This is a genomic window from Streptomyces diastatochromogenes, assembly GCF_002242805.1.
In the GTDB taxonomy this organism is placed as follows: domain Bacteria; phylum Actinomycetota; class Actinomycetes; order Streptomycetales; family Streptomycetaceae; genus Streptomyces; species Streptomyces diastatochromogenes.
In genome coordinates, this window is record NZ_MCGQ01000022.1 from 1 (window position 1) to 111345 (window position 111345).

General features: G+C 71.7%; 107 protein-coding genes and 1 pseudogene (1 of these 108 only partly in view). 49 read left to right on the forward strand and 59 right to left on the reverse strand.

What is annotated here, in order from left to right:
- Both BEK98_RS25075 and BEK98_RS25080 read right to left on the reverse strand, forming a co-directional pair.
- Window positions 1–766, reverse strand: a 766-nt coding sequence (locus BEK98_RS25075) for an RNA polymerase sigma factor (RefSeq protein ID WP_483027328.1), incomplete at its 3' end; no start/stop codon positions are given.
- Between the two features lie 235 nt (window positions 767–1001).
- Window positions 1002–1892, reverse strand: a complete 891-nt coding sequence (locus tag BEK98_RS25080) for a helix-turn-helix domain-containing protein (RefSeq protein ID WP_094218922.1) — start codon at window positions 1890–1892, stop codon at window positions 1002–1004.
- Between the two features lie 70 nt (window positions 1893–1962).
- On the opposite strand from BEK98_RS25080, the gene BEK98_RS25085 reads away from it, so the two are divergent.
- Window positions 1963–2772, forward strand: coding sequence for a phytanoyl-CoA dioxygenase family protein (locus BEK98_RS25085; RefSeq protein WP_094218923.1), 810 nt, complete (start codon window positions 1963–1965; stop codon window positions 2770–2772).
- A gap of 3 nt (window positions 2773–2775) precedes the next feature.
- Here BEK98_RS25085 and BEK98_RS25090 read toward each other — a convergent pair whose 3' ends face one another.
- Window positions 2776–3744: an aldo/keto reductase gene (locus BEK98_RS25090; RefSeq protein ID WP_094218924.1), complete on the reverse strand. Its 969-nt coding sequence runs from the start codon at window positions 3742–3744 to the stop codon at window positions 2776–2778.
- Between the two features lie 121 nt (window positions 3745–3865).
- Here BEK98_RS25090 and BEK98_RS25095 point away from each other — a divergent pair, with 121 nt between their 5' ends.
- Entirely contained in the window at window positions 3866–4717 is an 852-nt protein-coding gene (locus BEK98_RS25095; RefSeq protein ID WP_094218925.1) for an endo alpha-1,4 polygalactosaminidase, read from the forward strand.
- Window positions 4718–4739: 22 nt separating this feature from the next.
- Here BEK98_RS25095 and BEK98_RS25100 read toward each other — a convergent pair whose 3' ends face one another.
- Both BEK98_RS25100 and BEK98_RS25105 read right to left on the reverse strand, forming a co-directional pair.
- Window positions 4740–5273 carry a flavoprotein gene (locus BEK98_RS25100; protein WP_094218926.1) on the reverse strand — a complete coding sequence of 178 codons (534 nt, stop codon included), beginning with the start codon at window positions 5271–5273 and terminating at the stop codon, window positions 4740–4742.
- Window positions 5274–5282: 9 nt separating this feature from the next.
- Complete coding sequence (locus BEK98_RS25105; RefSeq protein WP_094218927.1) at window positions 5283–5741, reverse strand: nuclear transport factor 2 family protein; 459 nt, start codon at window positions 5739–5741, stop codon at window positions 5283–5285.
- A gap of 102 nt (window positions 5742–5843) precedes the next feature.
- Between BEK98_RS25105 and BEK98_RS25110 the strand changes: the two genes are divergently transcribed.
- A complete protein-coding gene (locus tag BEK98_RS25110; protein ID WP_094218928.1) occupies window positions 5844–6407 on the forward strand; it encodes a TetR/AcrR family transcriptional regulator in 564 nt (187 codons plus the stop codon).
- A gap of 69 nt (window positions 6408–6476) precedes the next feature.
- On the opposite strand, the gene BEK98_RS25115 is transcribed toward BEK98_RS25110, so the two are convergent.
- Both BEK98_RS25115 and BEK98_RS25120 read right to left on the reverse strand, forming a co-directional pair.
- Window positions 6477–6677 carry a ferredoxin gene (locus tag BEK98_RS25115; protein WP_094218929.1) on the reverse strand — a complete coding sequence of 67 codons (201 nt, stop codon included), beginning with the start codon at window positions 6675–6677 and terminating at the stop codon, window positions 6477–6479.
- A gap of 12 nt (window positions 6678–6689) precedes the next feature.
- Window positions 6690–7922, reverse strand: a complete 1233-nt coding sequence (locus tag BEK98_RS25120) for a cytochrome P450 (RefSeq protein WP_094218930.1) — start codon at window positions 7920–7922, stop codon at window positions 6690–6692.
- Window positions 7923–8216: 294 nt separating this feature from the next.
- On the opposite strand from BEK98_RS25120, the gene BEK98_RS25125 reads away from it, so the two are divergent.
- Window positions 8217–8849 carry a LysE family transporter gene (locus BEK98_RS25125; RefSeq protein WP_094218931.1) on the forward strand — a complete coding sequence of 211 codons (633 nt, stop codon included), beginning with the start codon at window positions 8217–8219 and terminating at the stop codon, window positions 8847–8849.
- Window positions 8850–8860: 11 nt separating this feature from the next.
- Here the strand turns inward: BEK98_RS25125 and BEK98_RS25130 are convergent, their stop codons facing one another.
- Window positions 8861–9319, reverse strand: a complete 459-nt coding sequence (locus BEK98_RS25130) for a nuclear transport factor 2 family protein (RefSeq protein ID WP_094218932.1) — start codon at window positions 9317–9319, stop codon at window positions 8861–8863.
- Between the two features lie 229 nt (window positions 9320–9548).
- Here BEK98_RS25130 and BEK98_RS25135 point away from each other — a divergent pair, with 229 nt between their 5' ends.
- Window positions 9549–9998 (forward strand): nitroreductase family deazaflavin-dependent oxidoreductase, encoded by a 450-nt coding sequence (locus BEK98_RS25135; RefSeq protein ID WP_094218933.1) that lies wholly within the window; start codon window positions 9549–9551, stop codon window positions 9996–9998.
- 250 nt (window positions 9999–10248) lie between these two features.
- Here BEK98_RS25135 and BEK98_RS25140 read toward each other — a convergent pair whose 3' ends face one another.
- Together BEK98_RS25140 and BEK98_RS25145 are read right to left on the reverse strand one after the other, a co-directional pair.
- Entirely contained in the window at window positions 10249–10713 is a 465-nt protein-coding gene (locus BEK98_RS25140; RefSeq protein ID WP_094218934.1) for a pyridoxamine 5'-phosphate oxidase family protein, read from the reverse strand.
- A gap of 65 nt (window positions 10714–10778) precedes the next feature.
- Complete coding sequence (locus BEK98_RS25145; RefSeq protein ID WP_094218935.1) at window positions 10779–11498, reverse strand: TetR/AcrR family transcriptional regulator; 720 nt, start codon at window positions 11496–11498, stop codon at window positions 10779–10781.
- Between the two features lie 125 nt (window positions 11499–11623).
- On the opposite strand from BEK98_RS25145, the gene BEK98_RS25150 reads away from it, so the two are divergent.
- The 5 genes from BEK98_RS25150 (at window position 11624) to BEK98_RS25170 (ending at window position 17096) form a co-directional block, all read left to right on the forward strand.
- Window positions 11624–13126 carry an APC family permease gene (locus BEK98_RS25150; protein WP_094218936.1) on the forward strand — a complete coding sequence of 501 codons (1503 nt, stop codon included), beginning with the start codon at window positions 11624–11626 and terminating at the stop codon, window positions 13124–13126.
- A gap of 18 nt (window positions 13127–13144) precedes the next feature.
- Window positions 13145–14776, forward strand: a complete 1632-nt coding sequence (locus BEK98_RS25155) for an amidohydrolase (RefSeq protein WP_094218937.1) — start codon at window positions 13145–13147, stop codon at window positions 14774–14776.
- 94 nt (window positions 14777–14870) lie between these two features.
- Window positions 14871–16109, forward strand: coding sequence for a PucR-like N-terminal domain-containing protein (locus BEK98_RS25160; protein WP_244201970.1), 1239 nt, complete (start codon window positions 14871–14873; stop codon window positions 16107–16109).
- A 64-nt stretch (window positions 16110–16173) separates the two neighbouring features.
- Complete coding sequence (locus BEK98_RS25165) at window positions 16174–16536, forward strand: DUF1304 domain-containing protein (protein ID WP_094218939.1); 363 nt, start codon at window positions 16174–16176, stop codon at window positions 16534–16536.
- Window positions 16533–17096: a TetR/AcrR family transcriptional regulator gene (locus BEK98_RS25170; protein ID WP_094218940.1), complete on the forward strand. Its 564-nt coding sequence runs from the start codon at window positions 16533–16535 to the stop codon at window positions 17094–17096. Before BEK98_RS25165 ends, BEK98_RS25170 begins: the two co-directional genes overlap by 4 nt.
- Before the next feature lie 4 nt (window positions 17097–17100).
- On the opposite strand, the gene BEK98_RS25175 is transcribed toward BEK98_RS25170, so the two are convergent.
- On the reverse strand, window positions 17101–17946 hold the full coding sequence (locus tag BEK98_RS25175; RefSeq protein ID WP_094218941.1) for a hypothetical protein: 846 nt from the start codon (window positions 17944–17946) through the stop codon (window positions 17101–17103).
- Between the two features lie 68 nt (window positions 17947–18014).
- Window positions 18015–18971 (reverse strand): GlxA family transcriptional regulator, encoded by a 957-nt coding sequence (locus tag BEK98_RS25180; RefSeq protein WP_094218942.1) that lies wholly within the window; start codon window positions 18969–18971, stop codon window positions 18015–18017.
- Between the two features lie 71 nt (window positions 18972–19042).
- Here BEK98_RS25180 and BEK98_RS25185 point away from each other — a divergent pair, with 71 nt between their 5' ends.
- Window positions 19043–19993 (forward strand): NADP-dependent oxidoreductase, encoded by a 951-nt coding sequence (locus tag BEK98_RS25185; RefSeq protein WP_208643218.1) that lies wholly within the window; start codon window positions 19043–19045, stop codon window positions 19991–19993.
- Between the two features lie 10 nt (window positions 19994–20003).
- Here BEK98_RS25185 and BEK98_RS25190 read toward each other — a convergent pair whose 3' ends face one another.
- Entirely contained in the window at window positions 20004–21110 is a 1107-nt protein-coding gene (locus tag BEK98_RS25190) for an NAD(P)-dependent alcohol dehydrogenase (protein ID WP_094218944.1), read from the reverse strand.
- Between the two features lie 23 nt (window positions 21111–21133).
- The gene (locus BEK98_RS25195) at window positions 21134–22591 is read right to left on the reverse strand and encodes an aldehyde dehydrogenase family protein (RefSeq protein WP_094218945.1); all 1458 of its coding nucleotides are present in this window, start codon (window positions 22589–22591) and stop codon (window positions 21134–21136) included.
- A gap of 105 nt (window positions 22592–22696) precedes the next feature.
- Here BEK98_RS25195 and BEK98_RS25200 point away from each other — a divergent pair, with 105 nt between their 5' ends.
- Both BEK98_RS25200 and BEK98_RS25205 read left to right on the forward strand, forming a co-directional pair.
- Window positions 22697–23125, forward strand: coding sequence for a MarR family winged helix-turn-helix transcriptional regulator (locus BEK98_RS25200; RefSeq protein ID WP_094218946.1), 429 nt, complete (start codon window positions 22697–22699; stop codon window positions 23123–23125).
- A gap of 152 nt (window positions 23126–23277) precedes the next feature.
- On the forward strand, window positions 23278–23658 hold the full coding sequence (locus tag BEK98_RS25205) for an anti-sigma factor antagonist (RefSeq protein ID WP_094218947.1): 381 nt from the start codon (window positions 23278–23280) through the stop codon (window positions 23656–23658).
- 9 nt (window positions 23659–23667) lie between these two features.
- Here BEK98_RS25205 and BEK98_RS25210 read toward each other — a convergent pair whose 3' ends face one another.
- Complete coding sequence (locus BEK98_RS25210; RefSeq protein WP_094218948.1) at window positions 23668–24621, reverse strand: ribose-phosphate diphosphokinase; 954 nt, start codon at window positions 24619–24621, stop codon at window positions 23668–23670.
- Window positions 24622–24778: 157 nt separating this feature from the next.
- Between BEK98_RS25210 and BEK98_RS25215 the strand changes: the two genes are divergently transcribed.
- Window positions 24779–25441, forward strand: coding sequence for a DUF4230 domain-containing protein (locus BEK98_RS25215; RefSeq protein ID WP_094218949.1), 663 nt, complete (start codon window positions 24779–24781; stop codon window positions 25439–25441).
- A 14-nt stretch (window positions 25442–25455) separates the two neighbouring features.
- On the opposite strand, the gene BEK98_RS25220 is transcribed toward BEK98_RS25215, so the two are convergent.
- The 6 genes from BEK98_RS25220 to BEK98_RS25245 are packed head-to-tail and all read right to left on the reverse strand — an operon-like array spanning window position 25456 to window position 29253.
- Window positions 25456–27222 carry a complex I subunit 5 family protein gene (locus BEK98_RS25220; RefSeq protein ID WP_094218950.1) on the reverse strand — a complete coding sequence of 589 codons (1767 nt, stop codon included), beginning with the start codon at window positions 27220–27222 and terminating at the stop codon, window positions 25456–25458.
- Window positions 27222–27569 carry a sodium:proton antiporter gene (locus tag BEK98_RS25225; protein WP_094218951.1) on the reverse strand — a complete coding sequence of 116 codons (348 nt, stop codon included), beginning with the start codon at window positions 27567–27569 and terminating at the stop codon, window positions 27222–27224. Before BEK98_RS25225 ends, BEK98_RS25220 begins: the two co-directional genes overlap by 1 nt.
- A 10-nt stretch (window positions 27570–27579) precedes the next feature.
- The gene (locus BEK98_RS25230; protein WP_094218952.1) at window positions 27580–28320 is read right to left on the reverse strand and encodes an MnhB domain-containing protein; all 741 of its coding nucleotides are present in this window, start codon (window positions 28318–28320) and stop codon (window positions 27580–27582) included.
- Window positions 28317–28577 carry a Na(+)/H(+) antiporter subunit B gene (locus tag BEK98_RS25235; RefSeq protein WP_094218953.1) on the reverse strand — a complete coding sequence of 87 codons (261 nt, stop codon included), beginning with the start codon at window positions 28575–28577 and terminating at the stop codon, window positions 28317–28319. The genes BEK98_RS25230 and BEK98_RS25235 overlap by 4 nt, the downstream gene beginning before the upstream one ends.
- Window positions 28578–28621: 44 nt before the next feature.
- On the reverse strand, window positions 28622–29074 hold the full coding sequence (locus BEK98_RS25240) for an MrpF/PhaF family protein (RefSeq protein WP_094218954.1): 453 nt from the start codon (window positions 29072–29074) through the stop codon (window positions 28622–28624).
- On the reverse strand, window positions 29071–29253 hold the full coding sequence (locus BEK98_RS25245; protein ID WP_094218955.1) for a hypothetical protein: 183 nt from the start codon (window positions 29251–29253) through the stop codon (window positions 29071–29073). Before BEK98_RS25245 ends, BEK98_RS25240 begins: the two co-directional genes overlap by 4 nt.
- Window positions 29254–29495: 242 nt before the next feature.
- Here BEK98_RS25245 and BEK98_RS25250 point away from each other — a divergent pair, with 242 nt between their 5' ends.
- Together BEK98_RS25250 and BEK98_RS25255 are read left to right on the forward strand one after the other, a co-directional pair.
- Window positions 29496–30053 carry a VanZ family protein gene (locus BEK98_RS25250; RefSeq protein WP_094218956.1) on the forward strand — a complete coding sequence of 186 codons (558 nt, stop codon included), beginning with the start codon at window positions 29496–29498 and terminating at the stop codon, window positions 30051–30053.
- A gap of 116 nt (window positions 30054–30169) precedes the next feature.
- Window positions 30170–31402 carry a ricin-type beta-trefoil lectin domain protein gene (locus BEK98_RS25255; protein WP_094218957.1) on the forward strand — a complete coding sequence of 411 codons (1233 nt, stop codon included), beginning with the start codon at window positions 30170–30172 and terminating at the stop codon, window positions 31400–31402.
- A 12-nt stretch (window positions 31403–31414) separates the two neighbouring features.
- On the opposite strand, the gene BEK98_RS25260 is transcribed toward BEK98_RS25255, so the two are convergent.
- Window positions 31415–31660 carry a hypothetical protein gene (locus BEK98_RS25260; RefSeq protein WP_094218958.1) on the reverse strand — a complete coding sequence of 82 codons (246 nt, stop codon included), beginning with the start codon at window positions 31658–31660 and terminating at the stop codon, window positions 31415–31417.
- A gap of 144 nt (window positions 31661–31804) precedes the next feature.
- Between BEK98_RS25260 and BEK98_RS25265 the strand changes: the two genes are divergently transcribed.
- On the forward strand, window positions 31805–32839 hold the full coding sequence (locus BEK98_RS25265; RefSeq protein ID WP_094218959.1) for a PHP domain-containing protein: 1035 nt from the start codon (window positions 31805–31807) through the stop codon (window positions 32837–32839).
- Window positions 32840–33072: 233 nt separating this feature from the next.
- Here the strand turns inward: BEK98_RS25265 and BEK98_RS25270 are convergent, their stop codons facing one another.
- From BEK98_RS25270 to BEK98_RS25280, 3 genes are all read right to left on the reverse strand, one after another.
- Entirely contained in the window at window positions 33073–34362 is a 1290-nt protein-coding gene (locus BEK98_RS25270) for an ROK family transcriptional regulator (protein ID WP_094218960.1), read from the reverse strand.
- A gap of 92 nt (window positions 34363–34454) precedes the next feature.
- Complete coding sequence (locus tag BEK98_RS25275; protein WP_094218961.1) at window positions 34455–35426, reverse strand: phosphotransferase family protein; 972 nt, start codon at window positions 35424–35426, stop codon at window positions 34455–34457.
- A 23-nt stretch (window positions 35427–35449) separates the two neighbouring features.
- Window positions 35450–38629: a bifunctional cytochrome P450/NADPH--P450 reductase gene (locus tag BEK98_RS25280; protein ID WP_094218962.1), complete on the reverse strand. Its 3180-nt coding sequence runs from the start codon at window positions 38627–38629 to the stop codon at window positions 35450–35452.
- A gap of 189 nt (window positions 38630–38818) precedes the next feature.
- Between BEK98_RS25280 and BEK98_RS25285 the strand changes: the two genes are divergently transcribed.
- Together BEK98_RS25285 and BEK98_RS25290 are read left to right on the forward strand one after the other, a co-directional pair.
- The gene (locus BEK98_RS25285) at window positions 38819–39463 is read left to right on the forward strand and encodes a PAS domain-containing protein (protein ID WP_094218963.1); all 645 of its coding nucleotides are present in this window, start codon (window positions 38819–38821) and stop codon (window positions 39461–39463) included.
- Between the two features lie 112 nt (window positions 39464–39575).
- A complete protein-coding gene (locus BEK98_RS25290; protein ID WP_094218964.1) occupies window positions 39576–40070 on the forward strand; it encodes an FBP domain-containing protein in 495 nt (164 codons plus the stop codon).
- Between the two features lie 3 nt (window positions 40071–40073).
- Here the strand turns inward: BEK98_RS25290 and BEK98_RS25295 are convergent, their stop codons facing one another.
- Window positions 40074–41069 carry a quinone oxidoreductase family protein gene (locus BEK98_RS25295; RefSeq protein ID WP_094218965.1) on the reverse strand — a complete coding sequence of 332 codons (996 nt, stop codon included), beginning with the start codon at window positions 41067–41069 and terminating at the stop codon, window positions 40074–40076.
- Window positions 41070–41197: 128 nt separating this feature from the next.
- Here BEK98_RS25295 and BEK98_RS25300 point away from each other — a divergent pair, with 128 nt between their 5' ends.
- From BEK98_RS25300 to BEK98_RS25315, 4 genes are all read left to right on the forward strand, one after another.
- Window positions 41198–41776: a CGNR zinc finger domain-containing protein gene (locus BEK98_RS25300; RefSeq protein ID WP_094218966.1), complete on the forward strand. Its 579-nt coding sequence runs from the start codon at window positions 41198–41200 to the stop codon at window positions 41774–41776.
- A 195-nt stretch (window positions 41777–41971) separates the two neighbouring features.
- On the forward strand, window positions 41972–43225 hold the full coding sequence (locus BEK98_RS25305; protein ID WP_208643219.1) for an FUSC family protein: 1254 nt from the start codon (window positions 41972–41974) through the stop codon (window positions 43223–43225).
- Between the two features lie 46 nt (window positions 43226–43271).
- Window positions 43272–44342 (forward strand): hypothetical protein, encoded by a 1071-nt coding sequence (locus BEK98_RS25310; RefSeq protein WP_094218967.1) that lies wholly within the window; start codon window positions 43272–43274, stop codon window positions 44340–44342.
- 112 nt (window positions 44343–44454) lie between these two features.
- Entirely contained in the window at window positions 44455–45666 is a 1212-nt protein-coding gene (locus BEK98_RS25315) for a lactonase family protein (protein WP_208643220.1), read from the forward strand.
- A gap of 46 nt (window positions 45667–45712) precedes the next feature.
- On the opposite strand, the gene BEK98_RS25320 is transcribed toward BEK98_RS25315, so the two are convergent.
- Window positions 45713–46438: a DUF2470 domain-containing protein gene (locus BEK98_RS25320; RefSeq protein ID WP_094218968.1), complete on the reverse strand. Its 726-nt coding sequence runs from the start codon at window positions 46436–46438 to the stop codon at window positions 45713–45715.
- Between the two features lie 82 nt (window positions 46439–46520).
- Window positions 46521–47126, reverse strand: coding sequence for a TetR/AcrR family transcriptional regulator (locus BEK98_RS25325; RefSeq protein ID WP_094218969.1), 606 nt, complete (start codon window positions 47124–47126; stop codon window positions 46521–46523).
- A 120-nt stretch (window positions 47127–47246) separates the two neighbouring features.
- On the opposite strand from BEK98_RS25325, the gene BEK98_RS25330 reads away from it, so the two are divergent.
- Window positions 47247–48767: a cytochrome P450 gene (locus BEK98_RS25330; protein WP_094218970.1), complete on the forward strand. Its 1521-nt coding sequence runs from the start codon at window positions 47247–47249 to the stop codon at window positions 48765–48767.
- Here the strand turns inward: BEK98_RS25330 and BEK98_RS25335 are convergent.
- The 12 genes from BEK98_RS25335 to BEK98_RS25390 all read right to left on the reverse strand — a co-directional run bounded on the left by BEK98_RS25335 (window position 48729) and on the right by BEK98_RS25390 (window position 61500).
- On the reverse strand, window positions 48729–49604 hold the full coding sequence (locus BEK98_RS25335; RefSeq protein WP_094218971.1) for a pentapeptide repeat-containing protein: 876 nt from the start codon (window positions 49602–49604) through the stop codon (window positions 48729–48731). The two genes, BEK98_RS25330 and BEK98_RS25335, sit on opposite strands and share 39 nt — an antisense overlap.
- Window positions 49605–49643: 39 nt before the next feature.
- On the reverse strand, window positions 49644–50537 hold the full coding sequence (gene sigJ / locus BEK98_RS25340) for an RNA polymerase sigma factor SigJ (protein ID WP_094218972.1): 894 nt from the start codon (window positions 50535–50537) through the stop codon (window positions 49644–49646).
- A 55-nt stretch (window positions 50538–50592) separates the two neighbouring features.
- The gene (locus tag BEK98_RS25345) at window positions 50593–51336 is read right to left on the reverse strand and encodes a PIG-L deacetylase family protein (RefSeq protein WP_094218973.1); all 744 of its coding nucleotides are present in this window, start codon (window positions 51334–51336) and stop codon (window positions 50593–50595) included.
- A 42-nt stretch (window positions 51337–51378) separates the two neighbouring features.
- Window positions 51379–52515, reverse strand: a complete 1137-nt coding sequence (locus BEK98_RS25350; RefSeq protein ID WP_094218974.1) for a diaminopropionate ammonia-lyase — start codon at window positions 52513–52515, stop codon at window positions 51379–51381.
- Window positions 52516–52525: 10 nt separating this feature from the next.
- Window positions 52526–53827 (reverse strand): alpha/beta fold hydrolase, encoded by a 1302-nt coding sequence (locus tag BEK98_RS25355; protein WP_094218975.1) that lies wholly within the window; start codon window positions 53825–53827, stop codon window positions 52526–52528.
- A gap of 98 nt (window positions 53828–53925) precedes the next feature.
- Window positions 53926–54951, reverse strand: a complete 1026-nt coding sequence (locus BEK98_RS25360; RefSeq protein WP_094218976.1) for a LacI family DNA-binding transcriptional regulator — start codon at window positions 54949–54951, stop codon at window positions 53926–53928.
- Between the two features lie 78 nt (window positions 54952–55029).
- Complete coding sequence (locus BEK98_RS25365; protein ID WP_094218977.1) at window positions 55030–56442, reverse strand: BNR repeat-containing protein; 1413 nt, start codon at window positions 56440–56442, stop codon at window positions 55030–55032.
- A 21-nt stretch (window positions 56443–56463) separates the two neighbouring features.
- Window positions 56464–56784, reverse strand: coding sequence for an L-rhamnose mutarotase (locus tag BEK98_RS25370; protein ID WP_094218978.1), 321 nt, complete (start codon window positions 56782–56784; stop codon window positions 56464–56466).
- 17 nt (window positions 56785–56801) lie between these two features.
- Window positions 56802–57881 (reverse strand): rhamnose ABC transporter substrate-binding protein, encoded by a 1080-nt coding sequence (gene rhaS / locus BEK98_RS25375; RefSeq protein WP_094218979.1) that lies wholly within the window; start codon window positions 57879–57881, stop codon window positions 56802–56804.
- A 97-nt stretch (window positions 57882–57978) separates the two neighbouring features.
- On the reverse strand, window positions 57979–58953 hold the full coding sequence (locus tag BEK98_RS25380) for an ABC transporter permease (protein WP_094218980.1): 975 nt from the start codon (window positions 58951–58953) through the stop codon (window positions 57979–57981).
- Window positions 58946–59986, reverse strand: coding sequence for an ABC transporter permease (locus BEK98_RS25385; protein ID WP_094218981.1), 1041 nt, complete (start codon window positions 59984–59986; stop codon window positions 58946–58948). The genes BEK98_RS25380 and BEK98_RS25385 overlap by 8 nt, the downstream gene beginning before the upstream one ends.
- On the reverse strand, window positions 59983–61500 hold the full coding sequence (locus BEK98_RS25390) for a sugar ABC transporter ATP-binding protein (RefSeq protein WP_094218982.1): 1518 nt from the start codon (window positions 61498–61500) through the stop codon (window positions 59983–59985). The genes BEK98_RS25385 and BEK98_RS25390 overlap by 4 nt, the downstream gene beginning before the upstream one ends.
- Window positions 61501–61761: 261 nt before the next feature.
- Between BEK98_RS25390 and rhaI the strand changes: the two genes are divergently transcribed.
- The 7 genes from rhaI (at window position 61762) to BEK98_RS25425 (ending at window position 70670) form a co-directional block, all read left to right on the forward strand.
- Window positions 61762–62922, forward strand: coding sequence for an L-rhamnose isomerase (gene rhaI / locus BEK98_RS25395; RefSeq protein WP_094218983.1), 1161 nt, complete (start codon window positions 61762–61764; stop codon window positions 62920–62922).
- Window positions 62923–63037: 115 nt separating this feature from the next.
- Entirely contained in the window at window positions 63038–65077 is a 2040-nt protein-coding gene (locus BEK98_RS25400; RefSeq protein ID WP_094218984.1) for a bifunctional aldolase/short-chain dehydrogenase, read from the forward strand.
- A complete protein-coding gene (locus BEK98_RS25405) occupies window positions 65074–66522 on the forward strand; it encodes a rhamnulokinase (protein ID WP_208643221.1) in 1449 nt (482 codons plus the stop codon). The genes BEK98_RS25400 and BEK98_RS25405 overlap by 4 nt, the downstream gene beginning before the upstream one ends.
- Window positions 66523–66594: 72 nt before the next feature.
- Window positions 66595–67350 carry a (Fe-S)-binding protein gene (locus tag BEK98_RS25410; protein WP_094218986.1) on the forward strand — a complete coding sequence of 252 codons (756 nt, stop codon included), beginning with the start codon at window positions 66595–66597 and terminating at the stop codon, window positions 67348–67350.
- Entirely contained in the window at window positions 67347–68825 is a 1479-nt protein-coding gene (locus tag BEK98_RS25415; protein WP_094218987.1) for a LutB/LldF family L-lactate oxidation iron-sulfur protein, read from the forward strand. Before BEK98_RS25410 ends, BEK98_RS25415 begins: the two co-directional genes overlap by 4 nt.
- The gene (locus tag BEK98_RS25420; RefSeq protein ID WP_094218988.1) at window positions 68822–69451 is read left to right on the forward strand and encodes a LutC/YkgG family protein; all 630 of its coding nucleotides are present in this window, start codon (window positions 68822–68824) and stop codon (window positions 69449–69451) included. The genes BEK98_RS25415 and BEK98_RS25420 overlap by 4 nt, the downstream gene beginning before the upstream one ends.
- Before the next feature lie 64 nt (window positions 69452–69515).
- The gene (locus tag BEK98_RS25425) at window positions 69516–70670 is read left to right on the forward strand and encodes a betaine/proline/choline family ABC transporter ATP-binding protein (protein WP_094218989.1); all 1155 of its coding nucleotides are present in this window, start codon (window positions 69516–69518) and stop codon (window positions 70668–70670) included.
- A 9-nt stretch (window positions 70671–70679) separates the two neighbouring features.
- Here the strand turns inward: BEK98_RS25425 and BEK98_RS25430 are convergent, their stop codons facing one another.
- From BEK98_RS25430 to BEK98_RS25445, 4 genes are all read right to left on the reverse strand, one after another.
- Window positions 70680–71621 (reverse strand): ABC transporter substrate-binding protein, encoded by a 942-nt coding sequence (locus BEK98_RS25430; protein ID WP_094218990.1) that lies wholly within the window; start codon window positions 71619–71621, stop codon window positions 70680–70682.
- Window positions 71618–72289, reverse strand: coding sequence for an ABC transporter permease (locus tag BEK98_RS25435; RefSeq protein ID WP_094219138.1), 672 nt, complete (start codon window positions 72287–72289; stop codon window positions 71618–71620). The genes BEK98_RS25430 and BEK98_RS25435 overlap by 4 nt, the downstream gene beginning before the upstream one ends.
- Window positions 72286–72966 (reverse strand): ABC transporter permease, encoded by a 681-nt coding sequence (locus BEK98_RS25440; RefSeq protein ID WP_094218991.1) that lies wholly within the window; start codon window positions 72964–72966, stop codon window positions 72286–72288. Before BEK98_RS25440 ends, BEK98_RS25435 begins: the two co-directional genes overlap by 4 nt.
- 78 nt (window positions 72967–73044) lie before the next feature.
- Window positions 73045–73617: a TetR/AcrR family transcriptional regulator gene (locus BEK98_RS25445; protein WP_094218992.1), complete on the reverse strand. Its 573-nt coding sequence runs from the start codon at window positions 73615–73617 to the stop codon at window positions 73045–73047.
- A gap of 141 nt (window positions 73618–73758) precedes the next feature.
- Between BEK98_RS25445 and BEK98_RS25450 the strand changes: the two genes are divergently transcribed.
- The 4 genes from BEK98_RS25450 (at window position 73759) to BEK98_RS25465 (ending at window position 78149) form a co-directional block, all read left to right on the forward strand.
- Complete coding sequence (locus tag BEK98_RS25450; protein ID WP_094219139.1) at window positions 73759–74616, forward strand: AAA family ATPase; 858 nt, start codon at window positions 73759–73761, stop codon at window positions 74614–74616.
- Complete coding sequence (locus BEK98_RS25455) at window positions 74613–75962, forward strand: vWA domain-containing protein (protein ID WP_094218993.1); 1350 nt, start codon at window positions 74613–74615, stop codon at window positions 75960–75962. Before BEK98_RS25450 ends, BEK98_RS25455 begins: the two co-directional genes overlap by 4 nt.
- Window positions 75963–76086: 124 nt before the next feature.
- The gene (locus tag BEK98_RS25460; RefSeq protein WP_094218994.1) at window positions 76087–77061 is read left to right on the forward strand and encodes a pyridoxal-phosphate dependent enzyme; all 975 of its coding nucleotides are present in this window, start codon (window positions 76087–76089) and stop codon (window positions 77059–77061) included.
- 116 nt (window positions 77062–77177) lie between these two features.
- Window positions 77178–78149 (forward strand): NAD(P)-dependent alcohol dehydrogenase, encoded by a 972-nt coding sequence (locus BEK98_RS25465; RefSeq protein WP_094218995.1) that lies wholly within the window; start codon window positions 77178–77180, stop codon window positions 78147–78149.
- A gap of 67 nt (window positions 78150–78216) precedes the next feature.
- On the opposite strand, the gene BEK98_RS25470 is transcribed toward BEK98_RS25465, so the two are convergent.
- Together BEK98_RS25470 and BEK98_RS25475 are read right to left on the reverse strand one after the other, a co-directional pair.
- Entirely contained in the window at window positions 78217–78582 is a 366-nt protein-coding gene (locus BEK98_RS25470; RefSeq protein ID WP_067007868.1) for a cupin domain-containing protein, read from the reverse strand.
- Window positions 78583–78763: 181 nt separating this feature from the next.
- The gene (locus BEK98_RS25475; protein WP_244201971.1) at window positions 78764–79438 is read right to left on the reverse strand and encodes a transmembrane-type terpene cyclase; all 675 of its coding nucleotides are present in this window, start codon (window positions 79436–79438) and stop codon (window positions 78764–78766) included.
- A gap of 52 nt (window positions 79439–79490) precedes the next feature.
- Between BEK98_RS25475 and BEK98_RS25480 the strand changes: the two genes are divergently transcribed.
- Window positions 79491–80090 (forward strand): HD domain-containing protein, encoded by a 600-nt coding sequence (locus BEK98_RS25480; RefSeq protein ID WP_094218996.1) that lies wholly within the window; start codon window positions 79491–79493, stop codon window positions 80088–80090.
- A gap of 25 nt (window positions 80091–80115) precedes the next feature.
- Here the strand turns inward: BEK98_RS25480 and BEK98_RS25485 are convergent, their stop codons facing one another.
- Window positions 80116–81021, reverse strand: a complete 906-nt coding sequence (locus tag BEK98_RS25485; protein ID WP_244201972.1) for a LysR family transcriptional regulator — start codon at window positions 81019–81021, stop codon at window positions 80116–80118.
- 149 nt (window positions 81022–81170) lie between these two features.
- Here BEK98_RS25485 and BEK98_RS25490 point away from each other — a divergent pair, with 149 nt between their 5' ends.
- The 3 genes from BEK98_RS25490 (at window position 81171) to BEK98_RS25505 (ending at window position 83589) form a co-directional block, all read left to right on the forward strand.
- A complete protein-coding gene (locus BEK98_RS25490) occupies window positions 81171–81866 on the forward strand; it encodes a type 1 glutamine amidotransferase domain-containing protein (RefSeq protein ID WP_094218998.1) in 696 nt (231 codons plus the stop codon).
- A 698-nt stretch (window positions 81867–82564) separates the two neighbouring features.
- On the forward strand, window positions 82565–83257 hold the full coding sequence (locus BEK98_RS25500) for an RNA polymerase sigma factor (protein ID WP_094219000.1): 693 nt from the start codon (window positions 82565–82567) through the stop codon (window positions 83255–83257).
- Window positions 83254–83589 (forward strand): hypothetical protein, encoded by a 336-nt coding sequence (locus BEK98_RS25505; RefSeq protein WP_094219001.1) that lies wholly within the window; start codon window positions 83254–83256, stop codon window positions 83587–83589. Before BEK98_RS25500 ends, BEK98_RS25505 begins: the two co-directional genes overlap by 4 nt.
- Window positions 83590–83641: 52 nt before the next feature.
- On the opposite strand, the gene BEK98_RS25510 is transcribed toward BEK98_RS25505, so the two are convergent.
- Complete coding sequence (locus BEK98_RS25510; RefSeq protein WP_094219002.1) at window positions 83642–84664, reverse strand: LacI family DNA-binding transcriptional regulator; 1023 nt, start codon at window positions 84662–84664, stop codon at window positions 83642–83644.
- Between the two features lie 246 nt (window positions 84665–84910).
- On the opposite strand from BEK98_RS25510, the gene BEK98_RS25515 reads away from it, so the two are divergent.
- The 7 genes from BEK98_RS25515 to BEK98_RS25545 all read left to right on the forward strand — a co-directional run bounded on the left by BEK98_RS25515 (window position 84911) and on the right by BEK98_RS25545 (window position 93339).
- Complete coding sequence (locus BEK98_RS25515) at window positions 84911–86833, forward strand: glycoside hydrolase family 127 protein (RefSeq protein WP_094219003.1); 1923 nt, start codon at window positions 84911–84913, stop codon at window positions 86831–86833.
- Between the two features lie 62 nt (window positions 86834–86895).
- Complete coding sequence (locus tag BEK98_RS25520) at window positions 86896–88143, forward strand: sugar ABC transporter substrate-binding protein (protein ID WP_244201984.1); 1248 nt, start codon at window positions 86896–86898, stop codon at window positions 88141–88143.
- Window positions 88144–88150: 7 nt separating this feature from the next.
- Window positions 88151–89122: a carbohydrate ABC transporter permease gene (locus BEK98_RS25525; RefSeq protein ID WP_094219005.1), complete on the forward strand. Its 972-nt coding sequence runs from the start codon at window positions 88151–88153 to the stop codon at window positions 89120–89122.
- Between the two features lie 56 nt (window positions 89123–89178).
- A complete protein-coding gene (locus tag BEK98_RS25530; RefSeq protein ID WP_094219141.1) occupies window positions 89179–89940 on the forward strand; it encodes a carbohydrate ABC transporter permease in 762 nt (253 codons plus the stop codon).
- Between the two features lie 37 nt (window positions 89941–89977).
- Window positions 89978–91714 (forward strand): RICIN domain-containing protein, encoded by a 1737-nt coding sequence (locus tag BEK98_RS25535; protein ID WP_094219006.1) that lies wholly within the window; start codon window positions 89978–89980, stop codon window positions 91712–91714.
- A 296-nt stretch (window positions 91715–92010) separates the two neighbouring features.
- Window positions 92011–92310, forward strand: coding sequence for a hypothetical protein (locus tag BEK98_RS51305; RefSeq protein WP_425276625.1), 300 nt, complete (start codon window positions 92011–92013; stop codon window positions 92308–92310).
- Between the two features lie 63 nt (window positions 92311–92373).
- Window positions 92374–93339, forward strand: coding sequence for a pirin family protein (locus BEK98_RS25545; RefSeq protein WP_094219007.1), 966 nt, complete (start codon window positions 92374–92376; stop codon window positions 93337–93339).
- Between the two features lie 889 nt (window positions 93340–94228).
- Here BEK98_RS25545 and BEK98_RS25555 read toward each other — a convergent pair.
- Together BEK98_RS25555 and BEK98_RS25560 are read right to left on the reverse strand one after the other, a co-directional pair.
- The gene (locus tag BEK98_RS25555) at window positions 94229–95275 is read right to left on the reverse strand and encodes a zinc-binding dehydrogenase (RefSeq protein WP_094219008.1); all 1047 of its coding nucleotides are present in this window, start codon (window positions 95273–95275) and stop codon (window positions 94229–94231) included.
- 140 nt (window positions 95276–95415) lie between these two features.
- Window positions 95416–98637 carry a bifunctional cytochrome P450/NADPH--P450 reductase gene (locus BEK98_RS25560; protein ID WP_094219009.1) on the reverse strand — a complete coding sequence of 1074 codons (3222 nt, stop codon included), beginning with the start codon at window positions 98635–98637 and terminating at the stop codon, window positions 95416–95418.
- 751 nt (window positions 98638–99388) lie between these two features.
- On the opposite strand from BEK98_RS25560, the gene BEK98_RS25565 reads away from it, so the two are divergent.
- Window positions 99389–100045 (forward strand): TetR/AcrR family transcriptional regulator, encoded by a 657-nt coding sequence (locus BEK98_RS25565; protein WP_094219142.1) that lies wholly within the window; start codon window positions 99389–99391, stop codon window positions 100043–100045.
- A gap of 213 nt (window positions 100046–100258) precedes the next feature.
- On the opposite strand, the gene BEK98_RS25570 is transcribed toward BEK98_RS25565, so the two are convergent.
- Window positions 100259–101011 (reverse strand): TetR/AcrR family transcriptional regulator, encoded by a 753-nt coding sequence (locus BEK98_RS25570; protein ID WP_244201973.1) that lies wholly within the window; start codon window positions 101009–101011, stop codon window positions 100259–100261.
- 235 nt (window positions 101012–101246) lie between these two features.
- Between BEK98_RS25570 and BEK98_RS25575 the strand changes: the two genes are divergently transcribed.
- On the forward strand, window positions 101247–101963 hold the full coding sequence (locus BEK98_RS25575; RefSeq protein WP_244201974.1) for a Clp protease N-terminal domain-containing protein: 717 nt from the start codon (window positions 101247–101249) through the stop codon (window positions 101961–101963).
- 112 nt (window positions 101964–102075) lie between these two features.
- Here the strand turns inward: BEK98_RS25575 and BEK98_RS48630 are convergent, their stop codons facing one another.
- From BEK98_RS48630 to BEK98_RS25590, 3 genes and pseudogenes are all read right to left on the reverse strand, one after another.
- Window positions 102076–102771 (reverse strand): hypothetical protein, encoded by a 696-nt coding sequence (locus tag BEK98_RS48630; protein ID WP_143684157.1) that lies wholly within the window; start codon window positions 102769–102771, stop codon window positions 102076–102078.
- A gap of 110 nt (window positions 102772–102881) precedes the next feature.
- Window positions 102882–103304 carry an SsgA family sporulation/cell division regulator gene (locus BEK98_RS25585; protein WP_167444259.1) on the reverse strand — a complete coding sequence of 141 codons (423 nt, stop codon included), beginning with the start codon at window positions 103302–103304 and terminating at the stop codon, window positions 102882–102884.
- Between the two features lie 327 nt (window positions 103305–103631).
- Window positions 103632–103943, reverse strand: a pseudogene (locus tag BEK98_RS25590) (GTP cyclohydrolase II); the annotation flags it as partial.
- A gap of 540 nt (window positions 103944–104483) precedes the next feature.
- Between BEK98_RS25590 and BEK98_RS25595 the strand changes: the two are divergent.
- A complete protein-coding gene (locus BEK98_RS25595) occupies window positions 104484–105008 on the forward strand; it encodes a hypothetical protein (protein WP_094219012.1) in 525 nt (174 codons plus the stop codon).
- Window positions 105009–105366: 358 nt separating this feature from the next.
- Here the strand turns inward: BEK98_RS25595 and BEK98_RS25600 are convergent, their stop codons facing one another.
- From BEK98_RS25600 to BEK98_RS25620, 5 genes are all read right to left on the reverse strand, one after another.
- Window positions 105367–105984 carry a malonic semialdehyde reductase gene (locus BEK98_RS25600; RefSeq protein ID WP_094219013.1) on the reverse strand — a complete coding sequence of 206 codons (618 nt, stop codon included), beginning with the start codon at window positions 105982–105984 and terminating at the stop codon, window positions 105367–105369.
- Window positions 105985–106131: 147 nt separating this feature from the next.
- Entirely contained in the window at window positions 106132–108150 is a 2019-nt protein-coding gene (locus tag BEK98_RS25605) for an acetoacetate--CoA ligase (protein WP_094219014.1), read from the reverse strand.
- The gene (gene mhpA / locus BEK98_RS25610) at window positions 108147–109796 is read right to left on the reverse strand and encodes a bifunctional 3-(3-hydroxy-phenyl)propionate/3-hydroxycinnamic acid hydroxylase MhpA (protein ID WP_094219015.1); all 1650 of its coding nucleotides are present in this window, start codon (window positions 109794–109796) and stop codon (window positions 108147–108149) included. The genes BEK98_RS25605 and mhpA overlap by 4 nt, the downstream gene beginning before the upstream one ends.
- On the reverse strand, window positions 109793–110731 hold the full coding sequence (locus tag BEK98_RS25615; RefSeq protein WP_094219016.1) for a fumarylacetoacetate hydrolase family protein: 939 nt from the start codon (window positions 110729–110731) through the stop codon (window positions 109793–109795). Before BEK98_RS25615 ends, mhpA begins: the two co-directional genes overlap by 4 nt.
- Window positions 110728–111345, reverse strand: the 3' portion of a protein-coding gene (locus tag BEK98_RS25620) for a VOC family protein (RefSeq protein ID WP_094219017.1). 528 nt of this gene lie beyond the right edge of the window; only the last 618 of its 1146 coding nucleotides appear in the window; the start codon falls outside the window, past its right edge — the gene reads right to left on this strand; the stop codon is at window positions 110728–110730. Before BEK98_RS25620 ends, BEK98_RS25615 begins: the two co-directional genes overlap by 4 nt.

The window sequence follows — 111345 nt, forward strand, 5'->3', positions numbered from 1 at the left end:
GGGCGCCCCAGCCGAGGACCGCCTCGGCGAGTGCGAGGCCGAGCCCCGCGTTGAACTGGGCCAGCTGATCGGCGGTCTGGCTGCAGTGCCGGCAGCCGGCCAGGTGCTGCTGCAGATCCGGGTCCACGTCGACGCCGCCGCGACGGAAGGTCACGTCCAGCATGCGCAGATAGCGTTGGCACTCGGCCTCGGGGGCGAGTTCGCGGTGGGCCTGGAGGCACTCCTCGCGCAGCCGTTCGCGGGCGCGGCGCAGTTCGATCCGGGTCTCCTCCTCGTCCAGGCCGAGCAGCGCGGCGGGGACGGCGAGGGGTTCGGACTCGACCTCGACGTGCCACAGCACCGCGCGGGCGGCCTGGGGCAGCCGCTGGAACGCGCGGGACAGCAGGCGCCGGCCGGACGGCGGGAGCAGCCGGGCGGCGGCGCGTTCCCCGCTGCCGGTGTCCGGCCGCAGGGCGGGGTGCAGGAGTTCCTGGCGGCCGTCGCCGTCCCACTCGGCCGCGATCCGGCGGACGGTGACCAGCAGGTGGGGGCGCCAGGCGGCGGACGGGCCCGCCTGTCTGAGGGACTGGCCGAACAGCCGGGTGAAGGCGGCCGTGGTGAGCATGCCGGCGGCGCGCGCTCCGTCGGTGCACAACCGGGCGTAGGCGAAGGCCGCTTCCCAATGCCGGTCCAGGAGTTCTCCGACCGGTTGGAGCGCGGGTGTCGTTCCCGTCCACTTCTTCAGTTCGGCGCTCAGTTGCTCGTCCGACGGGCCTGCGTCATTCACAGCTGCATTCCTCCAGACGCGACACGGGAATTAGTCCATACCAATCGGTATGGACGGGATTCGGCATCTCTGACGTGCGCCTTGGGCAGCTCTTTTGAAGCGTGGGGGGCGTACGGGAGCGGCCTGGTGCATGCAGCAGCGGGAAATGTGATTGTCTGCACGCCGACAGCGCACACTTTTGCACAGCCGGCACCACGGAACAAGAGATCTCTTCACTTTTGAACTTTCCGGCGCATTACGGCCGTTCGCCTGCCCGATAGGCGCCCGGCGGTACTCCGTAACGCGCGCGGAACACACGGCTGAAGTGGAAGGGGCTCGGAAATCCGGACGCCGCCGCCACCCGCTCCACCGTCAGGTCGGTGGCCTCCAGCAGCCGGGCCGCGTGCCGCAGCCGGGCCTCCCGCAGGGCACGCATGGGCGGCCTGCCGGTCCGCAGGGTGAACAGGTGGGCGAACCGGGACGGGGAGAGCGCCACGCTCCCGGCGAGCGAGCGGACGGTGTGCGGGGCACCCGGGTCGGCGGCGATCAGCTCCTCGGCGTGGCGCACGCGGGCGTCGTCGCCCGGCTCGGGTGCCGGCGCGCTGGCGCCGGAGACGGCGAGCAGCACGGCCTCCTCCAGCGCGCACAGGGCCAGCTCCCGCGCCAGGCTGCCGTGGGCCACGGCCACCGGGTCCTCCTCGGGCGGTGCGCCCGGCGCGGGCCGGCGGGCGTCGGCGAGCATCCGGCCGAACGCGGTCTCGATACGGTCGTGCAGGGCCGTGGGGACGGGAGCGACGACGTACAGGCCATCGGCTACGGCGTACGGGCCGAGCCAGGGCGCCCAGGACGGGCGGGCCTGGCAGTGCGCCCACCAGAACCGCCAGTGCGGGGCACCGGGCGCCACGGCATAGCGATGGGCCACACCCGGGGCGAGCACCACCAGATGCCCGGCGACCGCCTCGGCACGGGCGCCGCCCTGCCGGATCGTGCCGCGCCCGGCCGTGGTGAAGGTGAACAGCCAGCTGTCCGACCCCTGCGGCCGGTTGACGCCGTAGCCCGGCCCCTGGTCGTAGCGTCCGGTCACCACCAGGCCCGGCGGCGGGGACGGGTCGCCGGCAGCAGTCCCGGGCAGTCCGTCAGCATGCATGGGCATCCTCCCCGGGCGCGCGTCGGCCTAGCGTGGCGGGCAAGTGGCCACCGGACCGAGGAGCGGACACATGACAGCCACGGACATCGGCGCCATCCTGCCCGACGCACTCCGGCAGCAGTTCGAGGAGGCGGGCTTCGCCGTCGTACGCGGACTGTTCGGGTACGACGAGATCGAGCGGCTGCGCGACGGCTTCGCGGCGCTGCACGCGGCCGGGCCGGTCCCCGGGCACTTCGAGCCGCGGCCCGCGGACCCCGACCCGCTGCGCAGGCATCCCCGGGTGATGCAGCCGCACGAGATCAGCACGCAGGCGCGGGAGTTCCTGCTGGACGCCCGGCTGCGGGCGGTCCTGGAGGTGCTGTTCGGCGAGGAGGTGCTGGCCGCGCAGAGCATGTTCTACTTCAAGCCGCCGGGCGCCCGGGGCCAGGCGCCGCACCAGGACAACTTCTATCTGCGGGTCGAGCCGGGCACCTGTGTGGCCGCGTGGGTCGCCTGCGACGTCATCGACCGGGACAACGGCGGCCTCGAAGTCGTCCCGGGCACGCACCGGATGGACCTGTTCTGTCCCGAAGTGGCGGACGAGGAGGTGTCGTTCGCCCGCGAGTACGTCCCGCCGCCGCCCGGTCTGACACCGGTGCCCGTGGACATGGCACCGGGTGACGTGCTGTTCTTCAACGGCAGCCTGGTGCACGGCTCGGGACCCAACGGTAGCGCCGACCGGTTCCGGCGCTCCTTCATCGGGCACTACGTGGGCCGGTCCGCCGAGCGCATCGGCGGCTACTACCGGACGCTGACCATGTCCGGTGCGCGCGTCCCGCTGCCGGAGAGCGAGGGTGCCGGCCCGTGCGGCACGGAGTTCGCACCGCACGGACCCCATTGAGGGTCAGTGGCCGCTGATCGCACGCGCCGTGTAGGGCTCCTGCAGCTCCTCGATCTCCTTGTCGCTCAGCTCCAGTTCGACGGCGGCCACCGCGTCCTCGATGTGCTGCGGCTTGGCCGCGCCGACGATCGGTGCGGCCACCGTGTCCTGGTGCAGCAGCCAGGCGAGGGCGACCTGGGCGCGCGGGACACCACGGTCGGCGGCGATACGGGTGACGGCCTCGACGATGGAGCGGTCGCTCTCCAGGTAGAGGCGGCTGCCGAAGTTGTCCTGGGCACTGCGCTCGGTGACGGTACCCCAGTCGCGGGTGAGCCGGCCGCGGGCGAGCGGGCTCCAGGGCAGCACACCGACGCCCTGGTCCGCGCAGAGCGGCAGCATCTCCCGCTCCTCCTCGCGGTAGAGGAGGTTGTAGTGGTTCTGCATGGAGACGAACTTCGTCCAGCCGTTGCGCTCGGCGATGTACTGGGCCTTGGAGAACTCCCAGGCGTACATCGAACTCGCCCCGATGTAGCGCACCTTGCCCGCCTTGACCACGTCGTGCAGCGCCTCCATCGTCTCCTCGATCGGAGTGTCGTGGTCGTAGCGGTGGATCTGGTAGAGGTCGACGTAGTCGGTGCCGAGGCGGCGCAGGCTGTGGTCGAGCTCGGACATGATGGCCTTGCGGGACAGCCCGGCCCCGTTGGGGCCCGGCCGCATCCGGCCGTGCACCTTGGTGGCCAGCACGATCTCGTCCCGGTCGGCGAAGTCGCGCAGGGCCTTGCCGACGATCTCCTCGCTGGTGCCGTCGGAGTAGACGTTGGCGGTGTCGAAGAAGGTGACGCCCGCCTCCAGCGCCTGCCGGATCAGCGGCCGGGACGCCTCCTCGTCCAGGGTCCACTCGTGGACACCGCGGTCGGGCAGGCCGTAGGTCATGCAGCCCAGACAGATCCGTGACACGTCCAGGCCCGTCGAACCGAGCTTCACGTACTGCATCGTTGCTGCTCCTGCCTTCCGGGGCGATGGTCTCCCAGGAGCGTACGACGTGCCCCGGCGCCGACTTGACTACGACGTCGCGCGGACGATTGGATCCTGACACGTGATCAATACAGCGGATATGCCCACCCAGGGCGTCTCCCGTGTCTCAGGCCCCGGGAAGACCGTCAGCACCGCGCTGCTGGCCCTGGCCGTCGCGGTGTCGGCACTGACCGGTTGCGGCTCGGGCGGCGCGCCCGAGGAGCCGTCCGCGAAGCCCGCCGCCGTACGCCTGCCGCCGCGCCACGCCGGTTTCGACTACCAGATCGGCGGCGCCTATCCCCCGCCCGCCGGTGTCCGGATCGTCAGCCGCGACCGGTCCGACTCCCCCGCGCCGGGCCTGTACAACATCTGCTACGTCAACGCCTTCCAGGCCCAGCCGGAGGAGCGCTCCTTCTGGCCCGCCGACCTGCTGCTGCGCGACGCCCACGGCAAGGTCGTCATCGACGAGGACTGGGACGAGCCGCTGCTCGACCTGCGCACCCCGGCCAAGCGGGAGCGCGTGGCGGAGCGGGTCAACCGGTGGATCGACGGCTGTGCGAAGAAGGGCTACGACGCCGTCGAGCCCGACAACTACGACAGCTACACCCGCTCCCACCACCTGCTCACGGCCGCCGACGCGACCGCGTTCATGCGCCTGCTCTCCCGGCACGCGCACGCCCGGCACCTGGCCGTCGGACAGAAGAACACCGCCGAACTGACCGGACAGCGACGGCGGGCGGGGCTGGACTTCGCGGTCACGGAGGAGTGCGGGCAGTACGACGAGTGCGAGGTGTACGCCAAGGCCTTCGACGACCGCGTGGTGGACATCGAGTACACCGACAGCGGCCTGCGCAAGGCACTCGCGCGCTGGGGCGACCGGCTGAGCATCGTCCGCCGGGACGTGGACGTCTCCACTCCGGGCAAGCCGGAATACGTCCGAAAGGTGCGGTGACCCCGAGCGGCCCGGGCCGCCGTCAGCGCCGCTCCAGCAGGTCCAGCGCGCTGTCCCAGGGGAACTCGGGCCGCCCGCCGTCTTCCCCGGGCATGCCGTCGTACGGCTCGCCGAAGCGGACGCCCATCCCGCGCAGCCGGATCAGGCTGTCCTGGTAGGCGGGATGGGCGGCCAGCGCGTCCGCCACACAGGGCAGGACGGCGATCGGCACGCCCAGCCCGGCGGCCTCGCACAAGGTGCCGACGGCGAGGGTGTCGGCCAGGCCCGCCGCCCACTTGTTGACGGTGTTGAAGGTGGCTGGGGCCACCACCACGGCGTCCGGCGGCGGGAACGGGCGCGGGTCGGCCGGGGAGCGCCAGGCGGACCGTATCGGCCGGCCCGTCTGCGCCTCGACGGCGGCGGTGTCGAAGAAGCCGCCCATGGCGACCGGTGTGGCGATGACCCCGACCTCCCAGTCCCGTTCCTGGGCGGCGGTGATCAGCTTGCTGACGCCGGTGGCGATCCCGGCCGCACAGACGACGACGTAGAGGAAGGGCTTCCGGTCCTGTGGGGTCATCCGGGCACCCTACTGAAGCGGGAAGGTCAGGCCCCGCTCGGCCTCGGGCCGCGGTCCGTGGATGCGCCGCTGCTCCTCCTCGATGCGTACGTCGTTGATGCTCGCCTCCCGCCGGGTCATCAGACCGTGCTCGTCGAACTCCCAGAGTTCGTTGCCGTAGGAGCGCCACCACTGCCCGTCGGCGTCCCGGCACTCGTACTGGAAGCGGACGGCGATGCGGTTGCCGTCGAAGGCCCACAAGCCCTTGCGCAGCGCGTAGTCCCGCTCGCGCTGCCACTTGGCGGTGAGGAACGCGACGATCTGCTCGCGGCCGCTGACGAACGTGTCGCGGTTGCGCCAGACGGAGTCCTCCGAGTAGGCGAGCGCGACCTTGTGCGGGTCGCGGGTGTTCCAGGCGTCCTCGGCGGCCTGGACCTTCTGCGCGGCGGTCTCGCGGGTGAAGGGCGGCAGCGGCGGGCGGTCGGTCATGGTGGGGCTCCTCGGCTCGGACGACACCGGAGAACGGGCGTTCTCCGGCTGGGCTGCTACCGTAGGAGAACGTTGGTTCTCTCGTCAAGGAGTGGGTCGCAGATGGACAGCGCGGTCGCCCGGGACCAGGCGCTCGACGCCGCGGAAGAGCTGTTCTACGCACGCGGCATACAGTCCGTGGGCATGGACGAGCTGCGCGGCGCCTCGGGTGTGTCGCTCAAGCGCCTCTACCAGCTCTTCCCCACCAAGGAGCAGCTCGTCGAGGCTTATCTGGCCCGGCGGGACGAGCGCTGGCGCCGGCGGCTCGCCGAGGACGTGGCGGGGCGGCCGGACCCGCGGGAGCGGATCCCGGCCGTCTTCGACTGGCTGGAGGGGTGGTTCGGCGAGGACGGCTTCCGCGGCTGCGCGTGGATCAACGCGTACGGCGAGCTGGGCGCGACCTCGGCCCGGGTGGCGCAGCAGGTGCGCGCACACAAGGAGGCGTTCCGGGACTACCTCGCCTCGCTCGTCGCCGAGGCGGAACTGCCCGCCGCACTCACCGGCCCCCTGTTCCTGCTGGCCGAGGGCGCCATGGTCACGGCGGGCGTCACCGGAAGCACCCAGCCGGCGGCCGAGGCCCGCGAGGCGGCGCGGGTGCTGGTGGCTGCCGCCGGCCAGGTGTACTGATCACGAGCCGCTACGTATTGACCAGGAGCGTTGTCGACGCCGGTCGGGCTCGATCATGGCCGGGCCGACTCAGCCGGCCGGCTCGGTCACCTTGATCGCGCTCACCGGGCAGGCGCGGGCCGCCTCGCGGACCATCGGGTCGCGCGCTCCGTCCTCGTGGCCGGGGATCAGGGTGCTGTAGCCGTCGTCGTCCTGGGTGAACACGCCCGGCGCGGTCAGCGCGCACTGGCCCGCGCCGATGCAGACGTCCTTGTCGATCTCGATGTGCATGGGTCAAGCCTCTTACCAGGTCACGGGGAGTTCCAGCATCCCCTGGATCGTGTCGCCGGGTTTGAAGGGGATCTCCTCGGCGGGTGCGGCCAGCCGGAGTCCGGGCAGCCGCCGGAGCAGGGTGCCGAGGGCGATCTCCAGCTCCGCGCGGGCCAGGTTCTGGCCCAGGCACTGGTGGATGCCGAAGCCGAAGGCCACGTGATGGCGGGCGGGGCGGTGGAAGTCCAGGGCGTCGGGGTCGTCGTACAGGGACGCGTCGCGGTTGATGACCGAGGTCGCGAAGAGCACGCCCTCGCCGGCCCGGATCGTGGTGCCTGCGATCTCGATGTCCTCCAGGGCCACCCGCAGCATGCCCTCCGCGATGGACAGCATCCGCATCAGCTCGTCGACGGCGGCGGGCAGCAGCGCCGGGTCGGCGTGCAGCTCGGCGAGCCGGTCGGGGTGCTGGAGCAGCGTGTAGGTGCCGAGGGAGATCATGTTGGCGGTCGTCTCATGGCCGGCGACCAGCAGGATGACGGCCAGCGAGAGCAGTTCGGCCCGGTCCAGCGCGCCCTCGCGCAGCTGCTCGTGGACGAGGTCGTCCAGGACCCCGTCACCGGGCTCGGCCTGCCGCGCCTTGCGGTCGATCAGGTCGCCGAGGTAGGCCTCCAGTCGCTCGCGCGCCTGCTGGGTGTCGGCGGCCGACGGACCGCGCAGCAGCCTGCGGGACTGCTCCTCGAAGAACTCGTGGTCGGCGTACGGCACCCCGAGCAGACCGCAGATCACCATGGACGGCACGGGCAGGGCGAAGGCGGAGACCAGTTCGGCGGGCGGGCCCTGCTCGATCATCGCGTCCAGGAGCCCGTCCACGATCCGCTGGATGGTGGGCCGCAGCGCGGTCGCGCGTTTGAGGGTGAACGACGGGATCATCATCCGCCGCTGCCTCTGGTGCACGGGGTCGTCCACGCCGAGCAGCGCGACCCGGCGGTCGCGGACGGCGGCGAAGCGGGCCGTGGGCATGGGGAAGTCGGGGCGGTTGCGGTCGGTGGACAGGCGGCCGTCGGCGAGCAGCGCGCGGGCGGTGGCATGGGCGGTGACCAGCCAGACCTCGCGGCCGTCGAAGAGGGTGGCGCGGGACAGGGCTCGCCCGTCGCGCAGCGGCTGGTATCCGGTGGGCGGGTGGTAGGGGCAGGTGCGGTCCTGGGGGAAGGCGACGGGGTGTTCGGCCGGGGTCGCCGGGCCGGTGATGTCCGTCAGTTCCGTCATGGAAAGACCTCGCAGACGAAAGAAGTGCGTCGTGCCGATCTTCATTAGATGCCCGGGGCATCTATGGGACGACGACAAGTTCGGCCAGATCGGTGATCGGTGCGATCTGGCCGAAGAGTGAGGGCACCGGGGGCGGGAACGCGCCGAAATTCGCTTGCCGCCGCGTGACCGGCGGCCCGAGGATCTGACTATGTTGCCTATGGACACCATTCTGCCTCTGACCGCCGCCACCGTCCTTCCGGTGCGGTGCCAGCAGCAGCCCGGCCGCCATCGGAGGCCCGATCCCGCGCGCCCGTGACGGCCGCGCTCCTGGCCGGCCTGCTGGCCGGCTACGGCATCGCGATTCCCGTCGGCGCGGTCGGGACCTACCTGGTCTCCCTGACCGCCCGCACCTCGCTGCGCACCGGCGCCTGCGCAGCCCTCGGCGTCGCCACGGCCGACGGCCTGTACGCACTGCTCGCCGCGGCGGGCGGCTCCGCCCTGGCGGCAGCGCTGCGGCCGGTACTGACCCCGCTGCGCTGGGCCTCGGCCCTGGTCCTGGTCGCCCTCGCGGTCCGGGGCGCGGTCCTCGCTCTGCGCCAGTACCGCGCCCATCGGATGGCCACCCGCCCCGAGCGGCCGGTTCCCGGCGCCGGACGCGCGTATCTCGGCCTTCTCGGGATCACCCTGCTCAACCCCGTCACGGTGATCTACTTCGTCGCCCTGGTGCTCGGCACCAGCACCACGGACGCCGTACGACCGCTGGAGCGGGCCGTGTTCGTCCTGGCGGCCTTCGCCGCCTCCGCCAGCTGGCAGCTGCTGCTGGCAGGCGGCGGCGCCCTGCTCGGCCGCGTCCTCACCGGCCACCGGGGACGGTTGGCGACGACGCTGCTCTCCAGCGGGGTGGTCCTGGTGCTGGCGGTGCGGATGACGGTGACACCCGGGTGACCGGCGGCGGGTCAGGGCACGCATGTGTCCTCGGGGCCCGGGGCGAAGGCGCGGGCTACGGCAAGGCTGTCCTCGTAGACGTGGTGGCGTACGACCAGGCCGTCCCGGACGGTGAGGTGCAGGGCGAACCGGGCGGTGTAGGAGCGGCCGGTCGGTTCGGCCGTCTGCCGGATGGCACCGAGCACGACCGCGTCGTCGCCGTCGACCAGGATGCCCTCGATCCGGGTGTCCGCCTTCTCCGGGATGTGGTGGGCGGCCAGTTCGCGGTAGTGGGCGACGGCGTCGGCGCGGGTGGAGCGGTGCCGGATCCACGGGGTGTCGGCGCGGCCGTGCTCGTCCTCGGGCCAGCTCAGCTTCCAGTCACCGCGCTCCGCGTACAGCTCGCCGATCCGTTCGGCGTCGCCCTGGCCGATCCTGCGGAGCAGTTCCTCCACGACGGAGCGGGTCGGGGTGGTGCGGGTGGGAAACATGAGCGCGCTGCCCCCTTTCGCGTCTCTCTTCTCGTCTCTCGGCCGGCGGCCGCGGGTGCTCGTTGATCACCCGAGAATCACTGTGCCCGAGGCGTCGGGGGTGGCGCGATGACCCGCGGGGTAATCACCCGCCTGGGCGAAGTGCCGTGCGGTACGGATGATTCGGGCGGCCTGCGGTGTTGTAACCGGTCGCACGTCAGTCGTTGGACCGACCAAGGAGACGGATGCCATGCCACTTGAGGGCGAGTACGAACCCAGCCCGACGCAGTGGGTGCGCGAGCAGGTCGAGTTGTACGAGAGCTCGGGCGGGACGAAGGGGACGACGCTCATGGACACCGGGATGCCGGTGATCATCCTGACCACCCGTGGCGGCCGGAGCGGGAAGATCCGCAAGACGCCGCTGATGCGGGTGGAGCACGGGGGGCGGTACGCCGCGGTCGCCTCGCTCGGCGGTGCGCCCAAGCATCCCGTCTGGTACTTCAACGTGAAGTCCGATCCCCATGTGGAACTGCAGGACGGTCCGGTCAAGCGGGACATGCGGGCCCGTGAGATCACCGGCGCGGAGAAGGCCGAGTGGTGGGAGCGGGCCGTGGCCGCGTACCCGCCGTACGCCGACTACCAGAAGAAGACCTCGCGGGAGATCCCGGTGTTCGTCCTGGAGCTGCCCGACGAGAGCTGATTCAGGCCGGGAAGCGGCTCGTTTTAGAAAAATCTGTTTACGGGACGCATGAACCGGCTTCCGGGCGGGCAGTCGTGCATCAGGGCCCCGCCGCGTTCCCCCGTCGCGGCGGGGCCCTTCTGTGCCCGGGCGAACGGGTGGCTCCAGATCGGGCCTCCAGGCCAAGCCTCTGAGTCGGGCCTCCGGGCGGGTCTGAGTGACGGGCCCCGGGGCGGGCCCGGGTGGCGAGTCCCCAGGCCGGGCCCCGGTGTCAGTCGGTGGTCAGCCAGACTCCGTCGCGCATCAGTTCCCGGCCCTGCAGCTCGTTCTCCTCGCGCCAGGCCTGGATGCGTTGTGGGAGGACGTTGAAGTACAGGTAGCGGGTGGTGAGTCGGCGGGGGTCGAAGCCGGTCTTGCCGGCGAAGATCTCGGCGTCCTCCTCGGGGAGGTCCTCGGGGGTCACGGCCCGGACGACGCCCTCGATCATCACGACGTCGCGGGTCGGTCCGATGCCGATGCGGGCCTTGCCGGTGGCCAGGAGGTTGCGGCCAGTGGGGCTGGCGGCGGGGGTGGCGATCAGCAGGGTGGCGCCGTCCCAGACGAACGACAGCGGGACGAGGTAGGGCGCGCCACCGTCCTCGCCCGCGCTGGCCACCCAGGCGTCCTCGTCGTGCTCCAGCCGGTGGAGGGTGTCCTTCTTGCGCTGTTCGGCGGTGCGGGCGGGCGGCGGGGTCATGTCGTACGGCCTCCTCGGGACGGGCTGGTACTCGTATGACGTGCGGACGGCGTCCAGTGTGACCGTCAGCCTTCCGTCTGCGCACGGATGTGATCAAGGCGTGTCTGGGCCGCCGTCAGCAGCAGGTCCAGTGCGGCCGGATAGGAACTGGTCCGCATGGAGGCCACGAGGTGGCGGGCGGTGGCCGCGATGTTCGGGTGGGTGTCGGCGGGCAGCCGGGCGTAGGTGTCCCGCCACACCTCGGCCTCGGCCTGCTGGGCGGCCCGGGGCAGGGCGGTGACGGCGGAGTCCAGGGCACCGAAGGCGAGGGCCTGGTCGACGAAGGCGTGGTAGATCCGTACCGCCTCCGGATCCGGGAAGCCGGCCCGGCGCAGCACGCCGATCATGCTCTCGACGGCCTGGATCTCGTGCACCCGGCCGGTGACGCGGTGGGCGCTGAGCATCGCCGCCCGGGGGTGGGCGAGGGCGCCCGTGTGCATGCGCAGGCCGAGGTCGCGCAGGTCGGCGCGCCAGTCGCCGGTGGGCCGCCAGACCCGCAGGGTACGGCCGATCAGCTCGTCGGCGATGGCGAGCATCAGGTCGTCCGTGTGCCGGAAGTACCGGTACAGGGAGCTGGGATCGGCGCCCAGGGCGCGGCCGAGGCGGCGGACGGAGAGGGCGTCGGCGCCGTGCTCCTCGATCAGCCGGAGCGCGGTCTCGACGATCAGCTCGGCGGAGAGCACGACGCCCTGTTTGGTGGGGCGCCTGCGCTGCCGGTCGGCGGCCGGGACGACGCGGTCGGTCATGAGAGCCCTCCCTGGTGTGTGCCCGGCACCTTATGACAACACCGTTGACCTGTGAAGCGCACGGGCGGTTTCATCTGCGGTCACCGGGGCCGACCAGGCCCCCCGGTGCGAGCGGAGAGCCGGCGATGAGCGAGACCCCCTTCGGTGTGGATCCACCCGCGCAGCCCGAGCTGCGCAAGTCCCTGAGCGTGCTGGACGGCGTCGCCGTCGCCGCGTCCAGTACGGCCGCGACCACCAGCATCGGCATCGGCCTCGGTGTGACGGCCGGCGTGGTCGGCCTGCATCTGCCGGCCATCATGCTGCTGGCGTTCCTGCCGATCCTCGGCATCGCCGGTTCCTACTCCCGGCTGAACCGGGTGGAGCCCAACGCGGGCAACGGCTATGTGTGGGTGGGCCGTTCGCTCAACCCCTGGCTCGGTTTCATGGTGGGCTGGGTCAACTTCGTGGCGAGCGTGGCGTTCCTCGCGTACACCACGGCCGTCACCGGCTCCGCGATGCTGCAACTGGCCGGGGACGCGGGCCTGCACCGGATCGGCTCGCTCGCCCTGGATCCGGACTCGACCGCGCAGACGACGGCGGTGGGGATCGTCGTCCTGGTCGCCGTCACCCTCACCGCCGTGACGGGCGTGCGCACCGCGGCCCGGCTGCAGACCTGGCTGCTGGTCTTCGAGTACGCCGTGCTGCTGGGCTTCTGCGGATACGGCATCGTGGCCGGCCCGCACCCCTTCCGGCTGTCCTGGTTCAACCCGTTCGAGATCCCCTCGGCGACGGGGTTGGCGCAGGGGCTGCTGCTGTCGGTGTTCTGCTACTGGGGCTTCGATGCCGCGTTCACCGTCAACGAGGAGGTACGCGACCCTCGGGACGCCTCCAAGGCCGGGACGATCACCCTGGTGACGATGCTCGGACTCTTCCTGCTCGGCTCGATCGCCTTCCAACGGGTGCTGTCCGAGGGCGAGCTGGCCGGGCACGGGGCGCAGGGGCTGGCGTACTTCGGTGACCGGCTGGCCTCTCAGCCGCTGGCCGCACTGCCCCTGGTGGCGCTGATGTTCTCGGCGGTGGCCTCGCTGCAGGCCGGGGTCATCCCGACGGCCCGTGGCATGTTCGCGATGAGCCGGGACCGTACCCTCGGACCGGTGTGGTCCAAGGTCAGCCCCCGGTACGGGACGCCGGCGGTCGGAACCCTGCTGATCGGGGCCCTGGCCACGACGGTGGCGGTGCTCGCGCTCGTCATCCCGCGCCTCTCCGACATGATCAATGCGACGGTGAACGCCGTCGGGATCGTCGTCGCCCTGTCCTACGCGCTCACCGCGCTCGCCGCCGCCGTGCGCTTCCGGTCCCTGCTGCGCGAGGACTGGCGGCAGGGGGTACGAGCGGTGGTGCTGCCCACGCTGAGCGCCCTCACCCTGCTGGGGCTCGGCGGCTACCTCGGCTGGTCCTTCTACAGCTCCGCCGACCACTTCGAGGTCAGCGCGGACAACGGCTGGTTCCTGCTGCTCATGCCGCTGGCGATGATCGCGTCCGGATTCGTCGTGGCCGCGTGGGCGAGGTGGGTGCGCCGATCCCCGTACTTCCGCACCGGCGTGGGCACCGACGCCGACTCCCAGCAGCTTCTGACCACCGCCAACTGACCTACCAGGAAAGGCATCATGCACGCTGATCTGCTCTTCACCGGCGGCCCCGTCCTCACTCCCGAGGGACGTACCGCGACCGCCGCGGCCGTCACCGGGGGCCGCATCACCGCCGTCGGGCACGGCGAGGTGCGCGAACTGGCCGGGCCGCGCACGGAGGTGGTCGACCTGGCCGGGCGGCTGCTGCTGCCGGGCTTCCAGGACGCGCACGTCCATCCGGTGCCGGCCGGGCTGGAACTGTCCCAGTGCGACCTGACCGGCAGGACGACCGCCGAGGACACCGTGGCCGCCGTACGCGCGTACGCCGAGGCCCATCCCGAGCGGGAGTGGATCCTCGGCGGCGGCTGGTCGATGGAGGCGTTCGAGGGCGGAACGCCGACGAAGGAGCTGCTGGACGCGGTCGTCCCGGACCGGCCGGTGTACCTGCCCAACCGGGACCACCACGGCGCCTGGGTGAACAGCCGCGCACTGGAGCTGGCCGGCATCGACCGGAACACGCCCGACCCGGCCGACGGACGGATCGAGCGGGACGCCTCGGGCGAGCCGAGCGGCACGCTGCAGGAGGGTGCGATGCAGCTGGTCGGCCGGCTGACCCCGCCCGCCACAGCGGCGGACCGGCTGGCCGCGCTGCGGCACGCCCAACGGCATCTGCACGCGCTCGGCATCACCGCCTGGCAGGACGCGCTGGTCGGGGACTTCCTCGGCATGGACAACCCGGCCGAGGCGTATCGGACGGCGGCCCGGGACGGCTCGCTCACGGCGCGGGTGACCGGCGCCCTGTGGTGGGACCGGGAGCGCGGGGCCGAGCAGATCCCCGAACTCGTCGAGAAGCGGGCCGCGTTCAGCCACGGCCGGTTCCGCGCGGGCACCGTGAAGCTGATGCTGGACGGGGTCGCCGAGAACCACACGGCCGCGCTGCTCGACCCCTACCTCGACAAGTGCGGCTGTGCCACGGCCAACCGCGGCAAGAGCTTCGTCGATCCTGGCCAACTCCCCAAGTACATAACCGAGTTGGATGCGCTCGGTTTCCAGTGCCACTTCCACGCGCTGGGCGACCGGGCCGTACGGGACGCGCTGGACGCCGTCGAGGCGGCGCGCGCGGCCAACGGGCCGAGCGACACCCGGCCGCACCTGGCGCACCTGCAGGTGGTGCACCCGGACGACGTGCCGCGCTTCGCCCGGCTCGGCGCCACCGCCAACATCCAGCCGCTGTGGGCCGCGCACGAGCCGCAGATGGACGAGCTGACGATCCCGTTCCTCGGGCCCGAACGGGCCGCCTGGCAGTACCCGTTCGGGGCGCTGCTGCGCTCCGGGGCGCGGCTGGCGGCCGGCAGCGACTGGCCGGTGAGCAGCCCCGATCCGCTCCAGGGCGTCCATGTCGCGGTCAACCGTGTGGAACCGGGCGGCACCGGGCCGGTGTTCCTGCCGGACGAGCGGCTGAGCCTGACGGACGCGCTCACGGCGTACACGGCCGGTTCGGCGTACGTGAACCACCTGGACGACACCGGCCGGGTGGCCGTCGGGGCGCTGGCCGACCTGGTGGTACTGGACCGCGATCCGTTCGCCGGGCCGCCGGAGGCGATCGCGGAGACGAGCGTCGCGCTCACCTATGTGGGCGGGGAGCGGGTGTACGCGGCCGCCGGAGCGTGAGGCGGTTCGTTTGTCACCGGTGCACAAGTACCGTGCGGACAACTGTCCGTGAGTGATGAGCCCGCGGGAGTTACTCGCGGGTATCGTCACCAGGGTGCCGAAGAGAGCCGCAGCGGTGGGCGTGGACACGGGCGGCCCGTTCAAGGCGTTGCCCCCGGGTCTGCCGGACCGCCTCAGACCGTATGTCCCCGAGATCACCGAGGAGGTCGTCCGCGCGATCGGGACCGGGATCCCGGAGTACGCGCGCCCCATGGACGACACGTACATACAGGCCGTGAACCGCGGCGTGGACCACGCACTGCGCGGGCTGCTGGAGCGGATGGCCCAGCCGGACACCGACTGGGAGCCGGTGCGGGAGACGTACGAGCGCATCGGCCGCGGGGAGGCCGAGGAGGGCCGCAGCCTCGACTCGTTCCAGACGGCGCTGCGGCTCGGCGCCCGCGTGACCTGGCGCCGGGTCAACGCGCTGGTGGACGGCGGGCTGCTGCCCCGCCATGTGCTGGGCGCCTTCGGTGAGGCGCTGTTCCTGCACCTGGACGAGATGGCCGCCGCGGCGACCGCGGCCTACACCGAGGCCCGGCTGCACGCGGCCGGTGAACTCCAGCAGCGGCGGGCCCGGTTGGTGGACCTGCTGACCGCCGATCCCCCGGCCTCGGCGGGGGCGATCGCCGATCTCGCGCATGCCGCGCGCTGGACGGTGCCGCGGGCGGTGGCGGTGGTGGCCGTGGATCCCGGGCCCGGGGCGGGGCCGATCGTGCCGCCGGAGTTCCTCACCCGGTTCGACGTACAGCCCGCGCTGCTGGTGGTGCCCGATCCGGAGGGGCCGGGCCGGGCGCGGGCGGTGGCCGGGGCGCTGCAGGGGCTGCGCGCCGCGATGGGACCCACGGTGGCGCTGCACGAGGGCGCGCGGTCGCTGCGCTGGGCCACCGAGGCACTGGACCTCGTACGGCGCGGTGTGCTGCCCGGCACGGACGCGGCCGGCGGTGTGGTGCGCTGCCAGGACCACCTGTCCACGCTGCTGCTCCTGCGCGACGACGCGCTGCTGGACGCGATGGCCGAGCGGTGGCTGCGCCCGCTGGAACAGGTGCGCCCGCCTCAGCGGGAGCGGCTGGCGGAGACCCTGCTGGGCTGGCTGCAGTCCGGCCGCGGAGTCGCCGAGGTGGCCGCCCGCCTGGCGGTGCACCCGCAGACGGTCCGGTACCGGATGCGGCAGCTGGACGAGTTGTTCGGCGAGCTGTTGCACGACCCGGCGGCCCGCTTCGAGATCCAGCTGGCGTTACGGGCCCGGGAGCTGCGCGGGGGTGCCGCCGCCGGGACCGCGAACCCCGGGTGACTTCCTGGACAGGTGTCCGGGTATTCTGGACACCTGTCCAAGTAGAGGGAGGGGTCCGTCGGTCATGGAGATCGTGGCGAACGTGCTGGTCGGCCTGGTGGCCGCGCTGCACGCGTACATCCTGGTGCTCGAGATGTTCCTGTGGCAGAAGAAGCCGGGGCGGGGGCTGCACGGGTTCGATCCGGAGATGGCCCGGGCGACCGCGCCGATGGCCGCCAACCAGGGCCTGTACAACGGGTTTCTGGCGGCGGGCCTGGTGTGGGGGCTGATCGCGGCCGATCCGACCGGGTTCCGGGTGCAGGTGTTCTTCCTGTCGTGTGTCGTGGTGGCGGGCGTGTTCGGCGCCGTCACGGCCAACCGCCGCATCCTGTTCGCCCAGGCGCTGCCCGGCGCGCTGGCCCTGGCGGCCGTGCTCGCCGCACGATGACCCGGGTGCCCCAGGAGGACCCGCGGGCCGCGCGCACCCGCGCCCGGCTGCGCGCGGCCCTGCTCGCGGAGTGCGCCGAGCACCCGCTGGAGGAGGTCGGCGTGGCCGCGCTGGTGCGCCGGGCCGGGGTCGGCCGGGCCACGTTCTACGTGCACTACGACGGGCTGGAGGCGCTGGCGGTCGACGCGTGCGCGGACGTCGTACGGCAGGCGGTGGACGCGCTGCACGCCTGGCGGGGGCAGCCCGACCCGGTCAACTCGCCGCCCGCGCTGCGGGAGTTCTTCGCGAGCCTCGCCCCGCACGCGGCCCTGTACCGCTCCCTGCTCGCGCCGGGCGGCGGCGGGCCGCTCGGCCGGGTGCTGCACCGGGATCTGCGGGCCCGCAGCCTCGCCGAGCGCGAGCTGGCCGGCGCGGCGGACGCCCCGCTGGTCGCGTCGGCGGTGGCGGCGACCTTCGCGGGGGTCCTCGCGGACTGGCTGCACGGGCTGTTGGAGGCCGGGCCGGAGGAAGTCGCCGACCAGGTCTGGCAGTTGCTGGTCGCGCTGCACCGGAGCCGGTGACGGGTCACTGGCAGCCGATGCCGTGCTTCTCCTGCGGCCAGGCCTCCACTCCGTCGGCGGTGCGGACGTAGGCCGTGTCCTTGTCGTCGGTGAGCCACAGGTGCCAACCCCGGTAGTGGTACCCGGTGTCACGGGCGTCGGCCGGCATGGTCACGTCCTTGCGGTACGGCGCCTTGAGCAGGCCGTCCCGGCCGAGGACGCCCTCGGGGTCCCGGAGGTACGTGCGCTCGCCCAGGGTGAGGAGGTGGCCCGACTGCCAGCCGCAGTGTTCCGCCCCGGGCGAGCTGCTGAGCAGGCTCACCGGTACCCGCCGGCCGACCCGGTCCGTCCAGATCTCCCAGCCCTGGGCGGCCGTGAACGTCGCGGGGAGTTCGGCGGGGTCGCAGGAGGCGTTCGTCTCCGGGCCCCAACCGGGCCGGTCCTTCTGGTCCTTGGCCACCACGACGGCCACCTTGGTGCGGCCCTTGACGTCGAAGGAGTACAGCACCCGGTCCGCCTCCCTGCGTTCCACGCGGTAGCCGTGGTCGGGCTGCGCCGGCTGGAACATGTCGAAGTAGAGCTTCAGCCCCTCCTCCGGCGTGTCACCGCCGTCCGACTTGCTCCACCCGTCGGGGCCGCCGCCGTCGAAGATCTCCCCGTCGCACTCCAGTGCCCGGCCGGCGGCTCCGGAGGCCAGGAGCAGGGAGCGGGTGCTGCTGCCGTCCACGGCCTTGGTGGGGACGTACAGCGGTCCGCTGTACGGGGTGGCGGGCGCCGCGCCCTTGACCACCACCCGCACTCCCGTGCCGTCGTCGCACCCCACGGCCGTCACGGCCGCCAGCACCGCCACCGCCACAAGTCCTCTGCGCATGCCCGCCCCCTGTTCCTGGACTGTCCTTGCGCTCCTGCGACGCGGAGGCGGGCCGGAACGTTCGAGGCTCAGCGGGCCTGCTGGAAGGTCCGCCGGTACGCCTGCGGGGACACGCCGATCGAGGCGTGCAGGTGCTGGCGCAGCGAGGCGCCGGTGGCGAAGCCGACCTCGGCGGCGATGCGGTCCACCGACAGGTCGCTGGACTCCAGGAGGTGCCGGGCGCGGACGACGCGCTGCTGGACGATCCAGCGGCCGGGGCTGAGACCGACCTCGTCGTTGAAGCGGCGGGCGAAGGTGCGCAGGCTCATCCGGGCGTGCCGGGCGAGGTCGGAGAGGGTCAGCGGCTCGTCCAGGCGCTCCAGGGCCCAGGCGCGGGTGGCGGCCGTGCTCGCCGCGCCGCTCTCCGGGACCGGCTGCTCGATGTACTGGGCCTGACCGCCGTCCCGGAACGGGGGCACGACGCAGCGGCGGGCGACGGTGTTGGCCAGGTCGCTGCCGTGGTCGGTGCGGACGATGTGCAGGCAGATGTCGACGCCGGAGGCGGCCCCGGCCGAGGTGAGCATCCGGCCGTCGGCCACGAACAGCACGTCCGGGTCCAGCTCCACCCGCGGGTACCGGCGGCGGAACAGGTCGGCCACCTGCCAGTGGGTGGTGGCCCTGCGGCCGTCGAGAAGGCCCGCCTCGGCGAGGACGAATGCGGCGGTGCAGATGGAGACGATGCGCGCGTCCGGGCGGATCCGGGCGAGGGCCGCGGCGACCTCGTCGGGCAGGTCGGCAGGGATGTGGGAGGGAGGCATCGAGGTGACGATCACCGTGTCGGCGGTCTCCAGGATCTCCGGGCCGTGGTCGACGGTGATGCCGAAGTCGGCGTTGGTGCGCACCGGGCCGCCGTCGACGGTGCAGGTCGACACCTCGTAGCGGCCGTCGGCCGCGCCGAGGATCCGGCTGGGGATGCCCAGCTCGAAGGGGTAGACGCCGTCGAGGGCCAGGACGGCCACGCGCTCCGGACTCGCTGTGTCACGCATGGCACGATCCTATCGAAGCTTGGCAATCGTGCCATTTTCCGGACGGGCGAACCCCGGCAGGCTGGGTGACCATGAGCGATGTGAACACGATGCGTGCGATCAGTCAGGACGTCCTCGGCGGTCCCGAGGTGCTGAAGGAAGTACAGGTGGAGCGGCCGGCGCCGCGTCCGAACGAGGTGCTGGTCCGGGTGCGGGCCGCCGGGGTCAACCCGACCGACTGGAAGCACCGGGCGACCGGCGGGTTCCTGGGCGAGCCGCCGTTCGTCCTCGGCTGGGACGTCTCCGGCGAGGTCGTGGCGACCGGGATCGGGGTGGCTGCCTTCCGGCCCGGCGACGAGGTCTTCGGCATGCTGTCCTACCCCTTCGGCCACGGCTCGCACGCCGAGTACGTCACCGTCCCGGCCCGCGCCCTGGTGCACAAGCCGGCCTCCGTCGACCACGTCCAGGCGGGCGCGCTGCCACTGGTGTCGTTGACCGCCTGGCAGGCGCTGACGGAGCACGCGGGCCTGAAGCCCGGGCAGCGGGTGCTGATCCACGCGGCGGCCGGCGGGGTCGGGCACGTGGCCGTGCAGATCGCCAAGGCGCTGGGTGCGTATGTGATCGGCACGGCGAGCGCCCAGAAGCACGACTTCCTGCGGGAGATCGGCGTGGACGAGGCGATCGACTACCGGTCCGTGGACGTCACCGAGGCGGTGCGGGACGTGGACGTGGTGCTGGACACGCTGGGCGGCGAGACGTCCGTGCGGTCGCTGCGGGTGCTGCGTCCGGGCGGGGTGGTGGTGTCCATCCTTCCGGTCGGTGACCAGGACTTCTACGACGAGGCCGAGCGGCTCGGTGTGCGGGCGGTGCGGATGCTGGTGGACGCCGACCGGTCGGGGATGCGGGCGGTCGCGGACCTGGTGGAGCAGGGCAAGCTGCGGGCCGCGATCGCGGGCACGTTCCCGCTGGCCGATGCCGCCAAGGCGCACGAGCTGGGCGACACCGGCCGGACGACGGGGAAGCTGGTCCTGCTGGTGGACTGAGCCTTGGGGCTCAGAAGGTGAGTACGGGCTTGATCGCCTTGCCCGCGGTCATGTCCCGTACCGCCCGGTCGATGTCCGCGAACGGATAGGTGCTGATCAGGCGGTGCAGCGGGAGCCGCCCCTCCCGCACCAGCCGGACCAGGGCCGGGATGAACGCCTGGGTCTCGCTGTCGCCCAGGGTCAGGCCGACGATCCGCTTGCCCGCGAGCAGCCCGTTGACGTCCAGGGAGACCTCGGTGCCGAAGGGCGGGGCGCCGACGACGACCAGGGTGCCGCGGGCGGCGAGCGCGTCGACGCCCTCGCTCAGGACGCCTACGTTGCCCGTCGTCTCGACGACGCCGTCGGCGCCCCGGTAGCCCGTCAGGTGGTGGATCGTCTCGGGCACGCTCTCCTCGGTCGCGTCGATGGTGTGCGTCGCGCCCAACTCCTCGGCGAGTGCCAGCCGTTCGGGAACCCGGTCGACGGCGATGATCGTGGTGGCCGGGGTGAGCGCGGCCGCCATCACCGCCGACAGGCCGACCGCTCCGGCACCGAGGACGACGAGCGAGCTGCCGGCCTCCGGCTTCAGTACGTTCCAGACGGCGCCGACTCCGGTCTGCACCCCGCAGCCCAGCGGGGCGATCGACTCCAGCGGCACGTCCGGGTCGACCTTGACCAGACTGCGCTCGTCCACCAGGGCCCGCTCCGCGAACGAGGACTGGCCGAAGAAATGGCCGCCGAGCGGCTCTCCGCCGCGGCTGACGGTGTGGGTGCCGTCCGCCCGGCGGCCGCCGATCAGGTTGAGCGGCAGCCAGGTCGCACAGTAGGCGGGGTGGCCGCCGTGGCAGGTGCGGCACGCCCCGCAGGAGGTGAAGGACAGCACGACGTGGTCGCCGGGGGTCACACCGGTGACCTGGGAGCCGACGGCCTCGACGACGCCGGCGCCCTCATGGCCCAGAACTCCCGGGAGCGGGAAGGGCAGTGCGCCGCTCGCCACGCTGAGGTCGGTGTGGCACAGGCCGGTCGCCACCATGCGGACCAGCGCCTCGTGCGGTCCGGGCGCGTCGAGTTCGACCTCGCTGAGCGTGAAGGGCGCTCCACCGGACTCGACGACGGCGGCACGGGTGGTGATGGACATCCTGAACTCCTCGGTGATGCCGCTCAGTCGAGCGAGACGACGACGGACTTGACCTTGGTGTAGGCGGCCAGCGCCTCGGGGCCGTACTCGCGGCCGAACCCGGAGTTCTTGACGCCGCCGAACGGTACCGCGGGGTCGAGCAGCGCCCAGTCGTTGACCCAGACGATGCCGGCCTGGAGGCGGGCCGCGATGCGGTGGGCGCGGGCCAGGTTGCCGGTCTGGACGCCCGAAGCCAGGCCGTAGGGCGTGGAGTTGGCGAGCGCTACGGCCTCGTCCTCGGAGTCGAAGGGCTGCACGGTGAGGACGGGCCCGAAGATCTCCTCCTGGACCACCCGGGAGTCGTTCGGCAGGTCGGCGATGACGGTGGGCCGGTAGTAGAAGCCGCCGTTCAGGTCCAGGCGCTCGCCGCCGCAGACGATGCGGCCGCCCTCCTTGCGGGCGAGGTCGACGTACTCCTCGACCTTGCGCAGGTGCCGCTCCCCCGCCATCGGGCCGACGACCGTGTCCGGGTCGCGCGGGTCGCCGACCGGGACGCCGGGGACGGCCTGGGCGAGGATGCCGAGCAGGGTGCTGTAGACCGGGCGGGCGACCAGCAGGCGGGGGCCGCCCATGCAGAACTGGCCGGTGTTGAAGACGAATCCCTTGATGACGGCGCCGACCGCCTTCTCCAGATCGGCGTCCTCGAAGACGATGTGGGCCGCGTTGCCGCCGAGTTCCATGGTGACCGGTTTGAGGGCCTGGCCCGCGGCGCCGGCCACGTGCCGGCCGACGGCGGTGGAGCCGGTGAAGGCGATCTTGTCGACGCCGGGGTGGGCGAGCAGTGCCTCGCCGGCCACCGGGCCGCTGCCCGTGACGACGTTGACGACGCCGGCCGGGACGCCCGCCTCGGTGAGCAGCCGGGCCATGTACAGGGCGCTGAGCGGGGTCTCGTCGGCGGGCTTGTGGACGACGGTGTTGCCGGCGGCGAGGGCGGGGCCGAGCTTCGAACCGGCCAGGATCAGCGGGAAGTTGAAGGGGGTGATGGCGGCGACCACGCCGAGCGGCTCGCGCCGGGTGTAGGCCAGGGCGTTGAGGGGGGTGTCGCGGGTGGCGCCGTCGAGGGTGAAGGCCAGGGAGGCGTAGTACTCGTAGTCGTTTGCCGCGTTGGCGACGTCGACGGCCCTGCACAGGGTGATCGGCTTGCCCACGTCGAGGCTTTCCAGGGCCGCCAGTTCCTCGGCGTTCTCCCGGATCAGCTCGGCCACGCGGTGCAGGACGCGACCGCGCTCCCGGCCGCTCAGCCCGGACCACTCCCCCGCGTCGAAGGCCTCGCGGGCGGCGCGTACGGCGGCGTCGACGTCGTCGGCGCCCGCCTCGGCGACGGTGGTGACCGCCTGCCCGGTGGACGGGTCGATCACCTCCCTGCGGGCGCCGCCGGTGGCCTCGCGCCAGTGTCCGCCGATGAACAGCTGGCCCGGACCGGTGTCGATGGTGGTCGTCATTGCCCACTCCCCAGCATAGATCGCCAAGTTTTCAATAAACAGGATTCCTGTTGGTCTGCAGTCTCGTTTCGGTCAGGTTTCCTGTCAATGGTCTAGGGTGGGCGCATGGTCGGTACAAGGACAGGCCCGTCACTGCTCTACATGGTCAAGCAGGTGGAACTCGCCGCGCGCTCCCGCCTGGACGAGCTGGTCAAGCCCGCCGGGATCACAGCCCTGCAGTACACGGCCCTCACGGTGCTGGAGCGGCACGACGGTCTCTCCGCGGCCCAGCTCGCCCGTGACTCGTTCGTCACCGCCCAGTCCATGGCCGACCTCGTGCGCTCCCTGGAGACGCGTGGACTGATCCGCCGCGAGCGCAATCCGCAGAGCCGGCGCGAGCTGCTGATCCTGCTCACCGACGCCGGGCGCGAGCTGCTGGCGCACTTCGCCGAGCCGGTGCGGGAGCTGGAGGAGCGGATGGTCGAGGACCTCACGACGCATCAGCGGGAGCAGTTCCGGCGGGCGCTCTCGAAGGCGTGGCACGCGCTGTCGTAGCCCCGCGGAACCCCGCCGTCCTCATCCCGGAACGACACGCGGCGCCAAACTCGAAGACATATGTCAATCGAACATGCTCAAATTCCTTCCATCGAGGGTAACTTGACGGTCGAGAAAAGGTTTTCCAGGCGCGCGTGGGAGGTGATGCCGTCGTGCAGGAGGAGCCCACGCCGCTCACTCGGCATCTGCGCATACGCGAGGACCGCGGACACACGGTGCTGGAGTTCCGCGGCGAGATCGACATCGCGGCGGCGACGGAGATCACTCCCGCCCTGGACCGGGTCACCGACCGGCCCGGGGTCCGGATCGTGATCGACCTGCGGTCCGTGGAGTTCTTCGACTGCTCGGGGCTGCGCCTGCTCTACCGGGCCCGCAGCCGGGTGCTGGAGCGGGGCGGGCGGCTGCACCTGGTGTGCGCCCACCCGCTGACCCTGCGGGTCTTCCGGGTCACCGGGCTGTCCCGGTTGCTGCCGCCGCAGCCGACGCTGGACGCGGCCCTGGAACAGTCCGAGGCCGCGTCCGGCTCACTGTGACGACGGCGTCTAGGCGCTCCTCGAGTCCTCGAACAGGGCGCTCACGGACTCACCGTTGTGAATACGGCGTACGGCCTCGGCGAGCGCGGGGCCGATGGAGAGGATGCGCAGCTTGTCGGTGTGCTCGTCGAGGGGCACCGGGACGGTGTTGGTGCACACGATCTCCAGCACGTCGGGCTGCTCGCTCAGCCGCTTGAGCGCACCGGCCGCGAACAGGCCGTGCGTGCAGGCCACCCGGATCGAGCGCGGCCCCAACTCCCGCAGTTTTTGGAGGAGTTCGATGACGGTGCTGCCCTTGGCGATCTCGTCGTCCAGCACGATGACGTCCCGGTCGGCCACGTCCCCGATCACGGAGCTGATGCTCACCCGGTCGTCCGCGAACCGCTGTTTGGCGCCGGCCGCCACCTGTGCGCCGATCAGCCGGGCGAAGGCGGCGGCCTCCTTGGCGTTGCCGAGGTCCGGGGAGACGACCGTGGTGCGCGTGAGGTCGTACTGCCGGAAGTGCGCGGCCAGTTCGCGCAGCGCGTGCAGGTGGTCCACCGGCACGGAGAAGAAGCCGTGCACCTGCGGCGCGTGCAGGGTCATCGCGAGGACCCGGCTCGCGCCCGCCGCCACCAGCAGGTCGGCGACCAGCCGCCCGCCGAGGGAGATGCGGGGCGCGTCCTTCTTGTCGGAGCGGGCGTAGGAGTAGTGGGGCATGACCACGGTGATCCGGCCGGCCGACGCACCCCGGGCCGCGTCGCACATCAGCAGCAGCTCCACCAGGTGCTCCTGCACCGGCCTGACCAGCGGCTGGATCAGGAAGACGTCCCGTTCCCGGCAGTTGGCCTGAAGCTGCACCTCCAGACAGTCGTTGGCGAACCGGCTGACCCGGGTCGGGCTGAGCGGCACACCCAGGTGGGCGCAGACCTCCTGGGCCAGTTCGGGGTGGGCACTGCCACTGAAGACGGCGATGTCTCGCACGATCCGCTCCTCGCATGATCAACACGGGCTGCGCCGGTCATGCTACTGGCGACGCGAGACGGCCTGGCGCCTACGTCATTCGGTGCCAATCCGTCAACGCAGCGGTCTGGAACGGTATCCGGTGGGAATCCGGTGAGGAGGAAGGAGGGCCGTCGACATGACGACTTCCGAAACGCGGCTCCCCCGACGCATGCCCGGCTGGGCCCGGGCACTCACGGCGTTCGTGCTGGTGCTCGCGGTGCTGTTCGCCGGGATCAGGCTTGCCGTGCTCCCGGGCGTCAAAGACCTGTTCGGTACCGAGTCGCACGACCGTTCCGGCCCCGCACTCCTCAAGTCCATTCAGGACATGAGCCGTTACGACGCCGCCTCCGGCACCTTCCAGGTCGTCGTGGACCTGGAGAAGAACGCCAAGTACCTGCCCGACGCTCTCCACGGCAGCCGCACCCTGTACGTCGGCGCGGGCACCGTGGACGCGTACGTCGACCTCGGCCGGGTCGGCGAGAAGGACGTGTCGGTCAACGGCGACCGCACCTCGGCCACGCTCCGGCTGCCGCACGCCCGGCTCGGCAGGCCGGCCCTGGACCCCGACCACTCCTACGCCGTGTCCAAGCAGCGCGGTCTGTTCGACCGGCTCGGCGACCTGTTCTCGGACAACCCCAACAGCGAGCAGGCGGTGCAGAAGCTGGCGGTACGACACATCGGCGATGCCGCGCGCAGCAGCGGCTTGACGGCGCGGGCCGAGACCAACACCACCGGCATGCTGCAGGGCCTGCTGCGCTCTCTCGGCTTCAAGGAGGTACACGTCCGGTACGGATCCTGATCCGCTCCCGCCGATCAGCCGCCCAGCACGCCCGGCAGGGTCAGCGCGCCCAGCACGGTGGCACCGACCAGGAGCCAGGCCACGTAGTCGCCGACGTGGCCCGACTGCAGGCGGCGCAGGGGCAGCGCCCAGTCCGGGGTGGCCAGCCGGCGCGGGCGGGTCACGGCGAGGGCGGCGAGGCCCACGGCGAGCAGGGTGGAGACCAGGCCCAGCAGGATGCCGTGCGGCGTCCAGTGGACGGAGGTGTGGGCGCCGCCCGACCCGGCCTCGTTGACCGAGCGGGCCACCACTGCGGCGAGGCCGGGGGCCACGCCGACGGCGAAGGCGGCGGCGAGCAGCACGGCGGGCACCGCGGTCATGGAGTCCGGGATACGGCTGAGTCTCCTGCCGGTCTCGGGCCGCTCGTCGGACCCGCTGGTCTCGTACGCGGCGTCCTCCGGGCGCGGCCCGAGCCCCAGGAACACCCGGGCGGTGACCCGCAGGACGGCGCCCGCGGTCACCGCGGAGGCGAGCACGTACACCAGGGTGAGCGGGCCGCCGACCGCCTCCTCGGTGATCGCCTTGCCGAGGGCCGTCCCGAAGGGCGGCAGGCCCGCCAGCGCGAGCCCGCCGATCGCGAACATCACCCCGAACGCCCGCATCCCGCGCGCCCTGCCGTGCAGGGCCTGCTCGTCGACGCTGCCGAACCGGTCCAGGAGGGCGCCGGTGCAGGCGAACAGCGCGGCCTTCACTCCGGCGTGTCCGAGGAGGTACAGGGCGATCCCGTCGTCGCCCTCGGGGGTGAGCACGCCGAGGCCGACGAGGAACAGGCCGGTGTGCGCGACCGTGGAGTAGGCGAGCAGCCGTTTGATGTGCCGCTGGTACCAGCACATGACGGCGCCGATCGCGGCGGTGAGGACGCCCAGGGTCACCAGGGCCCGGGTCAGGTCGGCGGCGGGGATGCCGCCGGGTCCGGCGAAGACGGTGCCGTACACGCGCCAGACGCCGTAGGCGCCGAGTTCGACCATGACGCCGGACAGCAGCATGCACACCGGGGTGGGCGCGACCGCGTGCGCGTCGGGGAGCCAGAAGTGGAACGGCACGGCGGCCGCCTTCACCAGCAGCCCGGTCATGACCAGCACGAAGGCGGCGAGGACGAGGGCGTCCGGCCCGCCCTGGCCGGCCGCGTCGTCCAGGCCGCGCCCGATCTTCGTCATGGCCAGTTCGCCGGTACGGGCGTACAGCAGGCCGATGCCCATCAGCATCGCGTACGCGCCGAGGGAGTTGACGACGCCGAAGGTCAGCGCGCCCTGCACGGCCTTCGGCTCGTCGATCCGGTAGCCGGTCAGCGCATAGGCGACGACGCTCATCAGCTCGAAGAACACGAACGCGTTGAACAGGTCGCCGGCGAGCGCGAAGCCGCACATCGCCCCCTGGAAGACCAGCATCAGCGCGGGGTACGAGCCGGCGTGGCCGCGCGGCGGCTCGTCGAAGTAGCGCCAGGAGTACACGAGGGCGGACAGGGTCAGCAGCGAGTCGAGCGCGGCCATGCCCAGCGCCGGACCGTCCCCGACCAGCACGATGCCGACGCTCTCCCCGTCGACGGGCCGCCAGCCGCCGACCCATTCCACCAGCGGCGGCGCGGAGTTGAGCAGCAGCACGAGGGCCAGGGCGGCCGTGGCGCCGGAGACGGCACACCCGGTGGTCTCGGCGACGGCCCGGGGCAGCCGGCGGCCCGTGGCCACCAGCAGGGCGGCCCCGAGCAGCGGCACCGCGAAGAGCAGCGGGAGCAGGTGGTGCATCAGCCGCGCAGCTCTCTCAGCTCGTCCGGGTCGAGGGTGCCGTGCCGCTTGGCGATCTGCAGGACCAGGGCGAGCAGCAGCGCCGTGACGGTGGCGCCGACGACGATGTCGGTGAGGGTGAGGGCCTGCACGATCGGGTCGACGACCGGCCGGGACCCCGGTGCAAGGTCGGAGAAGACCGGCGCGGTCGCCCCGTCCCGGTAGCCGACGGCCAGCAGCAGGACGTACGTGGACGACTGGCACACGGCCAGGCAGCCCACGGTGTGGATCAGGTTGCGGCTGGTGGCGAGGCCGTAGCAGCCGGTCAGGAAGACGTAGGCGGCGACCAGGTAGGGAAGGACGTGCATCACGGCGTTCTCAACTCCCCCGTTCCTCCTCGATCTCGACGGCCTGGTCCAGGAACCCCGCGAGCAGCAGGACGACCGCGCTCGCCACCTCCATGCCGACGGCCGCGTTCAGCAGGGGGACGGTGCCGCCGGAGGACAGCGTGTTGAAGGTGCCGTACGGCAGCAGTGTGTTGGCCAGGAACGCGGTGCCCGCGAGGAGGCCGGCGAGGCCCAGGACGGCGTAGGCGGAGACGGCGAGCGCGTCGCAGACGTCGAACACACCGAGGGGGCGGACGCGTTCCAGGGCGCGGTAGTCGGCGCCGAGGTACAGCAGGTGCAGGGCGGTCGCGGCGACGACCCCGCCCTGGAAGCCGCCGCCCGGGCTGAGCTGGCCGTGCGCGATGACGTAGAGGCCGGTCAGGAGGGCGACGGGGAGCGCGATCAGGGCGTAGCGGCGGACGGGCAGGGCCACTTCGGCGGGTTGCGGCTGCGCCCGGTGCTCGTCGCGGGCCTCGCGCAGGAGCACCAGGCAGCCCAGGACGGCGGCGAACAGGATGCTGATCTCGCCGAGGGTGTCGTAGGCGCGCTGGTCGAAGTTGAGGGAGGCGATCGTGTTCGCGGTGTGCCGGGCGAGGGAGGCAGCGACCGCCCGTTCGCCGTACGGGTGCCGGCGGCCGCCGAAGGCGGGCAGGTCGAGGCAGGCGGCGACCAGCAGGGCGGCCACCCCCGCGCCGCCGACGGCGAGCAACCACAACCGCAGCCGCTGGCTCACCGCGCGCGGTCCTTCGCCCGGGCCTGCCGTCTGACCTTGCGCACCGAGAGCATGATGAGCAGCGGGGTGAGCGCGGAGCCCACGGCCAGTTGCGACAGGCCGACGTCCGGGGCCTGGAGCACGGTGAACAGGACGGCCAGGACGACACCGAGCACGGACAGCACCAGGGCCTGCCGGGCCGGTTCGCGCTGGGCCACGGCGGCGGTGGCGGAGGCGGCCACGAGCAGCAGGGCCACGACGATCACGGCATCAGCCATGCCGCATCCCCTCGCGGCCGCCCGGTACGGCGACGCCCCCTGCGTTAGGCACCTCGCACCCCCCGGAACCCGCCCGCCAGTGCCCGGGACGCGATGACGTTGCCGCCGATCAGCAGGGCGCCGATCAGGAGCAGCTTCACCATCGCCCGGCTCGGTCCGGTGGCCACGCACACGGCGACCACGACCGCGGCGCTCAAGCCGGCGGCGGCCCAGGTCAGTGTCCAGGCGCGCGGCCGGTCGTCCAGCAGTTCGTCGGCGAGCAGGCGGGCGAAGACGAGGGTGCCGACCGGGCCCAGCAGGGCCATCAGCAGGGCGAGGTCGACGTAGGAGGGGCGGCCGTAACCCTGGGCGAGGAGCAGCAGGGCCGGGCAGACCGCGGAGGTGGCGAGGTTCTGGGCCATGACCCGGCGGGGCAGCGGGCCGGTGGCCGTCCCCCACAGGGCGGCCGCCCCCGCCCCGCCCAGTTCGACGGTCGCCGCGAGGAGCCAGCCGTTCACCGCCAGGTCACCGCCCGCCGCCCGGCCCGGGCCGCCAAGGCCCCCACGGCGGCGGCGCTCGCGCCGACGATCCGCTCCAAGGTGTCGACCGACGAGACGAGCACCAGCCACAGCAGGGCGAGCCCGGCCCACCAGGCCAGGAGTTCGCCCACGGCGAGAAGCGTGGTACGCCCTGTCATCCGCCACCTCCTCGGTCCGCTCCGCCCGACTGCGCGGGCCTGTGTCCGCTCAGCCGCTCGGGGCATCCAAGCACCGCCCGGCCGGGTGCGGGGCGGCGGCGCGCGGACCCGGGTCCCGAGTGCCCCGGGAGCGTGAACCGAATCCGCCGGCGCGCACCCGGCGTCGTCCGGGCGGCGGCATCCCGGGCCGTTGTATGGGTAACCGCCTTACAGCAGCGGGAAGTTGAAGACCGGAGGATCTCATGGCCCGTACCGCCCTGCGCCTGCCCGGGTTACTGCGCGCCCCGAAGAAGCGGGAGCGGGCCGAGGAGGCCCGCCCTCCAGCCACACGGCACGCGCTCATGCTCCCCGTGCGGCTGCTGGCGATGCTGGTCGCTTTCGCGTTCATGGTGGCCTTCGCCGTGATCCTGGCCCGGCTCACGCTTCAGCCGTCCCCGGCGTCGGTGCCCCTGACACACAGCAATCTGCACCCGGGCCGCTCGCTGCGGGCCTACGCGGATCACGCGCAGGTACGGGACGCCGTGAGGCAGATCGGCGGGAACGTGCTGCTCGGTGTGCCGTTCGGGGTGCTGGTGCCGGTGCTCGCGCCGCGCGCGCGAAGGGTGCTCCAGGTGCTGGCGTTCACCGCGCTCGTGATGCTGATGGTGGAGCTGGTCCAGGGGGCGCTGGTCACCGGGCGGGCCTTCGACATCGACGACGTCATCCTCAACACCGCGGGAGCTCTGGTCGGTTGGCTGCTCCTCGGGTGGCGGCTCGGGCGTGCGGTGCATGCGCGCGTGCGCAGGACGCCGGCCGATTGATCGTCAGCGAGAGGTCCGTACCAAGGTATTGACGCCCACTTATCTCACTTCTTAAATCAAGAGGCGTCACGATTCCCTGTCAACGCATCACACACCCCCACGTGAAACGGAGAGCCATGGCCTCCCCCCGCCTCCTCCGCAGATGTCTGTTCGCCGCCCTGTCCGCAGCGCTCGTCGCCTCGGCCGCCGTCGGTCCGGCCCGGGCGCAGACCGCGGCCCCGGCGGCCGCGGCGGTGACCACCTTCTCCGACACCTTCGACGGGGCCGCGGGCTCCGGGGTCGACTCCTCGAAGTGGACGCTGGAGACCGGCGACAACGTCAACAACCACGAGCGGCAGTACTACACGTCCGGGACCAGGAACGCGGCCCTGGACGGGCAGGGCCATCTGGTGATCACGGCCCGGAAGGAGAACCCCGCGGGCTACCAGTGCTGGTACGGCAGCTGCCAGTACACCTCGGCCCGGATGAACACCGCCGGGAAGTTCAACGCGCAGTACGGCCATGTCGAGGCGCGGATGAAGATCCCGCGCGGGCAGGGCATGTGGCCCGCGTTCTGGATGCTCGGCACCCCGGTCAACTGGCCGGACTCGGGTGAGATCGACGTGATGGAGAACGTCGGGTTCGAACCCTCGACCGTGCACGGCACCATCCACGGCCCGGGCTACTCCGGATCGGGCGGCATAGGCGCCGGCTACTCCCTGCCGGGCGGGCAGGCCTTCGCGGACGCCTTCCACACCTTCGCCGTCGACTGGGCGCCCGACTCGATCACCTGGTCGGTGGACGGTAACGTCTACCAGCGGCGCACGCCCGCCGACCTGGGCGGGAAGACCTGGGTGTTCAACAAGCCGTTCTTCCTGATCCTGAACCTGGCGGTCGGCGGCTACTGGCCGGGCGACCCGGACGGCTCCACGCAGTTCCCGCAGCAGCTGGTGGTCGACTCGGTGTCGGTGACGACGAGCGACAGCGCGGCCGGTGTCCCGATCCGGGGCCTGGCGGGCAAGTGCGTGGACGTGGCCGGCGCGAACTCCGCCAACGGCACCCCGGTCCAGCTCTACGACTGCAACGGCACGGTCGCGCAGGCGTGGACGGTCGGCTCGGACGGCACGATCCGGGCGCTCGGCAAGTGCCTGGACGTCACCGGCAACGGCACGGCGGACGGCTCGACCGTCCAGCTGTGGGACTGCTCGGGCGGCGCCAACCAGAAGTGGGCCGTCTCGGCGGCGCACGACATCGTCAATCCGCAGGCGAACAAGTGCCTCGACGTGACCGGGAACAACGCGGCCAACGGCACCCGGCTGCAGATCTGGACGTGCTCCGGCGGCGGCAACCAGAAGTGGACGGTCGGCTGAGCCGCGTCCGGATCAGATGAGTGTCCAGTGGTACTGGCCGCCGCCCACCCAGCGGACCGCGTCCGGGTCGTTCAGGTCGTGGATCGTGATGCCGTGGGTGGCGGCGACCTCCAGCACGTCGGTCGCGGTCCTGGCCCGGCCGACCACCTGACCGTCGATCTCCACCACCCGGAAGGGCGGCTCCCCCGGCTTGCCCGGGCACACGCCGTGCACCAGGACCCGCGGATGGGAGATGTAGGGCACTGCTTGTTCGGTCATGCAATAGAGCGTAGAACGCAACCGGCGCCGACGACTCGTCCGCGGGAGCCGTCCAGGAGAGGGAGGGGGCGCCCAGGGCCGCTGTGGTCGCGGAGCGTCGTCGGCTGCGGAACCCTGGAGGGGCATCGCGCGCTGGAGGTGACCATGGATCCCGTCGCGGCCCTGGACCGGATCGCCTTCCTGCTGGAGCGGTCGCTGGCGCCCACCTACCGGGTGCGCGCCTTCCGGACCGCCGCCCGGGTGCTGTCCGCGCTGCCCGAGGACGAGGTCGCAGAGCGGGCGGCGGCCGGGACGCTGGAGTCGCTGAAGGGGGTCGGGCCGAAGACCGCGCAGGTGGTGCGGGAGGCCCTGGCCGGGGAGGTGCCCGGCTATCTGCGCACGGTGGAGGAGGAGAGCGGCGGGCCGCTCACCGCCGAGGGCGGCACCGAGCTGCGGGCGCTGCTGCGCGGGGACTGCCACACGCACTCGGACTGGTCGGACGGCGGCAGCCCGATCGAGGAGATGGGGCGTGCGGCGGCCCGGCTCGGCCACGAGTGGACGGCCCTGACCGACCACTCCCCCCGGCTGACCGTGGCCCGGGGCCTGTCCCCGGAGCGGCTGCGTGAGCAGCTGGAGGTGGTGGCGGAGCTGAACGCGCGGTGGGCGCCGTTCCGGCTGCTCACCGGCATCGAGTGCGACATCCTGGAGGACGGCTCGCTGGACCAGGAGCCCGAGCTGCTGGAGCGGCTGGACGTGGTGGTGGTGTCCGTGCACTCCAAGCTGCGGATGGACTCCCGCTCGATGACCCGCCGCATGGTGGCCGCCGTACGCGATCCGCACGCGGACATCCTCGGCCACTGCACGGGACGCCTGGTCACGGGCCGTGGCCGGCCGGAGTCGGAGTTCGACGCGGACGAGGTGTTCGCCGCCTGCGCCGAGTCGGGTACGGCGGTGGAGATCAACAGCCGTCCCGAGCGGCTGGACCCGCCGCGGCGGCTGTTGCGCCGGGCCGTGGCGGCCGGGGTGCTGTTCTCGGTCGACACCGACGCGCACGCGCCCGGCCAGCTGGACTGGCAGATCCTGGGCTGCGCCCGGGCCGAGGAGTGCGGGGTGTCCGCCGAACGGGTGGTGACCACCTGGCCGGCCGAGGAGCTGCTGGCCTGGACGCGGGAGGGCCGTACGCCGACCCGGGCGTCATGAGAAAGCCCCGACCGTGACGGGGGAATCACGGCCGGGGCGGCCAGGTGGTGGGCGCGGACGGCGGTCGCCTCTCGGCGAAGGGCACCACAGGGCTTCAGCCGAACGATCGTCCCTGTGAGCGAATGGTGAGGCCCGGGGACACTGTCCCATCCGCACCCACGGCTGGTTCAACGGGCAACCACCTTCTGGTGTTCCAGCCGGCTGCCGTGAGGTGCGTCACGCCACTCCCCCGGTCAGCGCGGTGCCCGTTCCTGCAGCGCGGCCCGCCAGGCGGGGTGCCGGTCCTCGGTGGCCTGTTCGGCGCGGCGGCCGCCGCGCGCGAAGAAGTCGGCCAGGGGCAGGATCGCCGCGCCGACGGTGACCGCGTCGGGGCCGAGCCGGCCGAGGTCGATGCCGACCTTGTCGGCCGGGTACCGCAGGGCGTACGTCCTCGCGTGGCGGCGTACGGCGGGCAGGAACCGGGTGCCGAGCTGGAGTCCGGCCCAGCCGCCGATGAGGATCCGCTCGGGCTGGAAGAGGTTGATCAGGTCGGACAGGCCGGCGCCCAGGTACTCGGCGGTCTCCTCCAGGACGGCGAGCGCGACCGGGTCGGGTTCCCGGTCCTCGGCCGGGTAGGCGGCGGCGAGCATCGCGGTGAGCGCGGTCTCCTCGTCGGCGCCCTCGGGCGGCCGTCCGCCCTCCTCGCGCCAGCGGGCGAGCAGCGACTCGGCACCCGCGTAGGCCTCCAGGCAGCCGGGCGCACCGCACCGGCAGCGGCGCCCCCGCACCCGTACGGTCAGGTGGCCCCACTCGACGGCCCGCCCGTGCTCCACCTCGGGGGTGACCAGGCAGGCGCCGACACCGGAGCCGAAGAGCACCACCACCGCGTTGCGGGCGCCGCGTCCGCCGCCGAACCACATCTCGGCCTGGCCCAGGGTCTTGGCGCCGTTGTCGATGAAGTACCGCACGTCGTCCGGCAGTCGGGAGGTCGAGCGGAGCAGCTCCTCCAGCGGGACCGCGTCCCAGCCGATGGTCTGCCCGTGCACGACGGCACCCCGGTCCGCCGTGTGCTCGACGATGCCCGGGACGCCGACGCCGACACCGAGCAGCCGCTCGGGCGAGGCCGCCTCGGCCTCCAGGACCTCGGCGATGCCGTCCCGGATGTGGCCGACGATGACGTCGACGTCGTAGCCCTGCTGGGTCAGCGGGCGTTCGGTGCGGGCGAGTTCGGTGAGGGCCAGGTCGAACAGCTCGACGCGGACGCGGGTCTCGCCGACGTCGACGCCGATCATCTGGCCGCTGTGCGGCGACACGCGCAGCAGGGTGCGGGGGCGGCCGCCGTCGGAGTCGACGCTGCCGGCCTCCTCGACCAGTCCGTCGGCGACGAGGTCCGCGACCACGTTGCTGACCGAGCCGGAGCTGAGTCCGGTGACCGGGCCCAGCTCGAAGCGGCTGAGCGGGCCGTCGAAGTACAGCCGTTGCAGCACGGCCGTGCGGTTGCCCCGTCTGAGGTCGCGTACCGTTCGCCCGTTCCGCCCCGCCATGTGGCTCCCTTCGAACCCTGTCCCGACCTGCAACATACCCCTCGGAACCGGCTGCACGCGACTTTCCGCCACCCCTTATTTCATGTGATGAGCTAAGCGCCGGCCGCCTTGATCTCGTCCAGCGCGGCGACGAGTTCCGGGGCGACGGCCTCCTGGACCCAGCGCTCGTGGCCCTCGTCGACCGCCCGCGGGACCGTCTCGACCAGCATGATCAGGTAGAGGTAGGCCCGGTAGAGGGCGAGCCGGAGGCGCTCCGCGCGCCCGAGTGCGGCGTGGCCGCCACCCTGCCGGTAGCCCGCGAGGAAGGCCTCGTCCTTCTCGATGTCGTCCAGCAGGGCGAGGGAGACGAAGTCGGCGAGGGGATCGCCCCAGAACATCCGCTCGCCGTCGATGAGGCCGCCGATGCGGGGGCCGTCGGACGTGCGGTCGACGAGGATGTTGCCCTGCCACAGGTCGAAGTGGACGGGGCGCGGAACGGTAACCTCGTCCAGGGCGTCGTGCGCGGCCCGGGCGGTACGGGCCACCTCGTCGGCGGGGCGGGGCAGCCGGGCCCGGTAGCGGCGGGCGTCGTCCAGGACCGCGTCGAACATCGCGGTGAACGCCGTCCGCCAGTCGGGGGCGAGCGGGCCGAGGGCACCGGACGGGTAGCCGTAGCCGGGCCCGGTCACCCGGTGCAGGCGGGCGACCTGACGGCCCAACTCCCCGCGCAAGTCGGCTCGTTCGGCGTCGGTGAGGGAGTCGTCCCAGGGTGCGCCGGGGCAGGCGGTCTGCAGCAGGTGCCGTACCTCGGGGGTGTCGTCGGCGTGGAGTGTGCGGGGTGCGGGAACGCCGGCCTCTTCGGCGGCGCGGCTGAACACCGCCTCGGAGTGCAGCAGCCGGGCCTCGTAGCGCAGGCCCGGTGCGGTCGGCGCGGCCTTCAGGACGCAGCGGGTGCCGTCGGTGAGCCGCAGTTCCTCAACGGTGTTGTAGGTGCCGCCGGCCAGCGGGCGCACCCCGGCCAGCCGGCCGGGGTCGATGCCCGCCGCGGTCAGGACCCGCCGGGCCCGCTCCTGCGACTCCCCCATCGTGCGCCCCCTCCCGCGCGGGACTAGCCCGCCGCGTACACGTCCTCCACGTAACGCCCGTCCGCCACGAGCGAGTCGAGCCACCGCCCGGCCGTCGCCTCGTCGGCGCCGGGAGTCCGTTCCCGGTACAGGGTACGGAACGCCTCGCGCACTCCGGGTGCCATCCGGGAGCCGTCGCCGCAGACGTACACCCGGGCTCCGGTGTTCAGCAGCTCCCAGACCTCGTCGGCCTCGGCGGCGATGCGGTGTTGCACGAACAGGGCGCCGTTCTTGGGGGCGGCGCTGAAGGCCGGGCGCAGGGACACGGCTCCGGCCGTCTCGGCGGCGCGGAGTTCACCGGCGTGCAGGAAGTCGGCGTCGGGGGCGTCACAGCCGAAGTAGAGCAGGGCCGGGGGGAGTTCGGTGCCGGCGGCCCGGGCCGCGGTGCGGTCGGCGACGGCTCCGCGGAACGGGGCGAGGCCGGTGCCCGCGGCGACCATCACGATGGGTGCGGTGCCGTCGGTCCGGAAGGCCTCCCGGCACGGCTGGACGCGGGCGTACACGGTGTCGCCGGGCCGCAGGGCGGCGAGGTGCCCGGATCCGGTCCCCCGGTAGCGGCCCTTGCCCGAGCGTGCGGGGGCGTCCAGCACGGAGACCATGAGGTCCGCGTGACGCGGGTCGGCCGCCGGGGAGGAGGAGATGGAGTAGTGGCGCGGGCGCAGCGGGGTCAGCAGGTCGAGGAGGCGCGGCCAGTCCAGGGCCCCGCGCAGGGCGGGGTGGTCCTCGGCGATCTCCACCAGGGTGCGCGGATCGTCGCCGGTCACGGCCGCGAGGGCGGCACGCTCGGGCGGGCAGGGATCGGCCTCGGCGAGCAGGGCGAGCTGCCGTGCGGTCGGACGCTCCTGCAACTCGACATGATGTGTGAGCAGTTGATGTGCCGTCAGCGGACGGTCCACGGCGAGGCCGTCGCGGCGCGGGCGGGTGGCCCGGATGTCCAGGACCGTGTCGAGGTCGACGCCGAGCGCGGCGGCCGCACGCTCCACGAGGCCGGGGGCGTGGGCGGGGAGCACGGTCAGGTGGTCGGCGGTGCGGTAGGTGACGCCGTCGGGCAGGGCGATGCGCAGGAACCGCTTGGTGCGCGGGTGTCCCGGTGCGGTGAGGTCGTACGCCTCGGTGACGGTCATGGGGACCAGCCCGTGCCGCTCGGCCACGGCGTCCAGCGGGCCGCCGGTGACGGTGCGGACCTCGTACGCCGTGGCGGGCTCCTCCTCGGTGCCGGTGACGGCGTCCGGGTCGCCGTACTCCTGGAGGAGGGCGGTGCGCAGCCGGGCGGTGAAGTCGCGGACGGTGCCGGTCAGGTCGCCGGAGGCGTCGGCGGCGGCGCGGTCGGTCAGCCGGGTGGCGCCGAGTTCGGCGAGTCGGGCGTCGATGCGGGTGGGAACGTGCTGGTAGGTGGCGGACCAGTTGCGGTCGCCGACGCCGAGGACGGCGTAGGTCACGCCGGTGAGGTCCGGGGTGCCGTCGAGCCAGGCGGTGAAGGCGGTGGCGTCGTCCGTGGGGCGGCCGTTGTAGGAGGCGGCGGTGATGACGACGGGCCGGTCGGTGGGCAGGCCGTCCGCGTGGTCGTCCAGGGCGGCGACCTCGGTGGCACAGCCGACGGCGGCGGCCTCGTCGGCGAGCTGGGCGGCGAAGGCGCGGCAGGTGCCGTAGTTGCTGCCGTGCAGGAAGAGCGTGCCGGTGCCGGGGCGGACCCGGGCGGGCAGGGTGTCCGGGGCCGGGGTCCGGGCGCCCGCGGTGGCCGCGGTACCGGGCAGCGGGGCGTGGACGCGGTCCGCGGCGGTGCGCGGGGTCAGGGTGAGGGTGAGGCCCTCGGGCTTGAGGGTGAGAGTCTCCTTGACCGTGAGCGCGTAGTCGGCGTGGTCGTGCAACCGGTAGCGGTGGACCAGCATGGCCAGCAGCATGGTCGCCTCGTGCAGCGCGAACTGCCGTCCGATGCAGGCGCGTTCACCGGTGCCGAAGGGCTTGAAGGCGTGCACCGGGCGGGCCGCCTCCGCCTCGGGGGTGAACCGCTCCGGGTCGAACAGCTCCGGGTTGTCGCCCCACACGGGCTGCCGGTGCAGCATCGGGGCGAGCACGGTGACGGCCTGTCCGGCGCGCAGCGGGATCCGGCCGCCGAGCAGGGTGTCCTCGCGGGCGTGCCGGCTGAAGGCGGCGGCCGTCGGCCACAGCCGCAGCGCCTCGTTGAGGACCTGGCGGGTGTAGGTGAGGCGGCCGATGTCGTCGTACGTCGGCTCGGGGTCCGGGGTGTCGCCCCACAGCGCGTCGGCCTCGCGCTGGACGAGCCGGAGCGCGGTCGGGTGCTTGGCCAGGTAGTAGAGGGCGAAGGACATCGCGCCGGAGGTGGTCTCGTGGCCGGCGATCAGGAAGGTGATGACCTGGTTGCGGATGTTGGCCAGGTCCAGGGTGGTGCCGTCGGCCGGGTGGCGGGCGCTGAGCATCAGCCCGAGGAGGTCCTCGGCCGTGCTCTGGTCGGTGCCGGTGCGGGAGGCGATGACGTCGTCCACGACCCCGGCGAGGTAGTCGGCGTCCGCGCGGAAGGCGGCGTCGGCCGCCGTGTGGTCCTGGCCCGGGGTGCGGGCGAGGCGGGTCATGGCCCATTCCAGGCAGCGCACCATGGACTCGACGAAGGGGTGCGGCTCGGCCCGCTCGAAGGAGCCGAAGTCGTAGCCGAATCCGGCCAGGCCGATGGTGTCGAGGGTCATGCGGGTCATGTCGTCGGGGACGTCGACCGGCTGACCGGCGCGGGCGGCCCGGTCCCAGGAGTCGATGAGCCGCTGGGCCACCTTCAGCATCACCGGGTGGTAGGTGCGCATCGAGCCGAGCGCGAAGGCGGGCATGAGGATGTCGTGCGCCTTGGCCCAGTTGGGCTCGTCGTTGTAGGCGGTGAACAGGCCGTCGGCGGTGAAGGCGCGCACGTTCTCCAGCGCGGGCCCGACGTGCTTGGCGAACCGTTCCTCGTCGGCGAGGTCCGCGACCAGGTCGGCGTCGGCGACGAACATGGCGTCGCGCCCGTGCAGCCGGCGCACCAGCACCGGACCGTGGGCACGCATCAGCTGCATGACCTGCTGAATGGGGGTACGGCCGGGCCCGGTGGCGGTGATGTCCACGACGGGGACGCCGGGCAGGGTACCGGCGGTCTCGGGGTGCAGTGCGGTGGGGGGCATGGCGCGACAACTGCCTTTCGCGGTACGGGGAGTACTGCGTTCCAGGGTGGTCGACCGATCGGGGGCGCACGGGCCGCGGCACTACACGATCGTGCAGTCAAAAGTCGGTACGAGGGCTTGCGCGGCGCCCGTGCGTTTGCCGCTGACCTGGCTGTTCGTCTTGGATGGGCAGAACGTCGGGAGGTGCGGATGGACGTGGGCCGGATCGAGGCCGTGGTGTGGCGCAACCGTGCGCTGACCCTCTTCGACCGGGTCTCCGTACCGGTCGCGGTCTGCGATCTGCACGGCCAGGTCAGGCTCGCCAACCCGGCGATGGCCGCGGAGTGCGGTACGACACCGGGGCGGCTGCGGGGCCGGGACGTGCTGGAGCTGTTCCGGCCGCAGGAGGCCACGCAGGTCGACCGGATCGCCGAGGCACTGCGACTGCGGCACCGCTCGCGCTACCAGGTGTCGGTGTGCTGGCGCTCCCCCGGCGGGGCCGAGCGGTACGGCGAGCTGACGGCGGACCCGGTGAGCGACAGCGTGGACGAGACACCGGCCCTGCTGGTGATGCTGCGCGTGCGGGGCGAGCGTACGGCCCACCGCGCACCCGAGCCCCCGCCGGTCACCCCGGTGGAGGGCCAGGTACTGGCGCTCCTGGCCGGGGGCGCCACCACGACCCGGGCCGCCCGCGAACTGGGCCTGAGCAAGGACGGTGTCACCTATCACCTGCGCCGCCTGTCGGCTCGCTGGGGCGCGGCCAACCGCACCGAACTGGTCGCCCGCGCCTACGCGTTGGGGGTGCTCGCACCGGGCGTGTGGCCGCCGGAGGCCAGGGCCGCCGAGGCGGAGTAGGGCGTGACGCCGGCCGCCCGGAAAACCATTCGCCCGCCCTCCCCCTGGCTGCCTAGGCTAGCCAGGAACCTAGACACCCTAGGTTCCTGGCTGCGAACCCGGAAGGCCCACCATGAAGTCCCTCACCGAGCAGGACATCCGCGACTCCTTCGTCAACTGCTCCAAGGGAGAGGCCAAGCGCCTGGCGGTCCCGCGGGACCTCGGTGAACGGCCCTGGGGCGACCTGGACTTCCTCGGCTGGCGGGATCCGGGGGCGCCCGACCGCAGCTATCTGGTCACCGAGCGGGCGAGCCGGCCCGTCGGTGTCGCGCTGCGCTTCCCGGCCTCGCAGCGCGGGTTCCTGCACCGCAGCATGTGCTCGGTGTGCTTGACCACGCATCCCGGCGGCGGGGTGTCGCTGATGACCGCCCGGAAGGCCGGCGCGGCGGGCCGCGAGGGCAACTCGGTCGGGGTGTACATGTGCACGGACCTGGCGTGCTCGCTGTACGTGCGCGGGAAGAAGGTGCCGGAGTCCGGGATGCGGTTCGAGGAGAGCCTGACCCTGGAGGAGCAGATCGCCCGTATGACGGGCAACCTGTCCGCCTTCGTCGACAAGCTGTACGCCTGAGGGTCAGCCACCGACGGTGAGCACGATCTTGCCCCGGTTCTCCCGGCTCTCCAGCCGCTCGTGCGCGGCGCGCGCCTCGGACAGGGGCAGCACGGTCTCGACCGGCACCCGGTAGGCGCCCGCGGCGACCCGTTCGGCCAGCTCGCGCAGGTCGGGGCGCGGGTCCCAGCCGTGGATCTGCAGGTTGGTGAGCTGGAAGCCGAGGATCGCGAGGTTCTTCGGGTAGAAGTCGCGGGTGTCCACGGTGCTCGGCTCCAGGGCGACGTTGGCGAGGGAGACGACCCGGCCGCCGTGCGCCGTCTCGCGCAGGCTCCGCCCGAAGGCCCGTCCGCCCACGGTGTCGAGGACGACCTCGGCGCCGCGCCCGCCGGTGAGCCGCAGCACCTCCTCGACCTCGGCCTCGTCGGCGTGCCGGGAGGTGTCCACGACCTCGGCCGCCCCGAACTGCCCGGCCCACGCGGCCTTTTCAGCCGAACCGGCGAGGGCGATCACCCGAGCGCCGGCCTCGGCGGCGATCTGCACCGCCGCGGTGCCGACACCGCTCGCGGCGGCCTTGACCACGACCGTGTCCCCCTTGGCGACCCTGGCCAGGCGGCGCAGGCAGTACCAGGCGGAGAGCCAGGCCACGGGCAGGGTCGCCGCCTCGATCGGATCCACGCCGTCGGGCAGCACCGTCACACGCGTGGCGGGCACGGCGGCCAACTCGGCGTAGAAGCCGGGTGAGTCGATGCCGTCGAGTGCCATCACCCGCTGGCCGACCTCGAATCCGGTGACCCCCTCCCCCAGCGCCGCGACCGTCCCCGCCGCCTCCGCGCCCGGGATCAGCGGGGGCCGCCCGGCCCGGTGGTAGACACCGGCCCGGACCAGCGCGTCCGCGCGGTTCACCCCCGCGGCCTCGACCCGCACCAGCACCTGCCCGGGTCCGGCCACCGGGTCCGGCACCTCCGCCGGCACCAGCACCTCGGGTCCGCCGAACTCCTCGATCCGCACCGCACGCATCTCGCACCATCCCGACGTCGAAAAGACCGGCGCCATGTGACACCGGTTGAACGGGTTTCACCATGCGACACTGCTTCAAGTGGTGTCAAGACACCTCTTCGATCGGTGTCGCACGTTAAGCTGAGGCCATGACCCAGCCATCCGACCCGGCCCTCACCTTCCCGTTCCTCGGCGGCCGCCCCTGTCTGGACTTCGTCGCCACGCTCGGAAAACGGCACGCCACGCCCCTGGAGCGGCTCCCCGATCCCGGCGCCCTGGGCCGCTGGATCACCGAGGCGGAGCTGGCCTCGGAGGACGGTCCGCTCACGGTCACCGCACGCGACCTGGCCGACGCCCGCGCCCTGCGCGAGGCGGTCTACCGCGTCGTATGGTCGGCGATGGCCGGGCGGGAGTCGGACGCGGTGGACGTGGCCCTGGTCAACGAAGTGGCGGCCCGGCCGGATCTCGCGCCCCAGCTGGGCCCCGGGCGCTGGACGGCGCGCCACCCGGTGCGCGCCGCCCTGGCGACCGTGGCCCGGGACGCCGTCCTGCTGGTCGGCGGCCCGCTGCTGGAGCGCGTCAAGGAGTGCGGGAACCCGGACTGCTCGCTGCTGTTCCTCGACGACTCCCAGGCCCGGCGGCGCCGCTGGTGCTCGATGGAGCGGTGCGGCAACCTCGCGAAGGTCGCCGGCTACCGGTCACGCAACCGGGCCGCCTCGACGCGGTGAAGGGGGATCAGCACGTCATCGGTGCTGAAGCCCGTCTCCTCGACCAGATGGCGGGCCGGGGCGCCCGGCCGGCAGCCCGGGTTTTCCCTTACGTCTTCCCTTGACCAGGGTGATCAATGTAGAAGTCGTTGCGGACAGATCCGGTCCTCGGTCGATCACGTTCGACCCACCTCCGGAACGGGAACAGGGCAAGGGATGCACGACGTACGCAAGTGGAGCGCGCCACTCCTGCGCCTGGTGGGACGCCGCGGAGAACCGGTGGTCGTCCAGACACTGCGGTCGGCCGCCGCTGCGACCGTCGCCTACGTCATCGCGCTGCGCCTGAGCCCCGAGCCGGCCCCGCTGACCGCGCCCCTGACCGCCCTGCTGGTCGTCCAGGTCACCTTCTACGCCACGCTCACCAACGGCATCCGCCGGGTGAACTCGGTGGTGGCCGGAGTGCTGGTCGCCATCGCGTTCAGCCTGCTGGTGGGGCTGACCTGGTGGAGCCTGGCCCTGCTGATCCTGGCCTCGCTGACCGTGGGGCACCTGGTGCGCGTCGACGAGTACGTGGCCGAGGTGGCGATCAGCGCCATGCTGGTGCTCGGGGTCACCACCGTCGGCTTCACCGCCTGGGCGCGGATCGTGGAGACGCTGATCGGCGCGGTCGTCGGCATGGCCTGCAACCTGCTGCTCCCGCCCCCGGTCTGGGTGGGCGAGGCGGGCCAGTCGATCGAGGGGCTGGCGCGCCGGGTGCGGCAGTTGATGCTGCGGATGGGCGAGGAGGCCGCGGGCCGTACCCCCTGGGAGCGGGCGGCCGAGCGGCTGCACGAGGCGCGCCGGCTGGACCACGACATCGTGCAGGTGGACGCGGCGCTACGGCAGGCCGAGGACAGCCTGCGGCTCAACCCGCGCGTCAAGGAGGGCCTGCTGCACCGGGTGGTGCTGCGCACCGGACTGGACACGCTGGAGATCTGCACGGTCGTGCTGCGGGTGCTGGCCCGCTCCTTCACGGACCTGGCGAAGGCCCGCGGCTCCGAGGAGATGTTCCCGCCCCGGGTCGGGGCGACCGTGGAACAGTTGCTGTCCGAGATCGCCGACGCCGTGGTCAGCTTCGCGGTGCTGGTGACCACGCACCTGAGTGAGAACGCAGAATCGGCGGAGGGGCGTCTGACGGCCGAGCTGAGCACGGCGGCCGCCACCCGCGACCGGCTCGCCGAGCTGCTGCGGGAGGAGATCCGCGAGGACTCGACGCACTGGCATCTGATGGGCGCCGTACTGACGGAGGTGAACCGGATCATCGACGAACTCGACACCGAGCACCGCGCCCGCCGCCTGCTGGAGGAGCTGGACCGGGTGTCCCGGGAACACCGGGCCAGGCTGCCGAAGATGAACCGGCTGCGCGAACGCCTCGGCGTCCAGGAGGAGCTGTGGCGGAACCGTACGGGGGTCAGCGGGCGTTCTCGGTGAGGGAGCGCCGGGGCGGGGCCGGCACGGAAGAGCGAGGAGCGGGCCTATGGCCGACACCGGGGTACGCATCGACGGCAACACGTTGCGGTTGCCCGGCGGGGTGGCGGTGCGGTTCATCCGCACGCTGCGGCTGCCGGAGACGGGCACGCATCCGCTGCCGCCGGGGCTCGGGGAGTTCCCGATCCGGCGGGTGTCCGACCATGCCGACCGGGTCCCCGAGGAGTGGCGGGCGCGCGGTGGCGTGATGCTGCCGGTGTACCTGCGCGAGGCGATGTGGCTGAGTTTCGCCGGTACGACGGAGCCGGCCGCCCTCCAGGTCGGCGTGGGCAAGGTGTGCGCCGTCTCCGGCAAGTCGTGGCGTGACCGTCTCTCCCGCGATCCGCAGAACTACGTGGTGCTGCCCCGACAGCCCTGGCTGGACGGCATCAACTCGGGCAAGGGGACGGTACGGCAGTTCGTCGCCGTACCGCTCGGTCTCGGCGCGACCGTGGAGGGGCAGGTCACCGGCGAGGAGGTGTGGGGCGGCGTACAGCTGCAGTCCTTCCCGCTGCGGGAGGACGTCCTGGCGGACTGGCGGCGCCGGGAGCGGGAACGCGAGCGCGAGCGGCGCATGCGGTCGGCCGGGGCGGTCGGTGGCTTCGGCGCACCGATGGCGATGGCCGCGCCCGCCCCCGGCGGGCCGCCCCTGCCGCCCCCCTCGGCGCCGGCCGTCCCCGGCGGGCCCCCGCGGCGCGCGGCGGCCATGGGCCTGGGGGTCGGCGGCTCGATGCGCCAGGAGGTCTACGAGGACGACCGGCCGCTCACGGACTGGTCCGGGGATCCCTCCGGGCGGGTCTTTGTCCACCTGGTCACGCCCCCGGAGTGGCGCCGCATCACGGGCGAGGCGCCGCCGCCGTCACCGGTGGACCGTGCGGCCTACACGAGCGCGGGGCTGCCCTGGTTCGACTACTACGACGAGGATGCCGAGGACCTCGCGCCCGCGGAGACACTGGAGGCCGTCAAGCCGGTCGGCGACTGGCTCGGGGACGACCTGGACCCCTGGCAGCAGCCGTCGCCGGGCCAGGTGACACCGCTGAAGGACACGCCGGGCAAGCCGGTCGAGGACGGGGAGTGGTAGACCCGGGTCGCATTGCACCCTGCGCAACACCGGTTGCCGTTCTTGCCTTCGGTGGTGGATCCACGCCAAGGTGGCTGTCACGAGCGGGGCAACCGATGACCTGAGGTGCGGGATGGACAGGGACGCGCGGGCGACGCGGGGCAGCTGGACCAGGCGCCGGTTCGTCGGAGCGGTGGCGGGCACGGCCGCCGTCGTGGCGGTGCCCTCGCCCGCGGCCCCGCCGGCGGACAGCGCACCGACGGCGGCCGAGCGGCCGGCGCCACGGCCGGCGGCTCAGCCACCCCGGAAGGACCCCCGCCCCCACCCGCTCTACCTCGGCACCTACACCTCCGTCGAAGGCGGCGGCACCGGGATCGGACTGGCCACGTACGACCCGGTGACGGGCCGGATCACCGGCGCGGGAACGCTCACCGGAGTGCCCGACCCGTCGTACCTGGCGCTGAACCCGGACGGCCGCACGCTGTACGCGGTCGACGAGCGCCAGGACGGCGCGGTCACCGCCGTACGCCTCGGCGACCGGCGCGTCCTCGGCAGCCGGAGCACGGGCGGGGCGAGTCCCTGCCATCTGTCGGTCCACCCGGGCGGCCGCTGGCTGCTGAGCGCCAACTACCAGTCGGGCAGCGTCGCCGTGCACCCCATCGACGCCTCGGGCGCCCTCGGCGAGCGCACGGACCTGGTCACGCACACCACTCCGGCGCCCGGCCCGGGCCAACAGGGCCCGCACGCGCACCAGTTCATCACCAGCCCCGACGGCGGCCATGTCCACGCCGTCGACCTCGGCACCGACACCGTCTACACCTACCGCCTCGACCAGGCGAAGGGCACGCTCACCGAGGCGGCCCAGGCACACACCCGGCCGGGCGCGGGCCCGCGGCATCTGACCTTCCATCCGGGCGGCCGGTACGCCTACCTGGCCAACGAGGTGGACGACACGGTCGCCGTCTGCGCCTACGACCCGGCCACCGGGCGCCTGACGATCGGCGACCCGCAGCCCACGGGCTCGGCCGGCGGCACCAACTACCCGGCCCAGATCCTGGTGACCGCGAACGGCTCGTACGCCTTCCTCGCCAACCGCGGCCACAACAGCATCGCGCGGTACGCCGTCGAGGCGGACGGCGCCCGGCTGCGACTGCTCGGCACGGTGCCGGTGGCCGGGGACTTCCCGCGCCAGATCGCCTTCTCACCGGACGGCCGCCTGCTGTTCGCGGCGAACCAGCGCTCCGGCACGGTCAGCGTCTTCCAGGTGGACACGAAGAGCGGCGAACTACGCCTGGCAGGCGAGCCGTTCGCGTCACCTGTCGCGGTCTGCGCGCTGCCGCTCTAGCGCTCGGGAACGGATCAGCGTCTTCCGCGCGGCCGCGCCGTTCGCCTCACCTGTCCCCCTCCGCCCGCTGTCGCTGCAGCGCGCGAGGGCAGACGGCGGCGCTCGCCTGGGCCAGCAGGGCGTGCATGCGCTCGGTGAGCTGCGTGACGTCGTCGGCGGGTGTGTGGAACGTCAGTCGTACGTCGCCGTGGGCGCGGGTGCGTTCGATGCGCAGGGTGAGGCCGTGGCGGTCGACGGCGAGGGGCGTCACGCGGGTCGCGGCGTGCAGGCTCTCGGGCCGTACGAGCCGGGTGAGCCGCTCCACGGCGTCCGGGTGGGCGTCGGCGAGGTGGGTCAGCAGCCGGGCCTCGGCGCCGGCCAGCGGGTCGGGCCGGGCGGCGGCGAACTCGTCGAGGTCGACCAGGACGGCACCGGACGACTGCCGCAGGACCACGCGCGTGGGCCGGAAGAGCAGGCCACCGTCGGCCGGCGCGAACCAGCCGGCCAGCCACAGCCGGGCCCGGATGCGCTGCCGTACCGGGACAGGGGCCACGTCGGCGAACTCCAGCACCGCGGACGGCTCCCCGCGCGGGGCGCACAGTGCGGCCGCGACCAGGGCGCTGTCCTCGGGTACGTCGAGCAGCACCCCGCCGTCCTCGGTCACGGAGTGCGCGCCGACGTACTCCTCGCGGGCACCGTCCGCGGTCACCCCGCACGACCACGCGGCGGCGAGCACCGACCGCGCCCGCTCCGCCGCACCGGGTCCGGCCGCCCAGTCCTGCGTGTCACCCATCCCGAGACCTCCTTAGGTAAGCCTTGCCTAACCTATCGAAGATCGGCGCGCACGCCAACCACGTCCCGTAAAAGACGAGGAGTTACGCGAGGACGCCCAGCAGGGCACGCGCGCACAGATCGCGCACCTGGTCCCGGGTCAGCCCTCCGTCACGCAGCCACTCCAGGCAGACGGCGGTGGTGAAGGCGAGCCAGCCGCGCACGGCGAGCCGCACCTGCGGGGCGCTCTCGAAGACGGGACCGAACTCGGGGTCCGCGGCCAGTGCGGCGAGGATCTGCTGCTCCTGGGCGGCGAGGGCCCGCTGGTAGACACGGCGCACGGCCTGGTCGCCGGCCGCGTCGGCGCGATGGAAGGCGCGGAAGCCGTGGGCGTGGGCCTGGACGTAACCGAGATAGGTGTCGAGGCCGGCGGCGAGCTGCTCGCGCACCGGCACCCCGGGCACGGCCGCCGTCATCCGCAGCATCCGCTCGCTCTCGCGCTCCACGACCGCGGCGAAGAAGTCCCGCTTGGTCGGGAAGTAGTGGTACAGCAGCCCGCGGGAGACTCCGGCGATCTCGGCGACCTGCTCGATCCACACGTCGTCGTAGGGACTCTCCGAGAACAGCCTCGCCCCGACCGACAGCAGCTGCTCACGGCGCTCCTCGGTGCTGAGTCTGCGCCGGGCGCGTTCCCCCTGGTTCGCGGGCATGGCGTCACTTTACTTGACGTCGGTTCAACAAGCGGACCACACTGAAAGACGTTATTGAACTCACGTACAACACGAGCGCACCACAGGTTCGACCATCCGCTGATCAAGGGAGATCGCGTCATGGCGGAGACGAGGCAGACCGGGCTGCCCAAGGGGTTCCGGGGCGCCGAGCAGGGCTGGCCGGAGCTGCACCGCATCCCGCATCCGCCGCGCCGGCTGCCCCTGGCCGGTGATGTGCTGGGCGTCGACCGGCGCCGGCCCGTGCAGGACTCGATGCGCTTCGGGCGGGAGCTGGGCCCGATCTTCCGGCGCCGGGCCTTCGGGAACGAGTTCGTGTTCCTGTGGGGCTCGCGGCTGGTCGCCGATCTCGCCGACGAGTCCCGGTTCGCCAAGCACGTGGGCCTCGGGATCGCCAATCTGCGCCCGGTCGCCGGCGACGGCCTGTTCACGGCGTACAACCATGAGCCGAACTGGCAGCTGGCCCACGACGTCCTCGCGCCCGGCTTCAGCCGGGAGGCCATGGAGGGCTACCACGGCATGATGCTGGGGGTCGCCGCGCGGCTGACCGGCCACTGGGACCGGGAGCTGGCGGCCGGGCGGGCGGTGGACGTGCCCGGCGACATGACCAAGCTGACCCTGGAGACGATCTCGCGCACCGGGTTCGGGCACGACTTCGGCTCCTTCGAGCGGGACCGGCCGCACCCCTTCGTGACGGCGATGGTGGGCACCCTCACCTACGCCCAGCGACTCAACAGCGTGCCCGTACCGCTGGCGCCGCTGCTGCTGCGCGGTGCCGCCCGGCGCAACGCGGCCGACATCGCCTTCCTCGACCGCACGGTCGACGGTGTCGTGGCGGCCCGGCGCCGCTCCGGCGGCGGGGACGGGGACCTGCTGGACCGCATGCTGGACACGGCCCACCCCGAGACCGGCGAGCGGCTGTCGGCGGAGAACGTCCGCAAGCAGGTGATCACGTTCCTGGTGGCGGGCCACGAGACCACCTCGGGCGCGCTCTCCTTCGCCCTGTACTACCTGGCCCGGCACCCGGAGGTCGCCGCGAAGGCCCGCGCCGAGGTGGACCGGGTCTGGGGCGACACCGCGGAACCCGGCTACGACCAGGTCGCCAGGCTGCGCTATGTCCGCCGGGTGCTGGACGAGTCGCTGCGGCTGTGGCCGACCGCGCCCGGCTACGCCCGGGAGGCCCGCGAGGACACGGTGCTGGCCGGGGAGCATCCGATGCGGCGCGGCGCCTGGGCGCTGGTGCTGCTGCCGATGCTGCACCGCGATCCGGAGGTGTGGGGCGAGGACGCCGAGCGGTTCGACCCGGACCGCTTCGACGCCGGCGCCGTACGCGCCCGTCCCCCGCACACCTTCAAGCCGTTCGGGACCGGCGCCCGGGCCTGCATCGGCCGCCAGTTCGCCCTGCACGAGGCGACCCTCGTCCTCGGCCTGCTGCTGCGCCGCTACGAGCTGCGTCCCGACCCGGACTACCGGCTCCGGGTCACCGAGCGACTGACGCTGATGCCGGAGGGCCTGCGGCTGCGCCTGGAGCGCCGCACCGCCCCCGCGCCCGCACCGGTCACGGTCCCGGACGACGGCTCGGGGTCAGCCGGCCGCTGCCCAGTGCACGGGGCGGGTGAGTGACTCCGGGAGTCTGGTGCCGGCGCTGCCCCGGGCCGCGTTCAGCTGTGGCTGGGTGAGGAAGAAGGCCCCGGTGAGGTCCGCGTCGGTCAGGTCGGCGTCGCGCAGGTCGGCGCCGATCATGTCGGCCCCGCGCAGGTCGGCGCCGGTGAGGTCGGCGGCGATGAGGTAGGCGCCGCGCAGGCTGGCACCGCGCAGGTCGGCGCCCCTGAGCCGGGCCCCCATGAGGTCGGCGCCCCGCCGGTCCTTCCCCTTGCCCTTCTTGCCCTTGCTCCCCTTGCTCCCCTTGCCGCCCTTGCTGTCGGCGACACCCGCCCGGGCCAGCTCGCTGGTGCGCAGCAGGAGCACGTTGACCTCCTGCCGGTGGGCGGCCACGTCCAGCGCGGCCAGCTCCTCGGGGGTCTGCCGGGTGAGCCGCTCGGTCTCCTCCAGCGCCCGGCGCAGCTCGGCGTGGACGGGCCGGGCGGCGTCGAGACCCAGTGCCTCGGTCAGGTACCAGAGCAGTTCGTGCAGCTGGCGCACGACCGGGAACACGTCGAACATCCGGCGGGCCTGTTCCTTCGGGCCCGTACGCCAGTCCTGGCCGCCGAAGGTGAGCTGCGAGACCTTCTGGCCCGCGCCGAAGCAGTCGTAGACCGTGCAGCCGGTGAAGCCCTTCTTCCGCAGGTCGGCGTGGATGCCGCAGCGGTGGTCACCCTGGAGGTTGGGGCAGGGCTTGCCCGCGGGCTTGTCGAGGGCGAAGTCCGCGGAGGCGGCGAAGGGCAGGGCGACGCAGCACAGCCCGAAGCACTGGGCGCAGTCGCCGCGCAGGGCGGAGCGGTCGGTTGTCTGATCCGGCATGCTGATAAGCCTACTGACCTGCGGAACTGTCTCCATGCCTCAGGCCTCCGGCACGGACAGGTCCAGCCGGGCGAGCCGGTCGGGGTCGGCGAGGATGTACAGGCCGGTGATCCGTCCGTCGGCGATGGTGAACGCCGTGACCGACAGGGGCTGTCCCTCGGGTGCGGTGACCAGGCCCACCGTGCCGTTGACCAGCACGGGGCGGGCGTACACGGCGAGATGCGAGAACATCGAGGCCTGTTCGGCGACCGTCCGCGCCCCGCGTACGGCCTTGGAGACGGCCGCTCCGCGCACCAGGGCGCCGGCGTCGGCGCGCAGCTCCACGTCCGGGTGGAGCAGGGCGAGGAGCGCCTCGAAGTCGCCGCCGCGCGAAGCGGCCAGCCAGGCGTCCACCACCTGCCGCTGCCGGCCGAGATCGGGGTCGGCCGCCGGGGTGGCGCCCTGCACCCGGCGGCGGGCCCGGCTGGCCAGCTGCCGGGTGGCGGCCGGGGTGCGCTCCACGATCGCGGCGATGTCGTCGAAGGGCACCGCGAACATGTCGTGCAGGACGAACGCCAGCCGCTCGGCCGGCTCCAGCGTCTCCAGGACGACGAGCAGGGCGAGCCCGACCGAGTCCGCCTCCAGCACCTCCGCCTCCGGATCCACCTGGGACAGCGGGCGGACCAGCGGGTCCGGGACGAACGTGTCGTCCATCGGGTCCTCGCGGCGGGCGGTGCGCGAGCGCAGCATGTCCAGGCAGACCCGTCCGACGACCGTGGTCAGCCAGCCGCCGAGGTTCCTGATCTCGTCCGCGTCGGTCCGGCCGAGCCGCAGCCACGCCTCCTGGACCGCGTCCTCCGCCTCGGCGAGCGAGCCGAGCATCCGGTAGGCCACCGCGCGCAGTTGCCCGCGGTGCTCCTCGAAGCGTTCGGCGAGAAGCTCGGTGCCGTTCATGGGGTCCCCGTTCAGTGGTGGTTCGTCGGCCGGGCTGTTGGTTGAAGAGGCCGGGCTATCGGTTGAACAGTTCGAAGGCCACCGCCGGCTTCCCGCCGAAGCGTTCCCCGGTGGCGGTGGTCGTCTCGGTCAGGAAGTCGCGGACGTAGGTCTCGGGGTCCTGGTCGGTCAACGCCTCTATGTAGGTGCGGTGTTCGAGCAGGGAGCGCACCGCGTGCTCCAGGCCTGGTGTCGCCTCCACCGCGTGCGTGGGGCTGCTGGAGCCGGCGACGGCCACCCGGCGGACGCCGTCCCAGGGCTCCAGTCCCTGCTCGGTGAGTTCCGGGAAGATCCAGCGGTTGCCGGCGTCGGCGGCCGCGTCCAGGGTGGCACGGCCCACGGCCACGTGGTCCGGGGTGTTCCAGGTGACACCTCCCCAGGTGTCCCGGTGGTTGAGGGTGATGACGAGTTCGGGGCGGTGGCGGCGGATCGCGGCGGCGATGTCGCGGCGCAGCGCGGGACCGTACTCGATGACGCCGTCCCGGTGGTCGAGGAACTCCACGGAGGTGACGCCGACGACGGCCGCGCTCGCCCGCTGCTCCCGCTCGCGCAGCGGGCCGCAGACAGCGGGGTCGAGGGTGTCGATGCCCGCCTCGCCGCGGCTGGCCAGGACATAGGCGACCTCGCGGCCGGCCGCGGTCCAGGCGGCGACGGCCGCCGAGCACCCGTACTCCAGGTCGTCGGGGTGCGCGACCACGGCGAGGGCACGCTGCCAGTCGTCGGGCAGGGGCTGGAGCTGGGTGATCTTCGGCTCGGTCATGGGCGCAGACTATGCGGCCGTGCCTCTGTCGCAACTCCTTTTTCAGCGTGGCGTTCTCGCAGCTGGTACGGCGGTGGCGTGCGGGTTGGCGGACGTGCCCTCGGTGCTCAGCAGGACGACCAGGGCCGCCGGGCCGAGGCCCAGTGCCGTACGGCGTTCCTCGGCGCCCTCCCCGGTGAGCGCCGCTCGGGAACCGGCCAGGGCGGCGGCCCCGCAGGGGCCCGAGGAGACACCGAGTGCGGCCAGTTCGGCGGCCGCACGGGCACTCTCGGCGTCGGTGACGGCGACCGCGGCGTCCAGGCCCGCCGCCAGGCGGGGCCAGGCGATGCTGGACGGGGTGCCGCAGTTCAGCCCGGCCATGGTGGTCTCGCCGGTGGTGACGCTGACGGGTGCGCCCCGGGTGAGGCTCTCCAGGACGCAGGCCGCGGCCTCCGGCTCGACGGACAGCAGGGCCGGAGCCGGCCCGGACGGACGGCTCCGGTAGTGCGTGACGACGGCCTGGGCCAGGGAACCCACGCCCACCGGGACGGCGACGAGCCCGGGCGACGGGGCTCCGGCGGCGGCCAGTTGCTCGTCGATCTCCCGGCAGAGCGTGGAGTAGCCCTGGACGATCCAGCCGGGGATCCGCTCGTAGCCGGGCCAGGCGGTGTCCTGGACCAGGACCGCGTCCGCGGCGGCGGCCGCCTCGGCCGCCCGGCGCACCGCTTCGTCGTACGGGCCCCGCACCCGGATGACCTCCGCGCCCTCGGCGGCGATGGCCGCCACGGCGTCCGGATGGACCCCCCGGGGAACGATGATCTGCGCCCGTTGGTCGAGCAGCCGCGCCATGCGGGCCACGGCCCGCCCGTGGTTGCCGTCCGTGGCGCTGACCAGCGTGACCGGCCCCGCGCCCGGGGCCTGGGCAGCGCGCTCCGCCAGCACGCGGTGCACCGCCCAGGACGCGCCCAGCGCCTTGAAGGCGGGCAGGCCCAGCCGGGACGACTCGTCCTTGACGAAGACCCGCCCCACCCCCAACTGGGCGGCCAGGTCCGGGAGTTCGGTCAGCGGTGTGGGGGCGTAGCCGGGCAGCGCGGCATGGAAGTCCCGCACCCCGGAAGGGGCCGGCGGGCAGGTCCAGGAGCGGGCGGCCGGCCGGACGAACCACGGCAGAGCCCTCAGGGAAGCAGCGTTCGGGTCCACGGATCCGGCGTCACCCCTCGTCCCGGGTCAGCGCGAGCAGCCGGTCCAGGACCCGGGGCGCTCCGGTGCGCAGGCCGTCGTGCTCGAACTCGTCGGTGACCCAGGTCCGCAGCCCGCGGACGGCACGGGCGGTCTGCAGGGAGTGGGCGGTGTCCACGTACATGTCGTCGTGGTAGATCGCCGCGGCGACCGGGACCTCGTTGGCGGCGAGGCGGGCGGGGTCGTACAGCGGCTGCCAGTCGGTGCGGGCGGCGAGCAGCTCGGCGGTCTCGCGCAGCGGGCGCAGGGCCGGATCGGTGTCGAACATCCAGGGGTGGACCGTCTCGCCCGTGAACAGCACCGGGGCGTCGCCGGCGATCGCCTTGGCCGCGTCGAACTGCGGGAACTCGGCGCGGACGCGCTCGGCGGCCCAGGCGGTGGGGCGGGTGTCCTGACCGTAGATCGCCTCGTGGACGAGCGCGTACAACGGGTGCCCCGCGTACGACAGCAGGCCCTGGACCTCTTCCTGGAAGGCGTCGGAGAGATCGAAGCCGCCGGGGGTGCGCACGAAGGCGTCCTCCAGGAGGAAGTGCAGACCGTGGCTGCCGTCGCTCGTGCCCAGCATCAGGCCCAGGGACTGGAACGCCTCCACGGTGAGGCGGTAGCCGCCCGGCAGCACGACGTCGTGGGTGAGGAGGTGGTCGGCGATACGGCGGACCCGCTCCACGTCCTGGGGGTAACGGGCGTAGTGCGCGGCGACCTTGCGTTCGATGCGCGGGTAGGCGGCCCGGTAGACGTCGTCGGCGTGGGCGTCGAGGGAGGGCAGGCCGCCGGTGATGACGGCGGTGCCGATCCCCTCGGGGGCCAGGGAGAGGTACGACACCGTGCAGAAGCCGCCGAAGCTCTGGCCGAGCACGGTCCAGGGGGCGCCGCCCGTCACCTCGGGGCGGATGGCCTCGCAGTCGCGGACGATGGAGTCGGCGCGGAAGCGGGTGAGGTACCGGGCCTGCTCGGCGGGGCCGCCGCGCAGCGGGAGGGTCTGCCGGGTGGCGGGGGTGGAGCGGCCGGTGCCGCGCTGGTCGAGGAGGAGGACGCGGTGGTCCTTGAGGGCGCGGTCGAGCCAGGCCTGCCGTCCGATGAAACGGTTCGCCCCGAAGCCGGGCCCGCCCTGGAGGTACAGCAGCCAGGGCAGGTCCTGGCCCGCCTTGTCACGCGCGACGGCCTCCCGGGCGTACAGCTCGATGGTCTCGCCGCCGGGGTCGCCGTGGTCGAGGGGCACGGTGAAGTGACGGTCGGTGAGGACGACGCCGGGCTGGCGGTAACTGAGGCTCAACGGGTCTCCCGGGACGGATGGGACGGACGCGTCCCAGTTCAGCACATGGACGGCGGTGAGCCGAGCCCCCGGATCATGGATCGTTACTGAACTTCCGGTCAGCGGGCGGCCAGGCTCGAGCGGCGGACCACCAGCTCCGGCTGGAGCACCACGCGCCGGTGTTCATGGCCGCCGGCGCCGCCCTCGGCCTCGGTCTCCTCCAGCAGCAGCTCGGCGGCGAGGGCACCCATGGTGACGGCGGGCTGCCGTACGGAGGTCAGCGGTACGGCGGCCGCGGCGGCGAACTCGATGTCGTCGTAGCCGACGATCGCGAGGTCGTCGGGGACCACCACGCCGGCCGCGTACATGGCCTGGAGCACGCCGAGCGCGAGCAGGTCGTTGGCGCAGAAGACGGCCGTGGGGCGGTCGGCGAGGCCGAGCAGCCGGGCGCCCGCGTCCCGGCCGGCGGCCACGTCGAGCCGCTCGGTGGGCAGTTCGCGCAGTGCGTCGGGACCGAGCCCGGCCTCGGCGAGGGCGTTCAGGGCGCCGGTGCGGCGGTCGCGGACCTGGTTGAGTCCGGGCGGGCCGCTTACGTAGGCGAGGGAGCGGTGTCCGGCGTCGACCAGGTGCCGGACGGCGAGGGCGCCGCCCGCCACGTCGTCCACGGAGACCGAGCACTCGGTGGTGCCCTCGGCGACCCGGTCGACCAGCACGAAGGGGATGCCGTGCCGGCGGAAGGCCTCGATGTTGCGGCCGGTGGCGTCGGCCGGGGTGAGCAGCACCCCGCGCACCCGCTGCTCGGCGAAGAGGGAGAGGTACTCGGCCTCCTCGGCCGCGTTCTGCGCGCTGTTGCAGACCATCACGCCGACCCCGGCCTCGCGCGCGGCCCGCTCGGCCCCGCGTGCGACGTCGACGAAGAAGGGGTTGCCCATGTCGAGGACGAGCAGGCCCATGATCCGGCTGCGGCCCGCGCGCAGCTGGCGCGCGGACTCGCTGCGGACGTAGCCGAGCCGGTCGATCGCGGACAGGACCCGGGCACGGGTCTCGCTGGCGACGGTGTCCGGGCGGTTGATGACGTTCGACACCGTGCCCACCGACACTCCGGCGGCGCGGGCGACGTCCTTGATACCCACCGACTGGGCCATCGGGCGGGGACCTCCAGGGAAACGAGGGGCGGCGGGAAGGCCTTCACATTACCGTCATCGCCGCCCAGAACAGACCGGTCACGCGGGGAGTGCGAAGTCCACGACATGGAGCGGCGAGGGGGTGGTGCCGCTCGACTTCTCCTGGTACATGAAGGACAGCACGTTGTCCGCCTTCACCCGCGTCTCGTCGATCACGACCTCGCCGAACGCGTTCAGGTCACTGCCGTCGTACAGCAGCGCCCAGTCCGTGTACCCGGAGGACTTCGAGGCGGCGGCGATCCGGCCGTACGGGAAGATCGCGTAGGCGTTGTCGTACCGGTCCAGGACCAGCTTGGTGCGCTGGCTGGAGTTCAGTGCGACGGGGATCTCGGTCTTCTGCCAGGTGCCGGAGGAGTTCTTGCGGAGGTGGAAGGCGCGGCCGTTCGCGGTGCGGTCGCCGACGTAGTTCGTGGTGCACTGGCCGAAGCGGCCGGGTACGTAGCTGATGATCGCGTGCGGCAAGCCGGCCGAGTCGGTGGTCTGGCTCTCCTGGTTCATCAGGGAGTGGTCCGGGTTCAGGGAGTCGACGACCAGTCCGGCGTCGCCGACGGCGACCGTGTCCGAGGTTCCGGTGGTGGCCACGACGGTGCCCGCGTCGTTGCGCCAGGTGCGGCCGCGGTCGGTGGAGTGGACGTAGCCGGTGTCGTGGTTGGTGATACCGCCGCTGTTGCACATCACGGCGGCGTTCTGCTCGCGCCAGGTGAAGAAGGCGTGCAGGCGGCCGTTCACGTCGTAGTCGATGCCGTGCAGGTACATGTTGCGGGCGGTGCTGGAGCCGTGCGAGCTGGTGTAGGTGCCGCTGGAGCTGGTCCACTCCCCCAGCGCCGTCCAGGCCGAGCCGTCGTACTCCGCGAGGGCGTTGCGTCCGTTGCCGGAGATGCCGGCCCGGTAGCTGAGCTGGAGCCTGCCCTCGGGTGTGGCGACGAACTGGGGATACGTGAACTGCGAGGTGAGCGCGAGCCCGTCGAGGGTCGTCTGTACGGCGCCGAAGACGGACGAGGTCCAGGACATGGTCGCGGGGTTGTCGAGGAGTCCGGCGACCGACTTGACGTAGAAGAAGCCGTCGCTGTGCGAGTCCATGTTCAGGTGGAGACGGCCGTCGGTCTTCGAGACGCCCATGGAGATGACGTTGTGCGAGTCGTCGCTCTTGAGCGTGTGGGAGAGGGTGACCGTCGACCAGGTGGCGCCGCCGAGGACCCGGCGGGCGACGACGGCGTTGCGGGTCGAGGTGTACCAGGCGGCGTACTGGTAGCCCTTGTAGGTGAGCAGGCCGTTCTTCTGGAAGGAGTTGTTGTTGACCAGGCCGTCGTAGGAGACGAAGTAGAGGGCCTGGGTGTCCAGTCGGGTGGTGCCCTGCTTGCTGACGGAGGGGCCGGGGTCGGCGGCCCGTGCGATGCCCGGTGTTGCCACGGCGGCCAGTATGGCGGTCGTGAGCACGGTGCGTCGTCTCATGGATGCGGCTCCTGAAGGCGGTCAGGCGAGGTGGAAGACTTCGGTGAGCGGTTGCATGGCCTCGTCGGGCCGGGCGCCGTCCAGCGACTCGAAGAACGGCGCCATCTCCGTCTGCCAACGGGCGTTGATGTCGGTGGCCTCCATGCCGGCCTGGGCGGCGGCGAAGTCCTCGGTCTCCAGGTAGCCGACGAGCAGGCCGTCCTCGCGCAGGAAGAGCGAGTAGTTGTGCCAGCCGGTCGCCCGCAGGGCGTCGAGCATCTCCGGCCACACGGCGGCGTGTCGCTCGCGGTACTCGTCGAGGCGGTCCGCCCGGACCTTCAGCAGGAAGCACACGCGCTGCATCAACAGCCCCTCAGCCACTAGAAGTTGAACTGGTCGATGTTCTTGGCGTCGAACACGGTCGGCTTGCCCAGGTTGATCACGCCGTCCTTGCCGATGGTGTACGTGGTGTCGCCGGCCTTGAAGGTCTCGCCCTCCTTGCCGGTGATCTGCCCGGACACCAGGGCGACGGCGGTGCGGGCGGCGAGGTCGCCGAGCTTGGCCGGGTCCCACAGCTCGAACCCGTCGACGGTGCCGTTCTTGACGTACTTGCGCATGTCGTTGGGGGTGCCGAGGCCGGTCAGCTTGACCTTGCCCTTGTACTTGGAGCCGGACAGGTACTGGGCGGCCGCCTTGATGCCGACGGTGGTCGGGGAGATGATCCCCTTCAGGTTCGGGTGCTCCTGGAGGAGGCCCTGGGTCTGCTGGAAGGACTGCTGGGCGTCGTCGTTGCCGTAGGCGATCTTGACCAGCTTGATGTTCTTGTACTTGGGGTCCTTCAGCTCGTCCTTCATGTAGCCGATCCAGGTGTTCTGGTTCGTCGCGGTCTGCGCGGCGGACAGGACCGCGATCTCGCCCTTGTAGCCGATCTGCTCGGCGAGCAGCTGCACCTCGGTCCGGCCCAGGTCCTCGGCGGACGCCTGCGAGACGAAGGCGTTACGGCAGCCCGGGCTGGTGTCGGAGTCGTAGGTGACGACCTTGATCCCGTTCGACATGGCCTGCTTGAGCGCGGTGCACAGGGCCCCCGGGTCCTGCGCGGACACGGCGATCGCGTTCACCTGCTGCTGGGTGAGGGTGTTGACGTAACTCACCTGACCCGAGGTGTCGGTGGCGCTGCTCGGGCCCACCTCCTTGTACTTCGAGCCCAGCTCGGCGAGAGCCTTCTCGCCGCCCTTGTCGGAGGTGGTGAAGTACGGGTTGTTGACCTGCTTGGGCAGGAAGCCGACGGTCAGCCCCTTCTTGGTGGCCGCGTTCGGATCGGCCTTGCCGGCGGAGGCGGCCGAGGCGTTGTCCGACTTGACGTCGCTCTTGGTGGTACCGCCGCAGGCGGTGAGGGCGAGCGCGAAGGAGGTGGCCGCGGCGAGGGCGGCGCCGGAGCGGCGGAGGGATGACTTGCGCATGGCACGGGGTCCTTTTTACGAGGGTGAGTGGAGGCGCCCCAAAGGGGCGCGGGGAACTGCGCGACCAGCCACAACCGGCCCGCAGCATTCGAACGACCTATCCAGCTGAACTGGCTGCCCTCGCGACAGAAATCTGCCGAGCAACCCGAGGCCCGAGTACGGAGATGACGAGCAGCACGCCAGTGACGACAATCTGCGACTGCGCGGAGACATTCAGCAGGCTCATCACGTTCTGCAGCGCACCGAGCAGAAACACACCGGCGATGGCGCCACCGAGCGTGCCCTTGCCCCCGTCGAAGTCGATACCACCGAGCAGCACAGCCGCGACAACGGAGAGTTCGAGACCCGTGGCGTTGTCGTACCGCGCGCTGGCGTAGTGAAGCGCCCAGAAGATGCCGGTGAGAGAGGCCATCAACCCGGTCACCGTGAAGAGGATCAACTTGTGCCTCTTGACTCGGATGCCGGCAAACCGCGCCGCCTCCTCACTCGCGCCGATCGCGAACAGCGACCGCCCGAACGGGGTTGCGTGCAGGACGACCACGGCGATGGCGAGCAGCACGAGGAATGGCAGGAAGGCCTGCGGGAGGAAGGTGTCCCCCAGACGTCCGGCCGCGAAGTCCAGGTACTGCGTGGGGAAGTCGGTCACCGCGTCGGAGCCGAGCACGATCTGGGCGATGCCCCGGTAGGCGGCGAGGGTGCCGATGGTGACGGCGAGGGAGGGCAGCCCGAGCCGGGTGACGAGGAGGCCGTTGACGAGCCCGCAGACCACGCCGAGCAACAGGCAGATCGGGATGATCGTCTCGATGGCCATGCCGTCGTTCCACAGCTTGCCCATCACCGCGCCCGACAGGCCGGCCGTGGAGGCGACCGACAGGTCGATCTCCCCCGCGACCACCAGGAGGGTCATCGGCAGGGCGATCAGCGCGATCGGCAGGGTGTTGCCGATCAGGAAGGACAGGTTGAGGGCGTTCCCGAAGCCGTCGACCGTGCCGAACGACAGCAGCAACAGGACGACGAGGAGCGCGCCGACGACCGTGTCCCAGCGGACCGCGCGTGTCAGGGACTCAGGCATGGCGGGCCTTCCTCTTCTTCAGGGCGGCGGCCACCCGCAGCGCGACGATCCGGTCGACCGCGATGGCGAGCAGCAGCAGGACGCCGTTGATGGCGAGCACCCAGACGGAGCTGACGCCGAGGGCGGGCAGCACGCTGTTGATGGAGGTGAGCAGCAGTCCGCCGAGGGCGGCGCCGTAGACGCTGCCCGAGCCGCCGGTGAAGGCGACGCCGCCGACCACGACCGCGCTGACGACGGTGAGTTCGTAGCCGTTGCCGGTGCCGGAGTCGACGTTGCCGAACCGGGCCAGGTAGAGGGCGCCGGCGAGTCCGGCGAGGGCGCCGCAGACGGTGTAGGCGGCCAGGATCCGCTTGCGGACGGGGATGCCGGCGAGGCGGGCGGCCTCCGGGTTGGAGCCGAGCGCGTACAGTTCGCGCCCGCTGCCGAAGTGTTTGAGGTAGTAGGCGGTGGCGAGGAGTACGGCGAGGGCGATCAGGGCCAGCCAGGGGATCGCCGAGAGTCCGCCGGAGCCGAAGTCCACGAATCCGCCGGGCAGATCGGCCGCGGTGATCTGCCGCGAGCCGACCCAGATCGAGTCGATGCCCCGGATGATGTACAGCGTGCCGAGGGTGACGACGAGCGCGGGCACCTGGCCGAGGCTGACGAGCAGCCCGTTGAGGAGACCGCAGCCGACGCCGAGCAGGACGGCCAGGGCGATCGCGACGACGGCGTTCCCGCCGCCGTGCAGACAGGTGCCGGCCGCGAAGGCGCTGATGCCGAGGGTGGAGCCGACGGACAGGTCGACGTTCCTCGTGATCACCACCAGGGACTGGCCGGTGGCGACCAGCACCAGGATCGTGGCGTTCAGCAGCAGGTCCTTGATGCCCTGCTCGGACAGGAACTCGCTGTTGCCCGCCTGGGTGACCGCGATCATCACCAGGAAGACGACCAGGATGGCGAGTTCGCGCATCTTGAAGACGCGGTCGACCAGCCGGGTGCCGCTGGACTTGGGCACCTCGGCGGGCGGTGCGTGATCGGGTGCGGTCACCGTCATGCGGCGGCCCTCCCGGTGGCTGCGGCCATCACGGTTTCCTCGGTGGCGTCGGAGCGGGGGATCTCGGCGGTGATCCGGCCCTCGTGCATCACCAGCACGCGGTCGGCCATGCCGAGGATCTCGGGCAGGTCGGAGGAGATCATCAGAACGGCGACCCCGTCGGCTGCCAGCTGGGACAGCAGCCGGTGGACCTCGGCCTTCGTACCGACGTCGATCCCTCGCGTCGGCTCGTCCACGATCAGTACCTTCGGGCCGGTGGCCAGCCACTTGGCGAGGACGACCTTCTGCTGGTTGCCGCCGGAGAGGGTGGAGACGGCGTCGGCGATCCGGGCGTACTTCACCTGGAGCTTCACCGCCCAGTCGAGGGAGCGGCTGCGTTCGGCGCCACGGTCCACCAGCCCGGCCTTCACCGTCGTACGGAGTCCGGTGAGGCCGATGTTGCGCTCGATGGACATGTCCATCACCAGGCCCTGGGCGCGCCGGTCCTCGGGGACCAGGGCGAGTCCGGCGGCCATCGCGGTGGAGGGTGCGCCGTTGGTGAGCCTGCGGCCGTCGACGTCGACCTCCCCCGCGTCCCAGCGGTCGACGCCGAAGACCGCGCGGGCGACCTCGGTACGACCCGCACCGACGAGTCCGGCGAGACCGACGATCTCGCCGCGCCGGACCTCGAAGGAGACGTCGGTGAAGACGCCCTCGCGGGTCAGCCGGCGCACGCTCAGGGCGACGTCGCCTGGCGTGACGTCCTGCTTGGGGTACAGCTCGTCCAGGTCGCGGCCGACCATCCGGCGGACCAGGTCGTCCTCGGTCATGCCGTCGACGGGCTCGCTGGCGATCCAGGCTCCGTCCCGCAGCGTGGTCACCCGCCGGCAGATCTGGAAGATCTCCTCCAGCCGGTGGGAGATGAACAGCACCACGGCGCCCTGTTCGCCGAGCGTGCGCACGACTCCGAAGAGCCGGGCGACCTCGCTGCCGGTCAGGGCGGCCGTCGGCTCGTCCATGATCAGGACGCGGGCGTCGAAGGAGAGGGCCTTGGCGATCTCCACGATCTGCTGGTCGGCGATCGACAGACCGCGCGCCGGTCGGTCGGGGTCGAGATCCACGCCGAGCCGCCGCATCAGGGCCGCGGTGGCCGCGTGGGTGGCCTTGTGGTCGATCCGGCCGAGGGCCCGGCGCGGCTGACGGCCCATGAAGATGTTCTCGGCGATCGACAGGTCGGGGAAGAGGGTCGGTTCCTGGTAGATCACGGCGATGCCGGCGTCGCGGGCGTCACCGGGGCCGTGGAAGGCGACGGGCTCACCGTCGAGCAGCACCTGACCGGCGTCCGGTCGGTGCACGCCGGCGAGCGTCTTGATCAGGGTCGACTTGCCCGCGCCGTTCTCACCGGCGAGGGCGTGCACCTCGCCGGGGAACAGCTCCAGGGAGACGCCCCGCAGGGCGCGTACGGCGCCGAAGGACTTGGACACGTCCCTCAGGGCCAGCACCGGGGCCGGTCCCGGGTCAGGCGGGTGGGTCATGGATGGCTCCTCGACGACGCCCGAGGCGGTCCCCATGGCGTCGTGAAAGGTTTCAACTGGATTGCCGGGACGTTAGGCATCCCGGCCATGTCACGTCAATGGGTCCGTGTCGAAAAAATTTCGATAGTCGAAGGTCACGACCGGGTCACGGGAAACAGTGTTGGTCAGAGCGCTTGACACCCCTCGGGCGGACTCATAGCTTGCCGTTCTGAATCGTTTCACATGCTCAGTCGTTCGACCGGACCCCACAGGAGCCCTCAAGTGACCGACCTCGCCGCGGTGAAGGCCGCGCTCAAGACCCAGGCCGTCGAGACGCCGTCGTGGGCGTACGGGAACTCGGGGACGCGGTTCAAGGTGTTCGCCCAGCAGGGCGTTCCACGCACTCCGCAGGAGAAGGTGGCGGACGCGGCGCAGGTGCATGCGTTCACCGGTGTCGCGCCGACGGTCGCCCTGCACATCCCCTGGGACAAGGTGGACGACTACGCGGCGCTCGCGAAGTACGCCGAGGAGCGCGGGGTGAAGTTGGGGGCGATCAACTCCAACACGTTCCAGGACGACGACTACAAGCTGGGCAGCATCTGTCATCCGGATGCGGCGGTGCGGCGCAAGGCCGTCGATCATCTGCTGGAGTGCGTCGACATCATGGACGCGACGGGCTCCGCCGATCTGAAGCTGTGGTTCGCGGACGGTACGAACTATCCCGGGCAGGACGATGTACGGGCGCGGCAGGACCGGCTGGCCGAGGGCCTCTCCGAGGTGTACGCGCGGCTGGGGGACGGGCAGCGGATGCTGCTGGAGTACAAGTTCTTCGAGCCGGCGTTCTACACGACGGATGTGCCGGACTGGGGTACGGCGTACGCGCACTGTCTGAAGCTCGGCGAGAAGGCGCAGGTCGTCGTGGACACCGGGCACCACGCGCCGGGGACCAACATCGAGTTCATCGTCGCCACGCTGCTCAGGGAGGGGAAGCTCGGGGGGTTCGACTTCAACTCGCGCTTCTATGCGGATGACGACCTGATGGTGGGGGCGGCTGATCCGTTCCAGTTGTTCCGGATCATGTACGAGGTGGTGCGTGGGGCTGGGTTCAGCTCCGAGGTCGCGTTCATGCTCGATCAGTGCCACAACATTGAGGCGAAGATTCCGGCGATCATCCGGTCGGTGATGAATGTGCAGGAAGCGACGGCGAAGGCGCTGCTTGTTGACCGGACGGCGTTGGCTTCTGCGCAGGTCTCGGGTGATGTGCTCGGTGCCAATGCGGTGCTGATGGATGCGTACAACACGGACGTGCGGCCGTTGCTTCGTGAGGTGCGGGAAGAGATGGGGTTGGATGCCGATCCCTTGGCTGCGTATGCCCGGTCCGGGTGGGCTCAGAAGATCGTCGCTGAGCGGGTTGGAGGGGAGCAGGCCGGTTGGGGCGCGTGAGCGTCTGCCGGGTTCTGTTCGTGTGCGGGCTGCAGGCCGGTTGTGGCTGGTCGCGCAGTTCCCCGCGCCCCTTGAGGAAGTCCACTCACCCTCTTTCAGATAAGGACTGAAGTTCATGGCACCGCACCCCGAAGCCGCCGCTCTCCTCGCCCGCTCCCATCGGCTCGGCGCCGATCCGCGGAACACCAACTACGCCGGCGGTAACGCGTCCGCCAAAGGCACCGACACCGATCCCGTCACCGGTGGTGACGTCGAGCTGATGTGGGTCAAGGGGTCCGGTGGTGACCTGGGGACCCTTACCGAAGCCGGGCTCGCCGTGTTGCGGCTGGATCGGCTGCGGGCGCTCGTCGACGTGTACCCCGGGGTCGAGCGCGAGGACGAGATGGTCGCCGCGTTCGACTACTGCCTGCACGGCAAGGGCGGGGCCGCTCCCTCCATCGACACCGCCATGCACGGGCTGGTCGACGCCCCGCATGTCGATCATCTGCATCCCGACTCGGGGATCGCGCTCGCCTGCGCGGCCGACGGGGAGAAGCTGACCGCCGAGTGCTTCGGGGACAGCGTGGTGTGGGTGCCGTGGCGTCGGCCCGGGTTCCAGCTGGGGCTGGACATCGCCGCGATCAAGGAGGCCAACCCGCAGGCCGTCGGGTGTGTCCTGGGCGGGCACGGCATCACTGCCTGGGGTGACACCGCCGAGGAGTGCGAGCGGAACTCGCTGCACATCATCCGCACCGCCGAGGCCTTCCTGGAGGAGAGGGGGAAGACCGAGCCCTTCGGGGCGGTGATCGAGGGGTACGAGGCGCTGCCCGAGGGCGAGCGGCGGGAGCGGGCCGCGGCCCTCGCGCCGTATGTGCGGGCCATCGCCTCGCAGGACAGGCCGCAGGTGGGGCACTTCGACGACGCCGAGGTCGTCCTGGACTTCCTGGCTCGGGAGCAGCATCCGCGGCTCGCCGCGCTCGGTACCTCGTGCCCGGATCACTTCCTTCGGACCAAGGTACGGCCGCTCGTGCTCGACCTGCCGCCGAGCGCTCCCCTCGAAGACGCGATCAGCCGGCTGAAGGAGCTGCACGCCTCCTACCGTGAGGAGTACGCCGCCTACTACCGGCGGCACGCCCTGCCCGACTCCCCCGCCATGCGCGGCGCCGACCCGGCGATCGTGCTCGTCCCCGGCGTCGGCATGTTCTCCTTCGGCAAGGACAAGCAGACCGCTCGCGTGGCCGGTGAGTTCTACGTCAACGCGATCAACGTGATGCGCGGGGCCGAGGCCGTGTCCACGTATGCGCCGATCGAGGAGTCGGAGAAGTTCCGCATCGAGTACTGGGCCCTCGAGGAGGCCAAGCTCCAGCGGATGCCCAGGCCGAAGCCGCTGGCCACCCGGGTGGCCCTCGTGACGGGGGCGGGCAGCGGGATCGGTAAGGCGATCGCGCACCGGCTGGTCGCGGAGGGGGCGTGTGTCGTCGTCGCGGATCTCGACGCGGAGAACGCCGCCGCCGTCGCCGAGGAACTGGGTGGTCCTGACAAGGCCGTCCCCGTGCCCGTGGACGTGACGGACGAGGAGCAGATCGCCGGGGCCTTCAAGGCGGCGCTGCTGGCCTTCGGTGGCGTCGACCTCGTGGTGAACAACGCCGGCATCTCCATCTCCAAGCCGCTGCTGGAGACTTCGGCCAGGGACTGGGACCTCCAGCACGACATCATGGCCCGCGGGTCGTTCCTGGTGTCGCGGGAGGCCGCCCGCGTGATGATCGCCCAGGGGCTGGGCGGTGACATCGTCTACATCGCGTCGAAGAACGCCGTCTTCGCCGGGCCGAACAACATCGCGTACTCCGCGACCAAGGCGGACCAGGCCCATCAGGTGCGGCTGCTGGCGGCCGAGTTGGGCGAGCACGGGATCCGGGTGAACGGGGTCAATCCGGACGGTGTGGTGCGGGGGTCCGGGATCTTCGCGGGCGGCTGGGGTGCTCAGCGGGCCGCCGTGTACGGGGTGCCGGAGGAGAAGCTGGGCGAGTTCTACGCCCAGCGGACCATCCTGAAGCGGGAGGTGCTGCCGGAGCATGTGGCGAACGCGGTGTTCGCGCTCACCGGCGGGGAACTCACGCACACCACGGGGCTGCACGTCCCGGTCGACGCGGGTGTCGCGGCCGCGTTCCTTCGATGAGCGCGGACGTGAAGTCGTACGCCGCCATCGATCTGGGCGCGTCCAGCGGGCGCGTGATGGTCGGGCGGGTCGGGCACGACGCGCTGGAGCTGACCGAGGCACACCGGTTCCCGAACCGGCCGGTCAGGGTGCCGGAGGGGCTGCGCTGGGACGTGCTCGCGCTGTACGCCGGTGTGCTGGACGGGCTGCGGGCCACCGGCCAGGTCGACTCCGTCGGCATCGACAGCTGGGCCGTGGACTACGGCCTGCTGGACGCCGACGGGGCCCTGCTGGGCAACCCGGTGCACTACCGCGACGCCCGCACCGAGGGCGTCGCGGAGAAGGTGTGGGCGAGCGTGCCCGCCGCCGAGCTGTACGCGGCCACCGGGTTGCAGTACGCCCCCTTCAACACCCTGTACCAGTTGGCGGCCGCCCGCTCCAGCGCCCAGTTCGCCCACGCCGGGCGGCTGTTGCTCATTCCCGATCTGCTGACGTACTGGCTGACGGGCGAACAGGGCACCGAGCTGACCAACGCCTCCACGACCCAGCTGATCGATCCCCGGACGCGCGCGTGGTCGTACGACGTCGCCGAGCGGCTGGGGATCGACCTCGGGCTGTTCGCGCCGCTGCGGCAGCCGGGTGATCCGGCGGGCGTGCTGCGGGCGGAGGTACTGGAGGAGACGGGGCTCACGGGCCCGGTGCCGGTGACGGCCGTCGGGTCGCACGACACCGCTTCGGCGGTGGCCGCGGTACCGGCCACCGGTGAGCGCTTCGCCTACATCTGCACCGGCACCTGGTCCCTGGCCGGCCTGGAGCTGGACGCGCCGGTGCTCACCGAGGAGAGCCGGGCCGCGAACTTCACCAACGAGCTGGGGCTGGACGGCACGGTCCGCTACCTGCGCAACATCATGGGGCTGTGGCTGCTCCAGGAGTGCGTACGGGCCTGGGGCGAGCCCGATCTGGGGCTGCTGCTGCGCGAGGCCGCCGGGGTGCCGACGCTGCGGTCGGTCGTCGACGCGGGGGACGAGGCGTTCCTGGCTCCGGGGCGGATGCCGGAGCGGATCGCCGAGGCGTGCCGGGCCTCGGGGCAGCCGGTGCCCCGGACGCGGGCCGAGATCACCCGGTGCATCCTCGACTCGCTGGCCCTCGCGCACCGGCGGGCCGTCGAGGACGCCCAGCGGCTGGCCGACCATCCGGTGGACGTCGTGTACATCGTCGGCGGCGGAACGCGTAACGCGCTGCTGTGCCAGCTGACGGCCGACGCGTGCGGGCTGCCGGTGGTGGCGGGCGCCACGGAGGCGGCCGCGCTCGGCAACGTCCTCGTACAGGCCCGCACCCATGGGCTGGTCGGCGACCTCGCCGGGATGCGCCGGCTGCTGACCCGTACCCAGCCGCTGACCCGGTACGCGCCCCGGGGCGACACGGCGCGCTGGCGGGAGGCCCAGGCCCGGCTCGCCACGCGGTGAGCCGCCCTCTCCCCCGGGGCGTGTCCGCCCATTACCCTGCACTCGTCCGATGACCGACTTCGAGGAGCCGCGATGCGTGTCGCCCTGTTCCTGACCTGTGTCAACGACACGCTCTATCCGGACACCGGCCGAGCCGTGGTGAAACTGCTGACCAGGCTGGGTGTCGAGGTCGACTTCCCGATGGCGCAGACGTGTTGCGGGCAGGCGCACTACAACACCGGCTACCGGCATGAGGCGGAGCCCCTGGCCCGGCATTTCTCCGATGTCTTCGGGGAGTACGAGGCCATCGTGACCCCATCCGGATCGTGCGGGGCGATGGTGCGGGAGCTGTATCCGCGGATGGGTGAGCGCGCGCGGGCCGAGGGACGCGGGGACACCCTCGCCCGGACGCTGGCGCCGGTGGTGCCGAAGACGTACGAGCTGACGGAGTTCCTGGTGGACGTGCTGGGCGTGACGGACGTGGGCGCCTCCTACCCGCACAAGGTGACCTACCACCCGACCTGCCACGGCCTGCGCGGCCTCGGGCTCGGCGACCGGCCGCGGCGGCTGCTGCAGGCGGTCAGGGGGCTGGAGTTGGTCGAGCTGCCGGGGGCCGAGGAGTGCTGCGGGTTCGGCGGGACCTTCGCGCTGAAGAACGCCGAGGTCTCGGCGGCGATGGGCGCCGACAAGGTCCGCAACGCCGAGTCGACCGGCGCCGAGGTGCTGTGCGCGGCCGACAACTCCTGTCTGATGCACATCGGCGGGACGATGAGCCGGCTGCGCACGGGCCTGCGGCCGGTGCACATCGCCGAGATCCTGGCGAGCACGGAGGAGGAGCCGACGGTATGAGCGGGACGTTCGTAGGAATGCCGGCCTTTCCCAAGGCCGCGCACGAGGCCGTGCGGAATGAGACCCTGCGCGGCAATCTCCGGCACGCCACGCACACCATCCGCGCCAAACGGGCCAAGGCGGTCGCCGAGTTGTCCGACTGGGCGGAGCTGAGGGAGGCGGGCCGGCGCATCAAGGACCACACCCTGCGCCATCTGGACCGCTATCTGGTGCAGTTGGAGGAGGCGGTCACGGCCGCCGGGGGTACGGTCCACTGGGCGGCGGACGCCGACGAGGCCAACCGGATCGTCGCCGACCTCGTCAGGGCGACCGGTGAGTCGGAGGTCGTCAAGGTCAAGTCGATGGCCACGCAGGAGATCGGGCTCAACGAGGCGCTGGAGGCGGAGGGCATCCGGGCCTACGAGACCGATCTCGCCGAGCTGATCGTGCAGTTGGGCAGGGACCGGCCCTCGCACATCCTGGTCCCGGCCATCCACCGCAACCGGGGCGAGATCCGGGACATCTTCCGCACCGAGATGGGCGAGTGGGGCCGTCCCGCCCCCGAGGGCCTCACCGACACGCCCGCCGAACTCGCCGAGGCGGCCCGGCTGCATCTGCGGGAGAAGTTCCTGCGGGCCAAGGTCGGTATCTCCGGCGCCAACTTCATGGTCGCCGAGACCGGGACGCTGGTGGTCGTGGAGTCCGAGGGCAACGGCCGGATGTGCCTCACCCTGCCCGAGACACTGATCTCGGTGGTCGGCATCGAGAAGATCGTGCCCACCTGGCGGGACCTGGAGGTCTTCCTGCAGACGCTGCCCCGCTCCTCCACGGCCGAGCGCATGAACCCGTACACGAGCATGTGGACGGGCACCACGGACGAGGACGGTCCGCGGACCTTCCACCTGGTTCTCCTGGACAACGGCCGCACCGACACCCTCGCCGACGAGGTCGGCCGCCAGGCCCTGCGCTGCATCCGCTGCTCGGCGTGTCTCAACGTCTGCCCGGTGTACGAGCGTGCGGGCGGGCACGCCTACGGCTCGGTCTACCCCGGACCGATCGGAGCCATCCTCAGCCCCCAACTCCGGGGCACCGCAAGCGAGATCGACGCCTCGCTGCCGTACGCCTCGTCGCTGTGCGGTGCCTGCTACGAGGTCTGCCCGGTCGCGATCGACATCCCCGAGGTGCTGGTGCATCTGCGGGAGCGGGTCGTGGAGGGCGGTCCGGCGGTCCGGGAGGGCAACAAGGTGGTGCTGAAGCCCGCCAAGGGGCATGCCGCCGAGCGCGCGGCCATGCGGGCGGCCCGCTGGGCGTTCGCGCACCCGGGCGCGTTGCGCGCGGGACAGCGGCTCGCCTCCCGCACCCGCCGGCTGCACCCGCGTACCCTGCCGGGCCCGGGCAAGGCATGGAGCGGGACCCGGGACCTGCCCCCGGTGCCCGCGGAACCCTTCCGCGACTGGTGGCAGCGCACGCACGGCGGAAAGGACGGTGCCAAGTGAGCAGCAGGGAACGGATCCTGGGCCGGGTGCGGCGCGCGCTCGCGGACGTGACGCCGGATGAACAGGTCATCCAGCGCGACTATCTGAGGGAGCACGGCGACCGGACTGTCGAGCAGACCGTGGAGCTGCTGGCCGAGAACCTGGCGGACTACCGGGCGCTCGTGCACCGCTGCACCGAGGACGAACTCCCGTCCCTGATCGCCCGGTTGCTCACGGACCGGAAGGCGGGCTCGGTGCTGGTGCCGCCCGGGCTGGCGGAGGGCTGGCTCGCGGAGGCGGACGTCACGCGGGTCGCCGACCGGGCCGACAGCACTCCGCACGAGCTGGACCGCGTGGACAGTGTGGTCACGGCGTGTGCGGTGGCGATCGCCGAGACCGGCACGATCGTCCTGGACGGCGGCCCCGACCAGGGCCGGCGCCGGATCAGCCTCGTCCCCGACCACCACATCTGCGTGGTGCGGGTGCCCGACCAGGTGGTCTCCGCGGTCCCGCAGGCCCTCGAACGCCTCTCCCCCACCCGCCCGTTGACCTGGATCTCCGGCCCTTCGGCCACGAGTGACATCGAGCTGGACCGGGTGGAGGGCGTGCACGGCCCGCGCACCCTGGAGGTGGTCCTGCTCGGCTGAACGGGGTTCACCTGCCGGACCGCGCCGCCGGGCACCGCGCGAGCGGTCCCGTTAGCGTGAGGGAATGATCCGGTTCGAGCAGGTCACCAAGCGGTATCCGGACGGTACGACCGCCGTGGACGGCCTCTCCTTCGAGGTGTCCGAGGGGGAACTCGTCACCCTCGTGGGTCCCTCGGGCTGCGGCAAGACGACGACCATGATGATGGTGAACCGGCTCATCGAGCCGACCTCCGGCCGGATCTTCGTCAACGGCGAGGACATCGCGCAGGCCGATCCGGTGCGGCTGCGCCGCCGGATCGGCTACGTCATCCAGCAGGTGGGCCTGTTCCCCCACCGCACGGTGCTGGACAACACGGCGACCGTGCCGGCGCTGCTCGGCTGGAAGCGGGCGAAGGCGCGGGCCCGGGCCGCCGAGCTGCTCGATCTGGTGGGCCTCGACCCGAAGACGTACGGGCCGCGCTACCCGGAACAGCTCTCGGGCGGCCAGCGGCAGCGGGTGGGCGTGGCCCGGGCGCTCGCGGCGGATCCGCCGGTACTGCTGATGGACGAGCCGTTCGGGGCGGTCGACCCGGTGGTGCGGGAGCAGTTGCAGGACGAGTTCCTGCGGATGCAGGCCGCGGTGCGCAAGACGGTGCTGCTGGTCACGCACGACATCGAGGAGGCTGTCCGGCTCGGTGACCGTATCGCCGTGTACGGGCAGGGGCGCATCGAGCAGTTCGACACACCGGGGGCGGTGCTCGGTTCGCCCGCGACACCGTACGTCGCCGGGTTCGTGGGCGCCGACCGGGGGCTGAAGCGGCTGTCGGTCACCGAGATCGAACCGGACGATCTCGAACAGCCGCCGGTTGCCCGGCCGGCCGAGCCCGCCGAGCGTGCCGTGGAGCGGCTGCGGACCGAGGGTGCCCGGTGGGCGGTGGTCCTCGACCCGCACGGCGATCTGCACGGCTGGGTCGGCATCGACGATCTGGCCGCCGGCGGCACGGTCGGGGACCTCGCGCACCGGATGACGGCCTGGGTGCCGGTGGGTGCCCCGCTGAAGCAGGCGTTCGGGGTGATGCTCCAGTACGACGCCGGGTGGGTCGCCGTGCTGGACGGGGCGCGTTTCCTGGGCGTGCTGACCCCGGCGAAGCTGCACGAGGCGCTGCGCCGCTCGGTGGACGCGGACGCGCGGGGTGTCGCGCGGGGGCAGGTGCCGTTCGACTCGGTCTCGGACGCCTGAGGCGAGCCGTCACTTCAGCAGGCCCTTGTCCTTCAGGTAGGTCCGGGCGACGTCGGCGGGCAGCCGGCGCCAGCTGTCGACCTGCCGGTTCATGTCGGCGAGGTCCGCCGTGGTGAGGACGTCGTTGAGCCTGCCCAGCGCCCTCGCCACGCGCGCACTTCCCGCGCGGGAACGGTTGACGACCGGGACGACGTAGTCGGCGTTCTGCAGGTGCTTGTCGTCGGCGAGCAGGACCAGTCCGAACTGGTCGAGGGTGGCGTCCGTGGTGGTGGTCAGCACCATCTGGTCGCGGCCCTCCTGCACGGCCCGCTTGGCCTGGGTGGTGCCGACGCCCTTGGGGTCGATCCCGGTGATGTCGATGCCGTAGACCTTCTTCAACCCCGGTTCGCAGTACGGCCGCTGCACGCACTCGTCGCCGGCGGCGAGCCGTACCTTCAGTTTCGAGGCGCCGAGGTCGCTGAGGGTCTTGAGGTGGTGCTGCCGGGCGTATGCGGCGGTCACCGCGAAGGCGTTCTGGTCCACCGCGCGGCCGGGCGGGAGCACCGTGAGTCCGCGGGGTGTTGCCAGCTCCCGCAGGGCCTTCATCGTGGCTTCGAGGTCGGGTGAGCCGACCGGGGGCGCGTCGGCGCCGTGGGTCTTGGCGTTCAGCCAGTCGGCGAGGGTGGCCGCGTACTCGGGGACGACGTCGATCTGGCCGGACTCCAGGGCCGGTTCGTACAGCTCCCGGTTGGCGACCGTGAGGAGGGACGTCCTGTAGCCGGCCTGGTTCAGCAGCTGCGCGTACATCTGGGCGAGCAGGTCGCTCTCGGTGAAGCCGGCCGAACCGATGGTCAGGTGGTGGCTGTCACCGGGCGATGCGGTGACCTCGCCGCGGTTCTCCAGGGAGGGGCCGGTGGAGCAGGCGGTCAGGGCGAGGAGCCCGGCCGCCGTCACCGCGGCACGGCCCCTCATCGGCCGCCCCTGGCCCTGGCCGGTGCCAGGCGTTCGCCGACCTCGAAGACGGCCTCGACGATCAGTGCGAACACGGCGACGAGGAGGGCCCCGGCCACCACCTGGGGCGTGCTGGCCAGGTTGAACCCGGCGGTGATGATCCGGCCGAGCCCGCCGCCGCCCGCGAGCGCGGCGATGGTGGCGGTGGCGACGAGCTGGACGGCGGCGATCCGCACCCCGGTGAGGACCAGGGGGAGCGAAAGGGGCAGTTCCACGTGAAACAGCATCTGTCGCCCGGTCATGCCCATGCCCTGCGCCGCCTGTACGACGCTCCGGTCGACCTCGCGCATGCCGACATAGGCGTTGGTGAGCAGGGGCGGTACGGCGAACAGCACCAGGGCGACCACGGTCGGCCCCTCGCCCCACTTCCCGACCGGGGTCAGCAGGAGCAGGACCAGCACGGCGAAGGTGGGGACGGCCCGGCCGACGTTGGAGATGTTGACGGCGAGCGCGCCGCCCTTGCCGAGGTGGCCGAGGACCAGCGCGACCGGCAGCGCGATCAGGCAGCTGATGACCAGGCAGACGACGGTGAGCACCAGGTGCTGGAGCAGCCGGCGCCAGACGCCGTCGCCGCCCGACCAGTGCGCGGGGTCGGTCAGCCAGTCCCAGGTGGCGCCGAGGGTGTTCATCCGCGGGCCGCCCGCGCCCACGGGGTGATCAGCCACTGCACGCCGAGCAGGAGGACGTCGGCGGCGACGGCGATCAGTACGCACAGCACGGACGCGGTGAGCACCTGGGCCTTGAAGTAGGTGTTCATGCCCGCGTAGATCAGGTTTCCGAGGCCGCCGAAGCCGACGATCGCGCCGACCGTGACCAGGGAGACCGCCGAGACGGTCGCGATGCGCAGCCCGGCCATCGCGGCGGGCAGGGCCAGGGGCAGTTCGACGGTGAGCAGCAGCCGGATCGGGCCGTAGCCGAGGCCGCGTGCCGCCTGCCGGGTCTCCTGGGGGACCGCGCGCAGCCCGGCGAGGATGTTCCGCACCAGCAGGGTGAGCGAGTAGAGCACCAGTCCCGCGACGACCAGGCCGGCGGAGAGGCCGTAGAGGGGCAGGAGCAGGGAGAACATCGCCAGGGAGGGGATGGTGTAGAGGATCGTCGTCACGCCGAGGACCGGACCGGCCGCCAGGGTCCAGCGGCGGGCCAGCACCGCGAGCGGCAGGGCGATGGCGAGCCCGATGAGGACCGACACGGACGTCAGCTGGAGGTGCTGGACGACCGCGTCGAGGAGGATCTGGCGGCGGGTGCTCAGATAGGCGCCGCAGATCCACTCGTTGCGCGCGAGGCAGTCGTCCGGGGGCGCGGTCACGAGTCCATTGCACCGGGCGGGCGAGCGGCGCGGCGCGTTGTGGTGGCCCGTACGGGGGCGCGGGCCTTCGGGTGTGGGCTACCGCACTCCGGCCGCGTCCAGCAGTGCCGTCACCGTCGCCGTGGCGAGCCCGTCATCCAGGCGTTCCACGCGGGCTCCGGCACGGGCGCTGGCGCCGTCGAAGACCAGCATGAGCTGGCGGGCGAGCAGCTCGGGGTCCCGGGCGCCGCCCCGTTCGGCCTGGGTGCGGAAGGTGTCCTGCAGGCGCTCCTTGACCCGGCGGGCGACCTCGCTGGCCGGGTGGTCCGGGTTCTTCAGCTCGACCAGCACGGCCAGATACGGGCAGCCGCGGTACTCGGGGTCGGTGGAGGCCTTCTCCACCCTTTCGAAGACGTGCAGGATGCGCTCGCGCGGCGTCCCGGCCGCCGGGTCCGCGGGCTTGAGCTGGGCCTCGTACCAGGGCAGACGCCGCTCCAGGCTCGCGGCCAGCATCTCGTCCTTGCTGTCGAAGAGCTGGTACATCGACCGCTTCGAGACGCCCGCCGTACGGCACAGCGCCTCGACGCCGATGGAGACGCCGTCGCGGTAGAAGAGCTGGGCGGCCGCGTCGAGCAGCCGGTCTCGGGGGGACGCCTTGTCCGTGGTGGCCATAAGGCGAGGTTACCTCGTCCGAGATGAATGGAAAACGATCGGTGTACGCACCCTCGGTCGCCGGAGACTTTCCGTGACAGGAGGGTGAACAAGCGCTTAGATAGTGAGCGGACGTTGATCCCGACCCAGCCGGAGGCCCCGTTGTTCTCATCCGTCGACGACGTCTCCGCCCGCCTCGCCGAGACCGGCTACCTCGCCTCGCCCGCCGTCGCCACGACCGTCTTCCTCGCCGCCCGGCTGGGCAAGCCGCTGCTGGTGGAGGGCCCCGCCGGCGTCGGCAAGACCGAGCTGGCCAAGGCCGTCGCCCAGGTCGCAAAGGCCCGGCTGATACGGCTGCAGTGCTACGAGGGCGTGGACGAGTCCCGGGCGCTGTACGAGTGGAACCACGCCAAGCAGCTGCTGCGCATCAGCGCGGGCCGCGACGAAAGCTGGGACGAGACCCGCACCGACATCTTCAGCGAGGAGTTCCTGCTCCCCCGCCCGCTGCTGACCGCGATCCGCGGCGACGAGCCCACCGTGCTGCTGATCGACGAGACCGACAAGGCCGACGTCGAGATGGAGGGGCTGCTGCTGGAGGTGCTCAGCGACTTCCAGGTCACGGTCCCCGAACTGGGCACGATCACCGCGACCCGCCGCCCCTTCGTCGTCCTCACCTCCAACGCGGGGCGCGAACTGTCCGAGGCGCTGCGCCGCCGCTGCCTGTTCCTGCACATCGGGTTCCCCGAGGAGGAGCTGGAGCGGCGGATCGTACGGCTCAAGGTGCCGGGACTCGGCGCGGCGCTGGCCGAGTCGGTGGTGCGGGTGGTGGGGGCGCTGCGCGCGATGGACCTGCGCAAGGTGCCGTCGGTCGCCGAGACCATCGACTGGGCGCACACCCTGCTGGCCCTCGGCGCCGACACCCTGGACGAGGCCGTCGTACGGGACACCCTCGGCGTGATCCTCAAGCACCAGGACGATGTGCAGAAGGCCGCGGCCAAGCTGGACCTGGACGCGCTGTGAGCGGTGTCGAGGAGCGGATCACCGGTCTGGTCGGCGCGCTGCGCGCGCACGGCGTGCGGATCGGCACCGGGGAGAGCGTCGACGCGGCCCTCGCCGTGGAGGCCCTCGGGTTCGCCGACCGGGACCTGCTGCGGGAGGGGTTGGCCGCGACCCTGCTGCACGGGCCCGGACAGCGCGCGGTGTTCGATCCGGTCTTCGACCTGTACTTCCCGCGCGGCGTCGGCGGTCCGGGCACGGAAGGGGCGGGCCGGGACGAGCTGCGCGACCGGCTCGCCGAGGCGCTGGCCGCCGACGACCGCTCGCTGATGGCCCGCCTGGCGGCCGAGGCCGTGGACGGCCTGGGCGGGTACGGGAGTTCACCGGGGTCGGACGGCTGGTCGGCGTACCAGACCCTGGACCGGCTCCGCCCGCAGACCCTGCTGGCCCGGGTGCGGGACGACGTCGGGGGCCGGGACGGCGGTGCGGGGTTCGCGGACCGGCTGCTGGACGACGAGATCCGGCGCCGTATCGAGGTGTTCCGGCAGCTGGTCGCGACGGAGGCGCGGCGCCGGGTCGCCGAGCGGCGCGACCGGGACGAGATCGCCCGGCGGGCCGTCCGCCCGACCGCCGACCGGGTGGACTTCCTGTACGCCGGCCGGGACCAACTCGCCGAGCTGCGCAGGACGGTGCAGCCGCTGGCGCGCAAGCTCGCGACCCGGCTGGCCGCGCGCCGCCGCCGGGCCGCGCGGGGCACGATCGACCTGCGCCGCACCCTGCGCTCCTCGCTGTCCACGGGCGGGGTGCCGATGCGGCCGGTGCTGCGCAGACGGCGTCCGGCCCGGCCCGAACTGGTGCTGCTCTGCGATGTCTCGGGCTCGGTGTCGGGCTTCTCCGACTTCACGATGCTGCTGGTGCAGGCGCTGCACGACCAGTTCAGCAAGATCCGGGTGTTCGCCTTCGTCAACCGTCTCGACGAGGTGACCGGCCTGCTGGAGCACGGCCGCGCCGACCCGGACGGACTCGGCGCCCGGATCCGCGCGGAGGCCAGGCTCACCGGCTGGCACGGCAGCAGCGACTACGGCGTCGCCCTGGGTGAGTTCACCGAGCGGTACGGCGCCACGGTCGGCCCGCGCACGACCGTCTTCGTGCTCGGCGACGCCCGCACCAACATGAGCGACCCGAACCTGGCCGCCGTCCGCGAACTCGCCCGCAGCGCCCGACGCGTCTACTGGCTGAACCCCGAGCCGCGCGCCCAGTGGGGCACCGGCGACTCGGCGGCGCCCGAATACGCCGAGCTGGTGGAGATGCACGAGTGCCGCACGGCCCGGCAGCTCGGGGCGCTGATCGGAGGGCTGCTGCCCGTGTGAGAAGGCTGGTGCCGGTGTGACGCGGGGTGGCCGGGCGTGATCGACTGATCCCTGATCGGCCGCCATCTGCCCGGCGGCTGTCTGCTGTCGGCCCGCCATCCGCCCGCACACAAGGACGTACGACATGAGCCACCCGCCCGTGCAGCTCGGCACCTTCCCGACTCCCGTCGAACCGGCGCCCCGGCTCGCCGCCGCGCTCGGGCTCGGTCCGGACGACCTGTGGGTCAAGCGGGACGACCTGACCGGCCTGGGCGGCGGCGGGAACAAGATCCGCAAGCTGGAGTGGCTCGCGGGCGCGGCGCTGGCCGAGGGCGCGGACACCCTCGTGACCACCGGCGCCGCGCAGAGCAACCACGCCCGGCTGACGGCCGCCGCGGCCGCCCGGCTGGGTCTGGACGCCGTCCTCGTACTGCGCGGCGCACCGGGGCGGTCGCGTTCCGGGAACCTCGCCCTGGACGGGTTGTTGGGGGCGCGCCTCGTCTGGGCGGGCGACGTGGACCAGGCGGGGCTGGACGCCGCGGCGGCCGAGGTGTGCGCGCGGCTGCGCTCGGGCGGTGCCCGTCCCGCGCTGATCCCGTTCGGCGGGTCCAGCACGCTGGGCGCACGGGGCTATGTGCGCTGCGGCGAGGAGCTGCGCACGCAGGTGCCCGACCTGCGGACGGCGGTGGTCGCGCTCGGCTCGGGCGGCACCATGGCGGGGCTGGTCGCGGCCCTCGGCACGGAGTCGGTGCTCGGTGTCGACGTGGGCGCGCTGGCCGACCCGGCCACCGCGGTCGAGGAGTTCGCGGCCCCGCTCACCGCGGAGAAGGTCCTGGCGGACCGGCTGCGGGTGCGCCGGGACCAGGTGGGCAGCGGGTACGCGGCGCTGACCGGTCCGGTGGCGGAGGCGCTCCGGCTCGCCGCCCGCACCGAGGGGATCGTCCTTGACCCGACCTACACCGGCCGGGCCCTGGCGGGGCTGGCCGCCGCCGTGCGGGACGGTGACGTACGGCCGGGCGAGAAGACCGTGTTCGTGCACACCGGCGGGCTGCCCGGTCTGTTCGGGCACGCGGACGCCGTCGCGTACGCCGAAGCGGGCGCCGTCACTCACGAACACTGAGACACCGGCCCCCTACACGCACCCCCGCTCGTCCTCCCCCGGGACTACGGCGCTTCCCCGATGCCCGGCCGGCGTACCTCGCCCTAACCTGCGGGTACGGAGCGAGGGGGGAGATCATGAAGGCAGTGGTGCAGGACCGGTACGGCTCGCCGGACGTGCTGGAGCTGCGGGACGTGGACCAGCCGGTGCCCGGCGACGACGAGGTGCTGGTACGGGTGCGGGCCGCCGGGTTGAACGCGTACGACTGGCACCTAATGCGCGGTGACCCGTACGTGGCCCGGCTGGCGCTCGGACCGCGCGCGCCCCGGGCCCGGATCCGGGGCCGGGACTTCGCGGGCGAGGTGGCGGCGGCCGGCCGGAACGTACGGGATCTCCGGCCGGGGGACGAGGTGTTCGGCGAGGTCGACGGCACCTTCGCGGAGTACGTGTGCGTCCCGGACGCCTGGGTGGAGCGCAAGCCCGCGGCCCTGACCTTCGAGCAGGCGGCGACTCTGCCGCTGGCCGGGAACACCGCCCTGCGTGGTCTGCGTGACCTGGCAGGGCTGCGGCCGGGGCAGCAGGTGCTGATCAACGGCGCCTCCGGCGGGGTCGGCACGTTCGCCGTGCAGATCGCCAAGGCGCTCGGCGCGGAGGTGACCGGCGTGTGCAGCACGCGCAACGCCGAACTGGTCCGCTCGCTGGGCGCGGACCACGTCGTCGACTACACGCGGGAGGACTTCACGCGCGGCGGACGGCGGTACGACGTCGTCCTCGACCTCGCGGCCGGCCACGGGATCTCCGGCCTCCGGCGCGCCCTCACGCCCACCGGGACGCTCGTCCTCGGCAGCGGGGGCAGCGCGGGGCAGTTCCTCGGGGCTCCCGTCCTCATCCTCCAGGGGGTCGTGCTCTCCCCGTTCGTCCGCCAGCGGTTGCGTCCGCTCATCGGCCCGGCGCCGAGCAAGGCGGTGCTGGCGGAGCTGCGCGAGCTGGCCGACTCCGGGAAGCTCGCCCCGGTGATCGACCGGACGTACCCGCTGGCCGAGGCCCCCGAGGCCATCCGGTACCTGGAGGAGGAGCACGCGCGCGGGAAGGTCGTCGTCACGGTCTGACCGGGGGCGGCCGTGACACACGGGTGCCCCGCGGTGACGGGCGCACCGCGGGGCACCTGCGGGACGTTCAGGTCCCCTGAGCCTTCGCGTAGTCCTTCGCCGTGGGTCCCGCGAAGTCGTACACCACGACCTGTTCATCACCCACGACCCACGCGTCGTGCCCGGGCGGGCACATGAAGACGTCGCCGGGGCCGACCTCCCCCTCGCCGCCGTCGTCCATGCGGATGTGCAGCCGGCCCTGAACGACATAGGCGCTGTGGGGGAACTGGCAGCTCTCGGTGCCCGCGATCGGCGCCACGGACTCCGACCAGCGCCAGCCCGGTTCGAAGGTGCCCACCGCGAAGTCGAGCCCGGTCAGGTGGACGGCTTCGAGATGGCCACGGGGGAAGTCACGCCGCTCGTCCGGCTTGTCTACCGTCTTCACTTCCAACATGACGGTGTCCTCCCTTCCGGCCGCTCACCACGGCCGGGGCGGGTCGCCGTCTCCCGGCGGCCACGGGCGGCACCGGCGCTCCGGCGGCGGCCGCACCCACTACCATCGTGGGCCGGTCAACTCGGAGCCGCCATTCGGGGGGCGCCGGAACACGCCGAGACAACGTTGTCGGAACTGTCGCTCAGCCCTGGAGGGCACTCTGGGCCGGCACCCCGCCCGCATCGACGATCCGCTCGGCTCGCCGCACGGCGAACACCGCGTAGACGTAGGCGAGATCAAGAAGGAGGCAGCCGAGGTAGAGGTAGTACATGAGGGCGTTGTCGTAACGCGGGTCCCCGTCTGGGTCGGTGAGCATCGAGAGCGACGCGCAGGCGGTGCCGAGCAGCTTGGTCACGGCGATCCCCACCGACTGGCCGCGTGTACCGCGGCGGGCGGCGAGCATCGCCAGGAACATCCCGGACATGGCCAGGTTGCTGCCGAACGCGGTGATCGCGCCGACGCCCTCGTCGAACTGTTCGGAGGCATAGTTCATGCCCGGGTAGGCGAGGGCGAGCAGGACGGCCAGTGCGGGCAGGAACAACCGGTCGGGCAGGTAGGGGAATTCGGCCCGTCCGAAGCGTACGACGGTGTAGCCGATGGCGAGGTCGAAGCAGAACCAGACGATGTTGATCACCTGCATGACCCCGGACGACGGCCGCACGAACGCGAACATGAACTCCCAGCTGATGTTGGTCGCGAACGCGACGACAGGCATCCCGAAGGTACGCTCCCGCAGCCCCGCGCGGATCAACAGCGCGTAGGCGACGCTCCAGAAGAACCCCGTGCCGAGCAGAAACGCCGTGTGCATCACACCCATGACCACCCTCCGTACACGAACCGTCACGCCCGATGATGCTTACTCTGGCACGGTGACAGCCACGAACACAGCGTCGATCGCGACGGAGGACACCGTCGACCCACCGCTACGGCCGCTTCCCGAGCGAGCCGTCGCACTGCTGGCCCGAGTTGACGCCCCACCGCGTCTGGTGGCCCACCTCAGGGCGGTGCACGACGTGGCGGCACAGCTCGTAAAGTGGGTGCAACGGCACTGTCCCTGGCTGGAGTTCGATGCGGAGGCGGTGCTCTTCGGTGCCGCGACGCACGACATCGGCAAGGCCGTGCACGTGGCCGAGCTGTCCGGCCCCGGCGCACGGCACGAGGAGGCCGGGCGGGAACTGCTGCTGAACCACGGTGTGGAGGCCGGTCTGGCCCGGTTCGCCGGGACGCACGCCTCCTGGACCGCGCCCGGGATCGGCGTGGAGGACCTGCTCGTGAGCCTCGCCGACAAGGTCTGGAAGGACAAGCGCGTCCCGGAGCTGGAGGACCTGGTCGTGGGCCGGCTGGCCGGTGTCGACGGGCGGCCGGCCTGGGCGTGGTTCCTGGAGTTGGACGAGGTCCTCACGGGGATCGGGGAGGGGGCCGGGCGCAGGCTGGCGTGGCAGATGTCCCACCCCCTCGCCCGAAGGTGACCCTCTACGCGGTCCCCCGGGTGAGCTACCAGGTGCGCGCCGACCGCAGCAGGAGTTCGCGGACGCGGACCACGTCGGGGTTGTCGGAGGCGCCGGGGCGCTGGACGAGGAAGCCCGTGTTGATCGGTGGGTCCTCGGGTTCCACCAGCTCCACCAGCGCGCCGGAGTCCAGTTGATCCGCGCACAGGTAGCGGGGCAGCACACTGAAGCCCGCGCCCGCGATCACCACCGCCAGCACTCCGCGCAGGTCGGGCACGGTCACCGCGGCGGTGCAGGACAGGCGGCGGCCGAAGACGTGGCGCCAGTAGCGGCGGGCGATCGGCAGGTCCTCGGCGTAGGTGATCAGGGGTACGGAGTGCAGCGCGGCCGGTCCTTCGACGGGCAGCCGGTCCGTCAGCCGCCCGGCCCAGACCGGCGCGGCGACCAGGACGAACTCCTCGTCGGTGAGGGGCACGGCGTGGAGGGTGCGGCCGCGCGGGCGGGAGGTGGCGATCACCAGGTCGTGGCGGCCCGCGCGCAGTTCGTCCAGCAGCGGATCGGTCAGGCCGGTGGCCACCCGCAGTCGTACGCCCTCGGCGACGAGGGGAGCCAGCGCGGGCAGGACGGTCGTGCACAGGATCTCGGCGGGGCCGGCCAGGTGAACGGGCTCCGGGCGCGCCCCCTCCCGCGGCTCGGGACCGGCGACGGCGGCCAGCTCGTCCAGGGGCGCGGCGATCCGGGCGGCCAGTTCCTCGGCCACCGGCGTCGGTGTCACCCCGCGGGGCAGCCGTTCGAACAGCTCCCGGCCGGTCTGCCGTTCCAGCGTGCGCATCTGTGTCGTCACCGTCGGCTGCGACAGGCCCAGCAGGCGGGCGGCCCCGGTGAAGGAGCCGGAGCGGTAGACCGCGAGGAAGGTACGCAGCAGGTTCAGGTCGAGGGAAGGGATGTCCACGAGGCCGAGTATTCCGAGTATTCACCGGACCGCGCTCCGCGCCACCCATAGAAAGTCCAATGTCTGCCATTCGCCGCTTCATTGGTTCCCTATGGGTGGTGTCGCCTACGTTTGCCTCACCAGCGCAAGTTCAGGGAGAAGAAAGACCCATGTCGAAGATCCTTTTCGTGCTGACCGGCGCCACCCACTGGACGCTCACCGACGGCACCCCGCACCCGACCGGCTTCTGGGCCGAGGAGGCCGTGGTCCCGTACCGCGCCCTCAAGGCCGCCGGCCACGAGGTCGTCGTCGCCACGCCGGGCGGTGTGGTGCCCACGGTCGACCGGGCGAGCCTCGCGCCCGAGTTCAACGGCGGTCAGGAGGGTGCCGAGAAGGTGGCGCGCGCCCTGGAGGAGATGACCGAGCTGCGGGAGCCGGTGAAGGTCGCGGAGGTCGACCTCGACGACTTCGCCGCCGTGTTCTACCCCGGTGGGCACGGGCCCATGGAGGACCTGGCCGTGGACGCCGACTCGGGCCGTCTGCTGACCGCCGCCCTCGACTCGGGCAAGCCGCTGGCGGTTGTCTGCCACGGTCCGGCCGCGCTGCTCGCGGCGGTGCGGTCCGACGGCTCGAACGCCTTCGCCGGCTACCGGGTGGCGGCCTTCACCAATGAGGAGGAGACGCAGGGCGGGCTCGCCGGCCAGGCCAAGTGGCTGCTCCAGGACCGGCTGACCGAGGCGGGCGTCGACGTCCAGGTCGCCGAACCGTGGGCGCCGTACGTGGTCGTCGACCGCAACCTGGTCACCGGCCAGAACCCGGCCTCCTCGGCCCCGGTCGCGGAGGAGCTGCTGAAGAAGCTCGGCTGATGCGGCGGTGCCGCTGAGCGGCGGCCGGCCACCCGTGCGGAAAATTGGTCGGCCGTCGCCTGCAACCTCGCCCGGGGTCGGACGTCTGTCGGGGTGGAGGCCTCCACTTCGACCGATGTCCGAGCGACCCGAGCAACCGAAGGAACACATGTCCGCACACCGTGTCCCCCGCCCTCGCCGCATCCGCAGGCTGCGCACCGCCCTGGGGGTCTCCGCCGTGGGCGCGGCCCTGGCCGTCGGCGGCACCGTGACCGCCCAGGCGGTCCAGAGCAGCGCCCATGCCGGATCCGGGTCCCACGCCGCGTCAGGCCACGCCACGCCGTCTCCCGTGCCGTCCCCGATCCGTACGGCGACGCCGAGTCCGGTGCCGTCGACACCCCACACGGGCACGCCGAGTCCGGTGCCGTCGACCCCCCACACAGGCACGCCGTCTCCGGTACCGTCCGTGCCGTCCACCCCCCACACAGGCACGCCCACTCCCGCGCCGGCCGCCCCGTCACCGGTCCCGTCCACGGCCACTCCGGCCCCGGCACCGGTACCGCGCCACGGGCACAGCCACGGGCAGCGACCCGCGTCGCCGAGTCCGGTCCCCGCGACCGGGCACGCCACGCCTTCGCCGGTTCCGCAGCACCACTGAGGCATGCCGGTGTGCGGGGAGTCGCCCGGTGCGGCTCCCCGCACACCCGGCCGGGAGATCCATGACGACAGCCACACCACCGGCGGCGGCCCTGCCCTGGTACCGGGACCGCGCCGGCGCCCCAGCGTCCACACCGGCCTGGCGCAGGTTCACCCACGCGCTGCGGGCCCGCGTCCTCGCGCGCGTCCACGCCGGCACGACGGCGGATCCGGCACCCCGCGACCGCGGTGACGACACCGGGGCACGGGGACTGGCCGTCCCCGAACCCCCGCTCGGCATCGAGGAGTTGTACCACCACCGCCGGCTTTCCCTGGTGCGCCTGGCGGTGCTGCTGGTCGATGACCTGCCCACGGCCGAGGACGTCGTACAGGACGCTTTCACGGCGCTGTTCCGCCGCCACGGTCACCGGCTCGGCTCGCTCGACGACCCGGAGGCGTACCTGCGGACCAGTGTGGTCAACGCGGCCCGCTCCGTGCTGCGGCGGCGCAGGACCGTACGGGCGCACACCCCCGAACGGGAGGGGCACGCCCCCGCACCGGAGGAGGACGTCCTGCTCCACGAGGACCACCGTGAAGTGCTGGCGGCCCTGCGGACACTGACCCCGCGTCAGCGCGAGGTGCTGGTCCTGCGGTACTGGTCCCACCTCACCGAGGCCGAGATCGCGGCGACGCTCGGTCTGTCGCGCGGCACCGTCAAGTCCACGGCCAGCAGGGCCCTGGACGCACTCGGCCGACGTCTGGAGGGTCTGCGATGAACGAGTACGGTACCGGGACCGCGCCGACGCCGGTCGAGGAGCGGCTGCGGGCCGCCCTCGCCGCCCGGGCACAGTCCGTCGGCCCGGCCGACCTACGGCCGCTGCGCCCGCCGACCGGGAACGTCCGCGCCGGACGGCTCGTACGCCGGGTCGCGGTGGGCCTGCTCACCCTGGCCGCGGTGGCGGCGCTGGTGTTCTTCACCCTCGTCCGCGGCGGCCCGGACCACCCGGCCGAGCCGGCCCACTCCCCCAGGCCGACGACCGGCACCCCGTCAGCGGTCCCCAGTCCCGTCCGCCCGACCACGGCCGAGCCGTCCCCCAGTTCTCCGTAGCCGTAGCCGTAGCCGAGTGAACTACGCCCCGGGGCGGGCGAGCAGGTCCGGGTCAGCTGGACTCGCGCACGACCAGTCGGCACGGCACCGTGTGCACGCCCGGCTCCGGCACGGCGTCGATGGCCTGGAGCAGCTGGAGGGCGGCGATCCGGCCGATCTCGGCCAGGTTGATGTCGATCGTGGTGAGCGGCGGGCGGCAGGCCAGCGCCATGGTGTCCCAGTTGTCGTAGCCGACGACGGCGACGTCACCGGGCACGCTCCGGCCCCGCTCGCGCAGCGTGTCGGCCACGCCCCGGGCGATCTGGTCGTTGCCGCAGAAGAAGGCGTCCGTGTCCGGTGCCGTGCGCAGTACCGCGTCGGCCGCGCGGCGGCCCCACGCCTCGCTCCACTCGCCGAAGTGCACGCGGCCGGTGGCCAGTTCCAGGCCGGCGCCCCGAAGGTGCTCGATCGCGTGGCGGGCCCGGTCGCGGGCGGCCTGGTGGTGCTCCGGGCCGGTGACATGGGCGACGCGGGTGCGGCCGGTGGCCAGCAGGTGCTCGACGGCCAGGTGGGCACCGCCCCGGTCGTCGGTGACGACCGAGGTGTCCGCGGGGTCGGTGGACGGGGCGAGCGCGTAGACGACGGGGATGGACGGGTCGATGCCGGTCAGCGGCGGGCGGGGGTCCGTGCGGCGGCCGGCGACGATGATGCCGTCGACCCGGCGGTCGGTGAGGTTGCGCAGATGGTGCTGCTCGCGGATGGCGTCGCCGCGGGTGTCGCACAGCAGGACCGAGATCTTTCCGGCGCCGAGCGCGTCCTCGGCGCCGAGGAGCACCGGCGTGCTGAACCGGCCTATCCCGTCCGTCGTCATCAGGCCGACCGTCCAGCTCCTGCCGCTGTGCAGGCTCTGAGCATGCTGGTTGGGCCGGAAGCCGAGCGTCTCCACCGCGTCCAGCACCCGTTGCCGGGTCTCGGGACGCATCCGGCCACCGCCGTTCAGCGCCTTCGACGCCGTGCCCACACTGACGCCGGCCAGCGCGGCGACGTCGGCGAGCCTGGCCCGGCCGGTCGGGGGAGAGCCTGCAGCAGAGGTCACGGGCAAACCTTTTCCTGATGATGACGACGGCTCACATCGTGGCAGCCGCCCGACGGAAGTGCCAGATCGTTGAGCAAGTTGAGAAATAACTTGCCGCACCTCTTGACCGGACTACCCAACTCCCCTCTACTTCTCGGCGAGAAAACGGTTGCGCACACCAGCTCCACGACCGGCCACGACACTTCATCCGGACAGCGTTCGATATACCGAACAGCAATCCCGCCACGCCACCCCACCCGGAGAGCCATGCCCCGCACCCGCCCCGTCCAGCCCGCCCCCACCGGACCGGTCCGCCTCGGCCCGGACGCCCACGCCGCGCTGCGCCCCACGGCCGTCGCCATCGACGCGGGCTTCTGGCACGCCCGCCGCGAGACCAACGCCCGCGTCTCCGTCCCCCAGGGACCGGGCCTGCTGGAGTCCGCCGGTAACCTGCACAACCTGCGGCTGGCGGCCGGCACTGCCGAGGGCGAGTTCCAGGGCGCGTATCCCTTCGTGGACACGGACGTCTACAAGTGGCTGGAGGCCGCCGCCTGGCAACTCGGCCATCGCGGCGACGACTCCCTCGCCGCCGACGTGGACCGCATCATCGCCCTGGTCGCCGCCGCCCAGCAGCCCGACGGCTACCTCAACACCTGGTTCCAGCTGGTCAAGGGCGGCGAGCGCTACCAGGACCTGCGCTGGGGGCACGAGCTGTACTGCGCGGGCCATCTGATCCAGGCGGCCGTCGCCCACCACCGGGCCACCGGGCGCACCGAACTCCTCGACGTGGCACGGAGGTTCGCCGATCACGTCGACTCGGTCTTCGGCCTCCCCGGCAGCGGACGCCCGATCGACGGCATCGACGGCCACCCGGAAGTGGAGACGGCTCTGGTCGAGCTGTACCGGGAGACCGGCGAGCGCCGCTACCTCGACCTGGCGGGCTACTTCGTCGACCGGCACGGCCACGGCCTGCTCGGCGGCGAGGCCTACTGCCAGGACCGCGTTCCGGTGCGCGAGGCGACAAACGTCGAGGGCCACGCCGTACGGCAGTTGTACCTGCTGGCTGCGGCCGCGGACCTGGCCACCGAGACCGGGGACACCGAACTGCGCGCCGCGGGTGAGCGGTTGTGGCACGCGATGACCACGACGAAGACCCACCTCACCGGCGGTCTCGGCGCCCACCACGACCAGGAGGACTTCGGCGACCCGTACGAACTCCCCAACGAGCGCGCCTACTGCGAGACCTGTGCCGCCATCGCCTCCGTCCAGTGGAGCTGGCGCCTGGCCCTGCTCACCGGCGAGGCCCGCTACTCCGACCTCGTCGAACGCACCCTCTACAACGGCTTCCTGGCCGGAGTCTCCCTGGACGGCGAGCGCTGGCTCTACGTCAACCCGCTCCAGGTCCGCGACGGCCACACCGACCCCGGAGGCGACCAGTCGGCCCGCCGAACCCGCTGGTTCCGGTGCGCCTGCTGCCCGCCCAACGTGATGCGGCTGCTCGGCAGCCTGGAGCACTACCTGGCCAGCGGCGACGACGACGGCCTGCAGATCCACCAGTACGTCACCGGGCGCTACGCCTGCGGCCCGATCGTCGTGCGTGCCGAGACGGACTATCCGTGGCACGGCACGATCGCCCTCACCGTCGAGGAGACCCCGGCCGACCGGCCCTGGACGCTCTCGCTGCGCATCCCGCAGTGGTGCCGCGAGTTCCGGGTGCGGTGCGGCGAGGAGACGTACGACTCCCCCGTGGACGACGGTTGGCTCCGGCTGGAGCGGACCTGGGCTCCCGGCGACCGGATCGTGCTGGAGCTCTCGCTCGAACCCCGGCTCACCGGGGCCGACCCCCGCGTGGACGCCGTACGCGGCTGCGTGGCGATCGAACGCGGGCCGCTCGTGTACTGCCTGGAGCAGGTCGACCACCCCGGCGGCGGTCTGGACGACATCGTCCTCGACACCACCCGCCCGCTCGCCGTGAAGCACCGGCCGGACCTGCTCGGCGGGGTCACGACGGTCGTGGCAGCCGGGCGCCGGCGCGGCATCCCCGACCGGGGATGGTGGCCGTACGCCTCCGCCGACACCACCGCGGCCCCCGAACCGGACGGCGAAACCGTCGAGTTCACCGCCGTCCCCTACTACGCCTGGGCCAACCGCGAGGACGGCAGCATGCGCGTCTGGCTCCCCACCTCATGAACTCCCTCTGTTCTGCCCTACGACAACGAGGTCACCCCGTGATACCCACCCGCCGCAGCCCCCTGGCTCCCACCCGCCGCGCCCTGCTGGCAGCGCTCGCAGCCGTCGGCACCCTCACCTCCCTGACCGCCTGCGGAGGCGGCTCCGACTCCTCGGACTCCTCCTCCGGGTCGTCCGGGGGGACGTACACCTTCTGGGACCCGTACCCCCAGTTCGACGCCTCGTCGGCGTGGGGCAAGCTCGTCACCTCATGCGGGACGAAGGCCGGGGTGAAGCTGAAGCGAACCGCGTACGACACCACGGACCTGGGCAACAAGGCGCTGCTGGCCGCCCAGCAGGGCAACGCGCCCGATGTGATGCTGGTGGACAACCCGGTCGTCTCCACGCTGGTGGAGGCCGGGATCCTCAACAGGACGAGCGACCTCGGCCTGGACACGAAGTCGATCCAGCAGAACATCATCGGCGCGGGCACCATCGACAACGCGTCCTACGGGGTGCCGATCGGCGCCAACACGCTCGCCCTCTACTACAACAAGAAGATCCTCTCCGCGGCGGGCGTCGACCCGGCGTCCGTCAAGGACTGGAACTCCCTCACGGCCGCGCTGAAGAAGGTCAAGTCGGCCGGGAAGAAGGGCATCACCTTCTCCGCGATCAACACGGAGGAGGGCAGCTTCCAGTTCCTGCCCTGGTTCTGGGGCGCGGGCGGCGATCTGACAAAGCTCGACTCGGCCAAGGGAGTTGCCGCCCTGTCCCTGTGGAAGCGGTGGGTCGACGAGGGGTACGCGCCGAAGGACGTCCTGCAGAACACGCAGACGACCAGCTGGCAGGAGTTCGCCACCGGCGACTACGCGTTCAGCGAGAACGGCACCTGGCAGCTGGGCAACGCGGAGAAGGCCGGCTTCGACTACGGCATCATCAACATCCCGGCACAGAACGGCGGTTCGGCGCCGGTGCCGACGGGCGGCGAGTTCGTGACCGTGCCCGTACAGAAGGACACCGGGCGCTACGACGTCACCAAGAAGATCGTCACGTGTCTGACCAGCGACGCGAACCTGCTGCCCACCGACACGACGCTGCAGTACGTCGCTCCGACGGCCGCCGTACAGGCCGAGCAGGTGAAGCAGAACCCGAAGCTCAAGCCGTGGGTGTCCGCGGTCGCGGCGGCCCGCGGCCGTACCAGCGGCGGTCTCGGCACCAAGTACCCGACCATCTCCCAGCCGATGTGGACCGCCGTCCAGGCCGCGCTGTCCGGCAGCAAGAGCCCGCAGGACGCGCTGGACACCGCCCAGTCGAGCGCGCAGAAGGGCTAGCACCGGCATGACCATCGCCCGGGTCGACCGTCCGCGGCGAGCACCGGCCGCCGCGGCTGGGGCGAGCGACGCCGACGCCTTGTCCCTGCGCCGGCGGCACCGGCGCAGGAGCCGCCTGACCGCGCTCGCCTTCGTGACGCCTCTCCTCGCCTACCTCGCCGCCTTCTACGTCTATCCGCTCTACCGCAACCTCGACCTGAGCCTGCGCGACTACACCGTCCGGTCGTTCGTGGCCGGGGACGCGCCGTTCTCCGGCTGGGACAACTTCCAGAAGGTCCTGGACGATCCGACGTTCGGCCCGGCCATGCGGCACACGATGGTCTTCACCTTCGTGTCGATCGCCTTTCAGTACGTCATCGGGCTGGCCCTCGCGGTCTTCTTCAACCGGCACTTCCGGCTCGCGCCGACCCTGCGCGCACTGTTCCTGATCCCGTGGCTGCTGCCGCTGATCGTGTCGGCATCGACGTGGTCGTGGATGTTCAACAGCGAGTCCGGCGTGGTGAATTACTTCCTGCACTTCTTCGGCGTCGACCCGGTCGGCTGGCTCACCTCGCCGGACTGGGCGCTGACCTCGGTGATCGTCGCCAACATCTGGATCGGCATCCCGTTCAACCTGGTCATCCTCTACAGCGGCCTGCAGAACATCCCGGCCGAGCTGTACGAGGCGGCGGCACTGGACGGGGCGAGCGCCTGGCAGCAGTTCCGCCGGATCACCTTCCCGCTGCTGCGCCCGGTGTCGGCGATCACCCTGCTGCTCGGGCTCGTCTACACCCTCAAGGTGTTCGACCTGATCTGGATCATGACCAAGGGCGGCCCCGGCGACGCCTCGTCGACCCTGGCCACCTGGTCGTACCAGCTCGGTTTCGGCACGCTGCTGCCCAAGTTCGGCCCGGGAGCCGCGGTCGGCGACATCCTCATCCTCATCGCGCTCGTCTTCGGGCTGCTGTACATCCGCGTGCAGAGGAGGCAGGAAGCGTGAAGTCCCGTGCGACGAGCCGCCGTCACACCGTCATCGGCCTCGTACTCACCGCGCTGATGCTGTTCCCGGTGTACTGGATGCTGAACGTGTCCCTCACCCCGCAGCAGGACATGCGCAAGAACCCGCCCGACCTGCTGCCGCTGCACCCCACCTTCGAGGGCTACCGGGCCGTCCTGGACGACCAGTTGCCGTACCTCGGCACGAGTCTGCTGATCGGCGCGGGCACGGTCGCCCTCACCCTTCTCCTCGCCGCCCCCGCCGGCTACTCGCTGGCGAAACTGCGCCCGAGCGGCGGCGGCGCGCTGGGCCTCGGACTGCTGGTCGCGCAGATGATCCCCGGGATCGTCATGGCGATGGGCTTCTACGGCATCTTCCTGGACCTCGGTCTGCTCAACTCCTGGTGGGGCCTGATCATCGCGGACTCCACCATCGCCGTGCCGTTCGGCGTCATGATCTTCACGGCGTTCATGTCGGGCATACCCGGCGAACTCATCGCCGCCTCCCGCATCGACGGCGCGGGAACCTTCCGCACCTTCTGGTCGATCGTGCTGCCGGTGAGCCGCAACGCCGTCGTCACCGTCTCGCTCTTCAGTTTCCTGTGGGCCTGGTCCGACTTCGTCTTCGCCAACACCCTCGACGGCGGCGGCGACCTGAGGCCGATCACCCTCGGCATCTACAAGTACATCGGCAACAACAACCAGGAATGGAACGCGATCATGGCCACCGCCGCCGTCGCGTCCGTCCCCGCAGCCGTCCTGCTGGTCCTCGCACAGCGCTATGTGGCCGCGGGCGTGACCGCGGGCGCCGTGAAGGACTGAAACATCCCCCCATCACCTCCGTAAGGAGAAGCCTGTCATGACCCGCACAAGACGCTACGGCAGCTTGACGGCGGCCCTCGGCACAGCCGTTCTCACGGCCGCCCTTGTGACTCCCGCCCAGGCGGCCCCCACCACGTCCACCACGCTGGTCGTCAACGCCGATCAGACCCTGCGCCCGGTCACCCATGTGGCGACCGGCAGCCTCTACGGCCTCGCCGACGGAAGCACCCCCGCCGACAGCCTGGTCGCCCCGCTCAAGCCGAACACCTTCGTCCAGATGGCCCCCGGCGGCTCCCAGCTGCCCAACGGCGAACCCAAGCCGGCGGGCGACGCGCTGGTCGTGGCGTCCAAGGCGGCGCGGGCGGGCGCCAAGGTCGTCGTACGGATGCCGGACTGGTACCCGAACTTTCCATACAAGTGGGTGAGTTGGAGCGACTGGCTGTCCGCCGTGGACAAGCAGGTGGCGTCCGTGCAGTCGTCCGGCGCCGGCAACATCGCCGCGTACGAGCTGTGGAACGAACCCGACTGGACATGGGACACCACCAACGCGGGTGCCTTCGACGCCGGTTGGGCGCGCACGTACAAGGAGGTCCGCGCCAAGGACACCAGGACGCCCATCCAGGGCCCCAGTTACTCGGCGTGGAACCAGTCCTGGATGAGCACGTTCCTCACCGACGCCAAGGCCGGCGGTACCGTGCCCGACATCATCGCGTGGCACGAGCTGCAGGGCAGCAAGGACATCGCCGCGCACGTCTCGGCCTACCGCGCCCTGGAGAGCAGCCTGGGCATCAGCCCGCGTCCGATCGCGATCGAGGAGTACGGCACGCCGAGCGAGATCGGCGTGCCCGGTTCGCTGGTCGGCTATGTCGCCAAGTTCGAGCGGGCCGGCGTGCACGACGCCGAGCTGGCCTTCTGGAACCACTACGGCACCCTCGGCGACACGCTCACCGACACCGCCGGCTCACCGAACGGCTCGTACTGGCTCTACAAGTGGTACGGCGACATGTCCGGCAACATGCTGGTCACCACACCCCCGGCGCAGACGGGCCTCGACGGCGCGGCCTCGCTCAACAGCGCCGGCAATCAGATCGGGGTGATCTTCGGCGGCGGCGCGGGGTCCAGCGCGGTCACGGTCAAGGGCCTCGGTTCCCTGTCGGCGTTCGGCGGCACAGTGCACGTGAAACTGGAGTACACGCCGTCCAGGGGCCGTACGACGGCGGTGTCCGGCCCGGTCACGATCTCGGACGCCGACTACACGGTCTCGAACGGCCAGATCACCGTCCCCGTGACGACGAACGCGACGGACGGCTACCACTTGACCGTCACCCCGACCGGCACCTCGGCCTCGCTGGCCGGCACCTACCAGATCACCAACAGGAACAGCGGCCTGGCCCTGGACACCCAGAGCGCGGGCACGGCCCAGGGCACCTCGGTCGTCCAGGCCACGTCGAGCACCGGCACGACCCAGTCCTGGACCCTGACCTCCGCCGGCTCCGGCCTCTACCGGATCACCAGCAGGGCGAGCGGGCTGCTCCTCGGCATCAAGGACATGAGCACCGCCGACGGCGGCACGGCCCTGATCTGGGGTGACAACGGCACCGCCGACCACCTGTGGCAGCTCGTCCCGTCCGGCGACGGCTACTACAAGATCGCCAACTACAACAGCGGGCTCCTGCTCGGCGTGACCGACATGAGCACCGCGTCCGGCGCCCAGGTCCTGCAGTGGGACGACAACGGCACCGCCGACCACCTGTGGCGGCTGACTCCACGCTGACCTCCCCCGACCGGGGTTCCCGCGCCTGATGTCGGCAGGCGCGGGGACCCTGTTTCGCCAGTGAATCGACGCACACTCTCTCCACGACGAGGCACCGCGGCGAGGCCGCCTCCGCCACCCGGACGAACTCCGCCAGTCCCACCCCCTCCCCCGTCCCCGACGGCTACCATCTGGTCCGCGATCAGCGGCTCGGTGTCTCCTTCCCCCTCCCGGACGGCTGGAAGGCGGGCCGGCGGACCGGCGACGAGCTGACCTACACCGACCGGTCCGGCCTGGCCGGCATCACCATCGGCACGGTGGACCCGGCCGGGCCGAACCCCGTGGCGCACTTCCGGGACATCGAGGCGAACACCAAGGTCAACTACTCCACGTACCGCAGGCTCCGCATGCAGACCAGCTCCTTCCGGGGACAGCCGGCCGCCGTGTGGGAGTTCACCTTCAAGGGACGCGTCCGCCTCTTCCGCGCCATCGACCTCGGCTACGGCAGGGAGGGCGGCCGCGAGTACGACATCTATCTCTCCGCACCGGACGCCCAGTGGGACACCTGCCGCCCCGTCTTCGACCATGTCAGGGACGGCTTCACCACGACCGGCTGAACGATCACCCGTACCGGGCCGTTGGTCTGCCGGTGAGGCCGTGGCAGGGCTAAGTTGGGCGGCATGAGCAACCTTGACCGCGCTCCCGTACCGAGCGTGTGCGGCGGCCGCGGATTCGTCGTCGCCGAGCCCGTCCGCGAGCTGCTGAGCCCCCGCCTGGTGAAACTCGGGGAGTCGACCGAGGTGCGCCGGCTGCTGCCGAACCTCGGCCGGCGCATGATCGGCGCGTGGGCCTTCGTCGACCACTACGGCCCCGACGACATCGCCGACGAGCCCGGCATGCAGGTCCCGCCGCATCCGCACATGGGGTTGCAGACGGTCAGCTGGCTGCACGAGGGCGAGGTGCTGCACCGGGACTCCACCGGCAGCCTCCAGACGATCCGGCCCAAGCAGCTGGGCCTGATGACCTCGGGCCGGGCCATCAGCCACTCCGAGGAGAGCCCGAAGTCGCACGCCCGCTTCCTGCACGGCGCCCAGCTGTGGGTCGCGCTCCCGGACGAACACCGCCACACCGACCCCGGGTTCGAGCACCACCCCGACCTCCCCACGGTCACCGCGCCCGGCCTGACCGCGACCGTGATCCTCGGCGCCCTCGACGGCTCGTCCTCGCCGGGTACGACGTTCACCCCGATCGTCGGCGCGGACCTCGCGCTCAGCCGGGGCGCCGACGTCCGTCTCCCCCTCGAACCGGACTTCGAGTACGGCGTGCTGGCCATGTCCGGCGAGGTGCACGTGGACGGGGTGCCGGTGCTGCCCGGCTCGATGCTCTACCTCGGCTGCGGCCGCACCGAACTCCCGCTGCGCGCCGAGTCGGACGCCGGGATCATGCTGCTGGGCGGCGAGCCGTTCGCCGAGGAGCTGATCATGTGGTGGAACTTCGTCGGGCGTACGCAGCAGGAGATCGAACAGGCTCGAGAGGCATGGATGAAGGGGACCCGTTTCGGTGAGGTGAAGGGCTACGACGGGGGTCCGCTGCCCGCACCCGAGCTGCCGCCGGTGCCGTTGAAGCCACGCGGAAGGGTGCGCTGAACTGGGGAAACCCGCTTCACCCGTCCAGGGAGTTCGAGACCGTGGCTACGCCTGTCCGGCCACGAGGACCGCTCGTGGCACGGGCCCTTGGGTGCTGCCGCACGGACCCCTCCGAGGCTGTCCGCGTTTCCAAGGTCTGGACATCTGAGGGCAGCTTTGGCCGGACGAATGCTGACCCAATGCTGACTTTACTGACGAGTCATCAGAACATGCTGAAGCGGTGTGGTCACCCCTTGGGGCCCGGCATGGGGGTCAGATCGTCTGCATCGCGTAGTCGGCTGATCCTGCCTCCGGAGCCGATTGGCCTTCGGGACCAGCCGTCGCAGGCCGACCCGGGTGGTTGTGGGAACCCAACAGGTTCAGGTGGAGTGGGACGAACGTCCTACCTTTGCGGCCCACAGGTCGGCGCTCCAGATTCCGGCCCAGTACAGGTGCAGCAGGAGCTGGAGCCATAGGATGCGCCGGCTGGACCAGGAGCGGGCCTGCTCGCCGCGGTACGGCGCCCAACTGCGCCGCTGAAGAGCTTTTGGACACGCCGGCGTTCCATCGGCTCCGTGTAGTGACCGCTCGGGCCGCGCAGCAGGTACCCCTCCTTCGTGGCTCCGTGCTTCTCCTCGTATCGCACCATCGCCTCCCGTACCGAGCGTGGGAGAGGTACCTCTCGGAACTCCCCCGCTTTGCGGTGCTTCAGCTTCGCCGGCTTGTGCGCCAGGCCGGAAGCGTCCTCAAAGGTGCGACCGCACGGATCTCCGGGCGGCTCGGGCACCTGGTAGGCGAGGCAGGTGCGACAGCCGTGGGCGCCGGTGCTCCCTCAAGCACCGGCGCCCACTCACCCCTGCCCGAGGTGGTCTTGATGAACTTTGGTTCAACTACGGGTTCTGTTCAGGTGTCAGGGGACGAGGATGAGGCGGATCGGGTCGCCGATCTTGTTCTCCAGCCGGTTGACCGCGTCGGCGGCCTCGGCGAGCGGGATGTGGTCGGTGATGGAGGGGGCCAGGTCGAGACGGCCGACCTCGGCGAGCCGGACCAGCTCGGTGACGGACTCGGGGGTGCCGCCGTAGTGGCCGCGCACCTGCTTGCCCAGGTAGTTGAACGTCAGGCCCTCGCTGATGGTGAGCGGCCTGGGGCTGATACCGACCAGGATCAGGACTCCGTTCAGGCCGAGCACGGACGCGGCCTGCTCACGGACCGCCGGCACACCAGCGCAGTCGAAGGCGAAGTCCAGGCCCCGTCCGCCGGTGGCCGCGCGGACCTGGTCGGCGAAGTCGGGCGCGGCCGGGTCCAGGGCGAAATCCGCACCGAAGGCCAGGGCACGCTCGCGGGCGCCGGGCAGCGGGTCGACGGCGATGATCGGCGCGGCGCCGGCCAGGCGGGCCACGCGGACGTTGTGGGCGCCTACACCGCCCACACCCCAGATGCCGACGGACTGTGCGGGGCGCACCCCCGCCGTGGCGACGACGGCGGCGTAGGGGGTCGAGACCGCGTCGGGGATGATCGCTGCCTGGTCGAAGGGGAGATTGTCGGGGATGGGGATGAGGGTGTCCTCGCGGGCGAGGGTGTACTGGGCCCAGCCGCCGTCGTAGTCGATGCCTGCGGTGAGCATCTGGGTGCAGGGGCGGCGGCGCACGCAGCCGGCGCACCGGCCGCAGGTCTTGCCGGCCTCCAGGGTGACGCGGGTGCCGACGGACAGGCCGCGCTTGAGGTCGGGGCCGAGAGTGTGGATCACACCGGAGACCTCGTGGCCGACGGTGACCGTGTCGGAGGTGGCGAACAGCGGGACGAGGGATCCGTCGATCAGGTGGACGTCCGAGAGGCAGACACCCGCGGCCTTCACCTCGACAAGTACCTCGCCCGGGCCCGGGACGGGGACGGGGACCTCCTCCACGACGAACTTCTTGCTGTCCAGGTGGAAGCGTCCGGCGAGCATGGTGTCCATGAAGATCTGCTTTCTGTGAGTGGCACGTCGCGGCCGGCCGGGCCGACAGGTGCCGTGGGATACCTCGGAAGTGGGGGGTGGGGGTTGGTGGCCGGGAGGCGTGCAGGGCAGCGGTCCGCACGCCTCCCGGCGTCTGAGGGTCAGGCGAAGACGTCCTGCTGGTAGCGCTCGTCCGCTTCCAGTCGGGCCAGCCACTGCTGGGCGGCCGCGTCGTCGCTTCCGGTGTTCTGACGGTGGATGGCGGCGAGTGCCTCGCGGACGGCGGGTGCCATGCGGCGGCCGTCACCGCAGACGTAGATGTACGCGCCGTCCTGAATGGCCTGCCACACCGTGTCGGCGGCATTGGCGATCGCGTTCTGCACGAACCGGGCCGGGTGTCCGGTCACCGCGGAGAAGGCGGTGTGCACCTGGGCGATCCCGGAGAGCTCCCACATCTCCATCTCGCCCCGGTAGAAGTAGTCGTGCTCGGGGTGGCGGCAGCCGACGAAGACCTGGGACAGGCCGATCTTCGTGCCGTTCTCGTACTGCCAGGCCCGCTCCTCCAGGAAGCCTCGCAGCGGCGCGATGCCGGTACCGGGACCGATGAGGATCAGCGGCGTGGCCGGGTCGGCCGGCGGGGCGAACGTCGGGGACGGCACGCGGACGTAGCCGTAGAAGACGTCGCCGGGCTCAAGCTGTGCGATGTAGGAGGAGCAGGTGCCGCGGTACTGGCCGTCGCCGGACAGGGCCGGGCCTTCCAGCAGGCCGACGGTCAGCCGGACGTGGCGCGGGTTGGCCAGCGGGGAGGAGGAGATGGAGTAGAACCGCGGGCGGATCGGGCCCATCATCTCCAGGAACACAGCCAGCGGCAGCTCGACCGCCGGGAAGCGCTCCAGCAGGTTGAGCACGGAGACCCGCTTGCCCAGGATCTCCTTCTGGTAGCGCTCCTCGGCTTCGGCGGTGTCGGCCGTGTAGGCCTGCAGCTGCGGCCGGGTCCACGGGCACTGGGTGTGCTCGGCCAGCGTGTGTATCTGGGTGCGGGTGGCCACGTCCTGTAGTTCCAGGAACTCGGTGAACAGCAGACCTGCCGTCACGGGGGTGCCCACCGGGAGGTGCGTGCGGCCGCCGGCGGGCTGGTCCAGTCGCAGAACCTGGTCGCGGTCGACGCCCAGCCGCGCCAGCGCGCGGTCGACCAGCTGCGGCTCGTTCTTGGCGAAGACGGCCAGGTGGTTGCCGGTGTCGTAGGTGACACCGTCCGGCAGCTCGATGGTGATGGACTTCGCGGCCGGGCGCGGCGGCTCGATGCTGAAGTCCCACAGCCCGGTCGCGTCGTTGACCAGCTCCTCGTTGGCGACCACGGTGAGCGGGTACGCCTGCTCGGAGACGATGGCGGGGCGCACGTCGGCCTCGGTGAGCAACTGCACCTGGTAGCGCGGCCCGGTGGTGGCGGAGGTGTCGGCGGCGTACTCCTCGGCCAGGGTCGTCCACAGGGTGTCCATCCAGCGGGTGGCCATGCCGTCGAAGTCACCGGCGGCATCCGCGATGCCGCGCTCGACGATCGGGGTGGCGCCGGCGGCCAGCAGGCCTTCCTCGATCCGCTTGGGGAAGGCCTGGTAGGTGGCCACCCACTGGGTGTTGCCGGCGCCCAGCAGCGCGAACCGCACGTTGGACAGCGAGCCCTCCGGGAGTCCGGCGGCGAGCAGGTCGTCGAACTGCTGCGCGTTGTCCGGGGCCTTGCCGTTGTAGCTGGAGGCAACGACGACGACCAGGCCCTCGGTGGGCAGGTTGTCGCCCAGCTCGTCGAGGCCGACCAAGGTGGTGCCGAACCCGGAGCGTTCGCCACGGTCGGCGATCGTGCGCGCCAGGTCCTCGCAGGAGCCGAGGCTGGAGCCGTAGGCGACGGTCAGGTTGACCCCGACACCGCTGACCGCGGCCTGCGCCTGCGTGTCATCGGTCTGCAGGTCCGCGGCGCCGAAGACGGTGCGCTCGTGCTCCTGGCGGGTCCGTACGACCAGCTGGAAGTCGCCGGGCTTACGGGTCAGGGCCTCCCGCACGTCCATCTTGTAGTCGCTGGTGTCGGAGAACTTGAACTTCTGCAGCACCAGCGCGAGGGCCAGGCGGGCTTCGGTGAGCGCGAACTGGCGGCCGATACAGGCACGCACGCCGTTGCCGAACGGCTTGTAGGCGTGAGGGTGGTGGTTGACCCGGTTCTCCGGCAGCCACCGGTTGATGTCGAACTCCTCCGGCCGCTCCCACGCCTTGGGGTGGGTGTGCAGCGGGCCCTCGAGGATGTTGACCCTGGTTCCCTTCTTCAGCGGGTAGCGGCCGCCGATGACGGTGTCCTCCAGCGGGGCCTTGCCGATCAGCGGGATGGGAGCCCACAGGCGCAGGGTCTCCTCCAGGATCCGCGGGATCACATCCATCTGCATGATCGTGTCGTAGTCCGGGACCGTGTCGCCGGGCATCAGCCGGTCCACTTCGGCGTAGGCCTGGGCCAGGATGTGCGGGTTGCGCATCAGCGAGTACGTGGCGAACGACAGCAGACCGCTGGTGGTTTCGTGGCCGGCGATCAGGAACGTCACCACCTGGTCGCGGACGTTGTCGTCGGGCAGCGGCTTGCCGGTCTCCGGGTCGGTGGCGTCCAGCATCAGACCCAGCAGATCTTCCTCACCGCTGCCCTTGCCCTCGCGCCGCTCCTTGATCACGCTCTCGACCAGGTCCCGCATCAGCTGGATGTTCTGGCGGTACTTCTTCTCGTCCGCCTTGCGCAGCTTGGTCATCATCGGCAGCTCCTGCGAGCGCCGCAGCGACTCCACCAGCGCCGCCAGCAGCCCGTTGAGGAAGGGGTGCAGTTCCTCCTTGGCGAAGGAGTCGAACCGGTAGCCGAATCCCGACAGAGCGATGGTGTCCAGGGTGAGACGGGTGTAGTCGTCGGTGATGTTGACCGGCCGGCCCTCCTTGCCCTCCCACTTGCCCACCAGGTTCTGGGCGATCTCCAGCATCTGCCCGAAGTAGCCCTTCATCGCCCGCTGGCTGAAGGCCGGGAGGAGGATCCGGTGCGCCATGCCCCATTCCTCCTCGTGCTGGTGGGCCGTGAACAGGCCGGCTCCCGCGTAGTCCCGGACATGGGCCAGCGGCGTCTTCTCGACCTGCTTGAAGAACCGCGTCTCGTCGCAGACCTCGGCCACCAGGTCCGGGTCGGAGACGAAGACCTGCTCAATGCCCGCGATGTCCATGCCATAGATGCCCTCGGGGAACTGCTTGGACAGCTCGCCGAAGTACTCCACCGGGTTGGTGCTGGGGATCTGCGGTGTGTGGCCGAGGAGGGGGACCCCGCGCGGGGACCGGATGGGCCGCAGGTCGGTCTCGGGCTGTGTGGTCATGGCTGGCTCCTTCAAGGGGAAAGGCGGGCAAGGGCGCCATTCGGCATGGCGGGGCGCCGGTATGGCAGCGCCCCGGTTTCCATACGCTGTATGCCTTCAGTGGTACCATACGATGTATGGAAACTCAATCGGCAGGCCCGGGAGCGAGAAACAGGAGCGTTCGCCTCATGAGGGACGGCGTCGCTCACGCAACGGAATCGCATCAAGATCAAGCGCTTCCGGACACTCGCCCGATTACAGGAGGCGGGGGAAGGCCGGCCGTCGCCAGCCGGGCGGCTCGACCAGGCTCCCCCTGATGGATGCGACCGGTGGAGAACACCTACGATCCGCGACGTCGGCTGCGGCGACATCCCGGTGAGCGGCCAATCCCCCCTTCCCGCAAGCAGGCATCGCACAGGTCGGGGCCGCCCGCATGTGTGTTGGCGGCCGACGGCAGCACTGGAGAAGCAGGCGTCTCCACGCCTCTACGCCGCGCTCGATCGGTCCGGCATCAGTCCGCGAGAGCGGGCAAGGCAGGTTCGCAGGATCTCCTCGGCCGGGCATACCTGCGATCCACTGCCGCAGGCGAGTGCGCCGGGGAGTGGGCGCGGCCGACACGTCTCGCCTGGTTCTCGCCTGCAGGCGTCAGGCGACACAGCGCCATGACGGTGAACTGGGCCGCTACGAGCACCGCGAGCTCGGCTTCCCGCCGAGCCTTTTCCTGGTCAAGGCATGCTTTGTCGACGCCGCCGACGCTGGTACCATACGCTGTATGGCGACTGCGCGGAAGCCCCCTCGGGGCACGAGAAAGAGGGACGTACCGCTCACCAAGGACGGCATCTACGCCATGGCGTTGCAGCTCATCGACGCCGACGGGGTCGAGGCGCTCACCATGCGCAAACTCGCGACCGCGCTCGATGCAAACCCGATGTCGCTCTACCACCACGTACCGAACAAGGACGCCGTGCTGCGCGGCGTGGCCCACCGGGTCGGTTCGCAGTTCCGCGCGGGGGAACTGGAGGACGTCCCCTGGCAGGATCGGCTGCGTGAACTAGCCCGGGACTTCCGCGAACTGTCGCACCGTCACCCGAAACTGATGGGATATTCCTTCACGCGCCCCGACTACGTGCAGCCGGAGGACCCCTTCTGGCAGGCACTGATCGACATCCTGGCCGCCGCGAAACTACCCGAGGAGGAGATTCCGCGCGTCGCCGCGACCCTGGTCGGCGTGTTCACGGGTCTGCTGCTCGGCGAACTGAACGGGGCACTGCAGCGGTGGGCCACCCTGCCGCCGGCACCGTCGGGCCCCGACGGGGAAGATGCGCCCCCGCCCTCCAAGGACGTGATCGACACCATGTTCAACTCCGCGCTGGACGCAGCGGTCGCCGGAGTGGAGAACCATGTCGCACGAGTCCGCGAGGGGGCGTGACGGAAAAGGGCGGGGATCTGCGCACAGCGGCCCTGGTGGGGGCTGATCCGGCGGATCCGCCGGAGCCAGACGGGAAGGACATACGAACCGATTTCACGCCGCCCCAGACACCGTTGGCCAGTTCCGGCCCCCACTCCGCACCCACCGTCTCGGCGGAACGGTACAGCTTGAGGATGCTGTCCCTCATCAGCAGCACGTCTGGGCCTGTGGCCCTCACTGCTCTTTCGGGTCGACACCGGCCGCCATGTCCGAGAAGGGATTTTCCTGGGACTCCCCTTCGCAGCGTGCGGCCGGCGGGCGGAGTTGACGCGGGATGCGCGCGGAGGGGCGCCGGGAGTTCTGCGAGGGCTGGCCGTCTGGCCCACCGGCGTGATCGACTGCGAGCCGGCCTTCCATGCCGCTGATGATCGTGTCCAGCACCAGGCGGAACATTCGGTCCTCGCCAGAGTCCTCGTTCGTCTGCCCATCCTTGACGGAGGCGGGGGTGGTTGGCTGGAGGTTCGACCACCGGTGGAGCGCGCCGTTGAGCTCGGCGATCATCACGCCGCTGACGACGGCACACACGAGCGCGGCGAGCTGCGGGATCTCTGACTGCGGCACCCCTGCGGCGTCCAGTACGGCGGTGAGCTCGACCCAGAAGGGATCTTCGGGCTGGATGAAGTCCGGCTGACTGAACGAGTAGGCCATGAGGTTGGGATGCCGGTGTGCCAGCGTCCGGAAATCCGTGGCAAGCAGGCGCATGCGCTCCTGCCAGGGAGCGTCCTCCAGTGTCACGGTGCGGAACCGGGTGCCGACCATTCTCGCCACGCCACGCATCAACGCTTCCTTGTTCGGCACGTGGTGGTACAGCGACATTGGGTTCGCGTCCAGCACGGCGGCGAGTTTGCGCATCGTGAGCGCCTCGACCCCGTCGGCATCGATGAGCCGCAGGGCGGAGGTGCAGATCCCTGCCTCGGTCAGAGGCACATCCCTCTTCCGAGTGCCTCTAGGGGTACGCTTCGCTCTTTCCATACGGTGTACGATATCAAGCCGTACGGCGTACGGAAATGTGACGTACAAAGCAGAGCAGCGTTACGGCTGCCAACGTTGCGGGCGGGCGGGCCGGCTGACGGAGACGATCGACCACTCCCCCGTTCCAGCCCGAGGCGGTTCTTCATGCCTGGCCTGCCGAACATCTGAATTCTCGAGGGGTACTCGCCTCATGACTCTTCCGGACCTGGACGATCTCATTGCGGAAGTCGACCGCAGAGGCGACACCGCGCACCGCCCCGATGGACAAGAAAAGTCCGACTGGCTGGCCCTCCTCGCGATCGCCACCCAAGTCGCGGGGGAACTACAAGGGCTGGCAGACGCCCTGGTCGAGGAGTACGTCGAGCACTGCCGGAGGCACGGCTCCTCATGGACGGACATCGGCGCGACCCTGGGCGTGACCCGACAGGCGGCCCAGCAACGATTCCAGGTCCCGCACAAGCGCTACGGCCCCGAGACCATGACCGACGACCTCCAGCAGGCGATGGTCCACGTCAAGCATGCGGCGGTACAGCACCGCAACAACTACATCGGCACCGAGCATCTGCTCTGGGGACTGACCGCGCAGGACAACAGCGCCACCCGGCTCCTGCAGGCCGCCGGTGTCTCACCGGAGACGGTCCACCGGTCGGTCGGAACCCAGCTGATCCTGGGTACCTCCCAGGCAGCAGAGCGCATCGCATGGACGCCCTACTCACGCAAGGCCATCGCCATCGCAGAGGCCCGATCCGAGCACAACGAATCCGACCACATCGACTGTGACGACCTGCTCATCGGACTTGCTCAGGTCGGCCGCGGAGTGGCCGTCAACGTCCTGACCGAGGCCGGATTCGACCCGGCCGCCCTCGACTCCACGGCTGCGAAAACCCACTCATCACGGCGCGGGTGACCACAAACTATGGGGCGGGAGGACAACTGCTCCGGCTGGTCTCCGACCTCACGGTTGGCGACCGCTCGTACACCCCACGTCCGGACCGAGCTGCTCCGGATCGTGTTCACGCCTACACCTCCGTTCCGGCGTTGCCCTCGTCGTCCGAAGAGTGCCGCTGCGTGGTGTCGCCCTGGGCCGGGGTGTCCTTCTTCTGCTCGTCCAGCAGTTCCAGGAGGGCGGCGTCGGCCTTCCGCTGGTCCTCCTTCGTCAGTTCAAGAGGTGCGTTGCTGTAGACGGTGTACTGGTTGGGATCGATGATGTTGGCGGCCCTCAAGGTGAACGTCAGAACCGGGCGCCACCCCTTGCGGTGACCCAATCGCGCTCGAAGCTGGACCTTGTAATTACGGGGCTCCGCAACGAATCCTGAAAACGGCGCCTCGAACTCGATGAAGAGTTGTCGCGCCTCCCTGCCTGCCACGGCGAATCCGGCCGGCAACTTCAGCTCCTCGCCCGGCCCGGGTTCGAGACGAGACGGTGAGGACCTCCACAGGAGCGGCAGATGAGAGGCGGGCTCATCAGGAAAAGTGAGCATGAGATCCTGCACGACTATCGGCTTGGCCCCGGTGTTGTGCAGAACAAGCGGAAGCCGCAGGCAAGCTCGGGAGGGGTGGACAATCGCCGCAAAGGAATGCGGCTCCCACGACTCCAGGTGCCCCTGCCTGGCGTTGATCCACCAGAAGGAGGCGACCGTGAAGCACAACGCGCAGACCGAGACAATGGCGCCACCGGAAAAAACTGAGGACGCAATCTGATCAGCAGCTGCCATCAGTGGAAGCACAGATTCAGTGTGTCAGCACTGGTATGGGCACGCGAACAGGACTCGGTATCGAGGGGTCATGAGTGCCCTGGCCTCTCGATGCGTAGCCACCGAGCCCCTCACCCTCCAGCGAGGAAGTGCGCCAGCAGAGCGTCCAGGTCGACGTGCCGGAGCTCGGCGCCCCTGGGCACCACCGCCTCTGTTTCCTGCAGGAACGCCTTGATTTCCTGAGCCGGAGCTTTGAGCAAGGCCGTACCAGCCGGCGGACTGAGAAGGATGTACACGTCGCCGAGGTCATACTCCTCGGCGGGCCATACGCGTATGTCGCCCTCGCCGGCGGGACCCTTCAGGCCATCGTCCAGAAGATCTCGCCCGATGATCCAGTCCACCGTATCGTCGCTGCCGACAACGGTGAATGCAACGCGGAGCGCATAAGGATCACTGGGCTCATACCGCAGGCTCATGGTCATCGACAAGGACATCTCTTGCGATACGACAAGCTCCACAGATAGCCCCCGGATCACGGTCTTCAACGACTTCATCGGTCTTACTCCTGTGCCTCGAGGCATACGGGGAGGGCCTTCAGGGGGCATCTGCCGGAATCAAAGAGGCCGCTCGCCTCGTCACGGTCCCCGCCATGACGCCGGCCATGGCGGCCGTGCTCACGGATTTCTCCTCCGACTCAGAGAAATCCGGCGTAGGCCGTCCTCAAATAACGCCCCGGGGGTTCCATGCGCCGCATGGAACCCCCTCGCTCAGTGAACCATACGCCGTACGGAAAGTCGACGGCGGCGTTACCGACACAGGAGAAACACCTCTCCCTCGTGATCCCGGCGACGCGGCGGCGAGACCCGGGGACGTATGACGTGGTCGGCGATGCGTTCGACCGCCTCGCGCAGCTGGGGTCCGCAGTCGCAGCGGGCGGAGCCGAGGACGTCGCCGGTCAGGCACTCGGAGTGCGGGCGCACCAGCGGGGGCCGGCCGGCGGCGGGTTCGCCGAGGATGACAGCCACGTATTCCTGCCCGTCGGCGAGGTGGTGGAAGGTGGCGAGGTCGGCGGTCACCGTATAGCCGTCACCGAAGCGGAGCGGGACCGTCAAGCGGCTGCGCACCGCGGCTGCCGACAGGCCTGTCGGATTCCTGCTGTCGCTGGATGCGGTGGCGTTGCGTGAGTCGCGCATGCCGGGCCGCTTCTCCGGGGCGGCGGTTGCGGGCGCTGGTCGCGCTATGGGCCAAATCCGTCTCCGGGGGTGGGGGCCGGCCCCGTCTCCGCGCTCGCCACCACCAAGTCCTACCTCGGCGACAGCGGCACCACCGGTCCCGCACCCACGGCCCGCTCACCCCAGCCCCCCCGGAATTGCGCAGCAGAGTCTCGGTACGCCGCAAGCCGCGTCCTGGTCGATCAGCAGGCCGGCGCACCGCGACCGCGACCGCGACCGCGACCGCGACCGCGACCAGATCCGGTGGGCTGCACCTCGGCGCCGCAAACCCTGCGTTCGACATTTCCGGACATTCTCTGATATCACTGTACTTCCATACAGCGTATGGAACGTAGCGGAGTGCCGCCGCATCGGTGGCCTCCGTTTCGACTGATGGCCGCCGGCTGTGCCCTCACGAGGGGTGAACTCGCCGATGCGGCTTCGACATAGACGGGGCGCACCGCATCACCTGCATAAGCAATCCCTGGGATTGCGGATGACGCCCATACGAAGGAGATAACCATGAGGAAGCTCACGAAGCGCATTTCTCTCGCTGCCGCCTCCGCTGCGGTCGCGGGTGGCGCCGTTCTCGGCGCCGGGGGCACCGCCTCGGCCGCGGTTCCTGAGTCTGCGCACGTGCAGCGCCCGGCCGTAAGCGTCAAGGCGGACGACCACCGCGCGGAGCGCAGTGTCGCCTACCGACACAACTCCGAGGAGGACCACCGCCAGGACGGATACCGCGCCCGAGAGCACAGCACCCGCTTCAGCACCTCGGACCGGTACGACCGCCGCGGTCACTCCTACTCCTGGGATGACGAGGGCTGCAGCTGGAAGCACGACAGGAACCACCCCTACGACTGGGACCGGTCCGACCGCAACTCGAACCGGTACGACCGTGACTGGGACCGGTACAACCACGACTCGAACCGGTATGACCACGACTCGAACCGGTATGACCACGACTCGAACCGGTATGACCACGACTCCAACCGGTATGACCACGACTCCAACCGGTCCGACGATGACCGAGGCCGCGACAACCGGTGAGACAGGCGCCGTTGGCACGGGTGGGCTCAGACCGTGCACGTCGCCGTGACACCCGCTGACGGTAGGGAGGCGGCCGCCGATCTCGGGATCAGCGATTTTTGACCGCACCCGAGCGGCAGGCAGGAGGGGCTCAACGGCACCCTCCTGCCTGCATCTTTCACCACCCGCAAGTTCTGCCCTGGCCGTGTGGAAGCTCGGCCGTGTCGAGGAGAAGTGGACCGCCGGGCTGCGCCCCGCCGAGCAGCAGAGCGACTGACAGCTGGTCACAGCAAACTCGGTGAAAAATGGGCGCCGGTACTCAGAAGAGCACCGGCGCCCACGGCATGGCGCCTCTCACCTACCAGGCGGCGCATTGCCCTCAGGCATAGGCGACGGCGTCCTCGACGGGCACGCGGGGCAGCCGCGGGAACCACGGGTCGGCACCGGGGTGACCGATGTTGACCACCAGTTGCGAGCGCCAGCTGGTACCGGCGAAGAACTCCCCGTCCACGCCGGCCTTGTCGAAGCCCGCCATGGGACCGGCCGCGAGCCCCGCCGCGCGGACCGCGAGCAGGAAGACCCCGGTCTGCAGTGCCGAGTTGTAGGCCGCGATGCCCTCGCGCGCGTCGATCTGGTCGGCGAACGCCGCTCGCAGCATCTCGCCGCGAGCCGGGAAGACTGTCGGCATCTGCTCGTGGAAGTCGACGTCGTACGCCAGGATCGCGACGGCCGGCGCACTGAGCGTCTTGGCCCTGTTCCCCTCGTCGAGATGGCGGACGAGTCGCTCCTTGCCCTCGCGGGTGCGCACGAAGAGCACGCGCAGCGGCTGGCCGTTGGCGGCGCTCGGCGACCAGCGGGCGAGCTCCCAGATCATGGCGAGTTCGTCGTCGGAAACGGCCACCTCGGCGAAGGTGTTCGCGGTGCGGGCCTCGGTGAACAGCACCTTTCGTCCGGCGTCGTCGAGGACATCGAGGGCCTGCGGCTCGCGGTCGGTCATGCTCATCATTTCTCTCTTACTTCGGTTGTGTGTGGTGCCGGGGCGGGTTGACCGCCCCGGCACCACCCCGTGGGGACGGGGTTTGCGGAGCCGGGCGGGGCACAAGGGCCCGGTGCTGTCACATGGGTCTGTGGTGCCCCGGCCGACTCATGTGTGGTGTGCTGACCGTTTGTTCCGCTCCGCGCCAAGGCGGGCGAAGTAGGCGATCAGGTCGGGGTTGTCGACCGCCGCGGGGTTCAGGACCTGCTCGGCGGGGGCACCCTGGAGCAGGCGCTTGACGGGAACCTCGAGCTTCTTGCCCGTCTTCGTGTGCGGGAGCGCCGGTACGGCGAGGATCTCGTCGGGGACGTGGCGGGGTGAGGCGCCGGCGCGGATCGCGTCGCGGATCCGGTCGCGCAGGGAATCGTCCAGGCCGATCCCGTCGGCGAGGACAACGAAGAGCGGCATCCAGTAGCCGCCGTCGGGTTCCTCCGCACCGATGACGAGGGCCTCGGTGATCTCGGGTAGGCGTTCGACGACATCGTGGATGTCGGCACTGCCCAGACGCACGCCGTTGCGGTTGAGCGTGGCGTCGGAGCGGCCGTGGACGATCACCGAGCCGTGCGAGGTGAGCGTGATCCAGTCGCCGTGCCGCCACACACCTGGGTAGGCGCCGAAGTAGGCGTCGCGGTAGCGGCTGCCGCCGGGGTCGTTCCAGAAGTACAGCGGCATGGACGGCATGGGGCGGGTGACGACCAGTTCGCCGACCCGGTCGAGGACGGGGGTGCCCGTCGCGTCGTAGGCAGCCAGCGCCACGCCCAGGCTGGGGGCGGACAGCTCCCCCGCCCAGACGGGGGTCGTGGAGGCGCTGCCGGCGAATCCGGAGACGATGTCCGTGCCGCCGCTGGTGGAGGCCAGCTGGACGCGTGCGCCCACGTGGTCACGGACCCAGGGGTAGGCGGAGGCGGGCAGGGCGGAGCCGGTGCAGCCGACGACGCGGATGGCCGACAGGTCGTGCGCAGAGGGTTCGATGCCCAGCTTGGCCATGGCCAGCAGGTACTGGGGGCTGGTGCCGAAGACGGTGACGCGGTGGCGGGACGCCAGCTCCCACAGGACGTCGGGGCGAGAGAGCGGGGCGGGGCTGCCGTCGTAGGTGCAGGTGGTGGCACCGGTCAGCAGGGTGGAGACCACCAGGTTCCACATCATCCAGTGGGTGGTGGTGTACCACAGCAGGCGGTCCCCGGTGCCCAGATCGGTGTGCAGGCCGAGCATCTTGAGGTGTTCGAGCAGGACCCCGCCGTGCCCGTGGACGATGCCCTTGGGAAGTCCGGTGGTGCCGGAGGAGAAGACGACCCACAGAGGGTGGTCGAACGGCACCGGGGCGATGGTGAGGTACTCGACGCGGGTGACCGCGTCCTCCCAGGGAACCGTCAGCCCCGAGTCCCCACCCTCGGGCCAGGCAAGGCCCACGTGGTCCACGAGCACAGTGGCCTTCAGCGTCGGCAGGGCGGCGGCGAGTTCGAGCGAGGCGGTCCGGCGGTCGTGTGTGGTGCCGTTGAAGAGGTAGCCGTCCGCGGTGATGAGCACCGCGGGTTCGAGCTGGGCGAAGCGGTCGGCGGCGGCCTTGGGTGCGTAGTCCTGGCCGCACACCGACCACACCGCTCCCAGGCTTGCGGTGGCGAGGAAGGCGATGACGGCGTGCGGGGTGTTGGGCAGGTATCCCACCACCCGGTCGCCCTGTCCGACGCCCAGATCGCGCAGGCTGGCAGCGACGGAGGCGACCCGGGCGCGCAGCTCCCGGCCCGTGATCTCATAGCCGGCTCCGGTCTCGTCCAGGGCAGTGATCGCGGGAGCGTCCGGCTGCAGGTTGCGCAGCGCGTGGTGGGCGTAGTTGAGGGTGGCGCCTGGGAACCAGCGGGCGCCGGGCATGGTCTCCTCGGCCAGCACCCGCTCGTACGGAGTCGTCGCGTCGATGCCGAAGTACTCCCACACCGCGGCCCAGAACCCTTCAAGGTCGGTGACGGACCACTGGTGCAGGGCTCGGTAGTCCGTGGGGTCCTGGATCCCTTCGGCGCCCCGGTGCCGGGCCGCCCATCGGGCGAAGTCCGCGATCCGGCTGTGGGCGACCGCATTCGGGTCGGGGGTGAAGAAGGGATCCGAATACGGCGCGAGGTGTGAGGTGGTCATGGCGCGGAGCTCCTCGGCGGGGGGACTGGCCGGGCATCGGCGGTACGGCGGGCCGTGTGCAGCAGGGGAGCCCAGGCAACGGTGTCCGTGAAGTCGCCGGTGCCGGCCGGGACGGTGTCCATCACGACGCGGTCGGGGCGCAGCAGGACGGCGTCCGCCCGGCCGCGTGCCAGCCAGGAGGCCAGGGTTCCCTCGTCGCCCAGGTCGTCGACGTGGATCGTGGATGCGCCCAGTGCCGTGGCTACGGCCGTCACCTGCGGGGTCGGAGGCACGGCGGTAAGAACGGCGAAGGAGTCCCCGAGGACGTCATCGAGGCGCACTCGTCTCCCGTCGCGCCGTACCCACGGCTGCGGGCAGAAGGTGCCGGCCAGCACGCGGCCGACCAGCCTGGTTCGGCGCCGTACGAGTGGACCGGCGGTCAGGGCGGGGCTGAGGTCACGGCTCACCGCCGCGGTCACGCCGGGGATGCGGCAGGCCGTGCCCACGACTGCCCGGCGGAATGCCGCACCGCGGTCCTGTCCGCCGGTCATGGCCCAGCCGACGGCGACCGCCACGCGGATCACATGGCGGGCGTGCGGCTTGCGCTCGCGTTCGTAGGTGTCCAATAGCTCCTCGTGTGCGCCCTGTTGGAGCACACGGGCGAGTTTCCAGGTGAGGTTCTGGGCGTCGCGCAAGCCCGCGCACAGCCCCTGCCCGACGAAGGGCGGGGTGAGGTGGGCGGCGTCGCCCAGCAGGAAGACGCGCCCTCTGCGCCACCGGTCGGCGAGGCGGGCCCGGAAGGTGTACTGCGCCTGCCGGATCACCTCGAAGTCGCCGCCCGTCGAGGCAGCGGAGGACGGCAGGTCCACCCAGGGGGCGACCAGCTCGCGCAGGCGTTCCAGTCCGTCCGGGCCGTCCAGGGGTTCGTCGGCGGCGAGCCGGAACTCCCACCGGTAGCGGTCCTCGCCGACGCGCATGAAAGTGGCGGGCCGGGTGGGGCAGCAAATCTGCTCGGCACCTTCCCAGGTGCGCACCGGGCGGCTGGTGCGCACGTCGATGACCCGCCAGCTCTCCTCGAAGTGCAGGTCCTCCCACACGGCGCCGATGGCGTCACGGGTGACGCTGCCCGCGCCGTCGCAGCCGAGGACGGCATCGGCCCACAAATGCTCCTCCTCGTCGTTGCCGTCGCGACGGAAGGTGACCCGGACCGGACCCGTCGGATCGTTCGGTCCGTCGGTGTTCTGCGCGGCGGACTGGATGACGGACCCGACCTCCACCCCGCTCCACAGCTCGCACTCCGGGCGGCGCGCCAGGGCGTCGCGCAGCAGGCGTTCCAGCTCGGGCTGGTCGAACATGCTGGTCTGCGGGAAGCCGTGGTGTCCGTGCAGGGACCGCGGGAACTCGGTGATCACGCGGCGCCGGGGGTCCAGCAGCCGCAGCCCGGGCGCCGGGCGGGCGAGGGCGGCGAACTCCTCGTGCACACCGACGCTCTGCAGGATCCGGCGGATCTCGTCGTCCACGACGACGGCGCGCGGCAGGGGGTAGATGTCCCGGTGGCGTTCGAGGAGCAAGCTGCGCACGCCGTGCCGGGCGAGCAGAAGGGCGGCCATGACCCCGACGGGTCCGGCACCGATGATCACCACCGGTCTCCGGGATGGGGCCTTCATGGCGCGTCCGTAACGGGGGTCCGCTGCTCGCCGAGGTCGATCCGCCCGTCCGAGGTGGCGATCGTGGCGGTGATGAGGTCACCGTTGCGCAGGTAACGGGGGTTCTTGGCCTGCCCCTTGAAGAACGCCTTCCACTTCAGTGCGGGCGGCAGCAGCGCACCGATCTTCTCGGCCGGCTTGGGCGGGGCCTTCAGTGCCGTGCCGCCGGGCGTGCCGGTCAGCAGCAGGTCGCCCGGGTCGAGGGTCTGGAAGCGGGCGAGCAGGGTGAGCGCCTGTGCGGGCCGCACGATCATGTCGGCCAGCGTGCGGTCCTGGCGCGGTACGCCGTTGACCGACAGCCGCAGCCGCAGGTTCAGCAGATGGGCGAAGTCCTCGGGCTCCAGCAGGGCCAGGTACGGCCCCGTAGGTGTGAAGGTCGGGTAGGACTTGCTCTCGTAGAACTGGGTCTTGGTCAGCTGGACGTCGCGGGCGCTGACGTCGTTGGTCAGGACGAGGCCGGCGACGTAGCGCGGCAGGTCCTGCTCCTCGACGACGGTGCCCACGGGCAGGGTCGCGCCCATGACGAGGCCGAGTTCCACCTCGTAGTCGAGGAACTTCACGTGCGCGGGGCAGATGATCGCGTCGTGCGGGCCGCTGACCGAGCCGGACGCCTTGCGGAAGAAGGTGGGCGGGATGTCGCCGGTGAAGCCCGAATCCTTGGCGTGGCTGCGGTAGTTGACCATCTGGGCGACCACCCGGCACGGGGTGGTGACCGGAGGCAGCGCCACCAGGTCGATGACGGGGGTGCCGCTCTCGGCGGAGGCGGCGGCTTCGCGGACCGCGTCCCGGTCGGCGAGCAGTTCGGCGGTGGTGATGGCCTTGGTGTCAACGCGGACGGCGCGCTCGTCCCGGACGACCCACCAGCCGTCGGGGGTACGCAGAACGTTGGTGCTCATGAGCTCATCGCTTTCATCAGGCCCAGCAGGCGTGCGGGGTCGAGTTCGTTGTCGTCGCGCAGGGCCGCCATGACCTCGCGCAGCTTGGCGGGGGACGGGTTGGCGCCCAGGAAGTCGCGGGTGACCGGCGGGCCCCACTGGGCCAGGCCACTCGCCGACATCGGTGCCCAGCCGGGCTCCAGATCGCAGGAGAACAGGTCGCCGTCGGCGAAGTGCTCCAGCATGAAGCGGTCGGGGTCGCGCCAGTAGTCGAACAGCTGGCTGCCCTGGATGTGCCGGCCGATGCCCCAGCTGCGCCGGTAGCCGCGCTCGGCCAGGTACTCCCCGCCGGCGGCGATCGCATCGAGGTCGGTGACCTGGTAGGCCGAGTGGACGTAGCCCGTTCCTGGCCCCAGGTGCAGGGCCAGCGTGTGGTGATCGACCGCCACGCTCCCCTGGTCGCACCGGACGAACGCCATCGTCGGCCCGCGCCCGCGCTGCCCGTCCAGGAACAGGAAGTCGGACACGATCATCCCGAGGGTGTCCAGGTACCAGTCCAGGGTGCGGGCGAACACCCGTGTCTCCAGCACCACATGACCCAGTCGCTGGATACGGGACGGCTCACGGGGCGGACG

Excerpts from the sequence above, each read along its gene's own strand:
- BEK98_RS25080 (WP_094218922.1), bottom strand. The coding sequence starts at position 1,892 with ATGCATGCTGACGGACTGCCCGGGACTGCTGCCGGCGACCCGTCCCCG.
- BEK98_RS25085 (WP_094218923.1), top strand. The coding sequence starts at position 1,963 with ATGACAGCCACGGACATCGGCGCCATCCTGCCCGACGCACTCCGGCAG.
- BEK98_RS25090 (WP_094218924.1), bottom strand. The coding sequence starts at position 3,744 with ATGCAGTACGTGAAGCTCGGTTCGACGGGCCTGGACGTGTCACGGATC.
- BEK98_RS25095 (WP_094218925.1), top strand. The coding sequence starts at position 3,866 with ATGCCCACCCAGGGCGTCTCCCGTGTCTCAGGCCCCGGGAAGACCGTC.
- BEK98_RS25100 (WP_094218926.1), bottom strand. The coding sequence starts at position 5,273 with ATGACCCCACAGGACCGGAAGCCCTTCCTCTACGTCGTCGTCTGTGCG.
- BEK98_RS25105 (WP_094218927.1), bottom strand. The coding sequence starts at position 5,741 with ATGACCGACCGCCCGCCGCTGCCGCCCTTCACCCGCGAGACCGCCGCG.
- BEK98_RS25110 (WP_094218928.1), top strand. The coding sequence starts at position 5,844 with ATGGACAGCGCGGTCGCCCGGGACCAGGCGCTCGACGCCGCGGAAGAG.
- BEK98_RS25115 (WP_094218929.1), bottom strand. The coding sequence starts at position 6,677 with ATGCACATCGAGATCGACAAGGACGTCTGCATCGGCGCGGGCCAGTGC.
- BEK98_RS25120 (WP_094218930.1), bottom strand. The coding sequence starts at position 7,922 with ATGACGGAACTGACGGACATCACCGGCCCGGCGACCCCGGCCGAACAC.
- BEK98_RS25130 (WP_094218932.1), bottom strand. The coding sequence starts at position 9,319 with ATGTTTCCCACCCGCACCACCCCGACCCGCTCCGTCGTGGAGGAACTG.
- BEK98_RS25135 (WP_094218933.1), top strand. The coding sequence starts at position 9,549 with ATGCCACTTGAGGGCGAGTACGAACCCAGCCCGACGCAGTGGGTGCGC.
- BEK98_RS25140 (WP_094218934.1), bottom strand. The coding sequence starts at position 10,713 with ATGACCCCGCCGCCCGCCCGCACCGCCGAACAGCGCAAGAAGGACACC.
- BEK98_RS25145 (WP_094218935.1), bottom strand. The coding sequence starts at position 11,498 with ATGACCGACCGCGTCGTCCCGGCCGCCGACCGGCAGCGCAGGCGCCCC.
- BEK98_RS25150 (WP_094218936.1), top strand. The coding sequence starts at position 11,624 with ATGAGCGAGACCCCCTTCGGTGTGGATCCACCCGCGCAGCCCGAGCTG.
- BEK98_RS25155 (WP_094218937.1), top strand. The coding sequence starts at position 13,145 with ATGCACGCTGATCTGCTCTTCACCGGCGGCCCCGTCCTCACTCCCGAG.
- BEK98_RS25165 (WP_094218939.1), top strand. The coding sequence starts at position 16,174 with ATGGAGATCGTGGCGAACGTGCTGGTCGGCCTGGTGGCCGCGCTGCAC.
- BEK98_RS25170 (WP_094218940.1), top strand. The coding sequence starts at position 16,533 with ATGACCCGGGTGCCCCAGGAGGACCCGCGGGCCGCGCGCACCCGCGCC.
- BEK98_RS25175 (WP_094218941.1), bottom strand. The coding sequence starts at position 17,946 with ATGCGCAGAGGACTTGTGGCGGTGGCGGTGCTGGCGGCCGTGACGGCC.
- BEK98_RS25180 (WP_094218942.1), bottom strand. The coding sequence starts at position 18,971 with ATGCGTGACACAGCGAGTCCGGAGCGCGTGGCCGTCCTGGCCCTCGAC.
- BEK98_RS25185 (WP_208643218.1), top strand. The coding sequence starts at position 19,043 with ATGAGCGATGTGAACACGATGCGTGCGATCAGTCAGGACGTCCTCGGC.
- BEK98_RS25190 (WP_094218944.1), bottom strand. The coding sequence starts at position 21,110 with ATGTCCATCACCACCCGTGCCGCCGTCGTCGAGTCCGGTGGAGCGCCC.
- BEK98_RS25195 (WP_094218945.1), bottom strand. The coding sequence starts at position 22,591 with ATGACGACCACCATCGACACCGGTCCGGGCCAGCTGTTCATCGGCGGA.
- BEK98_RS25200 (WP_094218946.1), top strand. The coding sequence starts at position 22,697 with ATGGTCGGTACAAGGACAGGCCCGTCACTGCTCTACATGGTCAAGCAG.
- BEK98_RS25215 (WP_094218949.1), top strand. The coding sequence starts at position 24,779 with ATGACGACTTCCGAAACGCGGCTCCCCCGACGCATGCCCGGCTGGGCC.
- BEK98_RS25220 (WP_094218950.1), bottom strand. The coding sequence starts at position 27,222 with ATGCACCACCTGCTCCCGCTGCTCTTCGCGGTGCCGCTGCTCGGGGCC.
- BEK98_RS25225 (WP_094218951.1), bottom strand. The coding sequence starts at position 27,569 with ATGCACGTCCTTCCCTACCTGGTCGCCGCCTACGTCTTCCTGACCGGC.
- BEK98_RS25235 (WP_094218953.1), bottom strand. The coding sequence starts at position 28,577 with ATGGCTGATGCCGTGATCGTCGTGGCCCTGCTGCTCGTGGCCGCCTCC.
- BEK98_RS25245 (WP_094218955.1), bottom strand. The coding sequence starts at position 29,253 with ATGACAGGGCGTACCACGCTTCTCGCCGTGGGCGAACTCCTGGCCTGG.
- BEK98_RS25250 (WP_094218956.1), top strand. The coding sequence starts at position 29,496 with ATGGCCCGTACCGCCCTGCGCCTGCCCGGGTTACTGCGCGCCCCGAAG.
- BEK98_RS25255 (WP_094218957.1), top strand. The coding sequence starts at position 30,170 with ATGGCCTCCCCCCGCCTCCTCCGCAGATGTCTGTTCGCCGCCCTGTCC.
- BEK98_RS25260 (WP_094218958.1), bottom strand. The coding sequence starts at position 31,660 with ATGACCGAACAAGCAGTGCCCTACATCTCCCATCCGCGGGTCCTGGTG.
- BEK98_RS25265 (WP_094218959.1), top strand. The coding sequence starts at position 31,805 with ATGGATCCCGTCGCGGCCCTGGACCGGATCGCCTTCCTGCTGGAGCGG.
- BEK98_RS25270 (WP_094218960.1), bottom strand. The coding sequence starts at position 34,362 with ATGGCGGGGCGGAACGGGCGAACGGTACGCGACCTCAGACGGGGCAAC.
- BEK98_RS25275 (WP_094218961.1), bottom strand. The coding sequence starts at position 35,426 with ATGGGGGAGTCGCAGGAGCGGGCCCGGCGGGTCCTGACCGCGGCGGGC.
- BEK98_RS25280 (WP_094218962.1), bottom strand. The coding sequence starts at position 38,629 with ATGCCCCCCACCGCACTGCACCCCGAGACCGCCGGTACCCTGCCCGGC.
- BEK98_RS25285 (WP_094218963.1), top strand. The coding sequence starts at position 38,819 with ATGGACGTGGGCCGGATCGAGGCCGTGGTGTGGCGCAACCGTGCGCTG.
- BEK98_RS25290 (WP_094218964.1), top strand. The coding sequence starts at position 39,576 with ATGAAGTCCCTCACCGAGCAGGACATCCGCGACTCCTTCGTCAACTGC.
- BEK98_RS25295 (WP_094218965.1), bottom strand. The coding sequence starts at position 41,069 with ATGCGTGCGGTGCGGATCGAGGAGTTCGGCGGACCCGAGGTGCTGGTG.
- BEK98_RS25300 (WP_094218966.1), top strand. The coding sequence starts at position 41,198 with ATGACCCAGCCATCCGACCCGGCCCTCACCTTCCCGTTCCTCGGCGGC.
- BEK98_RS25305 (WP_208643219.1), top strand. The coding sequence starts at position 41,972 with ATGCACGACGTACGCAAGTGGAGCGCGCCACTCCTGCGCCTGGTGGGA.
- BEK98_RS25310 (WP_094218967.1), top strand. The coding sequence starts at position 43,272 with ATGGCCGACACCGGGGTACGCATCGACGGCAACACGTTGCGGTTGCCC.
- BEK98_RS25315 (WP_208643220.1), top strand. The coding sequence starts at position 44,455 with ATGGACAGGGACGCGCGGGCGACGCGGGGCAGCTGGACCAGGCGCCGG.
- BEK98_RS25320 (WP_094218968.1), bottom strand. The coding sequence starts at position 46,438 with ATGGGTGACACGCAGGACTGGGCGGCCGGACCCGGTGCGGCGGAGCGG.
- BEK98_RS25325 (WP_094218969.1), bottom strand. The coding sequence starts at position 47,126 with ATGCCCGCGAACCAGGGGGAACGCGCCCGGCGCAGACTCAGCACCGAG.
- BEK98_RS25330 (WP_094218970.1), top strand. The coding sequence starts at position 47,247 with ATGGCGGAGACGAGGCAGACCGGGCTGCCCAAGGGGTTCCGGGGCGCC.
- BEK98_RS25335 (WP_094218971.1), bottom strand. The coding sequence starts at position 49,604 with ATGCCGGATCAGACAACCGACCGCTCCGCCCTGCGCGGCGACTGCGCC.
- sigJ (WP_094218972.1), bottom strand. The coding sequence starts at position 50,537 with ATGAACGGCACCGAGCTTCTCGCCGAACGCTTCGAGGAGCACCGCGGG.
- BEK98_RS25345 (WP_094218973.1), bottom strand. The coding sequence starts at position 51,336 with ATGACCGAGCCGAAGATCACCCAGCTCCAGCCCCTGCCCGACGACTGG.
- BEK98_RS25360 (WP_094218976.1), bottom strand. The coding sequence starts at position 54,951 with ATGGCCCAGTCGGTGGGTATCAAGGACGTCGCCCGCGCCGCCGGAGTG.
- BEK98_RS25365 (WP_094218977.1), bottom strand. The coding sequence starts at position 56,442 with ATGAGACGACGCACCGTGCTCACGACCGCCATACTGGCCGCCGTGGCA.
- BEK98_RS25370 (WP_094218978.1), bottom strand. The coding sequence starts at position 56,784 with ATGCAGCGCGTGTGCTTCCTGCTGAAGGTCCGGGCGGACCGCCTCGAC.
- rhaS (WP_094218979.1), bottom strand. The coding sequence starts at position 57,881 with ATGCGCAAGTCATCCCTCCGCCGCTCCGGCGCCGCCCTCGCCGCGGCC.
- BEK98_RS25380 (WP_094218980.1), bottom strand. The coding sequence starts at position 58,953 with ATGCCTGAGTCCCTGACACGCGCGGTCCGCTGGGACACGGTCGTCGGC.
- BEK98_RS25385 (WP_094218981.1), bottom strand. The coding sequence starts at position 59,986 with ATGACGGTGACCGCACCCGATCACGCACCGCCCGCCGAGGTGCCCAAG.
- BEK98_RS25390 (WP_094218982.1), bottom strand. The coding sequence starts at position 61,500 with ATGACCCACCCGCCTGACCCGGGACCGGCCCCGGTGCTGGCCCTGAGG.
- BEK98_RS25400 (WP_094218984.1), top strand. The coding sequence starts at position 63,038 with ATGGCACCGCACCCCGAAGCCGCCGCTCTCCTCGCCCGCTCCCATCGG.
- BEK98_RS25405 (WP_208643221.1), top strand. The coding sequence starts at position 65,074 with ATGAGCGCGGACGTGAAGTCGTACGCCGCCATCGATCTGGGCGCGTCC.
- BEK98_RS25410 (WP_094218986.1), top strand. The coding sequence starts at position 66,595 with ATGCGTGTCGCCCTGTTCCTGACCTGTGTCAACGACACGCTCTATCCG.
- BEK98_RS25415 (WP_094218987.1), top strand. The coding sequence starts at position 67,347 with ATGAGCGGGACGTTCGTAGGAATGCCGGCCTTTCCCAAGGCCGCGCAC.
- BEK98_RS25425 (WP_094218989.1), top strand. The coding sequence starts at position 69,516 with ATGATCCGGTTCGAGCAGGTCACCAAGCGGTATCCGGACGGTACGACC.
- BEK98_RS25430 (WP_094218990.1), bottom strand. The coding sequence starts at position 71,621 with ATGAGGGGCCGTGCCGCGGTGACGGCGGCCGGGCTCCTCGCCCTGACC.
- BEK98_RS25435 (WP_094219138.1), bottom strand. The coding sequence starts at position 72,289 with ATGAACACCCTCGGCGCCACCTGGGACTGGCTGACCGACCCCGCGCAC.
- BEK98_RS25445 (WP_094218992.1), bottom strand. The coding sequence starts at position 73,617 with ATGGCCACCACGGACAAGGCGTCCCCCCGAGACCGGCTGCTCGACGCG.
- BEK98_RS25460 (WP_094218994.1), top strand. The coding sequence starts at position 76,087 with ATGAGCCACCCGCCCGTGCAGCTCGGCACCTTCCCGACTCCCGTCGAA.
- BEK98_RS25465 (WP_094218995.1), top strand. The coding sequence starts at position 77,178 with ATGAAGGCAGTGGTGCAGGACCGGTACGGCTCGCCGGACGTGCTGGAG.
- BEK98_RS25470 (WP_067007868.1), bottom strand. The coding sequence starts at position 78,582 with ATGTTGGAAGTGAAGACGGTAGACAAGCCGGACGAGCGGCGTGACTTC.
- BEK98_RS25475 (WP_244201971.1), bottom strand. The coding sequence starts at position 79,438 with ATGGGTGTGATGCACACGGCGTTTCTGCTCGGCACGGGGTTCTTCTGG.
- BEK98_RS25490 (WP_094218998.1), top strand. The coding sequence starts at position 81,171 with ATGTCGAAGATCCTTTTCGTGCTGACCGGCGCCACCCACTGGACGCTC.
- BEK98_RS25500 (WP_094219000.1), top strand. The coding sequence starts at position 82,565 with ATGACGACAGCCACACCACCGGCGGCGGCCCTGCCCTGGTACCGGGAC.
- BEK98_RS25505 (WP_094219001.1), top strand. The coding sequence starts at position 83,254 with ATGAACGAGTACGGTACCGGGACCGCGCCGACGCCGGTCGAGGAGCGG.
- BEK98_RS25515 (WP_094219003.1), top strand. The coding sequence starts at position 84,911 with ATGCCCCGCACCCGCCCCGTCCAGCCCGCCCCCACCGGACCGGTCCGC.
- BEK98_RS25525 (WP_094219005.1), top strand. The coding sequence starts at position 88,151 with ATGACCATCGCCCGGGTCGACCGTCCGCGGCGAGCACCGGCCGCCGCG.
- BEK98_RS25530 (WP_094219141.1), top strand. The coding sequence starts at position 89,179 with ATGCTGTTCCCGGTGTACTGGATGCTGAACGTGTCCCTCACCCCGCAG.
- BEK98_RS25535 (WP_094219006.1), top strand. The coding sequence starts at position 89,978 with ATGACCCGCACAAGACGCTACGGCAGCTTGACGGCGGCCCTCGGCACA.
- BEK98_RS25545 (WP_094219007.1), top strand. The coding sequence starts at position 92,374 with ATGAGCAACCTTGACCGCGCTCCCGTACCGAGCGTGTGCGGCGGCCGC.
- BEK98_RS25555 (WP_094219008.1), bottom strand. The coding sequence starts at position 95,275 with ATGGACACCATGCTCGCCGGACGCTTCCACCTGGACAGCAAGAAGTTC.
- BEK98_RS25560 (WP_094219009.1), bottom strand. The coding sequence starts at position 98,637 with ATGACCACACAGCCCGAGACCGACCTGCGGCCCATCCGGTCCCCGCGC.
- BEK98_RS25565 (WP_094219142.1), top strand. The coding sequence starts at position 99,389 with ATGGCGACTGCGCGGAAGCCCCCTCGGGGCACGAGAAAGAGGGACGTA.
- BEK98_RS25575 (WP_244201974.1), top strand. The coding sequence starts at position 101,247 with ATGACTCTTCCGGACCTGGACGATCTCATTGCGGAAGTCGACCGCAGA.
- BEK98_RS48630 (WP_143684157.1), bottom strand. The coding sequence starts at position 102,771 with ATGGCAGCTGCTGATCAGATTGCGTCCTCAGTTTTTTCCGGTGGCGCC.
- BEK98_RS25585 (WP_167444259.1), bottom strand. The coding sequence starts at position 103,304 with ATGAAGTCGTTGAAGACCGTGATCCGGGGGCTATCTGTGGAGCTTGTC.
- BEK98_RS25595 (WP_094219012.1), top strand. The coding sequence starts at position 104,484 with ATGAGGAAGCTCACGAAGCGCATTTCTCTCGCTGCCGCCTCCGCTGCG.
- BEK98_RS25600 (WP_094219013.1), bottom strand. The coding sequence starts at position 105,984 with ATGACCGACCGCGAGCCGCAGGCCCTCGATGTCCTCGACGACGCCGGA.
- BEK98_RS25605 (WP_094219014.1), bottom strand. The coding sequence starts at position 108,150 with ATGACCACCTCACACCTCGCGCCGTATTCGGATCCCTTCTTCACCCCC.
- mhpA (WP_094219015.1), bottom strand. The coding sequence starts at position 109,796 with ATGAAGGCCCCATCCCGGAGACCGGTGGTGATCATCGGTGCCGGACCC.
- BEK98_RS25615 (WP_094219016.1), bottom strand. The coding sequence starts at position 110,731 with ATGAGCACCAACGTTCTGCGTACCCCCGACGGCTGGTGGGTCGTCCGG.